Raw genomic sequence first — 113,672 nt, 5'->3', positions numbered from 1 at the left:
TGACCGAGCCGTCCTTGGCTGCGGGGGAGTAGTTGAGCTCGCAGAGGGCGGCGTGGCCCGTTCCTGCGTTGTTCCAGGGATCTGAGCTCTCGAGCCCCGGCTGGTCCAGCCGTTCGAACAGGGAGATGGTCCAGTCCGGCTCCAGCTGCTTGAGGAATGCCCCCAGCGTGGCGCTCATTATGCCGCCGCCTATCAGGACAACGTCGGCGTGTGGGGTCTTGGAAATGAAGGTCACGATCAGTCTCCGATTGCAGCGGCTCTGGCTGTCACAGAATATCCCCGCGCGGGCCACATACTGAAATTGGGCCGGTCCGTCAAGACTTCAGCTGGACCTTCGTAAAAACTTCATTTAAGACCGGGGATGCCGGGTAACTCTGCACCCGGTCCGAGAGGGCAAGCGCGGAAATGGGGAAGGCGACGGGAACGGCCGGCACCGTCGCGGCTATCTGGGCATTGATGGTGTGATAAAGGTCATCCCGCTCCTTGCCGTCGGGCAGTCCACGGGCCCGGTTGATCTTCGAAAAGACCTGCGGATCCTGGTACCCGAACTCGCCGTTTTTCTCCCCGAAGAGCGGGCCCACGAAGTTGTCAGCGTCAGAGTAGGAGCCGTTCCAGCCGAGGATGTGGAGCGCGTGGTCGCCGGCGGACTGGACTTTCTGCAGGTACCCGTCGGACCAGTCCACCGGGACAGGCTTGATGTTGAAGCCGACGGCGGTGAGCTGGCGGCTGAGTTCGGCGTACACCTTCTCCGGCGTGGGCAGGTAGGGCCGGGTGACGTTCAGGGGGTAATAGAACTTCAGTTCCTCGCCGGCGTAGCCACCCTCCTTCAGGTAGTCCTTGGCCTTCGCCGGGTCGTGCCCCAGCTCCGGCGCATCGTTGTTGAAGCCACTGATCTTGGGCGGCACGAACTGCGTGGCCTTGGCGGTGTTGTCGATGAAGAACTTCCGGATCAACGTTTCCTTGTCGATGGCCAGCTCCACCGCCTGCCGGATCTTCTGGTTTTGGAGAACCGGGACGTCCTGGTTCATGCCCACGTACATCACGGAGAACGGATCGCGCTGGACAATCTGCTTGCCGCGCTTCACCAGTTGGTCGAAGTTGCCCACTGTCACGGCGTCGTAGCCGTCGATCGTGCCGTCCAGCAGTGCCTGGAGGCGGGTCTGCGGGTGGTTGTAGGCCATGAAGTTGATGGTGGCGATCTGGCCCCGGTCGCCCCAGTAGTTCCGGTTGCTGGACAACGTCACATTGTCAGTGCCCCAGGCGGCGAGGGTGAAGGGGCCCGTTCCCACCGGGTTTGTCGCGAACGCAGACATGGCCTGGCCGCCCCGGTTCTGGTCCAGGATGTCGGCTTTCCCGGACGCGAGGGCCGCAGGGGACGCGATGGCAAAGGCGGGCAGGGTCAGCGCCTGGAGGAACGCGGTGAAGCGCTGGGTAAGGTCGATCTGCACGGTATCGGGTGCCGGCGCCGTACAGCTTTTGAAGATGGAGAGGCCGGGCTCGTCCGAGTATGCCTTGAACACGCCCTTGAAGGAGCTTCCCGGTGCCTGCTTCCGCAGTGCCACGGGGAAATTGAACCAGCGGTTGAAGTTGGTGCAGACGGCGTCGGCGTTGAAGGGCGTGCCGTCCTGGAAGGTGACTCCCGTGCGGAGCTTGAACGTATAGGTGCGGCCGTCGTTGGACTCATTCCACTCGGTGGCCAGCAGCGGGGTGGGCTTGCCGGTGGTCTGGTCCACGCCCACCAGGCCTTCGAGGATCTGCCGGGTGATGCGCTGCGACTCCACGTCGTTGGACAGCGCCGGGTCCAGGCCCAGGGGCTGGGCGGCCGTACCGAAGTTGAAGGTGGCCGCAGGCTCCGCCGGGGTGGTGCTGGGCGTACCGGAGGTGGGGGAAGGGGACGGCATGCCTGTGCACGATGTCACGCCCAGCGCCATGAGGACGGCGCCGGCCTTGATGACCGTACGCCGCGAAGTACTGCTGGGCACTCGTTTATCACCTCTGGATGCTGCCGGTTCCGCCGCTTGCGGGCCGGGATCCAGTCTAGGGGACAGGAATCGGAGTTGGACCCGGAACGCCGCCCGGCGCGCCAAGGCCGGGCCCGCTGGCGCCAGCGGACCCGGCCTTTTGTTGGGGGGCCTTACGGGAGGGCTTACTTGGGCATGAGGACCGAATCGATCAGGTACACCGTTGCGTTCTTGGTCTTGACACCGCCGCAAACCACGTTGGCGTTGTCCACCTTGAGGTTGTCGCCGCTGCCTGTCACGGTCACGGAACCACCCTCGACCGTGGCGTGGGTGCCGGCGATCTTGTCAGGGGTGATCTGGCCGGGGACTACGTGGTAGGTCAGGATCTTGCTCAGGAGGGCATCGTCCGTCTTCAGGGTCTCGATGGTGGCGGGGTCGATCTTCTTGAAGGCGTCGTCAACCGGGGCGAAGACGGTGAATTCGCCTCCGTTGAGGGTGTCCACCAGGTTGACCTTCGGGTTTAGCTTGCCGGAGACGGCAGCGGTCAGCGTGGTCAGGATGGGGTTGTTGGACGCTGCCACGGCCACCGGGTCAAGGGCCATGCCCTCCACCGAGCCTGCACCGGTGGGAACCTGCTTGGCATAGGCGGCGCAACCCGGCCCAACGAGGTTGGCGGCGGGGTCCATCATGCCGGCCGAGGAGCTGGCGGACGGAGACGCCATGGCGGAGCTGGACGGGGACGCCATGCTGGAGCTGGGCGACGATGCCATCGGCGCGGACGACGCCGAGGATCCCGATGTGCTGCCCGAGCCGCCGCATGCGGTGAGGCTGAGCAGAGCGGCCGCTGCAACGCCTGCGACGGTGAAAGTGGTGCGCTTGAAGGTCTGCATTTCAGTTCTCCTTGGATCGTTTGCCTGCCGCCGTCGGACGTTGTGCCGTCGGCGTGCGGTCTGCCTTGCGGTAAGCACCTGCCCTTGGCTGGTGTCTCAATGGCTATTCGGCCGGTGGGCAGCGGCGGATGGGTGGATCTTTGGAGTTTTTCGAATTGAAGCAGGAACCGGCACCGGGCCGGGGACTGCTTAACGCACGAATCCCCCGGCCGGAGCCGGGGGAATCGCCAGGTGCGCAAGGGGGGACTTGAACCCCCACGCCCGAAGGCACAGGAACCTAAATCCTGCGTGTCTGCCAATTTCACCACTCGCGCGCGTCATCCGGCGCGTTGAAAGTACGACGGCGGATGACAGGTTCCATTGTAGCGTCGCCCCGGCGGTGGGCCGGGCAGCCGCGGCCGGGTCAGGCGTCCAGGTTGAGGTCCCGCCTCAGCTTGGCAACGTGTCCCGTGGCACGCACGTTGTACTGGGCCAGTGCCACCTTGCCGTCCGGATCCACCACGATGGTGGACCGGATCAGGCCCTCGTAGGTTTTGCCGTAGTTCTTCTTCTCGCCCCAGGCGCCGTATGCCTCGGCCACCGCGTGGTCCGCGTCGGAGAGCAGCGGGAACGTCAGGGACTCTTTGTCAGCGAACTTGGCGAGTTTTTCGACGGGGTCCGGCGAGATGCCCAGGACATCGAAGCCTGCCGCCTGGAGGGAAGCCAGGCTGTCGCGAAAATCGCAGGCCTCCTTGGTGCAGCCGGGGGTGGAGGCGGCCGGGTAGAAGTAGACGATCGTGGAGCGCCCGGGCCGGGGAGCCAGGCTGACGTCCTTGCCGGTTGAATCCTGCAGGGTGAAAGCGGGTGCATTGTCGCCGGTAACGAGTCTTTCAGCCATTGTTTTTCTCCTTGTTGCGGGCGGGACACAACAGCCTAATAAGCACGTGGAGCGAGTGCTAATCGGCACTTGGTTATACTTGCTGCTATGCCTGATATGGATCACTGGCCCACAGGGCGCCTTCTGTCCACTGCTGCGCGCCTCGTTGAACACTCATGGAACGAAAAACTTGGCGCCATCGGACTCACCCACGCCGGTGTTATCGCCATCGAAGTCCTTGCCGCGCAAGGACCCATGACCCAGGCCCAACTCGCTCAGTACGTCCGCGTCCAGGCCCAGACCATGGGCAAGACGCTCAGCCGGCTTGAGGCCCACGGCCACATCGCCCGGGTACGCAGCACCTCTGACCGCAGGAGCCATGTGGTGTCGCTGACCGAGCAGGGCAAGGAAGCCGTTGCCCAGGCGGTGGAGATGGAGCGTTCGGTGCTGGCGTCAGCGTCGATCGACCCCGAACTGCTGCGCCAGGAACTCAAAGCCGTTGTGCGTGAGCTCGCCAGCCAGTTTGCCACCACACCCAGCAACGCCGGAGCCCTCATGGATAACGTGGCCAAGTAGCCGCCTATGGCACCGACTGCATAAGCGCGGACCTGGTCTTGTATGGCCGGGCCGCGCTTTTTTGTGCCCGGCCGCCGCCCGCCGTCGTACCTCTCCGCCCCCGGCCGCCGCCCGCCGTCGTACCCTCTCCGCCCCCGGCCGCCGCCCGCCGCCGGGGCTGCTCTTTTTGCGCCCGGCCGCTACCCGCCGTCGTACCCTCTCCGCCCCCAACCATCGATTGCTCCCCACCGGCCCCCTGGCCTCGCAAGCTCGGCCAGGGAACCCTGCCGGCGTGGGCCCACCTGTCGTTTTGAGTGACGAAAACGGCAATTACTCAGCAATCGATGATCGGGGTGCACCCGGGGGCCGAGGGGGAGCGCTTGATGAAGTAAGGGGAAAACAGAACAACCCCGGTTTGTGTTTCCACAAACCGGGGTTGTTTTCCCAGTGGTGCACCCCCCGGGACTTGAACCCGGAACCCATTGATTAAGAGTCAATTGCTCTGCCAATTGAGCTAGAGGTGCATCTTTTTGCTTCCATCCCCGGGCTTTTTCTTTCCCGTTGATCTCCGCAACGACATGAAACTCTACACGAACTTTTGGTGCAAGTGAAATCGGCGCCGCCAGCAGTCTCTGTGTCACGGGGAAGGCCGCAAAACCAGCGCAAAATCAGGGTTTTCACCGTTCGTCAGCATCCAAAAGCCGCCTGCGGGAGTCCTGATCACGTCCCGGATCCGCCCATACTGTCCTGTGAAATAGGCCACAGGTACTCCTGCTTCCGTTCCGGACAGTGGGACCAGCCATAGCCTTTCGCCGCGGAGTGCCCCCAAGTAGGCAATGCCGCCCACGATTTCCAACCCGCTGGGGGATGCTTCGCTGGTGGAGGGCCATACGACCTTTGCGTCCTGGAAGCCGGAGCGGTGCGGTGCCCCGGTGACTTCGGGCCAGCCGTAGTTGGCACCCGGCAGGATCAGGTTCAGTTCGTCGTCCACATCGGGTCCGAACTCGGTGGCCCACAGCCTGCCGGTGTTGTCCCAGGCCAGGCCCTGTACGTTGCGGTGGCCCAGGCTGTACACGGCATTGCCGAAGGGATTCCCCGGTGCCGGGCTGCCATCAGGGGTGAGCCGGAGTATCTTGCCGCCCAGCGCGTTGCGGTCCTGGGGCTGGTCGCGGCGCTGGGCGTCGCCGGTGCCTACATAGAGGAACCCGTCAGGACCAAACCGGATCCTGCCGCCGTTGTGCGTGTTGGCTTTGGGTATGCCCGAGAACACGGCTTGGGGCTGGCCGAGCGTCAGGGAGCCGTCGGGAGTGCTGTCGAGGGCAAGCCGGACAATCCGGTTGTCTTCCTGGCTGGTCAGGTAGGCGTACAGGTAGCGGTCCGAGTCAAAGTGCGGTGAGAGGGCCAGGCCCAGCAGGCCGCCTTCGCCGCCGGGTACCACGCCAGGGACCTTCCCGAGGGTAGTGGCCTTCCTGTCCCGGACGGCTTTCAGCAGTGCGGTGCCGCGCTCGGAGATGATGGCCGTGCCGTCGGGGAGGAAGACTGCGGCCCAGGGAGTGTCCAACTGCAACTCCAAGCGCTCCTGGACTGCGGGCGCAGGAATAGGGGTACCAGTTCGAGTGGGGACAGCAACGGCGCTTTCCGCCGGGGTGCTGGTACCGTCAGGGCTTGTGGCGGGTGCCGGCGGGGGAGGTCCCGTACAGGCGGCCACTGCAAGGCATACGGCCAGGCAAGAAAGGCCCGCCGCAAAGCGACGGGCCTTTGTCCTGCTAGAGCCGCCTGCGCCGCGGTGCGCGGAAACCCGCGGCCTCTGCGTGCGCAGCGGATTCAAACCACACTTCCGCTTTGGTCTGCTCATAGTCCGGGTGTCCTTCTTCGTAGTAGACCATCGCGGCAGCGTCACCCTTGACCGTGTAGTCTTCGGGCCCGCTCCCGTCGGGTCCCGGCGCTGCGGAGCCGGCACCGTAAGGCTCGTTTGCTGCGAGATGTCCGGAAGGTTCGGGGACGGCGGAGGCCTGCCCCGGAGCACCGCTCGGGCCCTGGGTGAATTCTGCGTCCGGGCCGGATGGCTGGCGGTGGTCCGCCCCGTTCTCAACCAGCGCGGAAGACTGTGCCCGTTCCAGCGTTTCAGCGGCACCGGCGTCTCCATGGAGCGCTGCGGCGTCACCATGGGCCGCATCGGCGCCGGCCGGGGCCGTGCCGGAGGAAACGGGCTGTGAAGCCCCGCCCTGGGCGCTCGCAGAACCGGGATTGTCTGCCCGGTGCTGGGGCGCCTGCCCGCCGGCCGTCCCGGCTGCTGGGGTGCCGGCCTCGTCTGAGCTTTCCACTGCGGCCGTTTCGGCACCCGGAAGCGTCGGGGCGTGGGGTGCCGTGTATTCGTCATGGTGCAGCGGACGGCCCGTGGTGGGGGAGGGCTGGCCTGCGGGAGCTTCCGCCGCTGCACCTTGCTGCGCGGCGGTCTCCGGGGAGGCGGCACCCGCCGAAGGCGCCGGCGGCGTTGCCGTCCCGCTTGTAGCGGAGGAACCGGACCGGGATCCGGCGCCGGCTTCGGACCACTGGGTTTCCCACTCTGCCTGGTCGGCGGCCTCGTCCTGGCGCCGTCGTTCTTCCCGCTCCCCGCTGCCGGAGGTGGCCGCGGAGTCCGCCGGCTCCTCGGCCGTGGAGGGCGCTGCCGGTTCAGCCGGCCGGCCGAATCCAGCTGCTGTGGGGATGCCGGTGGTTCCAGCGGCCTGGGCGGACGCTGCAGCGCTGCCGCCCTCGAGGGCCCCGTCGGTGCGCGCGCCGCCGGTCCCGGTTCCGGCCGACGGTCCGCCGGGAGGGTTGGCTGTTCTCTTGCGGTTGAGCAGCCACAGGATGATGGCGGCGATGATGACGACGAGGATGATCCAGAAAATAATGTCCATGGCAAGCCCTTCGGTCCAAGGTGTGGATGGGTGTCCTGCCCCGACGCTACGTCGGGTCACCACCGCTGTCCAGAGACGCCGCGCGCACGGGGTGCATGCCCCGGGGTTGCCCACCACCGGCAGGCTCCCGGGCGGACGTGGATCCGGTCTGTCTCGAATTCTGAGACGCGCGTCCAGCAATTGAACAAGGATCAGCCGCATTTTCGCCCAAATGTGCCGATGGCTGTCGTCTCCGCCACTGCCCGAGCCCTAGACTTTCCCCTATGAGTGACAGCCGGATCGCAGCCGATACCAAGCCTGACATCAAGCCCCGCAGCCGCGTCGTCACCGACGGGATCCATGCAGCCCCAGCGCGGGGCATGTTCCGGGCCGTCGGCATGGGTGATGACGACTTCGCAAAGCCCCAGGTGGGCGTGGCGAGCTCGTGGAATGAGATCACCCCCTGCAACCTTTCGCTTAACCGGCTGGCCCAGGGCGCCAAGGAAGGCGTCCACGCCGGCGGCGGCTTCCCCATGCAGTTCGGCACCATCTCGGTGTCCGACGGCATCTCCATGGGCCACGAAGGCATGCACTTCTCCCTGGTCTCCCGTGAAGTCATTGCAGACTCCGTCGAGACCGTGATGCAGGCCGAGCGGATTGACGGTTCCGTCCTGCTGGCAGGCTGCGACAAGTCCCTGCCCGGCATGCTCATGGCGGCCGCCCGGCTGGACCTTGCCAGCGTCTTCCTCTACGCGGGGTCCATCATGCCCGGCTGGGTCAAGCTTGAGGACGGCTCCGAAAAGGAAGTCACCCTTATCGACGCCTTCGAGGCCGTCGGCGCCTGCGCGGCAGGCAAGATGAGCATGGAAGACCTGACCCGCATCGAGAAGGCCATCTGCCCGGGCGAAGGCGCTTGCGGCGGAATGTACACGGCCAACACGATGGCCTGCATCGGCGAGGCCCTGGGCATGTCCCTCCCCGGCTCCGCCGCCCCTCCCTCGGCAGACCGCCGTCGTGATGAATTCGCGCGCAAGTCCGGCGAAGCGGTGGTCAACCTGCTGCGCCTGGGCATCACGGCACGCGACATCATGACCCGGGAGGCCTTTGAGAACGCCATCGCCGTCACCATGGCGTTCGGCGGCTCCACGAACGCCGTCCTGCACCTGCTGGCCATCGCCCGCGAAGCCGAGGTTGAACTGACCCTCGACGACTTCAACCGCATCGGCGACAGGATTCCGCACCTGGGCGACCTCAAGCCGTTCGGCCGCTACGTCATGACTGATGTCGACAGGATCGGCGGCGTGCCGGTAATTATGAAGGCACTGCTCGACGCCGGCCTGCTGCACGGCGACTGCCTCACCGTCACGGGCAAGACCGTCGCGGAAAACCTCGCCGCGATCAACCCGCCGGACGTCGACGGGAAGATCCTGCGCGCCCTGGACAACCCCATCCACAAAACCGGCGGCATCACCATCCTGCACGGATCGATGGCCCCCGAAGGCGCCGTGGTCAAGAGTGCCGGGTTCGACGCCGACGTCTTCGAGGGAACAGCCCGCGTCTTCGAGCGCGAACAGGGCGCCCTGGACGCGCTGGACAACGGCCAGATCCACGCCGGCGACGTTGTGGTGATCCGCTATGAGGGCCCCAAAGGCGGGCCGGGCATGCGCGAAATGCTTGCGATCACCGGCGCCATCAAGGGTGCCGGCCTGGGCAAGGACGTCCTGCTCCTCACCGACGGGCGGTTCTCCGGCGGCACCACCGGCCTGTGCATCGGGCATGTTGCGCCGGAAGCGGTCGACGGCGGCCCCATCGCCTTTGTGAAGGACGGAGACAGGATCCGGGTGGACATCGCCGCACGCACCTTCGACTTGCTGGTGGACGAAGCGGAACTCGAGGCCCGCAAGGTTGGCTGGGAGCCGCTGCCGGCCAGGTACACCAAGGGCGTGCTCGCCAAGTACGCCAAGCTGGTCCACAGCGCGTCAACCGGGGCTTACACCGGCTGACGCCTTCCCCTTTGGTGCGGCGCTGAGCGCCGCACCAAAGGGGCCCCTCGGCGTCAACCTTATTAAGCCCTTCCGGGCTAGGGTGGGCCGCTGAGGAAAAGATTCCATGCTGATGGGATCAGTTGGTGGACAACGGGGTCCACATGGTGAGATAGGGTTGTTGCTCGTTGACACCCATCTTGCCAAGAGGGAAAACTGAACGCATGACTTTCGTTACCGCCGGCACCGTCGTCGTCCTTACCAAGCGCGTGGCACATTAGCCCCCTGGTAACGAACCGTCACGCGCAAACCCCTCAAAAGCCGCCAGGCCGAGGGGTTTTTTTATTCCCACCGTTATAACCAGTTCCAAAACCAGAGAAGATCCACAAGGAAGAGTCCGATGAGCAAAGGATCGCCCATCAGCCCCTCGCTGATGGCCACCAAGTCCGCTGGAGCCGCCAAGGCTCCGGAACGCGCCGACCGGACGGCTGATCATGCCGCCGTCGTCGGCGACCTTGCTGCCGTCTCTCCTGTCCTTGGGCCGAACAACGTCGTACCCCCGACGGTGATGACCGGCTCGCAAGCAATCGTCCGCTCGCTCGAAGAACTCGGCGTCGACGACATTTTCGGTTTGCCTGGTGGCGCGATCCTGCCCACCTACGACCCCCTGATGGCCTCCACCATGAACCACGTGCTGGTCCGTCACGAACAGGGAGCCGGCCACGCCGCGCAAGGCTACGCCATGGTCACCGGGCGGGTGGGCGTGTGCATCGCCACCTCCGGCCCCGGGGCCACCAACCTCGTTACCGCCATCATGGATGCCCATATGGACTCCGTGCCCCTGGTGGCCATCACCGGCCAGGTATCCAGCGGCGTCATCGGCACCGACGCGTTCCAGGAAGCAGACATTGTGGGCATTACGATGCCCATCACCAAGCACTCCTTCCTGGTGACCGACCCCAATGACATCCCGCACGTGATGGCCGAGGCCTTCCACCTGGCCTCCACCGGCCGTCCCGGCCCCGTGCTCGTGGACGTGGCAAAGGATGCCCAGGTGGGCCAGATGACCTTCTCCTGGCCGCCGAAGATCGACCTGCCTGGCTACCGTCCGGTCACCCGCGGCCACAACAAGCAGGTGCGGGAGGCTGCGAAGCTCATTGCGGCCTCCACCAAGCCTGTCCTGTACGTGGGCGGCGGCGTGGTCAAGGCCCACGCCTCGGCCGAACTCTTCGCCCTTGCCGAAGCAACCGGCGCGCCCGTGGTGACCACCCTGATGGCCAAGGGCGCGTTCCCGGATTCGCACCCGCAGCACGTGGGCATGCCCGGCATGCACGGCAGCGTTTCCGCCGTCACCGCCCTGCAGCAGTCCGACCTGCTGATCACCCTCGGGGCCCGCTTCGACGACCGCGTTACCGGCGTGCTGAAGACCTTCGCACCCAACGCCAAGGTCATCCACGCGGACATCGACCCCGCGGAGATCTCCAAGAACCGCACCGCGGACGTGCCCATCGTCGGGTCCGTCAAGGAGATCATCCCGGAGCTGACCGAGGCCGTCCGGAGCCAGTTCGAGGCTTCCGGCACCCCGGACCTCACCACCTGGTGGGCATTCCTTAACAACCTCAAGGACACCTACCCGCTGGGCTGGACCGAACCGGACGACGGCCTCATCGCCCCGCAGAAGGTCATCAAGCGGATCGGCGAGCTGACCGGTCCCGAAGGCGTGTACGTGGCGGGCGTGGGCCAGCACCAGATGTGGGCCGCGCAGTTCATCAAGTACGAGCGCCCGCACGCCTGGTTGAACTCCGGCGGCGCCGGCACCATGGGCTATGCCGTCCCGGCGGCCATGGGCGCCAAGGTGGGTGAGCCGGACCGCGTGGTCTGGGCCATCGACGGCGACGGCTGCTTCCAGATGACCAACCAGGAGCTGGCCACCTGCGCCATCAACAACATCCCCATCAAGGTTGCTGTCATCAACAACTCCTCGCTGGGCATGGTGCGGCAGTGGCAGACCCTCTTCTACGAGGGCCGCTACTCCAACACCGACCTCAACACCGGCCACGACACCGTCCGCATCCCGGACTTCGTCAAGCTGGGGGAGGCCTACGGCTGCGCATCCTTCCGCGTTGAACGCGAAGAGGACATCGATGCCACCATCCAGAAGGCCCTCGAGATCAATGACCGTCCCGTGGTCATCGACTTCGTGGTGAGCCCCAACTCCATGGTGTGGCCGATGGTGCCCGCCGGCGTGAGCAACGACCAGATCCAGGTTGCCCGCAACATGACCCCGGAATGGGAAGAGGAAGACTGAGCATGACCCGCCACACACTTTCCGTCCTGGTTGAGGACAAGCCCGGCGTCCTGACCCGCGTGGCCAGCCTCTTCGCCCGCCGCGCCTTCAACATCAACTCCCTGGCCGTTGGCCCCACCGAAGTGCCGGGCGTTTCCCGCATGACGGTGGTGGTCGACGCCGACGGCGACCTCATCGAGCAGGTCACCAAGCAGCTGAACAAGCTGGTCAACGTCATCAAGATCGTTGAGCTCACCCCCGAATCTTCCGTACAGCGCGACCACATCCTGGTCAAAGTACGTGCGGATGCCGCAACACGCCTGCAGGTAACCCAGGCCGCAGACCTGTTCCGCGCCTCAGTGGTTGACGTGTCCACCGACTCCGTCGTCATTGAGGCCACCGGCCATCCCGAAAAGCTCACAGCCCTGCTTTCAGTGCTGGAGCCCTTCGGCATCCGCGAAATTGTGCAGTCCGGCACCCTGGCCGTTGGACGGGGATCCCGCTCCATGAGTGACCGGGCGCTCCGCTCCGCCTAGGCGTCAAGCCCACGGCGGCATCCGCGCCCGTAACCGCAGCACCGCAAGACCACTATCTAGAAAACCACTCAAGAGGAGTTACGCAAGTGACTGAAATGTTCTACGACGACGACGCCGATCTCTCGATCATCCAGGGCCGCAAGGTTGCGATCGTTGGCTACGGTTCCCAGGGCCACGCCCACGCGCTGAACCTGCGCGATTCCGGCGTCGAGGTCGTCATCGCCCTGAAGGAAGGCTCCAAGTCCACCGCCAAGGCCGAGGACGCCGGCTTCCAGGTCAAGAACGTTGCCGACGCCGCCGAATGGGCCGACGTCATCATGATCCTGGCGCCGGACCAGCACCAGCGCACGATCTACAACGACTCCATCAAGGACAAGCTGAAGCCCGGCAAGGCCCTGGCCTTCGCGCACGGCTTCAACATCCGCTTCGGCTACATCCAGGCGCCGGAAGGCGTTGACGTCATCCTGGTGGCCCCGAAGGCTCCGGGCCACACCGTTCGCCGCGAGTTCGAGGCCGGCCGCGGCATCCCGGACATCATCGCCGTCGAGCAGGACGCATCCGGCAACGCATGGGAGCTGGCCAAGTCCTACGCCAAGGCCATCGGCGGCACCCGCGCCGGCGTCATCAAGACCACCTTCACCGAAGAAACCGAAACCGACCTCTTCGGTGAGCAGTCCGTCCTGTGCGGCGGCGTGTCCCAGCTGATCCAGTACGGCTTCGAAACCCTCACCGAGGCCGGCTACCAGCCGCAGATCGCCTACTTCGAGGTGCTGCACGAGCTCAAGCTCATCGTCGACCTCATGTGGGAAGGCGGCATCGCCAAGCAGCGCTGGAGCGTCTCCGATACCGCTGAGTACGGCGACTACGTCTCCGGTCCCCGCGTGATCACCCCCGAGGTGAAGGAAAACATGAAGGCCGTCCTGGCCGACATCCAGTCCGGCGCGTTCGCCAAGCGCTTCATCGAGGACCAGGACAACGGCGCCGTGGAGTTCAAGGAACTGCGCGCCAAAGCCGAGCAGCACCCCATCGAGGCCGTGGGCCGCGAGCTGCGCGCCCTGTTCTCCTGGCAGCAGCAGGACGTGGACTACGTGGAAGGCTCCGCAGCCCGCTAAGGCTGCGGAGCAACCACACAGACCGCACCGGTGAGGCCGGGCTCACACTTAACAATGTGAGCCCGGCCTTTCCGTCGGCCTAGACTTGTTTCCATCCCCAGGACTGCAACGCAGAGGATCAGCCGTGTCAAAACCCGTAGTACTGCTCGCCGAAGAACTTTCCCCCGCCACCGTCGAGGCCCTCGGCCCGGACTTCGAAATCCGCCAGACCGACGGCGCCGACCGTTCCCAGCTGCTCTCGGCGATCAGTGACGTAGACGCCATCCTGGTCCGCTCCGCCACCCAGGTGGACGCCGAAGCCATCGCCGCGGCCAAGAACCTCAAGGTCATCGCCCGTGCCGGCGTGGGCCTGGACAACGTGGACATCAAGGCCGCCACCCAGGCCGGCGTAATGGTGGTCAACGCGCCGACCTCCAACATCGTTTCCGCCGCCGAGCTCACCGTAGGCCACATCCTCAGCCTGGCCCGGCACATCCCGCAGGCCAGCGCCGCCCTCAAGGACGGCGAATGGAAGCGCTCCAAGTACACCGGCATCGAGCTGTTTGAAAAGAAGATCGGCATCATCGGCCTGGGCCGCATCGGCGCCCTGGTGGCAGCCCGGCTCAAGGGTTTCGACACCAAGATCCTGGCCTACGATCCCTACATCACCTCGGCCCGCGCCGCGCAGCTGGGCGTTCAGCTGGTAACCCTGGACGAGCTGCTGTCCCAGTCCGACTTCATCACCATCCACATGCCCAAGACACCCGAGACGGTGGGCATGCTGGGCGCCGACGCCTTCAAGAAGATGAAAAAGACCGCCTACGTGGTGAACGTGGCCCGCGGCGGCCTGGTGGACGAGGAAGCCCTCTTCACCGCCCTGCAGGACGGCGAGATAGCCGGTGCCGGCGTTGACGTCTTCGCCAAGGAGCCCAGCACCGACCTGCCGTTCTTCAAGCTCGACAACGTGGTGGTCACCCCGCACCTGGGCGCCTCCACGGACGAGGCCCAGGAAAAGGCCGGCGTCTCCGTTGCCAAGTCGGTCCGCCTGGCCCTCGCCGGCGAGCTGGTGCCGGACGCCGTCAACGTTGCCGGCGGCGTCATTGCACCCGACGTCCGCCCGGGCATCCCGCTGATCGAGAAGCTGGGCCGCATCTTCACCGCGCTGACCCACGCCTCCCTGACGCAGTTCGACGTCGAAGTGGCCGGCGAGATCTCCTCCCTGGACGTCAAGGTCCTGGAACTCGCGGCACTGAAGGGCATCTTCGCCGACGTCGTGACCGAGCAGGTGTCCTACGTCAACGCCCCGGTCATCGCCGAGCAGCGCGGCATCAACGTCCGCCTGATCACCACCCCGGAGACCGAGTCCTACCGCAACGTCCTGACCCTGCGCGGCGCCCTCAGCGACGGCAGCCAGATCTCCGTGTCCGGCACCCTGACCGGACCCAAGCAGATCGAGAAGCTGGTGGGCATCAACGGCTTCGAGGTTGAGATCCCCATCAGCGAGCACCTCGTGGTGGTTGCCTACACCGACCGCCCCGGTGTCATCGGAACCATTGGCCACATCCTGGGCATGAACAACATCAACATCGCCGGCATGCAGGTGGCGCGCTCCAACGAGGGCGGCCAGGTCCTGGCGCTGCTGACCATCGACAGCTCCGTTCCCCAGCAGGTGCTGGACGCCATAAAGGCCGGCATCGGCGCCGAGATGGTCCGGGAAGTGGACCTGGAAGACTAGCGCGACACACCGGCCGAAACGCCGTAACCGCTCCTCCGCAAGGGCACGTCAAGGCGGAGCCACATATGATTGGCCGGTCTGCTTACAATGGCTAAGTCCTGATTCAGGACCGTAGCCGGCAGACCGGCCAATACCTTTTGCACATCCGTCCGTCATTGTCCACGTCTGCCCGGGCGGATGGACGTGTGCGCACGCAATCCAGGTTTCAGGGAGTTCCATGAACGCCGTCCAGAGGTTCATCAGAAGCAGGGTGCTGCTGTTGACCGCGGCCATCTTGATCGCAGCCATGTGCTTGTCGGTCCTCGTCCAAAGCCAGTCACAGGCTGCGCTCAACCGGACGGTCGATGAAAACTCAAGGGGGCTCTACGACATCCTGGTCCAGGCCAAGGCGCCCTCCGGGGCACTCCTGCAGCCGGAAATCGCCAACGGCGCCGGCGGCATCGGCTTCGACCAGCTGGACTCCATCCGGAAGCTGTCCGGCACCTCCGTGGCCGCCCCAATCAGCCTGGTCTCGCGCGTCACCCAGAACCTGGAAACGCCGCGCCTGGACGCCATGGACTACCTGGGCTACAACGCCGGCCTGGCCGGTACCGCCACGTCCGACCAGGCCGCGGGCGCCACCGCTCCGGACAAGTGGCCGGCGGCCGAATCCGTGCTGACGGACACGGCCAAGAAGTACCGGCTCACGGCCAGCGCCGTCAGCTCCGACGGCAGCACCGAGCAGACGCTGTTCAAGACCACCGCCGAAGGAACGCTCGGCAAGGCCAAGCTCGTGGAGGAGAAGGCGGCCGGCGGCAGCAGCATCCGCATCGCCGCGCCGGCGGGGGAGACGGGCATCAAATTCCCCGCCCCGGCGGGCGGCTCCGAGCACAACCTCTTCAACCTGTCCGTGGCACTGCCGCTCGCCCCCGAGGTCACCGAATCCGTGGTGGCCGTTGATCCCGCCGCCGAGCGGGCCCTCCTTGGCTCGGCCGGCGACTTCCTGGCTCCGCTGGAGAAGGCGCCGCCGGCCGACGCACGCGGTGCCGGTGCCGTGGGCCGCTACCTGGAAGGGCTTTTCACCAGCGGCATCAGCATGGACCAGCTTAAGGAAGGCCCCGACTTCCTCGGCGTCAAGCTCAAGTACTGGGCGCCCCTGATGACCCAGTACCAGCAGGCAAAGCGCACCGGCCAGCTCACCAGCGCCTCCCAGGCCGTTCCGCTGATCGTCCGTTCCGGCACCTCGCTGGACCTGAAGTACAACGTCAAGATCGAGGAGATTGACGACGCCGGCAAGGTGGTCAAGGACGTCGGTACCGTTTCGAAGTCCCTGGGCAAGGATTACCTGCCATTTGTCTCCAAGGACCCCTTCGTGCTGTCCTGGCCGGGTTCAACGGACCACTCCTCGCTGCTGGGCGCCAACGGTAACTTCAACCCGGGCCTGTACACACCTGCCAAGTGGAGCACCAACTTCGCCGGCGCCCCCAAGTACACCGATGGCGGCACCGCCTCCAACGGTGCCGTGGACAAGACGGCTGTGCCGGGCGAATGGGTCACCGTCAACCGCCTGCCCGACAAGGCATCCAGCGGCGCGCCCGTTGACCAGACCCAGCGCGACCCGGTGGACGAGCGGTCCTACCGGGACAACCTGTCCACCGGGCAGCAACAGGCTGCGCAGCCGCTGCCCATGGTTTACGGCACGTTCGACCCCGCCGCCGTGGAGGCAGCCTCGGGCGACGTCAACAAGCTCCCGTTGGGCGGGTACGACCCCACCCCGTTCACCCTGGTCAAGGATGCGTCCGGGAAGGACGTGCCCGAGGCACAGCTGAAGCCTTCGCTGAGTGCCACCGGACTCGCCAGCCAGTCCGCCGGGGCCATCACCGACTTCTATGGCCTCGCAGCAGCACGCGGCTACAAGCAGAACGCCGCCGTCATCGACGCCGTCCGTGTCCGCGCCAAGGCACCGGGCAGCTGGAAGGACGCCCAGCCCGAGGTGGAGAAGCTCGCCGCCGAGATCCGGGACATGGGACTGGACGCCACCGTGGTGGCCGGTTCCGCCCGTGAGGACACCAGCATCTTCGTCCCCGGCTACTCCAAGGACGGAGCCGGCAAGGAATCGGCGCTGGGCACGGTCCAGCAGTCCTGGGTCCGGCAGAACGCTGCAGAGGCCGTCACCGGAGCATTGTCCGGAACCAACATCACCCTTCTCTTCCTGACGTTGTGCGGAGCAGCCCTGCTGACGGGTGCATCGACCGTCAGCTACATCCGGAAGCGCCGCAGCGAAGCAGGCACCTTGCGGGCCATGGGCTGGACCCAGCGGCGGATCCGCAGCTGGGTGCTTGAGGAATTCGGCGTGGGGGCCGTACTGCTCGCCGCCGCCGGTCTTGTGCTCAGCCTGCTGAGCTGGAGCCTCGCCACCGCTTTGGTGTGTGCCGCCGTCGTGCTCCTGTACTGTGGGGCCGCCCTCTTTGCCGCCCAGCAGCTGCGCCACCGCGACGTGATCGACCAGGAGCCGCAGCATGACGAACGGCTCATCCAGGTCGATTCCCCGCTGACCTTCGCCAACCGGCAGCTGAGCACCAACAAGTTCAACACGTTGTCCCTGGCTGTCGCCGTCGGCGTCTTCGGTGCCGCGGTGGGCGGGCTGATCGCGCTGCTGATCGACATCCCGCGGGCAGCCGGCGCCAGCGCCCTCAGCGGCCTGGCCGCAGCCAGCGTGACGCTGCCCAGCATCCTGCTGGCGGTTGCCGGGGTGGCCGTGGGGCTGGTGCTGACCCTGGTCACCGGCCGGTTCGAGCTCAACGCCAAGCGGCAGTACCTTGGCATCCTCCAGGCCATGGGCTGGAACCCCGATATGCTCCGCCAGGTCCGGCTGTTCGAAAACGCGCTGGTGGGAACCGTGGCCCTGCCGCTGGGCGTGCTGGGCGCCCTGGGCATCGGCCTGCTGCTGGCCCCCTATGCAGCCATCTGGGCTGCCGTGGCCGGGCTTGTGGCTGTAATTTGCTGGATACCGATTGCAACGAAAGTGGTCCAATGACAAACCCGACGAACGTCCAGCGCAGCCGCAGGAGCGGCGCCAATGAGGTCCCCCTGCAGACCCGGGCCAACACCATCGTCAAGTCGGCAGACCACGCCACCCCGCTGGAGATGCGCGACATCACCATCCGCTACGGCGGCGGCAAGGGCGGCGCCGAAGCGGTGAGCGTGGTGGAGGGCTTCGACCTGACCCTGCACGCGGGGGAGATGCACTGCGTCGCCGGCCGAAGCGGCTCCGGCAAGACCAGCATCCTGACCGTCGGCGCGGGACTCACCCTGCCGACGTCGGGCCGCGTCTTCTGGGAAGGCGATTCGCTCGAAAGCATGGGTGACGACGAAATCGCCGACCGCCGTCGCGCCCTCATTGGCTACGTCGACCAGGGCGGCGCCCTGATCGACGGAATGAGCGCGTTGGAGAACGTGCTCCTGCCCGCCGTCCCCGACGGCGAGGTGGACCAGCGGCGCGACATGGCCAAGGACCTGCTGGACCTGGTGGGCCTGGGCCGGCGCATGCGGCACCGTCCCGCCCAGCTGTCCGGCGGTGAACGGCAGCGCGTGGCCATCGCCCGCGCACTGATCCTCGGCACCAGGGTGCTGGTGGTGGACGAGCCCACCGCCTCGCTGGACCGTGCCTCCGCCAACCGCATCATCAGCATCCTGAAGGACACCACCTCGGACGGGATTGCCGTCCTGGTGGCCTCGCACGACCACGAACTGGTCCGGCTGAGCGATACCCTGACAGAACTGATCTAGCCCACTCCACCGCACCGAAGGTAACCGTCCAACCGTGACTGCTCCAGAGAAAACGCCGTTCTACATCACCACGGCCATCACCTACCCCAACGGCGTGCCGCACATCGGACACGCCTACGAGTACATTGCCACCGACGCCATGGCGCGCTTCAAGCGCCTGGACGGCTATGACGTGATGTTCCTGACGGGCACCGACGAGCACGGCATGAAGATTGCCCAGACGGCGGAGAAGGAAGGCATCACCCCCAAGGAGCTGGTGGACCGCAACGCGGAAATCTACCAGGCCGCGCATTCCGCCCTTGGCATCAGTTACGACCGCTTCATCCGCACCACCGATGCCGACCACTACGCGGCGTCGCAGGCCATCTGGAAAAAGATGGAAGCCAATGGCGACATCTACCTCGACAAGTACGAGGGCTGGTACTCCGTCCGGGACGAGGCGTTCTACGCCGAGGATGAGACGGTGGTGAAGGACGACGGCGTGCGCTACTCGAAAGAGACGGACACCGAAGTGACGTGGACGGCTGAGGAGAGCTACTTCTTCCGGCTCTCCGCCTACCAGGACAAGCTGCTGGCCCTCTACGAGTCCCACCCGGAGTTCGGCGCCCCGCAGTACCGCTTCAACGAGGTCATCAGCTTCGTCAAGCGCGGCCTGGAGGACCTGTCCATCAGCCGCACCACCTTCGACTGGGGCGTTCCCGTCCCCGGCAACGACAAGCACGTGATGTATGTGTGGGTGGATGCGCTGACCAACTACCTCACCGGTGTGGGCTACCCGGACACCGAGTCGGAGAAGTTCCGGAAGTTCTGGCCCGCCGACGTGCACATCATCGGCAAGGACATCTCCCGGTTCCACGCCATCTACTGGCCTGCCTTCCTGATGAGCGCCGGGCTGGAGCTGCCCAAGCGGGTCATGATCCACGGGTTCCTGCACAACAACGGGGTCAAGATGTCCAAGTCCCTGGGCAACGTGGTGGCCCCGGCGGACTTCGTGGCCCGCTACGGCCTGGACCAGGTGCGGTTCTTCTTCCTGCGCGAGGTCCCGTTTGGGGCGGACGGCAGCTACAACCATGATGCCATCGTGGGCCGCATGAACTCCGACCTGGCCAACAACTTCGGCAACCTGGCCCAGCGGTCGCTGTCGATGGTGGCCAAGAACTGCGGCGCCGCCGTGCCTACGCCCGGCGCGTTCACCGCGGAGGACGACGCCATCCTGGCCCAGGCCAACGGACTGCTGGAGGCGGCCCGCGCCGCCTTCGACAAGCAGGAATTCAGCCGTGCCCTGGAGGCCATCTGGGGCGTGCTGCACCACACCAACGCCTACTTCGCTGAGCAGGCCCCCTGGGTACTGCGGAAGACCGACGTCGAACGCATGAACACCGTGCTGTACGTGACCCTGGAGGTGTTGCGGATCGTGGCCATTTTGGCCCAGCCGGTGATGCCGAACGCCACCGCCAAGCTCCTCGATGCGCTGGGCCAGCCGGAAGGCGATGCGCGGCTGTTCACCGCGATATCCACCCCCATCGTGCCCGGCACCGGGCTGCCCGCCCCTACCCCCGTTTTCCCCAAGTTCGAGGAACCCGCGGAGTAGCAAGACGTTGGGGCGATGCGCTCCTGTCCAAAAGCTGAGACAGGTTGACCACCATATGGATGTCTTGGCTACCCTGAAAACATGAGCGCATCCTCCATCGATCTTGCAGTAATTCCCGGCGACGGCATCGGCCCCGAGGTCATCGCCGAGGCCCTCAAAGTCCTGGAAAAGGCGGTGGCCGCGGAGGGTGTGCAGCTCAAGCCGACGCACTACGAACTCGGCGCCGGGCACTGGCTTGCCACGGGGGAGACCCTCCCGGACCACGTCCTGGAAGACCTGAAGAAGCGCGACGCCATCCTGTTCGGCGCCGTGGGGGCCGCCCCGGGTGACACCCGCATCCCGTCGGGACTCATCGAGCGTGAACTGCTGCTCAAGCTCCGTTTCAGCCTGGACCACTACGTCAACCTGCGGCCGTCGCGGCTTTACGGCACCGTGGGCAGCCCGCTGGCCAACCCAGGAACGATCGACTTCATCGTGGTCCGCGAAGGAACCGAGGGCCCCTACGTCGGAAACGGCGGCAGCCTGCGGGCGGGCACGCCGCACGAGGTAGCCACCGAGGTCTCCCTGAATACCGCCCACGGCGTGGAGCGGGTGGTCCGGGACGCGTTCCGCCGCGCCAGTGCAAGGGAGCGCAAGCACGTCACCCTGGTGCATAAGCACAACGTCCTGGTCTATGCCGGGCACCTGTGGAAGCGCACCGTTGAAGCCGTTGCGCAGGAATTCCCCGAGGTCACCCACGACTACCTGCACATTGACGCCGCCACCATCTTCATGGTCACGGACCCGTCCCGCTTCGACGTGATCGTCACCGACAACCTGTTTGGCGACATCATCACCGACCTTGCAGCGGCCGTCACCGGCGGGATCGGCCTGGCAGCATCGGGCAACATCAACATGGACCGCACCGCACCATCCATGTTCGAGCCGGTCCACGGTTCCGCGCCGGACATCGCCGGCCAGGGCAAGGCGGACCCCACGGCGGCCATCCTCTCCGCCGTGCTCCTGCTGGACCACCTGGGCTACGCCGAAGCCGCCCGGAAGATCGAAGCCGCGGTGGTTGCCGACGTCGAAAAGCGCGACGGCACCGCACGCAGCACCAGCGCAATCGGCGACGCCATCGCCGCCGGCCTGTAGCTGTAAACGCCCCGGCGGGCTGCCGCCGGCTTCGGGCGTAAGCTTGTCTCGAATCACCAAATGCCGCCCCGTTGTTCAGCGCAGAACCGCGGGCGGCCGATCGTGGAGGAACCATGACTCAGACCGCCCATGGCGTCGAATTCACCCGGCAGCCCTCGGAGAACCCGAAGTCCGCCGAAGAGCGTGCAGCCATCCTGGCGAACCCGGGATTTGGCAACTACTTCACCGACCACACCGCCATCGTCGACTACAGCGTTGACGCGGACGGCAACGGCGGCTGGCACGACGCCCGGATCGAACCCTACGGTCCGATCGTGCTGGATCCCTCGGCTGCCGTGTTCCACTACGGCCAGGAGATCTTTGAGGGCCTCAAGGCCTACCGGCACGCGGATGGCTCCGTGTGGACCTTCCGGCCCGAGGCCAACGCGGCGCGCCTGAACAAGTCGGCCCGCCGCCTGGCCCTGCCCGAGCTGCCGGCCGAATACTTCCTCAGCGCCATCCGCGAGCTGGTGGCCGTGGATAAGGAATGGGTGCCCTCCGGCGACGGCGAAGCCCTGTACCTGCGGCCCTTCATGATCGCCACCGAGGCCTTCCTGGGCGTCCGTGCCGCCCGCGAGGTTTCCTTCCGGGTCATCGCCTCACCGGCCGGCAACTACTTCGGCGGCGAGCTGAAGCCCGTTTCCATCTGGATCTCCCGCCAGTACGCCCGCGCAGGCCGCGGCGGCACCGGCGATGCCAAGTGCGGCGGCAACTACGCAGCCTCACTGATCGCCCAGCAGGAGGCGGAAGCCAACGGCTGCAAGCAGGTGCTGTTCCTGGACCAGGCCAACGACAACGCCGTGGAAGAGCTGGGCGGCATGAACGTCTTCTTCGTCCTGAAGGACGGATCGCTGGCCACGCCCGCGCTGACCGGCACCATCCTGGAGGGCGTCACCCGCATGTCCGTGATCCAGGTGGCCAGGGACATGGGCCGTGAGGTGGCCGAGCGCAAGATCACCCTGGATGAATGGCGCGACGGCGTGGCCTCCGGCGAGATCACCGAGGTGTTCGCCTGCGGCACCGCAGCGGTCATCACGCCCATCGGAGTCCTCAAGGACGCCACCGAGTTCATCGGTTCCGAGGACGCCAAGGCCGGCGAGGTCACCATGGCCATCCGCGAAAAGCTCCTGGGCATCCAGACCGGCGCGGAACCGGACACCCACGGCTGGCTCACCCGCCTGGCATAGTCAAGCGTCTTAAGTACGACGGCGCCTGCCGGACTTAGGTTCGGCAGGCGCCGTTCTGCGTTCCCGCCGACGGCGGGTGGTCAGCGCCGCGCGGCCTTCCGGGCGGCGTTCTTCATGGCCTTGCGCGAGACCGGCTTGAGTGCCTTGCGGGCCGCTTCCTCGGCGAGGGCCCGGTTGCGGCGGGCGTCGATCAGGTCGTTCCAGAGCGTGGTGGCAAAAACGCCGCCGTCCTGGGCATAGACATCGTAGGGGTAACCGGCGTAGACGGAGGGCGTGGCGCCGGCACCGAACAGGTCTTTGTTGTTGGCCTTGGCCACGGCGTCGCCCACGGCCCAGGCCCTGGTCAGGTGGCGGGTGAGGTTTTCCTGTACGAACACGCTGGCGTCGCTGGACCGGGCCGCCTGCTCCAGCAGGGCCTCCAGGTCTGCCGCCAGGATGGCCGCGCCGGCCTGGTCCGCAGGTGCGGAGGCCGCATCCAATTCCGCAGTGACCCCGGAGACGGCTTCCGTCCAGTCAGCCGTTTCGCGGAATTTCTTCCAGGTGGGAAACCAGACGATGCTGCCGGTGGCGTGGTTGTGGATGTGCAGGAGGCCGGTGGCCTTCTCGGTTGCCGAGTGGTCGTGGCCGTCCGCGTCCGCTTGGGCGAGAAGGTCTGCAAGTGTTGCTGTGCTCATGGGAGGTATCCGGCTTCCTGGTGGTGATCGTAGTGCTGTCACTGTGTGCCAACTCCGGGCTGCGGACGTTCTATTCCGCCGGTGGTGACGGGCGCCGACTGGGGAACGGCTGCCCAATTGGAAAGAGGCCCGCGTGCAAGGATGGGTTCGTGACCACTGATTCCGGCCCCACCATGCAACGCAGCTCCGGCCTCACCCAGTTCATCCTGGCCCCCAACCCCGGACCCATGAGCCTGGACGGCACCAATTCCTACATCCTGCGCGCCTCCGGCCACTCGAGCACGGTGGTGGTGGACCCGGGACCCCACGACGAAACGCACCTGGCGGCACTCGCCGGTGCCGGCGCCGTCGAGCTCGTCCTGGTAACCCACCGCCACGCGGACCACACGGCCGGTTCTGCCCGCCTGCATCAGCTGACGGGGGCACCGGTCCGCGCCGCGGACCCGCTCCATTGCCATGGTGGGGGAGCGCCGCTCTTGGACGGAGAAGTCATCCGGGCGGCAGGGCTGGAGATCACCGTGCTGGCCACGCCCGGGCACACCTCGGACTCCGTCTGCTTCCACCTCCCGGCAGACGGAGAGTCCGGTGCAGTGCTGACCGGCGATACCGTGCTCGGGCGGGGGACCACCGTCCTGGACTACCCGGACGGCACGCTGGGTGACTACCTCGCGTCCCTGGACCGGTTGGCGGCGCTGGGTCCTGCAACCGTCCTGCCGGCGCACGGGCCGGTGCTGCCGTCCCTCGAAGCCATCGTCCATGGCTACCGGACCCACCGGGAGGAACGGCTGGCGCAGATCCGCGCGGCGTTGCACCGGCTGGGCCGGGACGCGACCGTCGGGGAGGTGGCTGACGCCGTTTATGCCGACGTCGGCCCTTCCGTCCGCCGCGCTGCGGAACTGTCCGTGGCGGCGCAGCTTTCCTACCTGCGCGGCAGCAATGGCGGGCAGGACGACGGCGGCGGGACGGTAGGGTAGGACCCATGCGTATTGCCAGGTTTGTAGTCGATTCCGATCCCCTGTACGGCGTCGTGGAAGGTGAACCCGGCAGTGAGGAAATCACTGTCATCCACGGCGACCCCTTCTTCAACGGCGTGGAGCGCACTTCCGTGCGCCACAAGCTGGAGGACGTCCGGCTGCTGGCGCCGATCATTCCGCGCAGCAAGGTGATCGGGGTGGGCCGGAACTTCGTGGAGCACGCCAAGGAGCTGGGCAACGAAGTACCGGCGCAGCCGCTGTTGTTCCTCAAGCCGAACACGGCCGTCGTGGGCCCGAATGATCCCGTGGTGCTGCCCGAGTTCTCCGAAGAGGTCTCGTTCGAAGCCGAACTCTGCGTGGTCATCGGCCGCATCTGCAAGGACGTGCCGGAAGAGCGCGTGGATGACGTCATCTTTGGTTACACCTGCGGCAACGACCTCACTGCCCGTGACGTCCAGAAGACCGACCTGCAGTGGACCCGTGCCAAGGGCTTCGACACCTCAGCCCCGCTGGGACCATGGATCGAAACCGACCTGGACACGGAGGACCTGCAGATCCAGGGCCGGCTCAACGGGGAGGTGCGCCAGGACGGCAGCACCAGCCAGATGATCCGCGGCGTGCGCGAACTCGTGTCGCTGGTGTCGCAGGCCTTCACCCTGCTGCCCGGCGACGTCATTATGACCGGGACACCCGCGGGCGTGGGCCTGGTCAAGGAAGGCGACCGCTTCGAGGTGGAAATCGAGGGCATCGGCCGGCTGTCCAACCCCATCGTCCGCCGGTAACGCTGTCCCGGGCCCAGTCCTGCCGGGCGGAAGGCCGGCCCCGGCCAGGCGGGTAAAGTTGAAGCCACTATGAGTATCGCTTCTTCGTCACCTGCCGCCTCCATTCCGCCCGTTACCGCCGAAACGCCCGTCCGAGTCCGTTTCTGCCCCTCACCCACGGGCACCCCGCACGTTGGACTGATCCGCACGGCCCTGTTCAACTGGGCCTACGCGCGCCACACCAAGGGCACCCTGGTCTTCCGCATCGAGGACACGGACGCGGCACGGGACAGCGAGGAAAGCTACCACCAGCTGCTGGACGCCCTGAAGTGGCTGGGCATCGACTGGGACGAGGGCGTGGAGGTGGGCGGCCCGCACGAGCCGTACCGGCAGTCCCAGCGCGGCGACATCTACCAGGACGTCATCAAGCGGCTGCATGAGGGCGGGTTCATCTACGAGTCCTTCTCCACCCCTGAGGAGATCGAGGCACGTCACCGCGCTGCCGGCCGTGACCCGAAGCTTGGCTACGACGGCTTTGACCGGCACCTGACGGAGGAGCAGCTGGCCCAGTACCGGGCGGAGGGCCGGCAGGCTGTCCTTCGCCTGCGCATGCCGGACGAGGACATCACCTTCACTGACCTGGTGCGCGGCGAGATCACCTTCAAGGCCGGATCCGTGCCGGACTTTGCTGTGGTGCGCGCCAACGGCGCTCCCTTGTACACCCTGGTGAACCCGGTGGATGACGCCCTGATGGGAATCACCCACGTGTTGCGCGGCGAGGACCTGCTCAGCTCCACACCCCGCCAGGTGGCCCTCTACCGGGCGCTGTACGCCATTGGCGTCGCCGAATACATGCCGGAGTTCGGCCACCTGCCCTATGTCATGGGACAGGGCAACAAGAAGCTCTCCAAGCGCGATCCCGAGTCCAGCCTGTTCCTGCACCGGGAGCGGGGCTTCATCCCCGAAGGACTGCTGAACTACCTGTCCCTGTTGGGCTGGTCCCTCAGCGCGGACGAGGACATCTTCACCGTGGAGCAGCTCGTGGAGCACTTCGACATCCACGACGTCCTGGGCAACCCGGCACGCTTCGACCTGAAGAAGGCCGAGGCCATCAACGGCACCCACGTCCGGATGCTCGAGCCGAAGGTTTTCCGCGACCGCGTGGCGCACTACCTGCGCGAGGCCGGGCTGGTGGGGGAGATCCTGACCGACCGCGAGGAAGAGATCCTCACCGAGGCCGCACCGCTGGTCCAGGAACGCATCACCCTGCTGGGTGAAGCGCCGGAGATGCTGGCTTTCCTGTTCAAAGCGGACGACGCCATCGATATCGCCGATGACGCGCGCAAGGGCCTTCCGGCCAATCTTTCGGAGGTGCTGGACGCCGCCATCGCCGCCCTTGACCCGCTGGCTGACTGGACGGCGGAAGACATCCAGGCTGCCCTCAAGCAGGCCCTGGTGGAGGACATGGGCATCAAGCCGCGGCTGGCCTTCGGCCCCGTGCGCACGGCCGTTTCCGGCCGCCGCGTCTCGCCGCCGCTGTTTGAGTCCATGGTGATCCTGGGCAAGGAGTCCTCACTGCGCCGGCTCCGCGCCTTCCGCGGCTGATGTCCGCCCCCAGCCAGGCGCCTGCCGCCGCTCTAAACACACCGTTCGGGCTTGTCCGGGGCGTCCTGTTCGACATCGATGACACCCTGGTGGACCTCGAGTACTCCATGACCACCGCACTGCGCGAAGTCAGTGAACACCTCCTCCCCGGCCTGGACCAGGCCGGGTGGGAGAGGTTCGGGCGCATCTTCACGCACGAGAGCACGCACTACTACGACCGCTACCTTGCGGGGGAGCTGACGTTCAACGAACAGCGCCTGCTCCGGGGCCGGGCCGCCCTGGGGCACTTTGGCGTGGAACTTGCCGACGGCGAGGAATCGCACCGGTGGCTGAGCGCCTACATGGAAAAGCAGCCCGCGTACGTCAAACCGTTTCCCGACGTGCTGCCGCTGCTCGACATTCTTGACGCCGCGGGTATCCCTTACGGTGCCGTGAGCAACAACGTCCATGACTACCAGCGGGCCAAGCTGGACGGTGCCGGACTGGAGCGGGTCACCCACCTGGTGGGCACCGACACCCTGGGCGTCGCCAAGCCGAATCCGGCAATGTACCTGGAAGGCGTCCGGCTGCTGGGCACTGCCCCCGGCGAGACGCTCTATGTGGGCGACAACCGGCTGCTTGACGCGGAGGGCTCGACGGCGGCGGGGCTGTTGGGTGTGTGGCTCAACCGCTCCGGCGAGGTCGTGGAAGACTTCGACGGCGGCATGGTGGCTTCCCTGAACCAGCTGCTGCAATAGTTCGGGTGCTGCGATAGGCCCGGATGGCCGCGCCCTTCGCGAAGGACGTGGCCATCCGGTCAACGGGGTCGGTGCCCGTCAGGCGGCTTTGAGGCCGGCTGACCTTCGGCGAAGGACCAGGTAGGCGGCGACGGCGGCAGCCACCAGCAGTGCCACGAGCAGCAGCGCAATCGCGGGGCTGTTGAGCCACGACGACGGCGAGACAGCCGCAACCTTGGTGTGCAGTTCCTCCGTCCCGGCCGCGATCCTTGAGTTGCCGTCCGCCAGTTTGCCGGCGCCATCGGCGAGTTGGCCCGATCCATCGTCCAGTTTGCCGTTGCCGTCAGCCAGTTTCCCCGTGCCGTCGGCCAGCTGGGCGGAGCCCGACTGTAGTTGGCCTGTGCCCTGGCTTAGGGTGACAGTGCCGTCGGAAAGCGCCTGGGTCCCGGCCAGCAGGCCCGGGTGGTCCGGGTCGCCGTCGCCGTTGACTCCGGCGCTGAGTTTGGTGGTGCCGTCCTGCAGGCTGTTGGCGGCGTAGATCAGGCCGGGGTGGTCCGGGTCGCCGGGAACACCGTCCATGCCCACCCGGATTTTTGTGGTCCCCTCTGCCAGCATGGTGGTGCCGAGCACTACTCCCGGGTTCTGCGGGTCCGTCGCATTGAGTTTTTGCGCCAGGGTGGCGAAGCCTGCCTTCAGCCGTCCTGCGCCGTCGTTCAACTGGCCTGCACCCGTGTTCAGCTTGTCCGTTCCGGCCTTCAGCTGCGCGGCGCCGTCGTTCAGCTTTGCTGCACCCGCATCCAGCTGGCCCGCCCCTGCGTAGGCCCGCCGCCCGCCGTCGGCCAATTTGGCAATCTGGTCCTTGATCACTGCAAGCGGCACCAGGCCCTGGGGGCCGTTCGCCGCCGCTTCAAGCTGGTCCAGCCCTTGGCTGAGCGCGGCCAGCCCGTCGCCCTTGGTGGGATCGTTGCCCGCACCCGGGTAACCCTTCAGCTGTGCTGTTCCGCTCTTGAGCGCCCCTGTCCCGGCGCTGAGGCTGCCGGCGCCCGCGTCAAGTTGCCCGGCTCCCGCTGCGAGCTGCTCCGTTCCGGCAGCCAACTGCCCGGCGCCGTCGGCAAGGTTGTTGGGCGCGTTTCCGGCAGCGGTCGGGGTGAGGGCCGCCGAAAGGGCGACGGCGCCGGCCTGAAGCTTCTTTGCGCCGTCGTCCACCTGGTAGACGCCTGGAACGAGTTTGTTCAGGACGTCATTCTGGAGCTTGGTGGTACCGGCGTGCAGTTTGTCTACACCGGGCGCCAGTTGGTCGCGCACCCCGGTGTAAATCCTTCCCGCGCCGCTCTGCAGTTGTGCGGCGCCTGCGTTCAAGGCGGCGCTGCCGTCCTTCACCTTGGCGGCGCCGTCCTTCACCTGCACCGCTCCCTTATTGGCTGCGCCGGCGCCTGTGGCCAACTGGCCCGAACCGTCCTTGAGTTGGTCAGCGCCCGCGGATGCCTGCTCGGCGCCATCCATTAGCTGCGCGGCACCGTTGGAGATCTGGCCTGTGAGGTAGGTGTAGAAGGCAAGAAAGAGAACCAACAAGAGGGACAGCGCGACGACGGCGATGGACTGGGAGCGAATTCGAGGTTTGGCTGCTGCGATGGATGCTGTGCGGGTTGTCAACGCTGACACTTCCTAACTCTCCGCCGGACGACGCTGCCCGGCGGTGCGAACCGTAGTTGGTAAGGCGTTCCCGTTTTCCTCGTGGGTGCCCGGTGGATAGGGCGGGGAGGTTGTTACTGATGAGTAACTTACTCGAGAGTAACCACATGTCTGGAGGCTGGGCAAGGGTTTTGCGGGATTGCTTTTGGCGGGAGTCCGGGTGCGCCTGCGATGTCGATTTGTGCGAGCCGAAAGTCTCGGGTAAAGTAATTTCTCGTGCTGAGGCGCACGGAGCAGGGAAAACGCCCTGAAAACCGGCCCGAAAGTACCATTGGGATATGGTGTAATTGGCAACACTACGGTTTCTGGTACCGTCATTCTAGGTTCGAGTCCTGGTATCCCAGCTCTGGTTTGAGGGCTAATTTCAGCCGCAAAACAGAAGGTTTCCACTCGGTTCGCCGATTTGAAACCAAAGCAAAGTGTGTGAAATACTCACTGAGCTTGAGCAGCGGAAACGCTGCCGAAAGTACTTGGCCCCATCGTATAGCGGCCTAGTACGCCGCCCTCTCACGGCGGTAACGCGGGTTCGAATCCCGCTGGGGTCACCACCGGAATGGTCCCGGGCAACAGCCCGGGGCCATTTCTGTTTCCCCCAATGCCGGTCACTGGAATCCCCTGTAGACGGACAAGACCCCTCGTCATTTCGCGGGGAGTTGTCCTTCAGGCGGGGAGTGCACGACTGTGGGCGACGCGCCGCGTCAACGCCCAAGGAAGCCTCAACTGGCATGATGTTGCTGTGACCTCCCACAACGAGCACCACCGCCCCGCCCAGACGGCGCCGCAGGCCGCGGCGGCGGTGACGCTGCTGGAGGAAGTCCGTGACGGCCTGGACGATGTCGTGCTGCCGCTGGCCCTGCCGGGTGCGGAGCAGGCGCGGAGGGAAACGTCGGCCGCAAGAGCACAACTTGATGACTACATCCTTCCCCGGTACCGCAGCCTGGACGCCCCGCTGCTTGCCGTCGTCGGCGGCTCCACGGGTGCGGGAAAGTCGACCTTGGTGAACGGGCTCGTGGGTCATCCCGTGACCCGCGCCGGTGCCATCCGCCCCACCACCCGCCAGCCCATCCTGTTGCACAATCCGGCCGAAGCGAGCTGGTTTGAGGGGCAGCGCGTCCTGCCGGGACTGAGCCGGATCCGCGGAACCCTGGCGGCCAGTCCCGCGCTCGAGGCCCAGGCCGGCGCGGCGAGCACGGCCGTCGACTCGCTGGTGCTGCTGGCCGACCCTGCCGTGCCTGCGGGAATCGCCCTCCTCGACGCCCCCGACGTCGACTCCATTTCAGACCAGAACCGCCTGCTGGCGGGGCAGCTCCTTGCCGCTGCGGACCTGTGGGTGTTTGTCACCACGGCCAACCGGTACGCGGACGCTGTTCCCTGGAAGCTGCTCCTGGACGCCGCTTCCCGTGACATCACCGTGGCGGTGGTGCTGGACCGTGTACCGCAGGGCGCCGAGGCGGAGGTGAGCCAGGACCTCAGGGGACTTCTCGACCGTGAAGGGCTCTCGGCAAGCCGCCTTTTCGTGATCCAGGAGACCGTCCTGGACCAGGCCGGCATGTTGCCTGCAGGAACCGTGGATGAGCTGCGCGGGTGGCTGTCGTCGCTGGCCGCCGACGCCGCAGGCAGGGCCGACGTCGCCCGCCGGACCCTGAACGGCGCCGTCCGCGCCCTGGCCCAGCGCATCACGGACATCGCGGAGGCACTCCGCGAACAGGAAAGGGCAGCTGCACGGCTTGAAGCCGATGCCGTGGCTGCCTACGGTGACGCGGCCGCCCGGATCCTCGACGCCACCCGGGACGGCGCGCTGCTGCGCGGCGAGGTCCTGGCGCGCTGGCAGGACTTTGTGGGCACCGGTGAGTTTTTCCGGACGCTTGAGCAGAACGTGGGGCGTTTCAGGGACCGGCTGGGCGCCTTCTTCCGGGGTGAGCCGGCGCCTGCGGTCCGGGTGGAGGCGGCCATTGAGACCGGGCTGCAGGCGGTGATCCTCGACGAAGCAGCCAACGCTGCCGAGGACACGGACCAGCGTTGGCGTTCCGATCCGGCAGGCCGCCAACTGCTGGGCCGGGACGATCTGTCGGGCGCGACCGCAGGTTTCGCCGACCGGGCTGCAGCCGAAATCCGGGCCTGGCAGGAAGCCTTGATGGAGCTGATCCGCACGGAAGGGCAGGGCAAGCGCACGCAGGCCCGCTGGTTGTCCTTTGGCATCAACGGGCTCGGTGCCGCGCTGATGATCGTGGTGTTCTCCATGACGGCCGGACTGACGGGTCTTGAGGTTGGCGTCGCAGGCGGCACCGCCGTCGTGGGCCAGCGCCTGCTGGAGGCCGTGTTCGGTGAGGACGCGGTGCGACGCATGGCGGCCAAGGCCCGTGACGACCTCGCGGTGCGCTGCGAACAACTCCTGAAGGATGAACAGCAGAAGTTCCTGCAGCGCCTGCCGGAGGAAAATCCCGGCCTCGCACTGCGTCTTGCTGCCCAGGCCGGGTCACTTGCACAGCTGGCGGGAAAGGCGTGAGCCGCCACAGCGGGGCGCGCGGGTCCACGAAGCTGGACAGCCGGCTCCAGGCACTCCAGGACGCCCGCGAACTGGGGGAAGGGGTGGTTCCGGACGAGGCGCTGCAGGAAGCGTTCGATGTCCTGGAGCGCGCCAGTTCCCGCCGCTCCTTGTCCGCCGACCATACCGTGGTGGGTTTTTTCGGCGCGACGGGCAGCGGCAAGTCCTCCCTGTTCAACGCCGTCAGCGGTGCGGAAATCGCGACGGCGGCGGCGCGCCGTCCCACCACGTCGGAACCATTGGCGGAGGTCTGGGGAGCGACGGGGAGCGAGGCGCTCCTGGACTGGCTGGAGGTGGGAAACCGGCACCACGCCGCACCGGTGGACGGCTTCGCTGATGAACAGACGGGGCTGATCCTGCTGGACCTGCCTGACTTCGACTCCACCCGGGCGGCCAACCGTGAAATCGTGCAGCGGATGGTAGGCATGGTGGACGTCCTGGTCTGGGTGCTCGACCCGCAAAAATATGCGGACGCGGCAGTCCACAACGGATTCCTGGCGCCCCTTGCAACCCACGGCGCGGTCACCCTCGTGGTGCTGAACCAGGTGGACCGGCTGCCTGCGCATGACGTGCAGCCGGTGCTCGACTCATTGCACGCGATCCTGGCAGGTGAGGGCCTGGGACAGGTGCGGGTTCTGGCATCGTCAGCAGTGACCGGAGCGGGAATCCCCGAAGTGCGTGCTGCCATCCGAAAGGTCGCCGTCAAGCGCCAGGCCCAGTCCCGGCGGCTGGAAGCCGATGTGACCAAAGCGGCGGAGGACCTGCGGCGCGCGGCCGGTGAAGGGGACGCCGCCGGGGTGCGCGCCGGGGCAACGACGAGGCTGGCTGAGGAACTGGCCCAGGCAGCGAACGTCCCTGCCGTGGTGCGGGCCGTGGGGCAGTCCTACCGGTTGGAGTCCGTGCGCAGGACGGGCTGGCCGGTAACCCGCTGGCTCTCCCGATTCCGGCCCGACCCGCTGCGGCGGCTCAACCTGCGGCGCGATACGCCTTCCGAACTGAACAGGACATCGCTGCCGCCCGCCGGCGCCCCGGAACGGGCAAGGACGGATGCGGCGGTCAGGGAATTTACGGATTCCGCCAGCGCGGGAGCGCCGGGACCCTGGCGGGCGGCGATCCGCGGGACAGCCAGGGCCGGAAGGGACAAGCTGCCCGACGCGCTGGACCAGGCCATCGCCGGAACGGACCTCGGGGCCAACCGCAAGGCCTGGTGGTGGGGAGTCTTCAACATCGTGCAGTGGCTGGCGCTGCTGACGGTCCTGGGCGGCCTGGGCTGGCTGGGCGTCCTGGCCGGGCTGGCCTACCTGCAGTTGCCGGCGCCGGAGGTGCCCCGTGTGGAGGGATGGCCGGTGCCCACTTTGATGATCGCGTTCGGCGTGGTGTTGGGGATCTTCCTGGCCAACACCGGCCGCTTTATTGCGGCAGCTGCTGCGCGGGCGCGTGCTGCAAGGGCTCGACGGCGGCTCAACGGTGCCGTCGCAGGTGCCGCTGAGGAGCTGGTGGTGGTCCCGGTGGAGGCGGAGATTGGCCGGCTGGCTGCCTTTAACAAGGCGCTGAAGAAGGCAGGGGCCTAGGCGCCTTTCGCCGGGCCGGCTGGGAGGGCCTCTGCCGCGTCGCGGACCTTGATCAAAGTGCGCAGGTTCCGGGTGGTGGTCGCGGCCTTGAACTTCGCCTTGGCGCTGATCTTGCTGAAGGGACTGTCCAGCGTTCCGCCCACGGGCGCCAGCCAGGCGAGGGCTTCGGGCGCCAGCCGGTGCTGATCATGCTGCTCCAGTGCCGACCCTGCTGTTTCCAGCTCGTCCAGGACTGCGGTGTCCGATGACAGGGTGATGTAGCTGTGGGTGGACTTGTCGTCGTCGGGATACGGGCAGGCTTGCACCAGCTGGGCCACCCTCCCGGCGTCCAGGACAACCACCCACGCCTCGTAACCAAACGCTGCGCGCAGGCACTGCTCGCATTCCTGCTTGACCGCGGCTGCGTCCAGGGTGCTGGAGAGCACCACGTTTCCACTGGCCAAAAGGGTCTTCGCGTCCTGGAAGCCGCACTTCTTCAGTGCGTCCCGAAGATCGGCCATCCTGATATTGATTCCGCCCACATTGATGCCGCGGAGGAACACTGCGTAGCTGCCCATGGCCACAGCCTAGCGGCGGGAACGGCCGGGGGAGCGGAGGGTGTTAGTCGTTGTTTTTCCGCAATGCCTCGGTGAGGATCCGGCCGGCGTTGCATACCACTTCCGCGTGCAGTCGCCCAGGCTGGCGGGTCAGCCGCTCAATGGGTCCGGAAATGGAGACGGCGGCAATCACCCTGCCGGACGGACCGCGGACGGGAGCCGAGACGGAGGCGACCCCGGGTTCTCGTTCGCCAAGGCTCTGCCCCCAGCCCCGCCGTCGTACGCCTGCCAGGACGGTGGGCGTGAAGCGCGCCGACTGCAGGCCCTCGAGGAGCCGGTCATGGTCCTCCCAGGCGAGCAGGACCTGGGCGGCGGAGCCGGCTTTCATGGACAATTGGGTGCCGACGGGAATGGTGTCGCGGAGCCCGATGGGACGTTCGGCGGAGGCGACGCAGACGCGCCAATCACCCTGCCGCCGGAAGATCTGCGCGCTTTCACCCGTGGCATCGCGCAACTGCATCAGCACAGGCCCCGCGGAGGCGATCAGGCGGTCCTCGCCGGCGGCCGAGGCGAGCTCCACGAGCCGGCTGCCAAGGACGAACCGGCCCTGGATGTCGCGGCTGACCAGCCGGTGGTGCACCAGTGCCAGAGCGAGGCGATGGACGGTGGGCCGGGCCAGTCCGGTAGCGGCCACCAGCTGCGCCAGCGTGGTGGGTCCTGCCTCGAGTGCGTCGAGCACCTGGGCCGCTTTATCAATGACACCGACTCCACTAGAATTGTCCATGTAATGATATTGCCGTCTCAATATCTGAGATGCAAATCTTTCGGCTGGCGCAGCGCGGAGCCGTCCTGATTCAGTTGGACTAATCAGCCAAACAGCAGTGAAGGGAGATGGCCATGGCAAAGACATTGGCCGAGAAAGTCTGGGACGCACACGTGGTGCGCAAAGGTGACGGCGAAGGCGCCAACGCCCAGCCCGACCTTCTGTTCATCGACCTCCACCTGGTCCACGAAGTCACGTCCCCGCAGGCGTTTGAAGGCCTGCGGCTGGCTGGCCGCAAGCTGCGCCGCCCGGACCTGACCATCGCCACCGAGGACCACAACACTCCCACGCTGGACATCGATAAGCCGATTGCCGATCTGACGAGCCGCACCCAGATCGAGACCCTGCGCCACAACTGCGCGGAGTTCGGTGTCCGGCTGCACAGCCTGGGAGACGCCGAGCAGGGTATCGTCCACGTGGTGGGCCCGCAGCTGGGCCTCACCCAGCCCGGCATGACCGTTGTCTGCGGCGACTCGCACACTTCCACCCATGGCGCCTTCGGTGCCCTGGCCATGGGCATTGGCACCTCCGAGGTGGAGCATGTCATGGCCACCCAGACCCTGTCGCTCAAGCCGTTCAAGACCATGGCCATCAACGTCGAGGGAACGCTGCGTCCCGGCGTCACGGCCAAGGACATTATCCTGGCCGTCATTGCCAAGATCGGCACGGGCGGCGGGCAGGGCTACGTCCTGGAATACCGCGGCTCCGCCATCCGCGCCCTGTCCATGGACGCCCGGATGACCATCTGCAACATGTCCATCGAAGCCGGCGCCCGGGCCGGCATGGTCGCCCCGGACGAGACTACGTATGCGTACATGTTGGGCCGCCCCCACGCGCCCGAAGGCGCTGAGTGGGACGCCGCCGTCGAATACTGGAACACGCTGAAGACCGACGACGATGCCGTGTTCGATGCCCAGGTGGACCTGGACGCCGACACGCTGGAGCCGTTCGTCACCTGGGGCACCAACCCCGGCCAGGGCGTCTCCCTTTCCGAGTCCGTACCCAACCCGGCAGACTTCGGGGATGAAAACGCCAAGGCCGCTGCCGAGCGAGCCCTGCAGTACATGGGCCTGGAAGCCGGAACGCCAATGAAGGACATCCGGGTGGACACGGTCTTCCTGGGCTCCTGCACCAACTCGCGCATCGAGGACCTGCGCGCCGCGGCGGACATCATCCGCGGCCGCGAAAAGGACCCGAAGGTCCGGATGCTGGTCGTTCCGGGTTCGGCCCGTGTCCGGCTCGAAGCCGAGGCCGAGGGCCTGGACCGGGTGTTCAAGGACTTCGGCGCCGAATGGCGGTTTGCCGGCTGCTCCATGTGCCTGGGCATGAACCCGGACCAGCTGGAGCCGGGGGAGCGCTGCGCTTCCACGTCCAACCGAAACTTTGAAGGACGCCAGGGCAAGGGCGGCCGCACGCACCTGGTCTCCCCGGTGGTGGCGGCAGCCACGGCGGTGCGCGGCACGCTCAGCTCGCCGTCGGATCTTGAACCGGCACCCGAACCCGCCGCCATCCGCATCGACGCAGCCTAGGACAGACACCATGGAAAAGTTCACCAAGCACACCGGCATCGGCGTCCCGCTGCGCCAGAGCAATGTTGACACCGACCAGATCATCCCGGCGGTGTACCTCAAACGCATCACCCGCACCGGGTTCGAAGACGCCCTGTTCTCCGCCTGGCGCAAGGACTCCTCCTTCATCCTCAACCAGGAGCCGTACAACGCCGGCTCCGTGCTGGTGGCCGGCCCGGACTTCGGCACCGGCTCCTCCCGCGAGCACGCTGTGTGGGCCCTGAAGGACTACGGCTTCAGGGCCGTGCTGTCATCCCGTTTCGCGGACATCTTCCGTGGCAACTCGGGCAAGCAGGGGCTGCTGGCCGCGCAGGTGGCCCAGGACGACATCGAACTCATCTGGAAGGAACTCGAGAACGCGCCGGGCACCCAGGTGACGGTGGACCTCGAATCCAAGACCGTGGTGTGCGGCAACATCGTGGCGCCGTTCGAGATCGACGACTACACCCGCTGGCGGCTCCTGGAAGGCCTCGACGACATCGGGCTGACCCTCCAGCATGAAGCGGACATTACCGCCTACGAGGCGACCCGTCCGGCGTTCAAGCCCAAGACCCTGCCGGCGAAGCTGTCCTAGCTTTCCGCCACCATTCCCGCGGCGGGGTGCGTCCGCCACGCCCCGCCGCCGGTGCCCCCTTATTTCGGTTCGGTAACGCGACCTCCTATGCTTGGTTCGAGCCTTTGCAAGGTTTTGGGGGCTAGTGATCGTGAGGAAACCGGTATATGAGTAGTGTTCTGACAATCCGCGGCGGTGTCCCGCTTACAGGCCGCGTCAGCGTCCGTGGGGCAAAGAATCTTGTCCCCAAGGCCATGGTTGCGGCGTTGCTGGGCAACGAACCCTCGGTGTTGCGGAACGTGCCGGAAATCAAGGACGTGGAGGTGGTCACCTCCCTGCTCCAACTGCACGGCGTGACCGTGGAAAAGGATCCGGTCAACGGTGATCTCACCCTCGACCCCAAGGCGGCCAAGACGGCGCCCAGCACGGCCATCGACGCGCACGCCGGAGACTCGCGCATCCCCATCCTGCTGTGCGGGCCGCTGATCCACGCCATCGGCGAAGCCTTCATCCCGGACCTGGGCGGCTGCAAGATCGGCGACCGCCCCATCGACTACCACCTGGACGTCCTGCGCCAGTTCGGCGCCGTGGTGGAGAAACGCCCCGGCGGCATCCACATCTCAGCGCCCAAGGGACTGCACGGAGCCAAAATCTCACTGCCGTACCCGTCCGTGGGCGCCACCGAGCAGGTCCTGCTGAGCGCCACCCGCGCAGAGGGCATCACGGAACTGTCCGGCGCAGCCACCGAGCCGGAAATCGTTGACCTCATCGCGGTGCTGCAGAAGATGGGTGCCATCATCAGCGTCCAGACGGACCGCACCATCCGCATCGAGGGCGTCCGCGACCTGGGCGGCTACAACCACCGTGCCCTCTCGGACCGCAACGAGTCGGCCTCCTGGGCTTCGGCTGCGCTGGTAACCCGCGGAGACATCTTCGTCGAGGGTGCGTCCCAGCGCGACATGATGACGTTCCTGAACACCTACCGCAAGGTGGGCGGCGGCATGGACATCGGCGAGGACGGCATCCGGTTCTACCACAAGGGCGGAAAGCTCAACCCGCTGGTGCTTGAAACCGACGTCCACCCCGGCTTCATGACGGACTGGCAGCAGCCGCTCGTGGTGGCCCTCACCCAGGCCGAGGGCGTCTCGATCGTCCACGAAACGGTGTACGAGAACCGGTTCGGCTTCACTGACGCCCTGATCCGCATGGGCGCCAGCATCCAGGTCCACCGGGAGTGCCTGGGCAGTGTCCCATGCCGGTTCGGCCAGCGAAACTTCCTGCACTCAGCCGTGATTTCCGGCCCCACCCAGCTCAAGGGCACCGACATCGACGTTCCGGACCTGCGCGGCGGCTTCAGCCACCTGATCGCCGCCCTGGCCGCCACCGGAACTTCACGGGTCACCGGCATCGACATCATCAACCGCGGCTACGAGCGTTTCACCGAGAAGCTTGCAGGACTCGGTGCCGATTTCGACATCACCACCACGAAGTAGAGCGGACAGTGAAGGAATCTGCCAAGAGCAGGGCCACATTTGTGTTCATCGCCGGCATCGCCCGGCCATTGCTGAACCTGATGATGTCCAAGACGTGGGAGGGCACAGACAAACTTCCCGCCAGCGGCTTCATCGCCGCTCCCAACCACTGCACCGAAATCGACCCGCTGGTGGTGGGCCACATGCTCTACAACCAGAGGCGTGCGCCGCATTTCCTCGCCAAGGCATCGCTGTTCAAGGTGCCTGGCCTGGGCCCGCTCCTGAAAGCCACCAAGCAGGTGCCGGTGGAGCGTTCGACGGCGGGAGCGAACCGCTCGCTGCAGGTGGCACAGGAGATCGTGGCTGAGGGCGGTGCCATCATCATCTACCCCGAGGGCACGCTGACCCGCGATCCTGACCTGTGGCCGATGAAGGGGCACACGGGCGCTGCCCGGCTCGCCCTCGAAGGTGGAATTCCGGTGGTGCCCATCGCCCACTGGGGTGCGCACGAGGTGTTCCCCCGGTACGGCAAGCGTTTCCACCTGTTCCCGCGGAAGCATTCACGGATTGTGGTGGGGGATCCGGTGGACCTGAGCGCGTTCAGCGGCCGTCCCCTGGACAAGGCGACGCTGACGGAGGCCACGGACGTGATCATGGACGCGATCACGGCGCTTCTTGCCGGCCTGCGCGGTGAGCAGCCGCCGGCGGAACGCTGGGACCCGGCAAAGCAGCAGCAGGCCAAGCATGGGCGTTTCGTGGAACGCGGACAGCACCCCGGTGCAGGAACGGAAGCTCCGTGACCGCTGACGCAAAGCCGGGAGCGGCCCGCACTGTCGCCGTTCTGGGCGCCGGGTCCTGGGGGACCACCTTCGCGAAAATCCTTGCAGACGCAGCCATCGCCACGGGAACGCAGCGTGCCATCAAGCTGTGGGGCAGGCGCGCCGAGGTGGTGGAGGAGATCAACACCAGCCACCGCAACAGCGACTACCTCAAGGACATCGTCCTGCCGGAGAGCATCACGGCGTCCACCGACGTCCGCCAGGTGCTGGCGGGAGCCGAACTTGTGGTGGTCGCCGTTCCGGCCCAGTCACTGCGTCCCCAGCTGCGGGAGTGGAAGGACATGATCGCCCCAGGGGCCGTCGTCGTCTCCCTTATGAAGGGCCTGGAGCTGGGAACGGACGCCCGGATGAGCGAGGTCATCAGCCAGGAACTGGACCTGCCGCTGGAACGTATCGCCGTCGTCTCCGGACCCAACCTCGCCATGGAAATTGCCCGCGAGGAGCCCACGGCATCCGTCGTGGCCTGCACGGACTCCGCCACGGCCGGCTGGCTTGCCAGGACCTGCACCGCCCCCTACTTCCGGCCGTACACCACCACGGACGTCGTCGGCGTCGAAATCGGCGGCATCGTCAAGAACGTGATCGCGCTGGCCGTGGGAATCTGCGAGGGCAAGGAGATGGGGGACAACACCAAGGCCTCGGTGATCACCCGCGGACTCGCGGAAACGTCCCGCCTCGCGCTGGCGCTGGGCGGCGAGGCCAAAACCATGGCCGGGCTCGCCGGCCTGGGAGATCTCGTGGCAACCTGTTCGTCCGCGCTGTCCCGGAACCATACCGCCGGCAGGCTGCTGGGCCAGGGCCTGACGCTGGAGGAGGTGGGCCGCAAGATGACCCAGACCGCCGAAGGCATCAAGTCAGGCCAGGCCGTCCATGAACTCGCCGGCAAGCTCGGCGTCGAGATGCCCATTACTGCCGCCGTTGTGGCGGTGCTTGCAGGCAAGCTGTCCGTTGACCAACTGGGGCCGGTTCTGCTGTCCCGGGAATTGAAACCTGAAGGCGATTACTGACCATGTCCCAAGACACAACCATCCACGGGGAAACGGCCTCCAGCAGGAAACCGCGCGTTGCCGTACTCTTCGGCGGGCGCTCCAGCGAGCATGCCGTGAGCTGCGTGACCGCCGCCGGTGTCCTGGGCGCGATCAATAAGGACAAGTACGAGGTGATCCCCATCGGGATCGCCAAGACCGGCCAGTGGGTCCTTGCCCCGGCGGAAACGGCCCAGTGGTCCCTCGCGGCATCAGCCCTCCCCGAGGTGGTGCCGTCATCGGAGACCGTCACCCTGGCGGAGATCGGCGGGGAACACCAGCTGATCGTGGCGTCGCCCAACCAGGTTCCGCAGGAACTGGGCGCTGTGGACGTGGTCTTCCCGCTGCTGCACGGCCCGTTCGGCGAGGACGGCACCATCCAGGGACTCCTGGAATTGTCGGACACCCGGTACGTTGGCGCGGGAGTCCTGGCCTCCGCCGTCGGCATGGACAAGCACTACATGAAGGTTGTTTTCGAAGCTGCCGGACTCCGCGTGGGTCCCTATGTGGTCGTGACGGACCGGCAGTGGCGAAAGGACCCCGAATCCGTGCGGAAGCAGGTGGACCGGCTGGGGTTCCCTGTGTTCGTCAAGCCTGCCCGGGCGGGCTCGTCCATGGGCATCTCCAAGGTGGACTCCCTGGAGGAGCTGGACGCCGCCATCGAAGAAGCCCGCCGCCACGACCTCAAACTCGTGATCGAAGCCGGAATCGTGGGACGCGAGATTGAATGCGCCGTCCTGGAAGGCAGGGGCACAGACGCGCCCCGTACCTCCATGCCGGGTGAAATCGCGGTCTCCGGCGGGACCCATGAGTTCTACGACTTTAACGCCAAATACGTCGAGGATGATGCCGCGGCGCTGAGCTGCCCGGCGGACATCCCGGCCGAGGCCATCTCCCGGGTCCGCGAACTGGCGGCCACGGCCTTCGACGCCGTGGGAGCCGAGGGCCTGAGCCGCGTGGACTTCTTCTACACGCCCGACGGTGAGCTCATCATCAACGAGATCAACACCATGCCCGGCTTCACGCCCAAGAGCATGTACCCGCAGATGTGGGCAGCCTCCGGCCTGGAATACGCGGACCTGATCGATGAGCTGATCTACCTGGCGTTGAACCGCAAGACCGGCCTTCGCTGAGCCCCACCGGCACCCTAACCTCGGTTCGCTTCGGTCAGGGAACCCACCGGCGCGGGCCCTGGGCCGCTGGCCGGGTTCGTCGGAACCTACTGGCTCTTCGGCAGGTTCTGCAGGTCCTCCTGGCCCACGCAGTTCCGGACGGATGGGACCTTCGCAGCCGCTGCTGCAAGGTCCGCCAGCACTGTTGCTGAACTGATCTTGTCCGGGTCCATCAGGATTTCCGTGGCGGGTTCCCGGCCGTAGGTGGTCAGCGTCCAGACGGGGTCGCCTTCCTTGATGACCCAGTCGACCCCGTTAACGGTGACGCAACGGTCGGTAGTGGGCCCTGGCACGTTGACGCCGCAGCGGAGGATGACCAGCGAGGGATCGCCCCAGGCCGCGGTGCCCTGGCTGTTGGTCTTCCGCAGCTTTGAATCGCCAATGGAATCGGGCAGTGCCAGCATCATCGGCGCACAGGCCGGGTTGGCGGCGTCCTTGGCGGCAGTGACGTCCACTGCGGGTGAGCACGCGGTCAGGGAAAGAGCGGCGACCGCCCCCACCACCGCCATCCTGGCGGCGCGGGCGGACAGGGGCAGGTGGGGCTGGTGCATGCTTCCAGCCTATCGCCGCCGCCGTCCCCGCCCGGACACAATGTCAGTCCGGCGCGGTAGCGTAGTGGCGTGCCTGAAGACCTCCGTAACCGCGTTGACCGCCAGCCCACCGTCGCCGGCCTTTCCGAAGCCGACCTGCTGGCCCGGATCTTTCCGCGCCTCCGGATGGAGGCCGGGCATGCCGCCAGCACGCTGCTGGGACCCGGGGATGACGCCGCCGTCGTCGCCGCCCCGGACGGAAAAACGGTCATCAGCATCGACACCCAGGTCCAGGACCAGGATTTCCGGCTCCTCTGGCCCAACGGCTACCGCACCACCGGATTCGATGTCGGCTGGAAAGCTGCCGCGCAGAACCTCAGCGACATCAATGCCATGGGGGCACAGGCCACGTCCATGGTGGTCAGCCTCACCCTTCCCGTTGACACGCCCGTGAGCTGGGTGGAGGAGCTTGCGGACGGCCTCACGGCTGGAATCCGGGAACTCGGGGCAGTCCGCTGTTCCGTGGCCGGCGGTGACCTGGGCCGCGGGCGCGAAATTTCGGTGACGGTGGCGGTGCTGGGAACGCTCGACGGCGGGCGGCCGGTCCTCCGCTCCGGCGCCCGCGCGGGGGACATCCTGGCGCTGGCCGGCACAGTGGGCCATGCAGCGGCCGGCCTGACCCTGCTTGAAGCGGATGTCCCCGTGGACACGCTGGGCCCGGCTGAGCGTGTCTTCCTGGACCTGCAGTGCCGCCCGCGTCCGCCGCTGGCGGCGGGTCCGGCAGCCCGGGCCGCAGGGGCCACGGCAATGCTCGACATCTCGGACGGCCTCCTGCGGGACGGCAGGAGGCTGGCTGCCGCCAGCAATGTCGCCGTCGCCCTCGACCCTGCCCGCCTGGCCGAACTCGCGGAGGTCCTGGCCCCTGCTGCCGCCCTGCTGGGTGCCGATCCTGCGCAGTGGGTGCTGGGTGGCGGTGAGGACCATGGACTGCTGGCCACATTCCCTGACGATGTTCAGCTGCCACCCGGATTCACTGCGCTAGGCTCGATACATGCACTCGGTACCGACGATGGCCCGGGCGTCCTGACAGCGGGCCGGGCCGCGGACACCGGGGGATGGGATCACTTTGCACACTAAGGTTGCCGCCAACGCGCTGGCGATGAAGAGGTGGCTGGGCAAGGCTGAAACTGCCCTGGGCAACCACAGCGACCGCCTGAACGCCATCAACATCTTCCCGGTAGCCGACGGTGATACGGGTACCAACCTGTACCTCACCGTCCGCGCTGCGGCCCGTTCCCTGGTGCTTGGCGAAGACCAGCCCGCCCCGGTCGACGTCGGGGAAGTGCTGGCCACCGCCGGGCAGGCAGCCATGGAGGAGGCGCGCGGAAACTCCGGAACGCTTTTCTCGGTGTTCCTTTGCGCTGCGGCCGAGCCGTTGGCCGGACACACCCGGATGACGTCCACTCTCCTCGCTGCGGCCCTCAACCGTGCCCAGATCCGCGCATGGTCCGCCTTGAGCGACCCCGTTCCTGGAACCATGCTGTCCGTCATGGAAGCGGCGGCCCGTGCGGCAGCCGCCGTTGACGCCGGGCAGGACGGCGATGACAGCAACCATGCCCTGGGGCTCACCCTCGATGCCGCCGTGGAGGGGGCGCTGGCCGCGGTGGTCCACACCGAGGAGCAGCTCGATGCGCTGCAGACCGCCCGGGTGGTGGACGCCGGCGGCGTGGGTATGCTGCTGATCCTCGACTGCCTCCGCTCCGCCGTGATGGGCCAGGAACTGCAGGACGAGCTCCTCGACGGGCTGCATGGCTACGACGTTTCGGATCCCCACATCCACGCTTCCATGCCGGACGACGACGGCGTGGAAGTCATGTGCACCATTACCCTCTCACCCCTGAACGCGGCCACCCTGCGGCAGCGGCTCGACGAGATCGGCGAGTCCGTGATCATGAGCCAAGTGGGCAGCGGCCCGGACCCGGACGGCAACTACCGGTGGCGGGTCCACGTGCACGTCCCGGACCCGGACCCCGCCGTGGGCATCATCCGGTCCCTCGGTGAGCCGTCCCAAATCAGCATCAGTGAGCTGGCGCTTCCCCGGGATCCGGCCGCGGATGCGGTGAATACCGGCGGGCATGAACGCTGAGCTGGACCTGGCCCTTGAACGGCGGATCGGAAAAAGGTCCGCCGCGGTCATCGAGAAACACCTCGGCATCACCACCGTCGAAGGCCTGCTTAATTACTTTCCCCGCCGCTACCTGACCCGCGGTGAACTGACGCCCATCAGCGAGCTACCGCTCGACGAGGAAGTCACCCTGATCGCCCGGGTGTTGTCCAGCACCACCCGGCACATGCAGGCACGCCGCGGAACCATCACGGACGTCATCGTTTCCGACGACGACGGGCAGCAGGGGCTGCGGCTGGTGGGAGGCCAGGACTACCGCGGCAAAGTGCCGGGGACGCTGAAGATCAGCTTCTTCAACGGCTACAAGGCAAAAGCTGAACTGCTGCAAGGCCGGCGCGCCCTGTTCTCCGGGAAGGTCACGCGGTTTAAAGGTCAGCTGGGCCTCACCAACCCGGACTTCCTCATCCTGGACGAAGACCCCTTCACTCCGGGCAGTGGTGATCCGGAGAAACTGGCGGCCATGCCCATTCCGGTGTATCCGGCCACGGCCAAGCTCCCCAGCTGGAAGATCCAGAAGGTGATCGCCACACTGCTGGAAACCGCGGAGCTCGGCTCGTTGGCGGACCCGCTTCCGCAGGCCGTGGCAGCCCGGGAGGGCTTCCTTTCCGTTGCGGACGCCTACCGGCTAATCCATGCGCCGGAGACGGCGGCCGACTGGAAACGCGCCAGGGAGCGGCTCCGCTACCAGGAAGCCCTGGTGCTGCAGTCCGCGCTGGCCCGCCGTCGTGCGCAGCTCGCCGCCGAGGAAGCCACCGCGCGGCGTCCTGTCAACGAAGGGATCCTGTCCGCGTTCGATCAAAACCTGCCGTTCAGCCTCACAGCCGGCCAGGCCGCCGTCGGGAAGACCCTGGCAACGGAACTGGCGCAGGACACGCCCATGAACCGGCTGCTGCAGGGCGAGGTGGGCTCCGGCAAGACTGTCGTGGCGCTGCGGGCCATGCTGCAGGTGGTGGACGCCGGGGGACAGGCCGCTCTTCTTGCCCCCACCGAAGTCCTCGCAGCCCAACACTATGACTCCATCCGGCGCACCATGGGCCCGTTGTCCAGCGATGGACTCCTGGGCGGGCTGGCCGGCGGCAACGGGCCTTCCGTCCAGGTCACGCTGCTGACCGGGTCCATGCCTACGGCTGCCCGCAAACAGGCAATGCTCGACGCCGCGTCCGGGACGGCGGGGATCATCATCGGCACCCACGCGTTGCTCAGCGACAACGTATCCTTTTACGACCTCGGCCTGATCGTGGTGGATGAACAGCACCGCTTCGGCGTTGAACAGCGCGACGCCCTCCGGGCCAAGGCCCGGAAGCCGCCGCACCTGCTGGTCATGACCGCCACGCCCATTCCCCGGACCGTGGCCATGACCGTTTTTGGCGACCTGGAAACCTCCACCCTCGATGAACTGCCCAAGGGCAGGGCCCCAATCACCACCCACCTCGTGGGCCTTGCGGAGAACCCGGCCTGGGCGGCACGGATCTGGGCCCGCGCCCGGGAGGAGATCGACGCCGGCCACCAGGTGTACGTGGTCTGTCCCAAGATTGGAACAGACGACGACGGCGATTTCAGTCCAGGGGAGGCCGCGCCGCCGGGCGTGGAGGCGGAGGAAGGCCGGGAGCTAGCGTCGGTCACCGGCGTCGTGGATTACCTGCTGGCTGAACCCTCGCTGGCAGGGGTTGACCTCGCCCCGCTCCACGGACGCCAGGATCCGGAGCTGAAAACGGACACCATGGCCGGGTTCACTGCCAACCGCATCAAGCTGCTGGTCTCCACCACGGTGATCGAAGTGGGTGTGGACGTGCACAACGCCACCCTGATGGTCATCCTGGACGCCGACAGGTTCGGGATTTCGCAGCTGCACCAGCTCCGCGGCCGGGTTGGCCGCGGCGGCCTGCCCGGGACCTGCCTGCTGGTCACTTCCCTGGAACCCGGCCACCCCAGCAGGCGGCGGCTGGAAGCCGTTGCCGCAACCACGGACGGCTTTGTCCTGTCGCAGGAAGACCTCAAGCTCCGGCGGGAAGGCGACATCCTGGGTGCCTCCCAATCCGGCGGGCGGTCAACGTTGAAGCTGCTGCGGGTCCTCGACCATGAAGACGTCATTGCCCGCGCCAGGGAAGACGCCCAGGCCATCGTCGGCCGGGATCCGCTGCTGTCAGGCCACCCGGAACTTGCCGATGCCATCGAAAAGTACCTGAACCCCGAGAAGGAGGCGTTCCTTGAACGCGGTTAGCAATGGAAGCCCAGCGGGTGCGGAATTGCGGTGGGCGCGGTGACCCGGATCATTGCCGGTGCTGCGGGCGGTACCCCGCTGACAGCCGTCCCGGGCTCCTTGACCAGACCCACCACGGACCGCGTCAAGGAAGCGCTGTTCTCCCGCCTCGATGCCTTTGACGTGATTGCGGGAGCCCGCGTGCTGGACCTGTACGCCGGCTCGGGCGCCCTGGGTGTGGAAAGTGGCAGCAGGGGAGCGCGGACCGTGGAGCTGGTGGAGTCCGACGCCAGGGCCAGCGCCGTGTGCCAGCGCAACGCGGACCTGATTAATGGCGTGCTGGGCCGCAAAGCCGTCACCGTGCACCGCACCAAAGCCGACCCCTTCCTGGACCGCGCCCCAGAAGACGCGGCCTGGGACCTGGTGTTCCTTGATCCGCCGTACCCGCTGGAGGAGGCCGGCCTGTCCGCAGTCCTGGAGAAACTTGCCGCGCACCTGGCCCCCGGTGCGGTAGTGGTGGTGGAACGGTCCTCACGCTCGCCGGAACCGGGATGGCCCGGCGCCCTGACGAGGTTCGCCGAGAAGAAATACGGGGAAACCCGGCTGTGGTTCGCCGAGCCGTTCGTTCCCGACGCAATCGCCGCCGATGACGTGCCTGACGACGCAGGGGCTGGGGATGCCGTGCCGGAGGCGGAAGGGCCGGGCTCCCTGCGGGGCTAGCCCGAGAAGGGGTCCAGGTCCACCCCGGCCAGGACCCGCGCCGGGTGCGGGCCCCGCGCGGTCAGTTCGGCCGTCCAGGCTTCCGGCCAGTTGCCCTGGGTGCCGGCCAGGATGATGTTGCCCGGGTACCGGCCCTCGAACATCCCCGCTTCCGCGAAGGCGCCAACATCGCCCATGGCTTCGCGCATCGCGGCCACCTGGCTCCTGACCAGTGTGAGGGCCGCCTCGTCGCCGACATTGACGATCAGCAGCCCTTCCGGGCGCAAGCGTTCCCGGGCCTCTTGGTAGAAGCCACTGGTGGCGATGTGCCCGGGTGCTTCAGGACCGGAAAAGATGTCCAGGATGACGACGTCGAACGCGGGGTCCGGAGCAAGCGCGCCGAGTGCCTCGCGGGCGTCGCCGATGATCGTGGTGAGATCCGTTCCCTCAGGCATGGGAAGATGCCGGAGGACAAAGTCGAGCAGTTCGCGTTCCAGCTCCACGGCGTACTGGATGGAGCCGGGGCGGGTGGCCTGGATGTACCGCGCCAGGGTCAGCGCCCCTGCTCCGAGGTGCAGGGCCCTGATGGGTTCTCCGGGCGGTGCGGCGAGATCCACCAGGTGCCCGATCCTGCGGAGGTACTCGTAGAAGATCTCCTCCGGGTGGTCCAGGTTCACATGGGACTGTTCGGCTCCGCCGATAGTGAGTACAAAACTGTCATCGGTGAACGCATCGGGGTCGATTGTGGCGTGCTGGCCCGTTGTCCGGAGGAAGCGGCTGGCGGACCCGCTCTTGCCGCCGGACATCAGAGCCTGCCGCGCAGGGTTGCCAGCCGCGTGGCCGCCTCCTCCAGGACTTCCGTCTTCTTGCAGAAGGCAAACCGGAGCAGGCTGCGGGTGCGTTCGGCTCCCTCCGGGTGGCAGAACACCGGAACGGGGATGGCGGCCACCCCCACCAGCGCCGGCAGCCGCCGGGCGAGGTCCAGCGCGTCGGTGATGCCCAGCGGTGCGGTATCCACATTGACGAAGTAGGTTCCTCTTGGGGTGAAGACGTCAAAGCCCGCGGCCCGGAGTCCGGCGCTGAGGATGTCTCGCTTCTGTTCCAGGGCGGCGGCGATGCCGGTGTAGAAGTCGTCCGGCAGGGCCAGTCCTGTGGCGATCGCAGCCTGGAAGGGAGTTCCCGAACTGTAGGTGAGGAACTGCTTCACGGTGCGGACGGCCGCGACCAGGTCCTCCGGTCCGCTCAACCAGCCGATCTTCCAACCGGTCAGGGAGAAGGTCTTGCCGGCGGAGGAGATGGTGATGGTCCGGCCGGCGGCCCCCGGCAGTGTCGCCACCGGGGTATGGCGGACTCCGAAGGTGAGGTGCTCGTACACCTCGTCGGTGATGATGATGCTGTCGTGCTTTTCCGCAAGGTCCACCACGCGCTGCAGGATCTCCGGAGGAAACACGGCGCCCGTGGGATTGTGCGGATTGTTCAGCAGCACCACCCGCGTCCGCTCGTTGAAGGCAGCCTCCAGTGCAGCGGCGTCGGGCAGGAAGTCCGGGGCGGCCAGGGGCACGGTGGCGTGTGTGGCGCCCGAGAGGCCGATGACGGCGCCGTAGGAGTCGTAGAACGGTTCGAAGGTCAGGACCTCATCGCCCGGTCCGGCGAATGCCAGGAGTGAGGCGGCGATCCCTTCGGTGGCCCCGGTGGTGATGATGACTTCGGTTGCGGGGTCCGGTGACAGCCCATAGAAGCGTTCCTGGTGCGCGGCCACCGCCTCCCGGAGCTGGGGCAGTCCCTTGCCGGGGGCGTACTGGTTGGCCCCTGCGGCGATGGCGGCGCGGGCGGCTTCCCTGATTTCCGCCGGCCCGTCCTCATCGGGGAAACCCTGTCCCAGGTTGATGGCGCCGGTCTGGACGGCCAGGGTTGTCATCTCTTCGAAGATGGTGACACCCAGGCCGCCGTCCGGAGCGAGGAGGTTGGCCCCGAGCGCGGTCCGCTGCCAGGGAGCAGGTGCCAGGCGGGTGGAAAGTTCCCGTGGTGGATGCATCCAGCCATGGTATCCCGGCCTTTCGATGGGGTAGGTTCAAACCATGAGACGCGCTGTGTGCCCCGGATCCTTCGACCCCATCCACAACGGCCATCTCGAAGTCATTGCGCGGGCCGCCGGTCTTTTCGACGAGGTCATTGTGGCCATCTCCACCAACTACGCCAAGAAGTACATGTTCAGCCTCGAGGAACGGCTGGAAATGGCACGGGAAACCCTCGCATCGCTTAAGGGCATTGTGGTGGAACCGGTGGGCGAGGGCCTCCTGGCGGAATATTGCCGCCAGCGGGGTGTGTCCGCCATCGTCAAGGGACTGCGGTCATCGTCGGACTTCGACTACGAGCTTCCGATGGCCACCATGAACCGCCAGCTAAGCGGCGTGGAGACTGTTTTCCTTCCGGCCGAGGCAAGCTACGTCCACCTGTCGTCCACCCTGATCAAAGAGGTGGCGGTCCTGGGCGGCAGCGTCTCGGACTACGTGCCCCGGTCCGTGCACCGCCGCATGGTTGCCGGCGAGCCTTCGCCCGATCAGCAGCCAAGGCGGTAGGCTGGATCGGTACTTCGGCGCTGCCTCCTGCCGGTTTGAGTCACCATGGCTCTTCAGGCTAAGATGGTACGTCGGTCATATGTTCAACAGGAGTTCTCATTAACAGAGATGCTGGTTCGCCCCTGGCGTTCGACGTCAAGGACCTCGGGCGCAGCCCGGGAAGCATGCGGACGCTGAAGGAACATGTACCCGCACCGGGTGATCTTGGTGTGGCGCTCATTGGTGTTCAGGAAGGCTCGGATGTCGAGCTCGACCTGAGGCTTGAGGCCGTACACGAAGGAATTCTGGTATCAGGAACCGTTGTCGCCGAAGTAACCGGCGAGTGCGGCCGATGCCTGGATCCCCTTGCGTATGACCTGGAGGTCAATGTGCAAGAACTTTTCTTCTACGAGGGCGCTGAGTTCTCGGACGGAGAAGAAGATGAAGAGCAACGTCGAGTCGAGCACGATGTAATCGATCTTGAACCGGTGTTGCGGGACGCGGTTGTCACCAATCTGCCGTTCCAGCCGGTGTGCCGGGAAGACTGCCAGGGCCTTTGCTCCGAATGCGGAGTTCGCCTGGAAGACGAGCCGGGGCACCACCACGAGGTCCTGGATCCTCGCTGGGCTGCCCTAGCTGATATGGCTAAGCCTGACCGGCAAAATTGATTTGTACGTGTTTGTCTAGAGAGAAATGAGTTAGCCGTGGCTGTTCCCAAGCGGAAAATGTCTCGCTCGAATACCCGCGCCCGCCGCTCGCAGTGGAAGGCGACCGCCCCCCACCTGGTGAAGACCGTTGAGAACGGCCAGGTCACCTACAGCCTGCCGCACCAGGCAAAGGTCGTTACCGACTCTGCTGGCACCGCGCTGTTCCTTGAGTACAAGGGCCGCAAGGTCGCTGACGTCTAATCGGCCCAACAGGCTGACTGATGTCTTCAACTGAAGAGCTTCTGAAGCGTCTCGGTGTCTCTATTGACGCCGGGACGCTTCGTCTTGCGCTCACCCACCGTTCGTACGCCTACGAAAACGGCGGCATTCCCACCAATGAGCGGCTCGAGTTCCTGGGCGATTCCATCCTGGGATTCTCCGTCACCGATGCCCTCTACCGGGACAACCCGGACCTGCCCGAAGGCGAACTCGCCAAGCGGCGGTCCGCCGTCGTCAGTACCCGCGCGCTGGCCGGCATCGGCCGCAGCCTGGGCATCGGGGAATATATCTACCTTGGCCAGGGCGAGAAGCTCACCCATGGCAAGAACAAAGCCTCCATCCTGGCGGACACCATGGAAGCCCTGATCGGGGCAACCTATGTCTCCAACGACATCGAGACAGCGCGCCAACTGGTCATGCGGCTGATCGGTCCGCTGCTGAAGGATGCCGCCGTCCTGGGCGCCGGCACCGACTGGAAGACCAGCATCCAGGAACTCGCAGCCAGCCGGCAGCTGGGCAGCATCCACTACGCCGTGGAGGGGTCCGGACCGGACCACGCCCGCACCTTTACCGCTGTCCTGAATATCGGTGGAACCGCCTACGGCAAGGGGTCGGGGCACTCCAAAAAGGAAGCGGAACAGGAAGCCGCGGCAGACGCGTGGCGGGTGCTTTCCGGCGCCCCGGCCCAGTCGGCGTCCAGTACCGGTGCAACCTCCGTGGCCGCACAGTAGCGTCCATGCCCGAACTGCCCGAGGTGGAGGTTGTCCGCCGCGGCCTGGTGAACTGGGTCCGCGGCAGGTCCATCCATGCCGTCGAAGTCCTTGATCCGCGTTCCATCCGCCGCCACGCCCTTGGCGTTGAGGACTTCATCGGCAACCTCGAAGGCGCCACTGTGTCCGACGTCGTGCGCCGGGGAAAGTTCCTCTGGATGCCCCTGGCGGACAGCACTGCTGCCGGACGGGAGAACCGGGAAAGCGGTGGCCTGCCCGAAATTGCCCTGATGGCGCACTTGGGCATGAGCGGGCAGTTGCTGATGCAGGGCTCGGCCGTCCCCGATGAAAAGCACCTCAAAGTCCGGTTCCGGCTCAGCCCGCGGGACGGGATGCCGGAGCAACTCCGGTTCGTGGACCAGCGGATCTTCGGCGGACTCTTCGTCACCACGCTCGTGCCCACGGACGACGGCGCGCCCGGCGGACTGGCGGAATCGCCCCTTCCCCTGATTGCGGAGGAAGCAGCACACATTGCCCGCGACCCCCTGGACCCTGCCTTCTCCTTCGACCTCTTCTACCAGCGCCTCCGGAAACGCAAAACGGGGCTGAAGCGGGCGCTGCTGGACCAGGGACTGGTGTCCGGCATCGGCAACATCTATGCCGACGAAGCACTGTGGCGCGCCCGGCTGCACTTCGCCCGGGCCACCGACACCCTGCGCCGCAGTGAAGCCCAGCGCGTCCTCGACAGCGCCCGCGAGGTGATGCTCGATGCCCTGGCAGCAGGCGGGACCAGCTTCGATTCGCTGTACGTCAACGTCAACGGCGCCTCAGGCTACTTTGACCGGTCCCTCAATGCCTACGGCCGGCAGGGGGAGCCGTGCAAGCGGTGCGCCGCCGCGGGTATCAATGCGACCATCCGCCGGGACCAGTTCATGAACCGTTCATCCCATACCTGCCCCGTGTGCCAGCCGCGGCCCCGCAACGGCCGCTGGTAGCGGACCATCCGCCTGGCAGCGGGCCCGCTCAACGGGAGCCGTAGTAGCCCGCCAGCCGCGCGAGGCCTTCGTCGATGGATACTTCGGGGGTCCAGGCCAGGAGCGACTGGGTTTCCCGCTGGTCGAACCAGTGCGCCGTGGACAACTGCTCGGCGAGGAACCTGGTCATGGGTGGCTCGTCCTGCTTGCCAAGCCGAAGCCACGCCCGCTCCACCACTGATCCTGCCAGCCGGGCCACAGGGCCCGGAACCGACCACGCCGGCGCCGGCACGCCGCCGGCAGCACAGATGCCTGCGATGAGTTCGCCCACGGGCCGGGGCTCGCCGTTGGTGACTACCAGCGCCCGGCCATGGATGTGCCCCATGCGTTCCAGCGCGGCAACGATGGCGGCCGCCGCGTTGTCCACATACGTGGTGTCGATCAGGGCAGCGCCGGCATCCAGCAGCGGCAACCTCTTCCGGGCCGCCCGTGCCAGCACGCGTTCCACGAGTTGGATGTCCCCGGGGCCCCACACCACGTGCGGGCGCACCGCGGCGACACGGAAGTCCGGTGCGTCCGCAGCAAGGGCCAGCAGTTCCGCCTCCGCCTTGGTGCGTGAGTAGTCGCCGTGGGCATGCACCGGGTCAGCCGGTTCTGCACCCAGCCCTGCAATGGCGGCGCCCGAGTTGGCCACGGAGGGCGAGGACACGAAGACGAAGTCAATGACCCCCGCTGCGCGTGCTGCCCGGAGCAGCCGCCGGGTGCCCTGGACGTTCACTTCGTTGAACTCCTGCGCACGGCCGGTGAAGGAAACCTTGGCGGCCAGGTGGATCACACCATCAACGTCCTGGACGGCGGCGGTGACCCCTGCCTCATCGGTGAGGGAGCCACTGTGGTCCGTCACGCCGTCGACACCTGATGGGCGCCGCTGGAAAGTGGTGACCGTATGTCCCTTCCGCACCAAAAGGCTTGCCACCTCGCGGCCCAGCAGCCCGCTGGCACCGGTGACCAGCACCCTCATGGCGTCCCCGCACGGCCGCCGGCCAGCACGGACGAGGCCCAGCGGGACAGCCGCGTCCTGTCGATTTTTGCATTGTGGCGGATGTCCGTGGGCTGCGCGGGGACAACCAGGACGGCAGCGATTGACACGCCTGCGCTGCGGGCGGCGGCCCGCACCTTCCCCGCCAACTCCGCCCCGGCGAGGCCGGCTTTGGTTGTCGGCGGGTCGGTTTCGACAACGGCGGCAACGGCTTGCGTCCCTGCCGGCCCCACACCCACCACGGCTGCCATGCGGATACCGTCCACGCCTTCGATGGCCTGTTCCGGGCCTACCGGGGTCACCACTCCGCCAGGCGCCGTGACCGCGTGTGCAAGGCGGCCTTCCACCCACAGCCGTCCCTGGCCGTCGAAGTGGCCCACGTCCCCGGTGCGGTGCCATCCGGCGGGGCCGCTGCTCAGCTCCTGGGTCAGCCAGAGGCGGTCATAAGCGTCTTTGACGTGTGGCGCACTGACCAGGATTTCTCCCGTGATGCCCGCATCGGTGACGGGCACGGAGCCGGGTGCTGTGCCATCGGGCGCCAGGGGGATGACGGCTACGCGGGTGCCGTGGACGGGCCAGCCTACGCAGACGCCGTTGCCCGCGCCCGTCATCGTTCCGGCGTCGGCATCAGCGGCGGCGGCCTGGATTTGTTCGAGGCTGATGTCGGTGACGGGCAGCGCCTCCGTCATCCCATAGGGGGTGTGCAGCGAGGCGCGGGGCACCAGTTGCTGTACTTCCGCGAGGAGCGCTTCCGGAACGGGTGCGCCGGCGGAGAGGAGCAGGTCAACGCGTCCGAGTGCTGCGGTGCCCTCCGTAGTCAGTCCGCCACGGGTGGCGACGAAGTTGCGCAGGGCTGCGGGCGACGCAAAGACCACGGTGGCATCGATGGCCGCGGCGGCATCGGCGAGGGCGCGTGCAGTCAGGGTGCGGGGTGCGGTGACATCCATGGCCGGCGTCACCGAGACGGCCCCCAGCGCGGGCCCCAGCAGGGCAAAGGGTGCGAAGCCGGCCACCAGGCGCTGTCCGGGACGGATCCCAAAGGTCTGGGCCACGGTGTCCCGCATGGCGGCAAGCTGCCGGTGGGTATAGAGCACACCCTTGGCGGGACCAGTGGAACCGGAGGTGAAGAGGACGGCGGCGGGGGAGTCCGGGCGCGGCAGGGACGTCGCGGCACTGCCGCCCGCTCCGGTCCCTTCTGAACCTGCCTTGGCCAGGGCGGCAAGGGAGGTTTCCACCCCGAGGAGACGGCGGCGCCCTGCCGGGAGCTCGTCCACGCTGATGCGCCGGGCCGCCCATCCGAGGACCCGGGCGGCGGCCAGGGCCTTGTCGATCCCGATGAGGACGTCAGGGGTGGCGCCCTTGACTGCCCGGCTCAGGCCCCTGGTGCCCAGCCCGGCATCGGCGACGACCAACACCGCGCCGAGCCGCAGGCAGGCGTACAGGGCGACGGTGAGGTCCACCCCGGGCGGAACCATCAGGCTCACCCGGCTGCCGGGCCCAACGCCTGCCTTCTGCAGGCCCGCGGCGAGGTGGTCCACATCCGCCTCCAGCTGCTTCCACGTCAGGAAGCGGGCCACGGTGCCGTCCGGTGCCATTTCGACGACGGCCCTCCCGTCGCCCGCTGGTCCCGCCGCCAGTCCGGCAAGGGGTGCCCACAGGGGCTCAAAGTCGTCAGTGGCTTCTACGGCGGGGGTGTCGGCAGGACCGGTTCCACCACCGGTGACGCGCCCCGCAAGCCAGTCGAAGACCGGCGCGGCAATGTCCCGGTCCTCCGCCACCAGGTGCCCCGCGCCCTCATAGCGGTGCACCTCCGCATGCGGAAGCCGGCCAATGAGGTCCTTCAGGTAGCGGTCGGAGAAGATGGGGTCGCGCGGGCCCCACAACATCAGGGCTGGAACATCCAGCCTGCGCACGCCTTCCGCCACCGCGGTGAGCGCGGCAAAGCTGGGATGCGTCGCGTCGGCGGGAATGTCCGCGACAAAGTTGCCCACCCCGGCGCGCCTGGATGCTCCGCGGTAGGGGGCCATGTAAGCGTTGCGGACCTCCGCGGGCAGTGGCGGGTGCGCCAGCGAATGCGTCACCCGAAGGAAGGCGCCAGAGGTGGTGGTTCCCCACTTGTGGACGGCAGGATGCAGGGCAAGCCGCAGCGCCGCCGGGATGGGGCTGCCTTCAGGCTGGTGCACGGCGGTGTTGGTCAGGACCACACCGGCCAGCTGGTCTTCGTGCGCCAGTGCCCAGCCAAGGCTGATGAGGCCGCCCCAGTCATGGCCCACCGAAACGACAGGCCCCTCCAGGCCCAGCACGTCCGTAAGATCGCCCAGGTCGTTGATCCTGTCAGCCAGCCGCCGGAACGTTCCGGTCCGCTCCGAGAACCCCATGTCCAGCTGGTCCACGGCTACCACACGCCACGGATGTGCGGCATCGGAGCCCGCGGCCAGCAGGCTCCGCCACAGGTAGGACCAGGTGGGGTTGCCGTGCACGCACAGCAGCGTCCCGTGCGGGGTGAGGCCGCGGCGGGCGAGCTCCGCGCCGTTATCCAGCAGGTGCCAGCGGTGCACGGTGCCCGGCGCATCAACGCCGGAGGTGGAAGGGACATCGAGTTCGCGTGACCATTCGGCGTGAACGCCGGGCCAGTCGGCCATCACCAAACGATTTCCAGCATGGCGGTGTTGAGGCCGGACCCCACGCCCATGCACAGGACCCGGTCACCGCTTGCCAGCGACTGCGACTCCGCTGCAAGCGTCATGGGAAGGGAAGCGGGCCCCACATTGCCCCAGTGCGGGAACGTGATGGGCACCTTGTCGGCGTCCAGGTCGATCGCTTCGATGATGGCCTGCGTGTAGGCATTGCTGACCTGGTGGGTGACGTAGCGGTCCATGGCCGCCCAGTCCCACTCCGGCTGGGCCTCATGCCAGGCGTCGACGACGAGCTGCAGGCCGCCGTCGAGCAGTCCCTTTGTATCGGTGTGCATGCCGTCGATGCCGCCCACGCACAGTTCGTGGTGTTCAGTGCCGGCGCGCATTACGCCGCCCACCACGCGGTGGGCGCCCGGGTGCTCATCCGCCGGTCCCAGCACGGCGGCGGCCGCTCCGGAGCCGAGCGTCAGCGTGGCGAACTCGCGGTTGAAGTCCGCCCGGGTGGTTTCGGGCCGCTGGAGGCGCTCCAGGGTGGCCTCCTGGGTCAGCTGGGCGTCCTCGCCATTGACAATGACGGCGTACTTGATCTGGCCCGAGTCGATCATGTTGGCAGCCAGGGTCAGGGCGTTGACGAAGCCCAGGCAGGCGTTGGCAAGGTCGAAGTTCATGGCCGACGACGGAAGGCTGAGTCCGTGATGGATCTTCACCGCTACGGACGGTTCGAGGTTGCGCCTGGTCACCGAGGTGTTGATCAGCAGGCCGATCTCGGATGCTTCGATGCCTGCCTCGGCCAGGGCCTTGGCACCGGCTTCCACCGCAGCGTCATCGAACGACGTGCCTGCGGCCCACCAGCGGCGGTGCGTGATGCCTGCGACGCGTTCCAGCAGCCGCGGCGGGAACTTCAGCCGCTGCAGGGTTGACGCCAGGCGCCGGTCAAAGTCGGTGGAGCTCACAATCCTCGGAGCTTCAACGCTGCTGACCGAGAGCAGCGCGGTGTTGCTGTGGCGGAAGGTTGCATTACCTGCCAATTTCAAGCCCCTCTTCGTTTCCGTCCCGCATTCCTGCGGTGACTGTACCCACAAAAACGCAGGCTCAAGAGCTTAACTATGCCTTTGCCTGCCCGGATCATGCATATCCACCCGTGGCGCAGGCGTTGGCTTCCGGGCGCTGCTGCGGGGAAATGTCGGTCCTGCGCAGTAGATTGTAGTGAGCCGGTTCCCGCAATCATGCCCTACCCGCTCCAGGAGACCAGAAAAGCCTTGCACCTCAAAAGCCTGACCGTCCGGGGGTTCAAGTCCTTTGCGTCTGCCACCACCTTCGACTTCGAACCCGGCGTCACCGCCGTGGTGGGTCCCAACGGATCCGGGAAGTCCAACGTGGTGGACGCCCTGGCCTGGGTCATGGGCGAGCAAGGCGCCAAAACCCTCCGCGGCGGCAAGATGGAGGACGTTATTTTCGCCGGGACGTCCGGACGGCCGCCCCTGGGCCGGGCCCACGTTTCGCTCACCATCGACAACACCGACGGCGCCCTGCCCATCGAATACAGCGAAGTCACCATTTCGCGGACGCTGTTCCGTACGGGCGGCTCCGAGTACGCCATCAACGGTGCCGGCTGCCGGCTGCTGGATATCCAGGAACTGCTCTCCGACTCCGGGCTGGGCCGGGAGATGCATGTCATCGTGGGCCAGGGCCAGCTGGACCGCGTGCTGCACGCCACCCCCGAGGACCGCCGCGGCTTCATCGAGGAGGCCGCCGGGATCCTCAAGCACCGCCGGCGCAAGGAACGCACCGTGCGGAAACTGGAAGCCATGCAGGCCAACCTCCAGCGCCTCACCGACCTCACCGGGGAAATCCGGCGCCAGCTGACGCCCCTGGGCAAGCAGGCGGAGGTGGCCCGCCGCGCGCAGCGCGTCCAGTTCGACGTCAGGGACGCCCGCGCCCGACTGCTCGCCGACGACCTCGTTCAACTGCAGCTGGCACTGGAGCAGGACGTGGCGGACGAAGCCGCGCTCAAAGCCCGGCGGACCGCCGTCGAACAGGAACTCGAAGCGGGCCGCAGGCAGCAGGCAGGGCTGGAGCAACTTGCGGCAGAGGCCACACCGCGACTGAACGCCGCCCGTGACACCTGGTACCGGCTCTCCACGGCCCGGGAGCGGCTGAGGTCGCTCGGCTCGCTGGCCACTGAACGCAGCCGCCTGCTGGGTTCCGAAGATGCCGCCCCCGCCCCAGGCCGGGACCCCGAACAGCTCGAACGCCAGGCCGCCCGGGTGCGGCAGGAGCTGGCCGAGCTTGAACAGGACATCGACACAAGGCGCAGTGCCCTGGAGACGGCCAGCGCCGCAAAGGCCGAAGCGGAGCAGGCGGCCCTGGCCGAGGACCAGCGGCTCACCGCCCAGCTCCGCGCTGCCGCCGACCGCCGCGAAGGACTGGCACGGCTGGCCGGCCAGGTGGCGGCCGCCAGGTCCCGGGTGGAGTCCGCGCAGGCGGAACTGGGACGGCTGCGCGAATCCCTTACCGCCGGAACGGAACGCCGCGCCCGTGCCCAGGCCGAGTTCACGGCGCTGGAGAACCAGGTGGCGGGCGTGGAGGAGGGGGAAGAATCCCTTGACGCCGACTATGAGGCTGCCAGCGAGGCCCTGGACGCTGTGCTCCAGGAGATCGCGGACCTCAAGGCCGCCGTCAACGAAGGGGTCCGCAAACGGGATGCCCTGGCCGCCCGGCTCGACGCCCTCAAGCTGGGCCTTGACCGCAAGGACGGCGCCCGGCACGTGCTGGAGTCCGGCCTTTCGGGGGTGCAGGGAAGCGTTGCCGCCTCGATCACCGTTCAGGCCGGCTATGAAGCGGCCATTGCCGCCGCGCTCGGGCAGGCATCCGAGGCAGTGCTGGTCCAGGACAAGGACACGGCCGTTGGGGTGCTGCAGCGGCTCAAGGACGACGACGCCGGGCGCGCGTCGCTGCTCCTCGCCTCGGCTGCGGCGGGCCACCAGGGGGACGGACACCAAGGTGGGGGCCCCACCGTCCGGCTGCCCGAAGGTGCGCAGTGGGCTGCCGGCCTCGTGGACGGACCCGCGGAGCACCTGGCTCTGGTCCGGCACCTGCTGGCCGGAACCGCCGTCGTCCCCGGCATCGACGCCGCGGCCGCGCTGGTGGACTCAGTGCCCGGACTCACGGTGGTCACCCCTGAGGGGGACGTCTTCACGGCGTTGACGGCGGCCGGCGGTTCGGCAAAGGCACCGTCACTGCTCGAGGTGCAGGCGGCAGTGGACGACGCCGGCCGCAGCCTTTCTGCGGTCACCGCGGACCTGGAGCGGAACAGGTTCGCACTGGCCGGCGCCGAGGCACGGCGCGCAGGTGCCCAGGAGGAAGCGGACGCTGCCCTGGACAAGCTGCACGAGTCCGATGCCCGCCTCGCCGCGGTCGCTGAGCGCCTGGGCCACCTGAACTCCGTCCTGCGCAGCGCCGTGGGGGAGAGCGAACGGATGGCCGCGTCCCTGGCGCGGGCGGAAGAGAATGTCGCTGCCGAGCAGGAAGCGCTCGCGGCCGTCACCGCCCGCCTGGCGGCAGCCCAGGAGGCACCCGTTGAAGAGGAACCCTCAACGGAACAGCGCGATGCCCTGGCGCGTGCCGCATCCGCCGCCCGTGCAGCGGAAGTTGAGGCACGGCTGTCCCTGCGCAGTGCCGAGGAGCAGCTCGCTGCCACCCGCAACCGGGTGGCATCGCTGGAACGCGCGGCCGCCACCGAGCGCCGTGCCCGGGAGGAAGCCGCGGAGCGCGCCCGGCGCCGCCGGATCCAGGCCAAACGGGCAGCCGCTGTCTCCGCGGGCGTGGAACTGGCACTCGGCTTCGTGGATGTCTCCGTGGACCTGGCCCGGCACGAACGGGACCTGGCGGAGGAGAACCGCGAGCTGCGTGACCGCGGACTGCGTGACATCCGGGAGGCGAACGACGCCCTGGCCCGGGACCTGGCCCAGCTCACCGACAATGTGCACCGTGATGAGCTGGCCCGGACCCAGCAGCGGGCCAGGATCGAGGCGGTGGAGACCCGCTCCGTGGACGAGCTGGGCATCACCCCCGAGGCGCTGGTGGAGGAGTTCGGCCCGCACGTCCCCGTTCCCGTTCCCGCGGAGGAAACCGGTGACAAGTGGGCAGCCCTCCGCGCCCCCGTTGACGCCGGCGGGCAGGAGATCGTGGAAGGAAAGCCCTACGTCCGGCAAGAACAGGAGAAGCGGCTGCGGAAGGCGGAACGGGACCTGGCCAGCCTGGGCAAGGTCAACCCCCTGGCACTTGAGGAATTCGCTGCGCTGGAGGAGAGGCACCAATTCCTCAGCACCCAGCTGGAGGACCTCAAGGCCAGCCGCCGGGACCTGCTGGACATCATCAAGGAAGTGGACGACCGCGTCCAGCGCGTCTTCGCCGAAGCCTTCGAGGACACCCAGGCGCAGTTCACCAGGGTGTTCGACCGCCTTTTTCCCGGCGGCGAAGGCCGGCTGGTCCTCACCGACCCCTCAGACATGCTGACCACCGGCATCGAGGTGGAGGCCCGTCCCGCGGGCAAGAAGATCAAGCGGCTGTCGCTGCTCTCCGGCGGCGAGCGGTCCCTGACCGCGGTGGCGCTGCTGGTGGCCATCTTCAAGGCCCGGCCCTCGCCGTTCTACGTCATGGATGAGGTTGAAGCGGCACTGGACGACACCAACCTGGGCCGGCTGATCACCATTTTCGAGGAACTTCGGGAATCCAGCCAGCTCATCGTCATCACCCACCAAAAGCGCACCATGGAAGTGGCGGACGCGCTGTACGGCGTAACCATGAGGGGCGACGGCGTCTCCACCGTGATCAGCCAGCGCCTCGGCGCCGAGGTGTAGCAGCAGCCCGGGGAACGGTGCGAAGGGGCAGGTCAACTGCGTGGCAGGCGCCGGAATGGGGCATGCCGTTTGTGAGAAGCTAGGGGAGTGAATGACATCCTTCCCATTGTCCTGTCCATTCTTGCTGCGCTGGTGGTCATCGGCGCGCTGATTCCGGTCCTGCTCAAGACGCGAAGGAACATCACCCGGTACCCCGGAACCCGGGACGCGAACGACCCCGAGATCCGCTCCGGCGGCAGCACGGCGGTGGCGGACCGTGACGGAACGATTGAACGCACGGGCCCCGCGGGCGTCGACCTCGAGGGCCTGGACACCACAACAGTTCCGGACAATGCGGCCGGACTGGAAACCATTCCCGTCGAAACACCGCTCCCTGTCGCAGGGCGCCTCACCCGCCTGCGCGAACGGCTGGTCCGCTCCAACAACATCATGGGCAAGGGCCTGCTGGCGCTGCTGTCCAGCGACCGGATCGACGAGAGTGTCTGGGACGAGGTGGAGGAAACCCTCCTGCTGGCTGACCTGGGAACCGAACCCACCATGCAGCTCGTGGACGCCCTGCGGGAGCGGGTCAAGGTCCTGGGCACCCGTACCCCGGAACACGTCAAGACCATGCTCCGCGAAGAACTCATCAAGCTCGTGGATCCCACCATGGACCGCAGCCTCAACGTCCAGCGCCATGCCGAGAAGCCCGCCGTCATGATGGTGGTGGGCGTGAACGGCGTAGGCAAGACCACCACCGTGGGCAAGCTGGCCCGCGTGCTGGTTGCCGAGGACAAGGACGTCCTGCTCGGTGCCGCGGACACCTTCCGTGCCGCCGCCGCCGAGCAGCTGGCCACGTGGGGCCAGCGCGTTGGCGTCCCCACCGTGAAGTCGGACATCGACGGCGCCGACCCCGCCTCGGTTGCCTACGAGGCCGTGAAGGCAGGCATCGAGCAGGAAGTCGACGTAGTCATGATCGACACTGCCGGACGCCTGCAGAACAAGGTGGGCCTGATGGACGAACTGGGCAAGGTCAAGCGTGTGGTGGAGAAGCTGGCAGAAGTGGACGAGGTCCTACTGGTCCTCGACGCCACCACCGGCCAGAACGGCCTGAACCAGGCCCGGGTCTTTTCCGAGGTGGTCAACATCACCGGCATCGTCCTGACCAAGCTGGACGGGACTGCCAAGGGCGGCATCGTCGTCGCCATCCAGAAAACACTGGGCGTGCCCGTCAAGCTCATCGGACTGGGCGAAGGCGCCGACGACCTGGCCCCGTTCGACACCGAGAGCTTCGTCGACGCCCTGCTCAACTAGCTGACTGCTGAACCGGCTAACTGCGTATTTGGCCTGGTCCCCGGCCTGCACCGCAGGCTACGACCCGGCCGTACGAAGCGTCTCGCGGGTGGGGAGCCAGGCGACGGCGGCCAGGAGCATGATGCCGCCGGTCACCCCGAAGGCCCAGCCGAAGCCCAGCCGGTCCGCCAGCAGCCCTGCCACGACCGGCCCGACGATCGCGCCGACGTCGGACATCATCTGGTAGATGGCCAGCACCTTGCCGCCGGAGCGGCCGTTGCCGATGACATCTGCCACGGCAGCCTGCTGGGCGGGGCCGAAGAGGCCGGATCCCATGCCGGCGAGCGTCGACGCTGCAAGGAACCAGAACAGGTCGGTGGCGATCCCGATCGCCGCGGTTGCCAGGGCTGCCACCAGCAAACCCGCAATCATCATGGGCTTGCGTCCCACTGAGTCCGCAAGGCGCCCCGAGAAAGTGAGCGCGGCGGCGTTGCCGGCAGCGAACACGGCCAAGGCCAGGCCGGCGGCCTGCGGGCCTGCTCCGAAAGCGGCCGCGGCGAACAGCGGCACCGTTGCCATCCGCACGCCAAAGGTGGCCCAGCCGTTGGCGAAACTGGAGGCGAGCGCCGAACGGTAGGTGCCTGCGCCCAATGCTTCGCCGAAGCGCATGTCCGGTGCCCGCTTCTGGGCGTCTCCGCCGTCCCTGCGCTGATGGCTGAGCTGGGTCTGCACCACGAACGCGGCAACCAGCAGGGCCGCGGCGTAGGCGAGGAACGGCACCCGCAGGCCCAGCCCGGCCAGGAGTCCGCCCACGATGGGCCCGCACACATTCCCGATCAGGAACGCTGAGGCATACGCGCCCGAGACCCTTCCCCTGCTTTGGGGCGGCGCCAGCCGGACCACCAGGGCCATTGATGCCACGGTAAACATCACCGAGCCTGCCCCGCCAAGGCCGCGGAACAGCAGCAACTGCCAGTAGTCCTGGGCGAACGCGCATGCGGCGGTGGACAGTGCCACAATCAACAGTCCCGCGACGTAGATTGGGCGTTCTCCCCGCTTGCCAATCAGGGCACCGCCGGCCGGAGCAAAGGCCAGGCGCATGAACGCGAAGATCGCCACAATGACGGCGGCCTCCGTGTTGCCCACCCCAAAGGTTGTGGCGAACTGCGGCAATACGGGCGCAACAAGCCCGAATCCAAGCGCTATGAGGAAGGCCGCGGCCAGCATCACCTTGATGTCGCGGGGGAGCTTCTCCCGCTGCGGCCGCAGCCGGGCCCAAAACCTTGAGGTGGCGCTGCTGGCGCGGGGTGGTGCCGTCATGCTGTGCAAGTCCTTGCTGGAAAGGGAGCCGGGTGGCTGCGCGGGTGCGGAAACATAACCGTAACAAGGCGGATATGCACCATTTACTTCCTTGAGGTTGTTGTAACAGGCCGGCAATCTAAATCCTCTGCGGGCGAAACACGCCACCCACACACTCTTTACAGGACGCTAAAGGCGTTGGCAGGCGGAGCTTTTCCGCAAGATTCGATGAGAGAGGACGTGCACCATGGAACTTACCGCAGGTCACGTTTGGGTCATGGTGGCGGCAGCCCTTGTGCTGTTCATGACACCCGGTCTGGCATTCTTCTACGGCGGCATGACCCGCGCCAAAGCAGCCCTGAACATGATGATGATGAGTTTCATCTCCATCGGCATGGTGGGCGTTGTCTGGGTCCTGTGGGGCGCCTCCATGAGCTCCGGGGAAGGGTTCATGGAGATCGTCGGCAACCCCTTCGCCACGTTCGGCCTTGAGGGCATCAACACCCCCGACGGCCTGATCAAGGTGGGCTACGCCGCAACGTTCGCCATCATCACGGTGGCACTGATCAGCGGCGCCATCGCAGACCGTGCCAAGTTCGGCGCCTGGTCCGTGTTCGTCCCGGTTTGGGTCACCCTGGTGTACTGCCCGCTTGCCTACATGGTGTGGGGCGGCGGCCTCTTCGGCCCCGAAGGCGCCATCGGCAAGGCCCTCGGCCCCGCCATCGACTTCGCCGGCGGCACTGTGGTCCACATCAACGCCGGCGTGGCCGCGCTCATCCTGGTCCTGATCATCGGCAACCGCAAGGGCTTCGGCAAGGACCCCAACCACCGTCCGCACAACATCCCGTTCGTCATGCTTGGCGCGGCCATCCTCTGGTTCGGCTGGTTCGGCTTCAACGGCGGCGCAGCCACCACTGCCGAACAGGGCGGCCTGATCTGGGTCAACACCCTCGCCGCCCCGGCAGCCGCCATGCTCGGCTGGCTTGTCACCGAGCGCATCCGCGACGGACACCCCACCTCGCTCGGCGCCGCATCCGGTGTGGTTGCGGGCCTGGTTGCCATCACTCCGGCCTGCGCCAACGTCAGCCCCGTGGGTGCCCTGGGCCTGGGCGTCGTGGCCGGCGTGGCCTCCGCCCTGGCAGTCGGGCTGAAATTCCGCTGGGGCTTCGATGACTCGCTCGACGTCGTGGGCGTACACCTTGTCTCCGGCATCATCGGCACCGTTGCCCTGGGCTTCATCGCACTGCCCACCGACGGTGTTGGCGGCGGCCTCTTCTACGGCGGCGGACTGGCGCAGCTCTGGGCACAGCTCGCGGCAGCCGGCATCGCCATCGCCTACTCCGCGATCCTGACCACCATCATCGCCCTGGCGATCCACAAGACCATGGGCTTCCGCGTCTCGCAGGAACAGGAAACGGTGGGTGTGGACCTCAGCCTGCACGCCGAGACTGCCTACGAGTTCGGCCTCAGCGGCCACGGCGGAAGCTTCCAGCCGCTGCACGACCTGATCACCGGCAAGGGCGTATCCCCTGAAGCCGCGCAGGCATTGGAAGCGCAGAAGGCACAGTCAGCAACAGGTAAGGAAAGCGTGGGGGCATGAAACTGATCACCGCAATCGTCAGGCCGGAAAAGCTCGAAGCCATCAGGGAAGGGCTGGAAGCCTACGGCGTCCAGGGCCTCACGGTCAGCGCGGCCAGCGGCTACGGCCGGCAGCGGGGCTACACCGAGGTGTACCGCGGGGCGGAATACAACGTGGACCTGTTGCCCAAGATCCGGGTGGAAGTCCTGGCCACGGACGAACAGGCCGATGACATCCTTGACGTGATCATTGCCAGCTCCAACACCGGCAGGGCCGGGGACGGCAAGGTCTGGACCATGGACGTCCATGAGGCAGTGCGGGTCCGCACAGGGGAACGCGGGGTGGCCGCCATCTAGGGCGGAGCACTGCGGCCCCAGCGGACAGCAGTAACTGGAAAATCAGCAGGACGGGCGGGAACCGGAAGGTCCCGCCCGTCCTGCTGACGTTTAAATTGTCACGCCCACGTTGCCGTGGACCGCTCAGTCCTGTTGCCGGTTGGTGGGCCAGGAGGCCGGGCCCGCCGAGCCGGCGTCGTACTCCTCCAGGGGTACTTCCCCCTGCGCCCATGCCTTGAGCACGGGCTCAACAATCCGCCAGCAGTCCTCCGCCGTGTCACCCCGCACTGACAACAGCGGGTCACCGGACAGTACGCCTTCCAGCACCTCACCGTAGGGCAGCAGGTCGGAGGCACTCAGTTCCGCTTCCAGGGTGACCCGGCCCAGGCTGAAGATGTTTCCTGGACCGTTGACGTCGACGTCGAACTCCAGCGTGTCCGGGCCAAAACCGATCCGCAGCTGGTTGGGGGAGTCCACCCCGGTGAAGCCCTGGGGGAGGTGGGGTACCGGAAGGAAGGTGACCACGGCCTCCTTGCGCTTGTCGCCCAGGGCCTTGCCCGAGCGCAGGATGAACGGAACGCCGCGCCAGCGCCAGTTGTCGATGCCCACCTGGATTTCGGCGAGCGTCTCCGTTTCCCGGCTGGCGTCCACACCTTCCTCCCTGGCGTAGTCGGGAACCTCTTTGCCTGCCACGGTGCCGGCCGTATAACGGGCCCTGCGTGTTGAATCGGTGAAGGGTGCGCTGACGCTGCTGGCGCGAAGGACGGTGGACACTGCGTCGCGCAGGTCGCGCTCGCCGATGGTGGCCGGAGGCTCGATGGCCATCACGGCCATGACCTGCAGGAGGTGGCTCTGGATCATGTCCCGGAGGGCGCCGGCGCCGTCGTAGTAGCGGGCGCGCCCCTCCAGGGCCAGGTCCTCGTCGAAGAAGATTTCCACCTTTTCCACGTGCTGCCGGTTCCACACCGGCTCCAGGAAGTTGTTTGCGAACCGCAGGCCCAGGATGTTGAGGACTGTGGCCTTGCCCAGGAAGTGGTCCACCCGGTGGATGTGGTCCTCCGGGACGAGGCGCGCCAACGTCTGGTTGAGGGAGCGGGCGGACTCCTCACTGGAGCCAAAAGGCTTCTCCATCACCAGGCGCGTGCCGGCTGCAACTTCGCCAGGCTGCAGGGTCTCGCATGCCAGCTGGCTGATGCGGGGTGGCAGTGCGAAGTAGACGGCCACCGGGCCTTCAAGGGTTTTCAGCAGGGCAGCCAGCGCGCCCTTGGCCGTCACATCCACCTGGTGGTACACCGTCTCCTTCTGCAGCAGGTCCAGGGCTTCCTTGCCCGGCTCATCCGCTGCCCCGGCTGCCGCCGCAAACGATGACTGGACCCGCTCTCGCCACTGTTCGGGCGTCCATGGGTCAGAACCGGCCCCCACCAGGCTGAGGCCAGCGGCCCGGCCTGCGGCAACAAGCCGCGCCAGGCCCGGCAGGAGGAGGCGGCCGGTGAGGTCGCCCGAGGCGCCGAGGATTAGCAGGGTCTTGACAGTTGTTTGGCTCGTCATTTGGCCAGCATGCCACCTTAGGTGTCTGACTTGATACCCTAGATAGTCGAGTCCCGATCATCTCCTGAAAGAAGTTCACGGCGCGTGTTCAATTCACTCTCTGACCGGTTGACAGCAACCTTCAAGAATCTCCGCGGCAAGGGCCGCCTTACGGAGGCCGATGTTGATGCCACCGTCCGCGAGATCCGCCGTGCCCTCCTGGACGCCGACGTCGCCGTACCGGTGGTCCGCGAATTCACCGGCCGGGTCCGCGAACGCGCCCTGGGCGCCGAGGTCTCTGCCGCGCTGAACCCCAGCCAGCAGATTGTCAAGATCGTCAACGAGGAACTCCAGGAGATCCTTGGCGGCGAGACCCGGCGCATCCGGCTGGCCAAGAACGGCCCCACCATCATCATGCTTGCCGGCCTTCAGGGTGCGGGCAAGACCACCCTCGCGGGCAAGCTGTCCAAGTGGCTGAAGGCCCAGGGCCACAGCCCCATGCTGGTGGCCTGCGACCTCCAGCGCCCCAACGCCGTCACGCAGCTGCAGGTGGTGGGCCAGCGCGCCAACGTGCCGGTTTTCGCACCGCACCCCGGCGCCACCTCCCAGGAACTGGACCAGCCCGCCGGCGACCCGGTCGCCGTCGCCCGGGCCGGCGTCGAGGAAGCACGCCAGAAGCTGCACGACGTCGTCATCGTCGACACCGCCGGCCGCCTTGGTGTGGACGCGGACATGATGGAACAGGCCCGCCAGATCCGCCGCGCCATCGTCCCCAACGAAGTCCTCTTCGTGGTCGACTCCATGATCGGCCAGGACGCCGTGAACACGGCCCTCGCCTTCGATGAAGGCGTCAACTTCACCGGCATCGTGCTGTCCAAGCTCGACGGCGATGCCCGCGGCGGTGCCGCGCTTTCCGTTTCGTCAGTGACGGGCAAGCCCGTCATGTTCGCCTCCACGGGTGAAGGGCTGGACGATTTCGAGCTCTTCCACCCGGACCGGATGGCCTCGCGCATCCTGGACATGGGCGACATCCTCACGCTCATCGAACAGGCTGAGAAGGCCTGGGACAAGGATGAAGCCGCCCGGATGGCGAAGAAGTTCGCCGACCAGGAAGACTTCACCCTTGAGGACTTCCTGGCCCAGATGCAGCAGATCCGCAACATGGGCTCCATGAAGAAGATGCTCATGATGATGCCGGGCGCGCAGAACATCCGGCAGCAGCTGGAGCAGTTCGACGAGCGGGAGATCGACCGTGTCGAGGCGATTGTCCGGTCCATGACCCCGCACGAGCGGCTTGCCCCGAAGATCATCAACGGTTCGCGCCGCGCCCGCATCGCCCGTGGTTCCGGCGTCCACGTGTCCGAGGTCAACGGCCTGCTGGAACGGTTTGCGCAGGCCCAGAAGATGATGAAGAAGATGGCCCAGGGTGGAATGCCGGGAATGCCAGGGATGCCCGGCCTGCCCGGAGCCGGCGGCGGTGCGCGGAAGAACGCCAAGAACGCGCCCAAGAAGAAGGCCAAGTCCGGCAACCCGGCCAAGGCTGCGCAGGAGCGCAAGGAAGCCGAAGCCCGGCGCGCCAATGCTGCCAAGGCACTGCCCACCGGAGCCGCCTTCGGCCAGCAGGGTGGCGACTTCGACCCGTCCCAGCTGAACCTCCCCAAGGGCTTCGACAAGTTCCTGGGCAAGTAGCAGTTCACCACCATCGTGCAGCGCCAGGTGTCGTTTTGATCGCTCAAGACGACACCTGGCGCTTTTCGGTGGGGATGCCGGCAGCGTGGAATAGGGTTGGGACATGTTCAAGCAGAGGGTAGTGTTCGTGCACGGCGCCGGAAACTTCGGCGCCGCCGCGTGGCCGCGCCAGCACGGCATGGCACTGTCCTATGACGCGCTGTTCCTGCGCCGGCACGGCTACGATGCCGTCGCGGATCCGGTGGAGTCCTCGTTCGCCGAAGACACCGCCATTATCCTGCGGTCCTTGGCGGACGACGGGCGCGGCGCCGCGGGCGGCCACGTGGTGGCGCATTCCCAGGGGGCCATCGCCGCCATGATGGCCGCGGTGGAACGTCCCGACCTGGTCTTTTCATTGACCCTGGTGGAACCGGCGTGCCTCTCGCTGACCGCGGAACTGCCGGCCACGGCCGCCCACATCAGCCTGATGCAGCCCCTCTTCGACGTGCGCCACCAACTCAGCGACGAAGACTTCCAGCGCGAATTCGTCCGCCGGGTCTACGCCACGGACCTCCAGCAGCCTGCCACCATGGAGGAGAAGCGGTCCGCCCGCAGGCTCCGGCTCCAGTCGCCTTCGTGGGAGGCACCGCTGCACATCGTTCCCGGCGTGCCCACGCTGGTCCTGACCGGCGGCTGGGAACCACTCTATGAGGAAATTGCCGGATACCTCCGGGAGACCGGCGCCCTGCACCACGTCGCAGCGGGAGGGCACCGGCCCCAGGACTCCCCGGAAGGGGACCAGGCCATCCGCCAGTTCATCCGGCAGGTCGGCCGGAGCCAGCCGGCCCGGGCTTCCTGAGCCGGGCGCGGCTGGCATCCAGCGCTGCAGCCGGTCAGCTTTCCGCGGGCACCCGCAGTTCGGGCAGGTAGACCTTGCCGCCCGCAGCCAGGAACTCCTCACTTTTCGCCCGCATCCCCGACGCCACGCCGGCGACCGCAGCCTGGGCCTCCGCTGAGCCGAATTCGTCCCGGATGTCCTGGCTGATCCGCATCGAACAGAACTTCGGCCCGCACATGGAACAGAAGTGCGCCGTCTTGGCGGGTTCCGCCGGCAGGGTCTCGTCGTGGAAGGCCTCGGCGGTGACAGGGTCCAGCGACAGGGCAAACTGGTCGCGCCAGCGGAACTCGAAGCGGGCCTTGGACAGCGCGTCGTCCCGTTCGTGGGCGCCGGGGTGGCCCTTGGCGAGGTCCGCCGCGTGCGCCGCAATCTTGTAGGTGATCACGCCGGTCTTTACATCGTCCTTGTTCGGCAGGCCCAGGTGCTCCTTCGGGGTGACATAGCAGAGCATGGCGGTCCCGTACCGGGCAATCTCGGTGGCACCGATGGCCGAGGTGATGTGGTCATAGCCAGGGGCAACGTCAGTCACCAGCGGCCCCAGGGTGTAGAACGGCGCGCCCTTGCACAGCTCCTGCTGGCGCTCGACGTTTTCCCGAACCAGATGGAACGGCACGTGGCCCGGGCCTTCCACCATCACCTGCACGTCGTACTTCCAGGCGCGCTGCGTTAGTTCGGCGAGCGTGTCCAGCTCCGCGAACTGGGCCGCGTCGTTGGCGTCCGCCGTCGAGCCCGGGCGCAAACCGTCCCCCAGGGAAAAGGCGACGTCGTACTTCGCGAAGATCCCGCACAGCTCATCGAAGTGGGTGTACAGGAAGTTCTCCTGGTGGTGGGCCAGGCACCATCCCGCCATGATCGAGCCGCCGCGGGAGACGATGCCCGTTACCCGGTTGGCTGTCAGCGGGACGTAGCGCAGCAGCACCCCGGCGTGGATGGTCATGTAGTCCACACCCTGTTCACACTGCTCGATCACGGTGTCCCGGAAGATTTCCCACGTCAGGGCGTTGGCCTCGCCGTTGACCTTTTCCAGCGCCTGGTAGATGGGCACGGTGCCGATCGGTACGGGGGAGTTGCGGATGATCCACTCCCGCGTGGTGTGGATGTCGTCGCCGGTGGACAAATCCATCACTGTGTCGGCACCCCACTGGGTGGCCCACTGCAGCTTGTCCACCTCCTCCGCGATGGAGCTGGTTACTGCGGAGTTGCCGATGTTGGCGTTGATCTTCACCACGAAGGCCTTGCCGATGATCATCGGCTCGGATTCCGGATGGTTGATGTTGCTGGGGATGATCGCCCGGCCCGCCGCGAGCTCACTGCGCACCAGCTCCACGTCGCAGTTTTCGCGCAGCGCCACGAAGCGCATTTCCTGGGTGATGATGCCCTGCCGCGCATAGTGCATCTGCGTCACTGTGCGGCCGTCGACGGCGCGGCGGGGCACCGGCTGGGCACCCTTCCACTCCGCGGAGGCGGCACCCCGGCGCACAGCCGAGCGGCCGTCGTCGAGCAGGTTGCGCTCCCGGCCGCTGTAGGGCTCGGTGTCCCCGCGCCCCGCAATCCATTCTGAGCGGAAGGGTGCCAGGCCGCGCACGGGGTCGCTGCCCGGCCCTGCGGTCCGGTAGGTCCGGAACGGCGGGTTCGCCTGGCCGTTGGGTGACGGCTCCAAGGCAATTTCCGTCACCGGCACCCGGATTCCCGCTTTTTCGTCCTCGACATAGGCGAGCGAGTGGGACTTCAGGGATTGGGTCACCGGATATTCCGCTGCGTCGCCGGGCTCGCCGGCGGACGGCAGGAGGGCAGGGTTCAACTGGGTGTTTTGTGTACTCAAGGGAATACTCACTTCCTTCGCCGGCATTACCCGGACAGGTTCAACGGTCGCAGGCTGCATCAGCCCGATCTCAGCCCCTGCAGGGGCACCCGTGTGGTCAGGAACGAAGCTACCACAGGCCCCTGGAACTGCCTTGTCACATTTCCCGGTGCTAGCCTGTCCGGGCAGCGAAAGGAAGTCCTGATGCCGGAAGTCATTGAATTCAGCGGACCCGTCCTGACCGGACCGGACAGCGTCAGGTACGGGCTTTGGTCCGTGGACGGGACCCTCACCTTCACCCCGCCTGGGACGGAGCCCGGCAGGGTCCTTGACGGCTGGGTACTGCCCGGGTTCGTTGACGCCCACTGCCACATCGGGCTCGGCCCAGGCGGCCCCGTTGACGCCGCAACAGCTGAAAACCAGGCCCTGGCCGACCTCAACGCAGGAACCCTGCTGGTCCGCGACGCCGGATCGCCGGCCGACACCCGCTGGATGCAGGGCGGCCGGGACTATCCCGTGCTGATCCGTGCCGGGCGCCATGTGGCGCGGACGCGCCGCTATTTGCGCGGCTTCGCTGAGGAGGTGGAGCCGGAAGGCCTTGTGGAGGCGGTCCGCAAGCAGGCCCGCCACGGCGACGGCTGGGTCAAGCTGATGGGTGACTGGATTGACCGCAGCGCCGGCGACCTGGCGCCTTCCTTTCCTGCCGCCGTCGTGCGTGACGCCGTCCAGGCAGCCCATGAGGAAGGTGCCCGGGTGACGGCGCACTGCTTCGCCGAGGACACCCTCGATCAGATGCTGGACGCCGGCATCGACTGCATTGAACATGCCACGGGCCTGCTGCCCCGCCACCTGCCCCGGTTCGCCGAGCAGGGGGTGCCAATCGTGCCCACCCTTATCAACATCGCAACCTTTCCGGACATCGCTGCACAGGCGGACCCCAAGTTCCCCCGGTACGCCGCACATATGCGCGCCCTGTGGGAACGCAGGCTGGAACGGGTGGCGGAGGCGCATGCCGCGGGGGTGCGGATCTTCGCCGGAACTGACGCGGGCAGCACGATCCGCCACGGCAGGATCGCTGACGAGATCCTGGCACTGCACCAGGCCGGGCTGCCGATGGCAGCAGCACTGGATGCCGCCTGCTGGGCAGCCCGCGCCTGGCTGGGGGCGGACGGCTTGGCAGAAGGGGCACGGGCCGACGTCGTGGTGTGCCGGGAGGACCCGCGGGCCGCACCGGAAACCATCAGGGACCTGGAACACGTGGTGCTGGGCGGCCGCATCGTCCGCTGACTGGAAGAGCCCGGGAAACTTGGAATAAATTGAAGCTTCAAGTAATTTTACTATGTGACAGGCCGCCAACGGGACGGCCTCCAACACAAGGAGCCTTCAATGACCGCAGCAGCCAGCAGCCAGGATCTTCTTCCTGCCGACCTCGCCATGGGCACCGTGATGCTCAAGGTGGGGGACATGAAGCTCATGACCGACTATTACCAGCGCGCGCTGGGGCTTGAGGTGGTGGCTGAGCAGGACGGCGGGCTCTACCTTGGCCGCCTCGGGACCCCTTTGGTCCACCTGGCACCGGCGCCCGGGCTGCATCTTCCCGGCAGGGGAGAGGCGGGCCTGTTCCACACTGCCCTGCTGTTCGAGGACCAGGCCTCCCTGGCCGCCACGGTCGCCACCGCCGCCCAGTATGAGCCGCGATCCTTCACCGGCAGCGCCGACCACCTGGTGAGCGAGGCCTTCTACTTCACCGATCCCGAAGGCAACGGCATTGAGCTGTACTGGGACCGACCGCGCAGCAACTGGTCCTGGAACGGAACGGACGTGGTGATGGACAGCCTTGCCCTGCCGCCGCAGCGGTACCTGGAGCAATACCTTACGGAGCAGTCCCTGGAAGGCCAGCGGCAAACGTCCGCCGGTGTTGGGCACGTGCACCTCCAGGTGGGCGACGTCCAGACTGCCCGGGACTTCTACGTGGGAACCCTCGGCTTCGAAAAGACGGCAGGCTGGCACGGGCAGGCCTTGTTCGTATCCGCCGGCCGCTACCACCACCACATGGCAATGAACGTCTGGAACAGTCGCGGTGCCGGGCCCCGCAAGGACACGCTGGGGCTTGGGGAAGTGCTGATCGAGGTTCCTTCAGGGGACGACGTCGGGGCGCTGGCCGACCGCCTCAAGGTTGCCGGAGTGGCCTCGCACCACACCGGTGCCGAGCTCCGCTTCGAGGACCCGTGGCGCAACCGGATCCGGGTGGCTGTCCGCTGACGGCCGACCTTGGCCGGGCGTTTGCACGGCACCGCGGCAGATTAGGGTGCTGGTGTGCGCCGACACACGGGCAACTACTAGGCTGATGCCGTACGGCCGGGCTGCACCAGCGCCCGGCGCGCTGTTCCGCCAACGGAAGAAGGGCAACCGCCATGGGCTTCACCGAGATCTTTGTCGCCACCCATGACGCCGCGCTGAAACGCGCCGGCATCCTCGATCAAGGAAGCGGCTCCGCGGCGGCCGGCCGCCCCGCCGGCCAGGCGGTGCGGATCGAGGGGATCAGCGACTTTGAGGTCGAGCAACTCGGTGACCTGGCGGGCACGGCCGTCCACGCAGGCGGGGCCGACTACGAGCTGACCATGGTGGATGTCTCCAGCGATTCGCTCCTCGCCGTTCCGCCCGCCATGGTCCGCGCCCTGGCGGACCTGCTCACCTACGAAACCGAAGGTGAAGGCAACGTCCTCGACGATGTGGCCGAACAGTGGGCCGCCCAGGAGGACATGCCGTTCGACGCCGGACTTGCCCGGACCTATGTGCAGCAACTGGCCCAACTTGCCTCCGGCATCGACGATTCCGAGCGGACTGGACTCTATGTCTGGTCCGCCTGAACCCGGTCCTGGTAGCCTCCGGCGCTCCTCGTGCAGCCGGCGCGTCCGCCGCACCTGCGCCAAGTCGAAATAACCGCGCTCATCTGGCACAATGGACAGGTACTCGATCCGCGCGGCCCCTCTCTCCGCGTCCGGATCCTGTCCTTCGAGCCCGCAAGTACGGCCCGCCCCACGGGTGCAGAAAGCCGGGTTCACCCCTTTTCTGAAACAGGAGTGACCACAAAAGTGGCCGTAAAGATTCGCCTTAAGCGCTTCGGCAAGATGCGCGCCCCGTACTACCGCATCGTCGTTGCGGACGCACGCACCAAGCGTGACGGCCGTGCCATCGAGGAGATCGGCAAGTACCACCCCACCGAAGAGCCCTCATACATCGAGGTCAACTCAGAGCGTGCCCAGTACTGGCTGTCCGTCGGCGCCCAGCCGTCCGAGCAGGTTGCCGCCATCCTGAAGATCACCGGTGACTGGCAGAAGTTCAAGGGCCTGCCGGGCCAGGAAGGCACCCTCAAGACCAAGGTCGAGAAGGAATCCTTCGTTGCCCCGGAGAAGGGCTCGGTCATCATCCCGGAAGCCATCACCAAGAAGGCCTCCAAGTCTGACGCTGCCGAGGCCCCGACCGACGCCGAAGCTGAGACCACCGAGGCTGAGTAGATTGCTGGCAGAAGCGCTGGAGCACCTGGTCCGCGGAATCGTCGATTCCCCGGATGATGTCAAGGTCAGTTCGAAGAGCAACCGCCGGGGGGACACCCTCGAGGTGCGCGTTCACCAGGACGACCTTGGACGGGTGATTGGCCGCCAGGGCCGCACGGCCCGCGCATTGCGCACCGTGGTGGCAGCACTGGCCGGCGGCGAACCGGTCCGCGTCGACGTCGTCGACACCGACCGCCGCCGCTGAGCGCTCGGCAACATTCAGTTCCTGCTCCGGCCCCTCCACCACCAGGTGGAGGGGCCGGTTTGCTTTCAACAACACAGTTCTTTCACCAGAAACACCACAACCCGGAACAGAGGAACAGATGCAGCTTCAGGTGGCGCGGATCGGCAAGCCGCACGGCATACGCGGAGAAGTCACCGTCCAGGTGCTGACGGACGCCCCGGAAGACCGCTTTGTCCCCGGCACTGCGTTCGTGGTTGAGCCTGCAGCGTCCGGTCCCCTCACCGTGAGCAGTGCCCGCTGGAACAAGGACATCCTCCTGCTGGGTTTCGAGGAAGTTGCCGACCGCAACCGGGCGGAGACCCTGCGCGGCGCCAAGCTGTTCATCGAAACCGAGGAGCTCGACGAGGACGACGACGAGGGCTGGTACGAGCACGAACTCGTCGGCCTTGAGGCCCGGGTCGGCTCACAGGTGGTGGGCAAAGTGACGGCGCTGAACACCATGCCCGTCCAGGACCTGCTCATGGTCACCACTCCCGGCGGTGAAGAAATCCTCATCCCGTTCGTGGAACAAATCGTGCCCGAGGTCCACGTTGAGGAAGGCTACATCCTCCTCACCCCGCCGGACGGACTCTTCGAACTCAACTCCGACGAAGCCGCCGCCCCCGGAACGGAAGGCACGGACTAGATGCGGATCGACGTCGTCAGCATCTTCCCTGAATACCTTGCCCCGCTGGAACTGTCGCTGATCGGCAAGGCCCGCCAGGACGGAATCCTGGACCTGCACGTCCACGACCTGCGCAGCTTCACCACCGACAAGCACCGTTCCGTGGACGACACCCCCTATGGTGGCGGTGCCGGAATGGTCATGAAGCCCGAACCCTGGGCGCAGGCCCTCGCCGCCGTGGCGGAAGGGCGCCCCGATCCGCAGCACAGGCCCGTGCTCATCGTTCCGTCTCCCGCAGGGGAACGGTTCACGCAGGCCCTCGCCTATGAACTGGCGGAGGAGCAGCACCTGGCATTTGCATGCGGGCGCTACGAAGGCATCGATGAACGCGTCATCGAATGGGCTCAGGAACACTTCACCGTCCGGCCCGTCAGCCTGGGTGACTACGTGCTCAACGGCGGGGAAGTGGCCGTCCTGGCCATGGTGGAGGCCATCGGCCGACTGCTCCCCGGCGTTGTGGGCAATCCCGAGTCCCTGGTGGAGGAATCCCACTCCGACGGGCTCCTGGAATACCCGGTCTACACCAAGCCTTCAGTCTGGCGGGACCGCGAAGTGCCGCCGGTGCTCCTCAGCGGCAACCACGGCAAAATTGCGCAGTGGCGCCGACACGAACAGTACCGCAGGACGGCGGACCGCCGCCCGGACCTCCTGCAGGGGTTCGACGCCGGCAGCCTCCCGCGTGCCGACCGCACGGAACTGCACAACCTGGGCTACGACGTCGTGGACGGCCGCCTGGTCCGCCGCCCGGAACCGGGCGCCGCACAGGAGGACTAACCCCGGCGGAATTGGCGTAACCCTGCTGCTGTGGCAAAATTAAGACTTGTGTCTGCTGGGTCCGCACCTGCCACAGGGGGTAGCGCGGCCAACAGCCTGACAACCGGCCCCATCAACCCTTGAAGCGGCCGGACCACTTTACTTCGGCGGTGTTGCCCGGCGCGCCTTCCAGCGGGCCGACTTGCCTGCCGTGACCCAAAGTGAATGACCTGTGGCGTTCACCAGGAGTGCAATCATGCATATTCTCGACTCCGTCGATGCAGCCTCGCTGCGCAACGATGTTCCCGAGTTCCGCGCCGGCGACACCCTCAAGGTGCACGTGAACATCATCGAAGGCAAGAACACCCGTGTCCAGGTCTTCCAGGGCTTCGTCCTGGGCCGCCAGGGCGATGGCGTGCGCGAGACCTTCACTGTCCGCAAGGTTTCCTTCGGTGTGGGTGTGGAGCGTACCTTCCCGGTGCACTCCCCGATCATCGAAAAGATCGAGGTTGTCACCAAGGGTGACGTCCGCCGCGCCAAGCTGTACTACATGCGTGCGCTGCGCGGTAAGGCCGCCAAGATCAAGGAAAAGCGCGACTTCAGCTCCGCCAAGTAAGTCCTCCCCGGACTTATTGCCAGGCTGGAGCGCGGCCGTAGCCGGCAAGCGCCGGAGCAATGCACCAGCGCCAGGATACGGACCATGCACCAGACAAAACGCCAGCCCCGCAAAAAGGGCTGGCGTTTTGTCGTTGTGGCGGCGCTGCTCCTTGCCGTTGCCATCAGCGGGTTGGTGCGCTCACTGTGGCTGGACGTCTACTTCATCCCGTCGGAGTCCATGGAGCCGCTCCTGGAAGGCGGGGACCGCATCCTGGTCTCGCGCACGGACTTCCAATCCGAACCCATCCGGCGCGGCGACGTGGTGGTCTTTGACGGCCGGGGCAGTTTCGCCCCGCTGAACAGCGGCAAGGGCCCCTTGGCGGATGCAGCCGCCTCCGCCCTGCAATGGCTCGGCATCGCCGGCAGCGACACCACCTACGTTAAAAGGGCCATCGGCGTTCCCGGCGACACAGTGGTCTGCTGCGACGCCGCCGGGAAGGTTACCGTCAACGGCGTGCCCCTCGACGAGCCCTACATCTTCCCAGGGGACGTTCCCAGTACCCAGAAATTCAGCACCGTGGTTCCCGAAGGCAGGCTGTGGCTGATGGGGGACCACCGCTCCGTCTCCGCTGACTCCCGCAGCCTGCTCGGCGCCCCTGGCGGCGGGCTGGTGCCGCTGGACCGGGTGATCGGCCGGCCGGTCCAGATCCTTTGGCCGCTTGATAGATTTGCACCTGTAGCACGGCCGCCCGCAACGGGGCCAAAAACACAGAACGGACGGTAAATGCCCGAGAACCACGCGCGAAAACCTGAACCGCGCCACGACGGCGCTTCAGAAACGCCGGCCGTCCACGCCTCCTCCACGCCGGCTTCGGGGGAGGGCACCGATGCGTCCGCCTCCGTCCACAGGCGCAACCGGGGAGCGTCCAAGGCTGCCGGCAAGTCCACCGGCAACCCCTTCCTCGGATGGCTGAAGGAAATCGCCACGGTGGTGGTCATCGCCGTGGTGCTGTCCTTCCTCATCAAGACGTTCCTCTTCCGGGCATTCTTCATCCCTTCCGAATCCATGGTGAACACCCTGGATGTGGACGACCGGATTTTCGTCAACCTCCTGGTCCCGGAGCCGTTTGCCCTGAGCCGCGGGGACGTTGTGGTGTTCCGCGACACCAAGGGCTGGCTGCCCCCGGCTCCGCCCAAGGCACAAGGCCCGTTCACCTGGGTCCAGGACGGCCTGACGTTCGTTGGCCTCCTGCCCGACAACACCGACCAGCACCTGGTCAAGCGCGTCATCGGACTGCCGGGAGACCACGTGGTCTGCTGCGACGCCGGCGGTAAACTGACCATTAACGGAACCTCCATCGACGAGACCTACATCAACCCCGCAGAAGTGCCGCAGGTCCGCAACTTTGACGTCACCGTCCCGGAAGGCAAGGTGTGGGTCATGGGTGACAACCGCAACCACTCCGCCGACTCGCGGGCCCACATGGAAACCGACGGCGGATTCATTGACCTCAAAGACCTGGAAGGAAAGGCTGCCGTGATCGCGTGGCCTCTGAACAGGATCAAGACCCTGGACAACTACCCGGACGTCTTCAAGAGCGTCCCGGCGGCGCGCTGACCATGTCCCCGGCAGTACAGGCTTCTGCAGCAGTGCAGGCTGCTCCGGCAGCGAAGGCTCGTGCAGGCTCCAAGCCGGCGGCACGTGGCGGCAAGGCCCCCACGCTGCGGCATGAGCGGACCTTCAAGGCGCAGGGGGTACGGTTCCTGGCCGGGGTGGATGAGGTGGGCCGCGGGGCCCTCGCAGGCCCAGTCAGCGTGGGAATCGCCGTCGTAGACCTCGAACGCCAAAAGCCGTTGGCGGGCGTGCGGGACAGCAAGCTCCTTAGCCCCGCGGAACGGGAACGGCTGGATCCCCTGGTGCGGCGATGGAGCGTCGCCTCGGCAGTGGGGCATGCCAGCGCGGCCGAGATCGATTCGCTGGGGATCATTGCCGCACTGCGGCTGGCCGGAACCCGGGCATGGGGGGCGATCCTGGAGACCGGAATCCTTCCGGAGGCGGTGCTGCTGGATGGAAGCCACAACTGGCTTTCCCCGGCGGAGCAGCTGTCCCTGTTCGACCAGCCCGTGCTGGAGGTGGGGTGTGAGGCCCCCGTCCACACCAAGGTCAAGGCGGACATGCAGTGCCTCAGCGTGGCCGCTGCCAGTGTCATCGCCAAGGTGGAGCGGGACCGGATGATGCGGGAACTGCACAGCGAGTACCCCGATTACGGCTGGGAGATCAACAAGGGGTACGCCACCGCAGCCCACCGGAACGTGCTCCGCGCTGCCGGCCCCACGCCCTACCACCGGGTCAGCTGGCGTCTGCTGGGCGGGGAGCTGCAGGCTGCGGACGTCCCTGACGGGGAAGAGCCGTACGAAGACTGAGTCCTGCGCCAGGCTCCAGGGGTGCCGGACATGGTGCAAGATGGAAGCATGAGTGCTGAAGATCTTGAGAACTATGAAACCGACATGGAGCTTCAGCTCTACCGTGAATACCGCGACGTCGTCGGCCTGTTCAGCTATGTTGTCGAGACCGAGCGCCGCTTCTACCTTGCCAACCACGTGGACCTCCAGGCCCGCAGCGCCGACGGCGAGGTCTACTTCGACTTGACCCTCCAGGATGCCTGGGTCTGGGACGTCTACCGCTCGGCCCGGTTCGTCAAAAGCGTCAGGGTCCTGACCTTCAAGGACGTCAACGTCGAGGAACTGCCCCGCAACGAGGAGCTGGCCCTGCCCAAGGACGTGGACCTGGGCAACTAGGACTCATCGGGGGAGCCCCACTTCCCCTCAACACCAGGCCCTGTCCACATACGGCGGGGTCCTTCTGTCCTCCGCATGCCTCCGCCGCCAGGCTGGTTGCGGAGGTAGACATGAAATCAAAAGACCTGTTGGGCAGGCACGGCGAGGACCTCGCCGCCGGCTTCCTTGAAGCTCTGGGCATGCTGGTGGTGGAGCGCAACTGGCGGTGCGCTGAGGGTGAGATCGACATCGTTGCCCTTGACGGCGATGCCCTGGTCATCGCCGAGGTGAAGACCCGCCGCTCCCTGGACTACGGCCACCCCTTCGAAGCGGTGGGACCGGAAAAGCTGGCACGGCTGCACCGCCTGGGCGGAGCATGGTGCCGGGACCGGGAACTGCGGATGCCGCTGCGCCGCGTGGACGTTATCGCCGTAGTGGACGACGGCGCTGGCGAACCTGTGGTGGAGCACCTCAAGGGGGTGGGGTGATGGCGCTCGGCCGCACCTACTCCATCGCCCTGGTGGGACTGAATGGTTACCTGGTCGAGGTTGAGGTGGACATCGGCCAGACCCTCCCGGCATTTGTCATCCTGGGCCTGCCGGATGCTTCGCTGAACGAGGCCAAGGAGCGCATCCGTTCAGCGGCCAAGAACTCGGGCATACCGCTCAGCCGCAGGAAGATCACCGCCAACCTCATTCCTGCCTCACTCCCCAAGCGCGGCTCCGGGTTCGACCTTGCGGTGACCATGGCCGTGCTCCGTGCGGCGAACGACATCAAGCCCACCGGACGCACTGTCTTCATCGCTGAGCTTGGACTCGATGGAAGGCTGCGTCCCGTCCGGGGCATCCTGCCTGCAGTCATGGCGTCGGTCCAGGCCGGCTACCCGGAGATCGTGGTGGCACAAGCAAATTTTGCCGAGGCTTCCCTTGTCCCGGGTGCCCAGGTGCGCGGCTACCGCACACTTGCCCGGCTGGCCCTCGACTTTGGGGCTGATCCCCAGGAGCTTGCCCTGGATTTCGAACCGGACGACGCCGACGATGACACGGAGGGGGCTCCACAGACCGGGCTGTGTCCGGACATGGCAGATGTCTCCGGCCAGGGCGATGCCCGCAGGGCGCTGGAAGTTGCAGCCGCAGGGGCCCATCATCTGCTCCTCACCGGGCCGCCGGGCGCGGGCAAGACCATGCTGGCGGAGCGGCTGCCCGGTCTTCTGCCGGACCTTGGCGACCATGAGTCAATGGAGGTCACGGCCATCCACTCGCTGTGCGGACTGCCGGCCTCCTCGGTGCAGCTCCTGCGCCGGCCGCCCTTCGAGAACCCCCATCATTCAGCCACCGCCGCAGCCATCATCGGCGGCGGCTCGGGCCTGCCCAGGCCAGGCGCTGCTTCCAGGGCCCACCGCGGCGTGCTCTTCCTTGACGAGGCGCCCGAATACGAACGGCGCGTCCTGGATGCCTTGCGGCAGCCGTTGGAAAGCGGAGAGCTGGTGATCCACCGGTCTGCCGGGACGGCAGCCTATCCGGCCCGCTTCCAGCTTGTGCTCGCCGCCAATCCCTGCCCCTGCGGCAAGGCATCGGGCAAGGGCCTGGACTGCACCTGTACGCCCATGATGCGCCGCCGGTACCTGGCCAGGATGTCCGGGCCCCTGCTGGACCGGGTGGACATCCAGCTGCAGGTGGAGCGGGTGTCCCTGGCCGAGTTCGGACAGACCGGCACCGAAGAGGACACCGCATCGATAGCACGCCGGGTGCTGGACGCCCGGGCCAGGCAGGCTGAACGCCTGCACTGCTTCGGCCTCGAAACGAACTCGCAGGTGCCGGGGCGGGTCCTTCGCGGTGAGCTGCGGCTTCCAGCGGGTGCCACCCGGATCCTGGACCAGTCCCTGGAACGGGGAGTGCTGACCGCGCGGGGGTATGACCGGGTCCTCCGGCTGGCATGGACCCTGGCGGACCTGGGGCACCGGGACTCGCCGGACACGAACGACATCGGGCAGGCGCTGGGCCTGCGGCAGGCTGCGGCCGTTGCGGCGTGACAGGCGTGGCAGGACAGAACGGGCTGAAGGAACTGGGCGTGGAAGAGGGACCGGGCGTGAAGAAGGAATCGGGTTTGGACGCGGAACGGGTGGCCCGGGCCGCACTCTCTCGGCTGATGGAGCCGCAGGACACCGCCGGCCTGGCCCTCGTGCAGATCGCAGGGGCAACCGACGCCCTGCGCATCGCCACCGGCCAGGTAGCGGCAGGGCCTGACCTGGAGCGTGAGATCACCCTGCTGCTGGCGGACAGCGGCGCCGGTGAAAGCTGGGCGGGGCTGGCCGCCGCAATGAAGCGCTGGCAGCCGCGGCTTCCCGACCTTGCACCGGAACGCGACCTTGCCACCATGGCCCGTCTCGGTGGCCGCCTCATTATTCCTGGGGATGAGCTCTGGCCCGCCCAACTCGCGGACCTGGGAATCCAGGAGCCCATCTGTCTCTGGTGGCGTGGCCAGCAGCAGCCATTGCCGGTCATGGACAAGTGCATCGCCCTGGTGGGATCCAGGGACAGCACCAGTTATGGGGCTGCCGTGACAGGGGACCTTGCGTACTCGCTGGCACAGCGCGGTTTTACGGTGGTATCGGGCGGGGCTTACGGCATCGATGCCCATGCACACCGGGCAGCGCTTGCCGGCGGCTCGTCCGCTGTCCCCACCATCGCCGTCATGGCTGGGGGAGTGGACCGCTTCTATCCATCAGGCAACGATGACCTGCTCCGAGCCGTGGCCAACCAGGGTGCGGTACTGGCAGAGGTGCCGCCGGGGTCGGCACCAACGCGCTACCGGTTCCTGCAACGGAACCGGCTGATAGCGGCCCTCTCCGCGGTCACCGTGGTGGTGGAGGCACGCTGGCGCTCAGGGGCACTCAATACGGCCCACCACGCTGAGACCCTGGGCCGTGCCGTCGGCGCCGTTCCCGGATCGGTGCACAGCGCCAATTCCGCCGGCTGCCACCGGCTCCTTCGGGACGGGGGTGCGGTCTGCGTCACCGACGCCGGGGAGGTGGCCGAGCTGGCGTCACCGAGCGGAACCGCCCTGCCGGAACAGCGAACGGCGCCAGCTGCGGTACAGGACGGCCTGACCCTGGAGGACCTGATCCTGCTGGACGCGCTGCCGCTGCGTTCCACCACTTCCGTGGAAAAGCTCTCGGCCGTGGCCGGGCTTGGCCAGGACTCAGTGCGGGCAGGGCTGGGCCGGCTGGGGCTGCTGGGACTCGCGGTGTCCGAACGGGGCGGGTGGAAACGTGGCAAGGGATGACCGTGTCCACCTGGGGCGGAGGCCATGCAACTGGGAAAGTAGAGGAGTGGAAAATGATGAACTGCCGGTGGAGCTCGGCAAGGCCCTGGACGGCTTTGCCGGTTACTTGTCCGGGGAACGTGCGGTATCGGCCCATACCCGCCGTGCCTACCTGGGCGATCTGCGCAGCTTCCTGTCCCACGCGGCATCGGAAGGCGTGGCAGCGCTGAAGGACCTTGAACTCGGAACGTTCCGCCGCTGGCTCGGCAATCAAAGTTCATCGGGCGCCTCCCGGGCAACGCTCGCCCGCCGTTCTGCCACGGCCCGGACCTTCACGGCCTGGGCACTCCGCGAGGAACTTATCGACGTGGACCCTGCGCTGCGGCTGAAGGCACCCAAGCGCGAAGGGTCGCTGCCGGGTGTCCTGCAGGCCTCCCAGCTCACGCGCATCCTGGAGCGGCTCGAAATCTCCGCCATGCAGGGCGAACCCATGGCTGTTCGGAACCGGGCCATGGTCGAACTCCTCTACGCCACAGGTATCCGGGTGGGGGAACTCGTGGGCCTGGACGTCGATGACTTGGACCCGGACCGCCGGACGCTACGGGTCATCGGCAAGGGCAACAAGGAACGCACAGTCCCGTTCGGAGTCCCTGCAGCCGTAGCCCTCGACGACTGGCTCCGGCGGGGGCGCACGGCACTGGCCAAGGAGACCAGCGGGCCGGCGCTTTTTCTCGGAGCCCGCGGCGGACGGGTTGACCAGCGCCAGGTCCGCGCCCTGGTGAACATTCTCTTCGAGGCGCTGGGAGATACCTCCGCGACAGGACCCCACGCGCTCCGGCACTCTGCCGCCACCCATCTGCTCGACGGCGGCGCGGACCTTCGCGCCGTGCAGGAGATCCTGGGCCACAGCAGCCTGGCCACCACCCAGATCTACACGCACGTCTCGGTGGACCGCCTGCGGAAGAGCTATCAGCAGGCCCATCCCAGGGCTTGACCACCGCAGCTAATCGCACTGGCGTAATTCCATGAGGTGCGGCACAATTAGAGTCACGTCCGGCAACTTTCAAGTGCCGCTTGAAGCCCTTAGGGGTTTCGTGCGGCGCGGCAAGCCCGGACACAGCTTAATCTGATACATCTGAATACAGGGAACCACCGCCGCAGTTAAAGGCATGGCAGTTCCATCCAGGCAGAGGTCGTTGGGGAAGACGTACCTAGAGCTATGGAGGATGGAATGTCTGTTGCAACGACCCGCGGTGTGCTGTTCGTTCACTCGGCCCCTACGGCGCTGTGCCCCCACGTTGAGTGGGCGGTGGGTGCTGTGGTGGATAAGCGGACGGATCTTGAGTGGACCGCTCAGCCCGCTGCGCCCGGAATGTTCCGGGCCGAGCTGTCCTGGACCGGCGCACCCGGTACGGGATCGAAATTGGCGTCCTGCCTCCGTGGCTGGGCGCACCTTCGGTATGAGGTGACTGAGGAGCCCAGCCAGGGCGTGGACGGCGGCCGCTGGTCGCACACCCCCGACCTGGGAATTTTCCATGCCGTCACCGACGTACACGGCAACATCATGGTGTCCGAGGACCGCATCCGCTACGCGTATGAGTCCGGCGCCGGTGACCCCTCCGCTGTCTACCATGAACTGTCCCTCGCCCTGGGCGAGGCCTGGGATGAGGAACTCGAGCCGTTCCGGCACGCTGCCGAAGGGGCTCCCGTCCGCTGGCTCCACCAGGTGGGCTGACCGCCGTCGTCCCTTCCAGGGCGTCTCCAGGACGGCCAAAACCGCACCAACACATCCATAGCACAAAGGAGGCCCCGCCAGCCGGCGGGGCCTCCTCTGGTATCCGGGACAGTTGCCCGCAGCGACTACACGCTGCGGATGGCCACCACGGCGTTGTGGCCGCCGAAGCCGAACGAGTTGCTCAGGGCCACAATGTTTCCTGCGGGCAGGTCGCGGGCGGAGGTGACCACGTCGAGCGGGATCTCAGGATCCTGGTTTTCGAGGTTGATGGTGACCGGCGCCTTGCGCTCGTGGACGGCCAGGACGGTGAGGACAGCCTCCACCGCACCGGAGGCTCCCAGGAGGTGGCCCATCTGCGACTTGGTGGCGGAGACGGCCACGTTGTCCACGTGGGTGCCCAGGGCGGCGCGCAGCGCCGTGTACTCGGGCTTGTCGCCAACGGGGGTGGAGGTGGCGTGTGCATTCACGTGCACCACGTCTTCGGCGTGGATCCGGCCATCGAACATGGCAGCCTTCAGCGCGCGGGTTGCGCCGAGCCCTTCGGGGTCCGGGGCCGTGATGTGGTAGGCGTCGGCGGTGACGGACGTTCCGGCGAGCTCGGCGTAGATGCGGGCTCCACGGGCAAGGGCGTGTTCCTCTGCTTCGAGGACGAGGGCTCCGGCGCCTTCACCCATGACAAAGCCGTCGCGGTCAGTGTCGTACGGACGGGAGGCCCGCTCGGGTTCGTCGTTCCGGCGGGACAGTGCCTGCATGGAGGCGAACGCCGCCAGCGGCATGGGGTGGATGGCAGCTTCCGCGCCACCGCACATCACCACGTCCGCCTTGCCGGACCGGATGAGCTCCAGGCCAAGATGCATGGCCTCGGTGCCGGAGGCGCAGGCGGAGACGGGGGTGTGGGCGCCGGCGCGGGCACCAAGGTCAAGGCTGACGGCGGCGGCGACACCGTTGGGCATCAGCATGGGAACGGTCATGGGCAGAACCCGGCGGGGTCCCTTTTCCTTCAGCGTGTCCCAGGCATCGAGCAGGGTCCAGACGCCACCAATGCCGGTGGCGAAGGCAACGGCCAGGCGGTCCTGGTCGATTTCCGTGATGCCGGAGTCAGCCCAGGCTTCGCGGGCGGCGATGACGCCGAACTGGGTGGAGGGGTCCATCCGCTTGGCCTCAACACGGCTCAGCACGTCGAGGGCCGGCGTGCTGCACCGGGCGGCGAAGTGCACGGGAAGCTCGTACTTGGCTACCCAGTCGTCCTCCAGGGTGCGGGCACCGGAGACCCCCTTGAGGGCGTTGTTCCACATCGTGGGGACATCGCCGCCGATGGGCGTGGTGGCACCCAGACCGGTAATGACTACTTTGCGCGTCATGGGATCACTCTTTCGTCGGTGGGGAATCCGCCTGCGTCCACCGCAGGGTCCCGCACATGTTGATGATGGGCCAGCCCCGGTCCGGGTACTGTGCCGGATAAATGCGGCGGGCTGCCGGTCCGGTCAATCCGGACCGGCAGCCCTGCCAAGCCGTCAGACGGCGAAAAGCCTGTGACTAGGCCTGTGCTCCGGCGATGAAGCTGACAGCGTCGCCAACAGTCTTGAGGTTCTTGACCTCTTCGTCCGGGATGCGGACGCCGAACTTTTCCTCGGCGTTGACCACGATGGTCATCATGGAGATGGAGTCGATGTCCAGGTCCTCGGTGAAGGACTTGTCCAGCTCGACAGCCTCCGGGGCCAGGCCGGTTTCCTCGTTGACGATTTCAGCCAGGCCGGCCAGGATCTCTTCGTTGCTAGCCATTGGTGGCTCCTTTTCTTGTATTGCCGGCAGGGGCTGCCGGAAACGGTCCAGGCCGCGGTTGCGGCCCTTGGGCGTATCTAGGGAACGACAACTACCTGTGCGCCGAAAACCAGCCCGGCACCGAAACCGATCTGCAGGGCCAGCCCGCCGCTCAGCCCGGGGTTCTCCTGCAGGAGCCGGTGCGTTGCCAGCGGGATGGAGGCAGCGGAGGTGTTGCCGGCTTCGGCAATGTCCCGTGCCACTGTAACCGTCTCGGGCAGCTTCAGCTTCTTCACCATCTCGTCGATGATGCGCATGTTGGCCTGGTGGGGGATGAAGGCCACCAGGTCCTCGGCTTCGATGCCTGCGGCATCGAGCGCCTGCTGGGCCACCTTGGCCATTTCCCACACTGCCCAGCGGAATACGGTCTGTCCGTCCTGCCGGAGGGTGGGGTACAGCTCCTGGGCTTCCTCCAGAAGTGCAAGGTCGCCCGTGGAGTCGGACTGGCGGGCGGCGAGTCCCAGGTCGCGGACATCCAGCAGCGAACGGGTCATGCCAATGGCATTCCACTTGCTGCCGTCCGAACCCCATACCGACGGGGCGATGCCCGGGGTGTCGGAGGGGCCGATGACGACGGCGCCGGCACCGTCGCCAAGGAGGAAGGAAATGGTGCGTTCGCGGTTGTCAATGACATCCGACAGTTTTTCTGCGCCGACCACCAGGACATACTTGGCGGCGCCGGAGCGGACCAGGGCGTCGGCCTGGGCAATGCCGTAGCAGTACCCGGCACACGCTGCGGAGATGTCAAAGGCGGGAGCCGGAGTGGCGCCGATCCGGTCGGCCAGGCTTGCTGCGGCCGACGGTGTGGCGTAGGGGTGGGTCACGGTGGAGACAATCACTGCGCCGAGGTCCGAACCGTCAATGCCGGCCTTCTCCATGGCTTCGCGGGCTGCGCCCTCAGCCATGTCGATCACGCTGACGTCCGCGGCAGCGCGGTGGCGGGTGATGATGCCCGTACGCTGGCGGATCCACTCGTCCGAGGAATCGATCCACTGGCATACGTCGTCGTTGGTGACGATGACGTCCGGCCGGTAAGCACCGAGGCCCACGATCCGGGTGTGCTCCTGGATGGGAGCCTGCTTCAGCGTGGGAACGCTCATGCGTTGCCCTCCAGTTCTGCGAAGAGCGCCAGCGCGGCGGAAAGGTCGTCGGGGGTCTTGACTGCAACGGTTTTGACGCCGGGCATTCCGCGCTTGGCGAGTCCGGCCAGGGTGCCCGCAGGAGCCAGTTCGATCAGCCCGGTAACGCCGCGCTTAACCATGCTTTCCATGCAGAGGTCCCAGCGCACCGGGCGGGACACCTGGGCGATCAGGCTTTCGACGGCGGCACCCCCGTCGGTGACTTCCCCGCCGTCGTAATTCGACAGCAGGGGCACCTTCGGTGCCACCGGGTTCAGCTGCGGAGCGAGCGCCTCCAGGGCGCTGACTGCAGGTGCCATGTGGCTGGTGTGGAATGCGCCGGCCACCTTGAGTGGAATGACGCGCGCCTTGGCGGGCGGGTTGTCGGCCAGCGCCTTGAGCTGTTCGAAAGTACCTGCGGCGACTGTTTGGCCGGCACCGTTGACATTCGCCGGCGCTGCGCCGGACGCCTCGATCGCGGCAAGCACCTCGGCCGGGTCACCGCCCACGACGGCGCTCATGCCGGTGGGGGTGACGGCTGCCGCGGCGGCCATGCTGTTGGCGCGCTCCCGGACGAACGTCATGGCTTCCTGCTCCGTCAGCACGCCGGCGAGGGCGGCGGCGGTAATTTCGCCAACAGAGTGTCCGGCCAGGATGACCGGAAGGGAGTTGAGTTCAACATCGAAGAGGGAAGCGGCGGTGACCAGACCCGCGGCGACGATCAGGGGCTGCGCCACGGCAGTATCCTTGATGGTTTCCTCGTCAGAGGTGGTCCCGTGGGCTATCAGGTCAATGCCTGCGATGTCACTCAGGGAGGCCAGCTGGCCTGCCACCGAGGGTAGTTCCAGCCAAGGGGCCAGAAAACCCGGGGTCTGCGAGCCCTGTCCAGGGCAGACTATTGCAAGCACGTAACCAGCTTTCCAAATTACTGTGTGATCCAGCGGTGTTTCTCCGCACCAAGCTCACGGGGTCAGGTTGTAGGAAGTCTACAATGCCTCAGGCCTGGTTCCGGGAAGCCTGGCGCTCCGTGGCGGCCTTGGGCGGGGCTGAAAGACGGCCCACCACCAGTGCCGCCTGGAGCACGAACGCCTCCCGCGGCAGCAGCGGGTCCCAGCCGGTGACGTCGCAGACCCGCTTCAGGCGGTACCGGACGGTGTTGGCGTGCACGAAGAGTTCCCGCGCCGTGGCCTCCAGGGAATGCCCGAGCTCCAGGTACGTTCCCAGCGTTTCCACCAGGCCGTTGGAGGCTGCCAGCAGCGGCCGGTAGATGTTCTTCACCAGGGAGCGGCGGGCAGCGTCGTCTCCGGAAATAACCCGCTCCGGCAGCAGGTCATCGGCGGCCACCGGGCGGGGTGCGGAGGGCCAGGCCCGGGCTGCGGTCAGCCCGGCAAACGCAGATTGGGCGGACCCGCTGGCCTCCAGGAGCGAGCTGGCCTCCGGGCCATAGACCACGGGGCCGGGGGCGAACATGTCGCTCAGTTTCACGTAGGCGGTTTCGCGGTCCTGAACCCCGCCGAGGATGAGGATCAGCCGGTCGCCCTGGATCCCCACCAGTGCATCCTCGGCGTATCGTCCGGCCATTCGGCGCAGTTCGCTGACGTAGCTGGCGCTGGGTTCGGACGGTGAATTGCCCACCATGACCGTGAAACGTTCCTGCGCCTTCCAGCCAAGGGCAGCGATGCGGGAGCGCAGGGCGTCGGTGTTTTCGCCGCGCAGGATTGCGTCCACGATCAGGGCTTCCAGGCGCGTATCCCAGGATCCGCGGGATTCGGCAGCCCGTGCGTAAACATCCGCGGCGGCAAAGGCGACTTCGCGGGAGTAGCGCAGGACGGCCTCGCGAAGAGAGGGTTGGTCTGCCTCCGGTGCGATGACCGGAACCTGGTCCTCCACCACTTCCACCACGATCCTGATCAGCTGCAGTGCCTTCTGGAGGCTGATGGAACGGGTCAGCTCAGTGGGGGCGGTCCCGAAGACGTCGGTGAGGATCCATGACGGCGAGCTGGGCCGCTCATACCAGGTGACGAAGGCAGCGATTCCGTTCTGCGCCACCATGCCCAGTGCCGACCGCTCGTCAGCGCTGAGCCTGCTGTACCACGGCAGCGACTGTTCAAGCTTGCGCATGGTGGTGGTGGAGAGTTGTCCCACGTTGGCCCGGAGCTGCTTGAGGGTCTCGGACTTCTCCGGGGTGACCTTCGGCGCGGGCGGTTTCCGCTTCGAAGACGGGCTTGCTGGTGCTGGCATTCTTTGAGCATACGGCCACCGCCGCGCAAGCTCCATTTGTGCGAAGGCTACAATCCGCTTTGCGCTGGGTCACAGCGTTCCAGCTGCTTTTGAAACGAACGACGGCGGCCCTCACCTTCTGGGGTGAGGACCGCCGTCGTTTACTGCCGGTTCCGCTGTCCGGCCGGAAGGCTAGGCTTCGCCTCCGGCGTTGCCGGTGGTGCCGGCGTTGACGTTGAGCAGCTTGTACTTCTCGATCGCCTTCACCGGTGCGTCGACATCCACCTCGCCGCGGCGCGCCAGCATTTCAAGGGCACGCACTACGACGGAGTGGGTGTCGTTTTTGAAGTAGCGGCGGGCTGCTGCGCGGGTGTCGGAGAAGCCGAAGCCGTCGGCGCCGAGGGTGGCGTATTCGTTGGGGACGAATTGCCGGATTTGGTCCGGGACGGCCTTCATGTAGTCGGATACGGCGACGATGGGGCCGGTGGCTCCTTCGAGTTGCTGGGTGACGAAGGGGACGCGTGCGGGTTGGCCGGGGTTGAGGAAGGCTTCCTCTTCGGCGGCGAGGCCGTCGCGGCGCAGTTCGTTCCAGGAGGTCACGGACCAGACGTCGGCGGAGACGTTCCAGTCATCGGCCAGCACGCGCTGGGCTTCGAGGGCCCAGGGGACGGAGACGCCGGAGGCGAGGATCTGGGTTCGGGGCCCGTCGATCTTTGCCGGGGCGAGCAGGTAGATGCCCTTGATGACGCCTTCGACGTCGAGGTTCTCCGGTTCTGCGGGCTGGATGATGGGTTCGTTGTACACGGTGAGGTAGTACATGACGTTTTTGTCCGTCGAGTTCTCCCCGTACATCCGTTCCAGGCCGGCGCGGACGATGTGTCCGATTTCGTAGCCGTAGGCGGGGTCGTAGGTGAGCACGGCGGGGTTGGTGGAGGCCAGCAGGGGGGAGTGGCCGTCGGCGTGCTGGAGGCCTTCGCCGGTGAGGGTGGTCCGTCCTGCGGTGGCGCCGATGATGAAGCCGCGGGTCATTTGGTCCGCGGCTGCCCAGAAGGCGTCTCCGGTGCGCTGGAAGCCGAACATGGAGTAGAACACGTAGACCGGGACCAGGGGGATGCCGTGGGTGGCGTAGGAGGTTCCGGCGGCGGTGAATGCTGCCACGGCGCCGGCTTCGTTGATGCCGGGGTGGATCAGCTGGCCCGCGGGGGACTCCTTGTACGCCAGGACCAGGTCACGGTCCACCGACAGGTAGTTCTGGCCCTTGGGGTTGTAGATCTTCGCGGTGGGGAAGAACGCGTCCATGCCGAAGGTGCGGGCTTCGTCGGGGATGATCGGGGCGATGTGCTTGCCGAAGTTCTTGTCCCGCATCAGGTCCTTGAGCAGGCGGACGAACGCCATGGTGGTGGCGGCCATCTGCTTGCCGGAACCGCGCTTGGCAACCTCGTAGGACTTCGCCTCGGGCAGCACGATCTCGGCGTGGGTGTTGCGGCGCTCCGGGACTGATCCGCCCAGCGCGGCGCGGCGCTCCATCATGTACTTGATTTCGGGGGCGTCGTTACCGGGGTGGTAGTACGGCGGCCGGTACGAGTCCTTTTCCAGCTGCTCGTCGGTGACGGGGATCCGGAGGTGGTCGCGGAACTTCTTCAGGTCATCCAGAGTGAGTTTTTTCATCTGGTGGGTGGCGTTGCGGCCTTCGAAGTGGGGGCCGAGGCCGTAGCCCTTGACGGTGTGGGCGAGGATGACGGTGGGTTTGCCCTTGAATTCGGTGGCTGCTTTGTAGGCGGCGTAGACCTTGCGGTAGTCGTGGCCGCCGCGCTTGAGGTTCCAGATCTGGTCATCGGTCAGGTCCGCGACGAGGTCTTTGGTCTGCGGGGTCTTGCCGAAGAAGTGTTCGCGGACGAACCCGCCGGATTCTGCCTTGTAGGTCTGGTAGTCCCCATCGACGGTTTCGTTCATGATTTTCACGAGGGACCCGTCGGTGTCGCGGGTGAGCAGGTCATCCCACTCCCGGCCCCAGACGACCTTGATCACGTTCCAGCCCGCGCCGCGGAAGAACGCTTCGAGTTCCTGCATGATCTTGCCGTTGCCCCGCACCGGACCGTCCAGGCGCTGGAGGTTGCAGTTGATCACGAAGTTCAGGTTGTCCAGGTTCTCGTTCGCGGCGAGCTGGAGCAGGCCGCGGGATTCGGGTTCGTCCATTTCCCCGTCGCCCAGGAACGCCCAGACCTGCTGGTCGGAGGTGTCTTTCAGGCCGCGGTTGTGCAGGTAGCGGTTGTTCTGGGCCTGGTAGATCGCGTTCATCGGCCCGATGCCCATGGACACGGTGGGGAATTCCCAGAAGTGCGGCATCAACCTGGGGTGCGGGTAGGAGGACAGGGCGTGGCCTTCACGGGACTTTTCCTGCCGGAACCCGTCCAGGTCCTCCTCGGACAGGCGGCCTTCCATGAAGGCCCGGGCGTACATGCCGGGGGAGGCGTGGCCCTGGAAGAAGACCTGGTCCCCGCCGCCGGGGTGGTCCTTGCCGCGGAAGAAGTGGTTGAACCCGACCTCGTACAGGGTCGCGGCACCGGCGTAGGTGGAGATGTGCCCGCCGACGCCGATATCGGGCCGCTGCGCCCGGTGCACCATGACCGCGGCGTTCCACCGCATGTACGCCCGGTAGCGGCGCTCGTATTCCTCGTTGCCCGGGAACTCGGCTTCCTGGTCCACCGGGATGGTGTTCACGTAATCGGTGGTGGTCACCATCGGCACACCCACGCTCTGCGCGCCAGCGCGCTGCAGCAGGCTCCGCATGATGTATTGGGCACGCTCGGTGCCCTGTTCCCTGATCAACGCATCCAGGGACTCAACCCACTCGGCAGTCTCTTCCGGATCACGATCAGGCAGCTGGTTAGTCAACCCGCTGAGGATATGGGAGGTATCTTCTCCTGCAGCCACGTCCAACCTCTCTTTGCGCGCATGAATCGGCGCACTCAGGCCAGGCAGGGTGACTGCCCGGCGTATATACGCCGTGTGCGACGTATCGGTTACAACAGCCCGGTCATGTGTGCCGGGCAGCTTCCTAGCGCTCCTATGTCTGCACGGAGTCACACGGTTGTCGTCCCGCAGGCATAGTTGTCATCAGCCACTCTAGCCCTGACGGCAAGCCGATGCGTAGCTGCGGCCCGGTGCTCCAGTTGTATTTCGTTCGTCATACTGTTTGTGTGGCAAAAAGCCCCTGCGACGGGGTTGTCGCCCCGGGGTGTGACGCAAAATATGCGCAATCCCGGGGGCGGCAGCTTGAAGCACAGACGCAAAGGGTGTTGGCTGGGAGTAATGGAAATCACTATGCAGACCGCATATATGAGGTATTGGAGGAACACGTGAGCGAGGCCGACGCCGCCACTTCGGTAAATGTGGCGGAAAAATTGGGTTTCAAAAACGGGGATCTGATTCAGGAGTTCGGTTACGACGACGATGTCGATTTCGACTTGCGTGACGACATTGAGGACCTCACCGGTTCCGAGATGCTGGACGAGGACGACCACGAAGTGGCTGATGCCGTTATCCTCTGGTGGCGCGACGGCGATGGCGACCTGGTGGACAGCCTGGTGGATTCCCTCACCACACTGAGCGAAAACGGCGTTGTCTGGGTCCTTACCCCCAAATCCGGCAGGGACGGATACGTCTCACCTGCAGACATCCAGGAAGCCGCACCAACCGCCGGCCTGCATGTCACCACCTCCGCCGGAGTTTCCAAGGACTGGAGCGCTACCCGCCTGGTCAGCAGGAAGAACAAATGACGGCAGCGGTTGAGGCCGCTTCTGCAGCTGTCCCTGCCCTGGGAGCAGCAGCGCCTGACTTTGAGCTCGCCAACCAGTATGGCGAGCCTGTTCGGTTGTCATCTTTCCGCGGGCAAAACGTAGCGCTCGTTTTCTATCCCTTTGCCTTCTCCGGCATCTGCACTGGAGAGCTGTGCGAAATACGGGACAACCTGCGCATGTTCGAGGACTCGAACGCAGTGGTCCTGGCAGTGTCCGTAGACAGTAAGTACAGCCTCCGCGCATACGCCGCGCAGGAAGGCTACAACTTCGACCTCCTCGCCGACTTTTGGCCGCATGGCGCGGTTGCCGCAGCATACGGAGTGTTCGACGCCGGCAGTGGTATGGCCAAACGGGCCACCTTCATCATCGACTCCGAAGGCAAGGTCCGCTACAGCGTGGTGAATCCGCGCGGCCAGGCGCGCGACTTTAATGAGTACCGCAGCGCCTTGGCGGACCTGAAGCAGGCCTGAGCCGCCATGCCTGGGCAGCGGCGGGGGACAGGTCTTACCGGCTTTGCCAGCATGCCGCCGGTGCCCCCTGCACCGCCATCAGGGGAGGAACTGGAGGTGCTGGTCCGGGTCCGTGACCTGCTCGCCGGCGCCCCGTTCGCGCTGCTGACGGGTGCCGGGCTCAGTACCGATTCAGGCATCCCGGATTACCGCGGCCCGGATTCGCCGCCCCGGTCGCCCATGACTTACCAGGAATTCGTCCGCCACGCAGACAACCGGCGGCGTTACTGGGCCAGGAACCACATCGGCTGGTCGCATATGCGGCACGCTGACCCCAACCAGGGCCACTACTCCGCCGCGGAACTGGAACGGCGCGGCTACCTCACCGGACTGATCACACAGAACGTTGACCGGCTGCACCAGGACGCAGGCAGCTCCAACGTCGTTGATCTCCATGGCAGGTATGACCAGGTAATCTGCCTTGACTGCGGGCGTACCTACTCGCGGCGGCTCCTTGCCGGTGTTTTCGAAGAACTCAACCCAGATTTCCTGGAGCGGGCTGCAGCAACCGGCCTGGTGGAAATGGCGCCGGACGCCGACGCCACCGTGGAAGACCAAGCCCTCATTGACAGCTTTGTGGTGGCGGTCTGTCCAGCCTGCGGCGGAACGTTGAAGCCCGACTTCGTCTACTTCGGTGAAAACGTCCCAAAGGACCGGGTTGAACGCTCATACGCCATGGTGGACCAGGCTGCTGCCCTGCTGGTTGCCGGTTCGTCCCTGACGGTCATGAGCGGCCTGCGGTTTGTCAGGCACGCCGCCAAGGAGGACAAGCCAGTGGTCATCATTAACCGGGGTGCCACCCGGGGTGACGACAGGGCAACCATCAAGCTCGAGGCGGGGGTCAGCCAGGCACTGCAGTACCTTGCGGCTGAACTTCCCTCCCTCTAGGCGCGGTTCCGTCCCGATTCGCGTTTCCTGCCTCCAGTCCGGTAGAGTCTATGTTCGTTGGTTGCGGCGGAACGGCCGGAATCAACGCGTTTTGGGTCTTTAGCTCAGCTGGTAGAGCGCCACGTTTACACCGTGGATGTCATCGGTTCGATCCCGGTAGGACCCACCAGCCAAACCCCGTTGCCCCGCCCTTGGCGGAGGCAGCGGGGTTTTTTCATTCGTCCTGGGGCCATTGTCTGACCCTTGCCATAGGTTGCAGCAATGGAACACGTCATAGTGCACACAGACAGCGACGGAATGCCGACGGCGGTGCTGAGCAGGGGCAGGGAATGGGCCGTGGGTGCCGAGCCGGTCAGATGGTTCGAGCGAGTCAACTGGTGGGAAACCAGCCGCCGCATGCCAAAGGGCAGCGGCAGCGTGGACGTCGAGGTCCTGCAGCTGCAGGTCAGGCTGGGAAACAACAGCAGGTCAGCCCTGGCCACCATGTACCTGCAGCGCGACGGCGTGGGCGGCGGGTGGCGGCTGAGGGAATCCGCAGCAGGGGCAGCCTGAGGGCCCGCCGGCATTCGGGCTGGTTCCGGGCATTGGAAAACCCTCCACCGCGACTATTGGGGGATGCCGCGGGGGAGGGCCTGGAATGAATATACCGTGAACTGCCGGAAACAAAAAGCTGCCCGCCTTTCATGACGCCAGCCGGGGCCTTTGGGGCAGGGAAGCGGAACTTTGCCCACGGCAGAGGGCGCCGCTTTATTGTCGGACGGGGATGAACACCCGTGGCTGTTGCGTCCAGGTATCGGCCATCTGGGACATGGTGCGGCGCATGATCCGATCGGACGCTTCCCGGGCAGATGCGGCGTCGCCCCTGGCAATCGCGTCCGCCACGTCCTCATGCCACTGCAGCGCGGCCTGGTGCGGGTGGTCCGGCATCAGGCCGTGGACAGTACGGCCTGTCAACGTTTCGGCCACCTGGCCCATAAGGTTGGCGAACATCTCGTTGCCCGAACCCGAAAGCAGCAGCGAGTGGAACCGGATGTCCAGTTCCAGGAAGCGGGCAACCTCCCCGTTGTTCCCGGCTTCCCGCATCGCGTGGGCAACATCCACGAGCTCCATCCGCAACGGCGCCGGGGCGTTTTGTGCTGCCAGTTCTGCGGCCGCCGGTTCCACCGCGGCCCGCAGTTCGGCAAGGGAACGCAGCTGTGCGCCGCGGGCGTCGCTGGCCAACCGCCACCGGATTACCTGCGGGTCGAAGGGATTCCAGCGGCTTGACGGCAACACCCGGATGCCCACCCGCTTGGTTGTTTCCACCAGCCCCAGCGACTGCAGGACCCTGACTGCTTCCCGGATTACGGAACGGGAAACTTTCAGTTCATCCTCAAGTTGCTCGGCGAGCATGACGTGGCCGGCGGGCAGCTCCCCAGAGATAATCCGGGTGCCAAGGTTTTCGATGGCACGGTGGTGGAGGCTGCTGGTCATGCTGATAAGCCTAGTTGTTGGAAACTCCGTGTCTGCCAGCGGGAAGTGCGCCGCCGGACCTCAGCGGCAGAGACCAGGGCGGTAGTCCTAGACTGGCACCGACACAAATAGGGTTCCACGGCGCGGACGTTACTTTCGCGTCACCGCCAGAATATATATGCTTTATTCCGACCCCCTGATTAGCCCCGGTGACTTTCCGCCATGGAAGCCTGCAGCCGGAGGCGAACAATGAATTGGAGTTATTGATGTCTGCACACATCGGTGTCACCGGCCTCGCCGTCATGGGCGCCAACCTGGCCCGCAACCTGGCCCGCAACGGGTTCACGGTTGCCCTGCACAACAGGTCGGTGGAGAAGACGGACGCGCTGCTGGAAAAGCACGGTTCGGAGGGTGACTTCATCCGGACCGAGACCCTGCAGGAACTGGTTGACTCCCTGGAGAAGCCGCGCCGCGTGCTCATCATGGTAAAGGCCGGCAAGCCCGTGGACTCTGTCATCGAGCAGCTGGAGCCGCTGCTGGAGCCGGGCGACATCATCATCGATGCCGGCAACTCCCACTACGAGGACACCCGCCGCCGGGAAGCGGCGCTGGCCAAGAAGGACCTGCACTTCGTGGGCGTCGGTGTCTCCGGCGGCGAGGAGGGCGCACTGAACGGCCCGTCCATCATGCCCGGCGGCTCCAAGGAGTCCTACAAGGCACTCGGCCCGCTGCTGGAAAAGATCTCCGCCAAGGTCGACGGCGAGCCCTGCTGCGCGTGGATCGGTACCGACGGTGCGGGACACTTCGTCAAAATGGTCCACAACGGCATCGAATACGCCGACATGCAGGTCATCGGCGAAGCCTTCGACCTGCTCCGCTCCGGCGCAGGCATCGAGCCTGCCCAGCAGGCAAAGATCTTCTCCGACTGGAACAAGGGGGAGCTGTCCTCCTTCCTGATCGAAATCTCCGCCGAGGTCCTGGGCCACGTAGATGCCAAGACCGGAAAGCCGTTCGTCGACGTCGTCGTTGATGCCGCCGGCCAGAAGGGCACCGGCCGCTGGACCGTTATCTCCGCGCTGGAACTTGGCTCGCCGGTTTCCGGCATCGCCGAATCCGTTTTTGCCCGCGCCCTCTCCTCCCAGGCCGCACAGCGCAAGCTGGGCCAGGAACTCCTGGCCGGCAATGAGGCCACCGTCGAGATCCCGGAGACGTTCGTCGAGGACGTCCGCCAGGCCCTCTACGCCTCCAAGCTGGTCTCCTACGCCCAGGGCCTGGACATGCTGACTTCCGCCGCCAAGGAATACGGCTGGGACCTGAAGCTGGACGAAATCGCCTCCCTGTGGCGCGCCGGCTGCATCATCCGCGCCGAGCTCCTCAAGGACATCACCAAGGCCTACGCGGCTGACGAGAAGCCTGCAAACCTGCTGTTCGCCCCGGCGTTCACCAAGGCCATCGCCGACGCCCTGCCGGCCTGGCGCCGCGTCGTCGCCACGGCCGTCCAACTCGGCATCCCGGTCCCGGTGTTCTCCTCATCGCTGGCCTACTACGACGGCCTGCGCCGCAAGCGCGTAGCCGCCGCCCTGATCCAGGGCCAGCGCGACCTCTTCGGTGCACACACGTACGGACGCATCGACACCGAAGGTACCTTCCACACCCTGTGGGGCGAGGACAAGTCCGAGGTTGAAGCGGTGGACACGCACTAGGAGCTGCTGCCGTAAAGCAAAAGGCGGGCAGTTCCCCGGTTTCCCGGTGGAACTGCCCGCCTTTGTCAGTGCTCGGAAACGGGTTAAATCCGGTATTCGATGTCGTACTCGGCAGGATCCACTGCGGGTTTGGTTTCCCGCTGCGCATCGCGGTGCCGCCATTTAGCGGGGACACCAGTCACAATCGACTCCGGCGGCGCGTCCTTGACCACCACTGCGTTGGCGCCCACGGCACTGTCGCGGCCGATGGTGATTGGACCCAGGACCTTTGCTCCCGCGCCGATGGTGACCCGGTCGCCGATCGTGGGGTGCCGCTTGATCCTGGCCAGGGAGCGGCCGCCGAGCGTCACTCCGTGGTAGATCATCACGTCCTCGCCGATCTCGGCAGTCTCGCCGATCACCACGCCCATGCCGTGGTCAATAAAGAACCGCCGGCCGATCGTGGCGCCAGGATGGATTTCGATACCGGTCCAGGAGCGCCCCAGCTGGGACAGGAGCCGTGCCGGGAAACGCAGGGCCGGGTTCTGCCACATGCGGTGGGTCAGCCGGTGGATCCAGATGGCGTGCAGGCCGGAATAGGCGAAAAAGTTCTCAAAAGAACCTCGAGCCGCCGGGTCATGGGACCGGGCGGCGTCGAGGTCTTCCTTCAGTCTTGCGAAAAAGCCCACAAAGTTCTTTCTACAGGAAACGGGCGGACAGCGGACTGATCAGCCGCGGATGTCGTCATAGAGCACGGTGGAGATGTAACGCTCACCGAAGTCGCACACCACAGCCACGATCAGCTTGCCTGCGTTTTCGGGGCGCTTGGCCAGTTCCAGGGCGCCCCAGACGATGGCGCCGGAGGAGATACCTCCCAGGATGCCCTCCTTGACGCCCAGGTCACGGGCCACGCGGACAGAATCCTCCAGAGTGGCGTCCAGGACCTCGTCGTAGACGCTGGTGTCCAGCAGTTCCGGGATGAAGTTGGCGCCCAGGCCCTGGATCTTGTGCGGGCCGGGGGCGCCCCCATTAAGGATGGCGGAGTCCTTCGGTTCCACGGCCACAATCTGCACGCCGGGCTTGCGCTCCTTCAGGACCTGGCCCACGCCCGTGATGGTTCCGCCGGTGCCGATGCCGGCAACGAAGATGTCCACGGCGCCGTCGGTATCGGCCCAGACCTCCTCAGCGGTGGTCTTGCGGTGGATCTCCGGGTTGGCTTCGTTGGCGAACTGCTGCGCCCAGATGGAGTTTTCGGTGTTGGCCACGATCTCCTGGGCCTTTTCGACGGCACCGCGCATACCCTCGGATCCCGGGGTAAGGACGATTTCGGCACCGAAGGCGCGCAGCATGACCCGGCGTTCCGTGGACATGGTCTCGGGCATGGTCAGGATGACCTTGTAGCCGCGGGCAGCACCCACCATGGCAAGGGCGATTCCGGTGTTTCCGGACGTGCCTTCGACGATGGTGCCGCCGGGCTTCAGGGCGCCCGACTTTTCAGCGGCGTCGATGATGGCAACGCCGATGCGGTCCTTGACGCTGTTGGCCGGGTTGTAGAACTCCAGCTTCACGGCAACGGTGGCGTCCAGCCCCTCGCTGAGCCGGTTCAACCGGACCAGCGGGGTCCCGCCGACCAGTTGCGTCACATCGTCATAGATCCGTGCCATGTACATACGCCTATCTCTAAGGGGTGAATACTGAGGTCAGCCTAACGAGGCCGTGAAACGGTGGCTAAGCGTTAAGCCATGCAGAGTAATATTTCCGCGCCTTGGCCAGCTTAGGGTTGATGATCACCTGGCAGTACCCCTGCTCGGGGTGTTTGGCGTAGTAGTTCTGGTGGAATTCCTCCGCAACATGGAACCGGGGCAGGCGGCTGACCTCGGTGACGATCGGGTGCGGCCACAGGGCCTGGTTGCGTTCGATCGCTTCCTCGAACAGGACCTTCTCCTCGTCGGTTTCGTAAAACATGGAGGAACGGTACTGGGTACCCACGTCGTAACCCTGGCGGTTCAGGGTGGTGGGGTCGTGCAGGGCGAAGAACATATCGAGCACGACTTCGGCCGGGATGACCTCCTCATCGAAGGTCACCGCCACAACCTCGGCGTGCCCGGTCGTTCCGCTGCAGACCGAGTAATAGTCGGGCTCGGGATCATGGCCGCCGGTGTAGCCCGATACCACCGAGGTCACGCCCCTGGTCTTCTGGTAGACGGCGTCAAGGCACCAGAAGCACCCTCCGCCCAGAACAAAAGTTTTCATGACCTCTTCAATGGTTGGCGGCGCCGGATCATTCCCCGCGGCCCTTGGCGCGCACGGCACAAACTGCGGCGGTCTGAAGCCGATGGGGTAAAACTAAGACTATGGAACCTGTGGACACCGACGCTACCGGCAAGGCAGATCACGACGGCGAACCCTCCGCCGACACGCCGGCTCCGGCCGGTTCCGCCGACGCTCCCACCCTGGCTGAGCTGCTCCTGGCAGTGGAGGAACTGTGGCCGGAGTCGCTGGCGGAAGGCTGGGACGAGGTGGGACTGGTGGCAGGCCACCCGTCTGCGGCCGTGTCCAAGGTGATGTTCGCAGTGGATCCCACGCTGGAAGTCATCGAGGAAGCCGTTGAGTGGGGAGCCGAGCTGCTCATCACGCACCACCCGCTGTTGCTCAAGGGCGTCACGTCGGTGGCCGCCACGTCCGCCAAGGGCCGGGCCGTCCACCGGCTCATCGAGTCGGGGACGGCACTGCTGACCGTGCACACCAACGGGGACTCCGCCGTCGGAGGTGTTTCCGACGTCCTGGCCGACGCCCTGGGGCTCCAGGACGCAGCCCCGCTCACCACTGCCGCCAACGGACTGCCGGAGGAAGGCATTGGCCGGGTGGGCGACCTCGCCGAAGCCATGAGCCTGGGTGACTTCGCGGCACGCGTTTACGGGATTCTTCCGTCCGTGGCAGGGGGAGTGCGTGTCTCAGGAGACAAGGACGGGCTGGTGCGGCGCATCGCGGTGTGCGGCGGCGCCGGGGACTCGCTGTTTTCCGAAGTGCGGGCCAGCAACGCCGACGTCTACGTCACCGCGGACCTTCGCCACCACCCCGCGTCCGAGGCGCGCGAGGCTGCCCTCAACGGGCGGCCCTACCTGGTGGATGTCTCGCATTTCGCCAGCGAGTGGCTCTGGCTGCCTGCCGCGGCGGCAGCTTTGGGCAACGTCCTGGCTGACCAGGGCCATGATGTGGAGATCCGCGTCAGCACCACCAACACCGATCCCTGGGACTTCATCCTGACCCCTGGCTAAGCAAGCCGTAGGAGCCCGCCAGGCGCTAGAGTCTAGGAAGCGCCGGTTCGGCGCCCGGTCCAGGCCGGAAGGAATCCAGCGGAGGTAACAGTGGCCAAGGCAGCACCGGCGGAACAGTTGAAGTTGCTCGAACTGCAGGGGCTCGACGCCCGGCTGAAGGGCCTCGCCAACCGCCGCCGGACACTGGAAAACGATCCCCGCATCAAAGACCTTGAAGCCGCGCTGTCCGTAGCGAACGGTGAACTGGGCGCGGCCAAAGTAGCCGTGCACGACGCGGAGGCCGAGCTGAAACGGGCGGAGGCCGACGTGGAACAGGTTGCCTCGCGGATCGAACGCGACGAGGCCAGGCTCAACAGCGGCACCGGCCTTTCGAAGGACCTGGTGGCCCTGCAAAAGGACATCGCATCCTTGAACAAGCGGCGCTCGGACCTTGAGGACGCGGAGCTGGAAGTCATGGAGCGGCTCGAATCGCTGCGGGAGCGCCAGACGGCCCAGCAACAGATCGTCGATGACATTCAAGGCTCCTTTGGCACCATCCGCGCTGAACTGGATGCTGCCCTCACCGAGGTGGAAACCGAAGCCGCAGGGCTGCGCTCCCAGCGCGCCGACTTCGCTGGCGGCCTGGACGCGGCCATGCTGGCGGTCTACGAAAAGACCCTGGCGAAGCGCGGAGTGGGCGCGGCGCGGCTCTTCCACGGCACCTCGGAAGCCTCCGGCATGAAGCTCAGTCCCGGCGACCTCGCCGAGATCAAGGCTGCAGCTTCCGACGAGATCGTCTTTTGCCCGGACTCCGGCGCCATCCTGGTCCGCTCCGACGAGTGGTCCTGAGCGCGCGGTAGCCTTTCCCGGCTACAACAGCGTGGCAGGTCAGCCCGGCAGGATGATGTTGAGGGCGTGCGGCTTGCGGGCGGTGCCCGGTACGAGTTCGGCATCCCACTTTTCGCGGGCAGCTTTGAGCAGGTCCGACGGCGCGGCAGGGGTCTTTCCCCGGCGCACCAGCAGGTGCCGCGCTAGTTCGCCGCGGGTGTGCTTGGCGAAGTGGCTCACCACCTTGCGGACTCCGCTGGTCTCGGTGAAGACGTTCACGGAGACCGTCTGTTCCGGCGGGGGAGCCCACGCGGCGGCATAAGTGCTGGAGCGGCAGTCCACCAGCAGGTGTCCCTGGGCGGCGGCGCCCAAAGTATCGCCGAGCTGCCCCTTCCAGAAGGGAGCCAGCCGGCCGAGGTCGGGCAAGGCCGTTCCCATGGACAATCGGTACGCGGGAACGCTGTCGCCAAAGCGCAGGGCTCCCCACAGCGCAGAGATCACCAGAACCGACTCATCGGCCTTGCGTCGCTGGGCCTTCGTCAGGGTCCGGTAGCCTAGGGCGTCGTATAGGACGCCGGAATAGATGCTGTGTGCCGGCGCCGCCGGTTCGGCGTGCAGCCGCGTGTTGCGTTCGACGTCGTCACGCAACGATGCGCCCACGCCCAGCAAGGCGAGGGCGTCCTGGTGCGCGCTGACCGTCCCCAATGCCTCAAGGACCTTGGCCCGGTATGGGTTGAGCTCCGGAAAGCCCAGGGTGGACCAGTCGACGGCGGAACCCCTCAGCGCGGGCGTCTTGCCTTCGGAAGGGGGAAGCAGAATCAGCACCGTCCGATCCTACCGGCGACGAAGACGGCCGGCGGCGCCGGTAGACTGGATGCGGATGGGACAGCCAGACGGCCGCGCGCCACGCAAGTGGCTCGAGGAACGTCCGGGCTCCACAGGGCAGGGTGGTGGGTAACGCCCACTCGGGGTAACCCGCAGGCCAGTGCCACAGAAAACAGACCGCCTGCATTCCGGCTTTGGCCGGAAGGGCAGGTAAGGGTGAAACGGTGGTGTAAGAGACCACCAGCTTTCCGGGTGACCGGGAAGGCTAGGTAAACCCCACCCGGAGCAAGGCCAGACAGGACACGTTCGAGGGCTGCCCGCCCGAGTGTCCGGGTAGGCCGCTGGAGGGTGCCGGCAACGGTACTCGTAGATGGATGGCCGTCGCTCCCATTTCCGGTAACGGAAGGGGAGAACAGAACCCGGCGTACCGGCTGTCCCATCCGCAAACCGTGTTTGACCACGGACAACTCGTCGGGGATGCTGAACCGTGCCCGTAATTCACCCACCCCGCCCCGCATCCGCTGCGGATGTTCCCGGCGCCCGTTTCCAAGGCATTGCGCTGGCCGGTTTCCTTGGCCTTTCCGCCCTGGCCTGGGTGCTCGCCTCGGTTCCGATCGCCCTCAACTCCAACGGCTGGTACGCAACGTCGCTGAAAGCGCCGTGGATGCCGCCGTCGTGGATGTTCCGGGCCACGTGGATGGTCCTTTATGCCGGCGTGGCTGCTGCTGCCTGGCTGGTCTGGCGCAAGGGCGGGCTCACCGGAGGCACCCTGGTTGGATATGCAGCGCAGCTGCTGTTCAACACCGCGTGGCCGGTGACCTTCTTCGCGCTGTACCCAATGCTCGGAGCGGTGGCCCTGTGGTCTGCCTTTGTGGTCATTTGTGCCCTCACCGCAACCCTGGGGTTCCTCATCCTCAAGTTCGGACCGGTGGACGCCGCCGCCGGTTACCTGGTGCTGCCGTACTTTTCCTGGCTGGTGTTTTCCGCCAGCCTGAACCTGTACTCGGCTATCCACAATTGAGCCGCTGCCGGCACTGCAGGCGCGATGGAGCCGTGTGAGTGATTTCACGCAGTGCAAGCGTGTTCCCCGGAGCGGGCCAAATTAGAATTGATCCCGGACGCAGGAGTTCTACCGCCGAAAGTTGCGTTCGCAGCCGGCGGTTTTTCTTTGCACGCGATCCAGGTGCCTGGGGGAAATCCCTGCAGGTGCCGGTGCCCCTGGACATCATCAGGTGGCCTACATCCGTGTACGAGGACGTACACGGCTGAACCGAGGAAGGTATTTCTGTGAGCCAGACGTCTGATTCTTGTCTTGATACGTGGATGGGCCGGGAGGCCCTTGCCGAGGCCATGATTCCGGTCATCGGCAGGCTGTACCGTGAAAACAACGTGGTGACCAGCATCCACGGTCGGAGCCTGATCAACAAGTCCACCATGAACATCCTCAAGGCACACCGCTTTGCGCGCCGGATGGCCAAGGACGAGCTGCTCCTGGAGGAGACCGCACCGCTGCTGAACACCCTGGCCGGGCTTGAGCTGGGCGCCGCCGCGATCGACATCGCCCGGTTGAACCAGAAGTTCAAGGAAGAAGGCAATGGCGCCTCCCTTGAAGAATTCCTGCGGGCCGAACTGGCCGAGATCGTAGGCAAGCGGGGCGGCGACGACCGCACCAGCACCGACGTTGTGCTCTACGGCTTTGGCCGCATCGGACGGCTCCTGGCACGCCTCCTCATCGAAAAGGCTGGTGGCGGCCACGGCCTGCGCCTGCGCGCCATCGTGGTGCGCCGTGGCTCCGACAACGACCTCTCCAAGCGCGCCAGCCTGCTGCGCCGCGACTCTGTCCACGGCTCCTTCGAGGGCACCATCCGGATCGACGAGGAAGCCAACACGATCACGGCCAACGGCGTTCGGATCCAGGTCATCTACTCGAACGACCCCGCCACCATCGACTACACGGCCTACGGAATCAACAACGCCCTGGTGGTGGACAACACCGGCCGCTGGCGCGACGCCGAGGGGCTGGGCCAGCACCTGCAGAGCAAGGGCGTTGCCCGGGTCCTGCTGACCGCTCCAGGCAAGGGTGAACTGAAGAACATCGTCCATGGCATCAACCACCGGGACATCACGGATTCGGACAAGATCGTCTCCGCGGCTTCGTGCACCACCAACGCCATTACCCCGGTCCTGAAGGCCATCAACGACAAGTTCGGCGTGGTCCACGGCCACGTGGAGACCGTCCACTCCTTCACCAACGACCAGAACCTGATCGACAACTTCCACAAGGGCGACCGCCGCGGCCGTTCCGCAGCGCTGAACATGGTTATCACCGAAACCGGCGCCGCCAAGGCTGTGGCCAAGGCCCTGCCCGAGCTCCTGGGCAAGCTCACCGGAAGCTCCATCCGTGTCCCCACCCCGGACGTGTCACTGGCCATCCTGAACCTCACCCTCGAGAACGGAACCACCAAGGACGAGGTGAACAACTACCTGCGCGAGATGTCGCTGCACTCGGACCTGCGCAAGCAGATCGACTACATCGACTCGCCCGAGGTCGTCTCCACCGACTTCGTCGGTTCACGCCGCGCCGGCATCGTGGACGGCCTGGCCACCGTGTCCACGGACAAGAACCTGGTCCTCTACGTCTGGTACGACAACGAGTTCGGCTACAGCTGCCAGGTGGTCCGGGTCATGGAGGAGATGGCAGGCGTCAACCCGCCGTCGTTCCCCGCCAAGGAAAGCGCCGCCGCGCTGGCCGCGATCGCTGTCTAACGAGTCCGTCACGTCCTGCGAATTCCCGGCTGGTTCTCTGGAATCAGTCGGGAATCGGGACCACACTGGTGGCATGGACAACGAATCGACTCTTCAGCACGAAACCACCCTCGAACACGCCTTGGACGTAGCCAAGGCCAACCATAAGGAAGCCGTCCGGCTGCTGGAACGGGCCCGCGCCGGGCAGAAGACCGGCGATGTTTCCGACGAGCGGGTACGCCAGTTGGAGGGACTGCTGGCCATCGCCGAGGAGGACCTTCGAAGGGTCACCCGGGAGCAGTAACCACGGACTGGCCGCCCGGCCGTGTGACCCATCACTCGTCCCCAACAGTGTGGATATCAACGGCCGGACGTGCCCTTCGTCCTAGGCTCGTGGGGTGCCCGACTATTCCCTTCCGCCGTCCACCCCGTGACCATCAGCTGGTCTGCCTACCGCCGCGTTCGCCGCCGTTCCCGGCAGGCGTGGGCAATGCTCATCACAGCGGCTGCTGCCATCCTGGCAGCGCTTTTCTGGTTCTTCACCGCCGGCCAGTTCGCCGCGGCCGGGCCTGCGCAGCAGGGACCAACGGAGGCACCTGTCTTCGACGCTGCGTGGATGAAACCGGTGCAGGAGCCCCATGCCGTACCGCCGGGGACCGCTGCCTCGGCGCTGGAGGGCCTCGCCGTAAAGGGCCGGGCACCGAACACCGATTACAGCCGGGAGGCTTTCGGCCAGGCCTGGCTCGATGTTGACCGGAACGGCTGCGACACCCGCAATGACATCCTGCGCAGGGACCTCGCTGATGTGGTCTTCACCGAAGGATCCACGTGCAAGGTAACGGCCGGGCACTTCCGCGAACCCTACACGGGCCAGGACCTGGACTTCCGCCGCGGTTCCGACAGCAGCCGCGCCGTCCAAATCGACCATGTGGTAGCACTGGGCGATGCCTGGCAAAAGGGAGCCCAGGGGCTGGGACCGAAGGAACGCCAAAGCCTGGCCAACGACCCCCTGAACCTTATTGCCGCCGACGGCGCTGCCAACCAGCAAAAAAGCGCGGGGGATGCGGCCACCTGGCTGCCGAAAAACACGGCCATCCGCTGCCATTATGTTGCACGCCAAATCTCGGTAAAGGCGGCCTACGGGCTCTGGGTGACGGCGGCTGAAAAGGACGCCATGAAACGGGTCCTCGCATCCTGCCCGCAGCAGCAGACCATCAGGGTCCAGCAGCCCGCCACGGCCCGCTGAGCAACGCCCTTTCGAGGGGGCGCGGGCCTTTCCGTATCAGTGGAAAATGCCTTTGAGCCTCAGTGGCCGAACGGGTCGGGATCCACGCCGGGCATCCACGTCAGTCCTGGTACGCCCCATCCGTTCTTCTTGGCCTGCTTCATGGCCTTCCGGGAGTAGCGGTCCATCAGGCGGTTGACGTACAGCTTGCCGTCCAGGTGGTCGTATTCGTGCTGGATGACCCTGGCGAACCAACCTGTCGCCTCGAATTTCACCGGGTTTCCGTCCCCATCGAAGCCTTCCACCCGTGCCCACTCCGCCCGCTTGAGCGGATACTGCTCGCCGGGGAAGGACAGGCAGCCCTCTTCCTCCTCGTCGGGGTCGGGAGCGGCGCCGGAGACCTTGGACAGGGTCAGGACGGGATTCACGACGACGCCGGTTGGGGGAGCGCCGTCGTCGTTGGCGTACTTATACACGAAGATCCGCTTGCCGACGCCAATTTGCGGGGCGGCAAGGCCCACGCCGTTGGCGGCGTCGTTGGTCTCGAACATGTCGGCAATCAGGCTGCGCAGTTCGTCGTCGAAAACCTCCACCTCGCTGGCGCGCCGGTGCAGGACGGGTTCGCCCCAGATGGTGATCGGCAGAACGGTCATATCAGTAGTCCTTCGGCTTCGCGGTGTTCCCGGCTGCAGTGCACGTACCCCGGTGGGACACAATAAAGGAGGCCGCACCGGATATCCGGTGCGGCCTCCTTTAGTGACGGCTGTATGTGCCGCCCGTGAGGGTGAGCGACGGGGGTTGAACCCGCGACCTCCTGGACCACAACCAGGCGCTCTGCCAACTGAGCTACGCCCACCATGTGCCTCAAGGGATGTCCGCTGTAGCGGCTCCCCGGAAACGCAACTCAAATAGCTTACCTGCTCGGAAGGGGTGCTTTGTCCACTTTCTGCCATTTGGGGCAAAATTCATCGAAACGTGGCGCAGATTACTCCGCAGACTGTGTGGCGCCGTCTCCGTTGACGATCCCCTGGGCGATCTTCTGGGCCGTGGCACTGTCCGGTCCGGGCGCGGGCACGAAGACCGCTTCGCGGTAGTATCGCAGCTCGTCGATGGAGTCCTTGATGTCCCCGAGCGCGCGATGGCCACCCTTTTTTGCGGGCGACTGGAAGTAGGCCCTGGCGTACCAGCGGCGCGACAACTCCTTGATGGTGCTGACGTCGATCACGCGGTAGTGCAGGTGCTCCACCACCGCCGGCATGTCCCGTGACAGGAACACGCGGTCGGTTCCCACGGAGTTGCCGCCCAGTGGTGCTTTCCGCGGATCCGGAACCCAGGCGGAGATGTACTCCATCACGGCGGCCTCCGCTTCTGCCATGGTCCTGCCGTGCGGCAGTTCCGCCAGGAGCCCGGATTTGGTGTGCATGTCCCGAACAAAATCGGACATTTGCGCCACCGCGGCATCATCGGGTTTGATCACCACGTCCACGCCGTCACCCAGGATGTTCAATTCCGAGTCGGTGACCAGGGCTGCCACCTCAATGAGGGCGTCATTCTTGATGTCCAGACCGGTCATTTCACAGTCGATCCAGACGATGCGTTCGTTAGATATAGGCACCGGACCAGCCTACCGTTACACTTCCGGACGCCCTGCCGATGCTAGGATTTCGGGTACGCGGCGGGTCGCCCTTCGGCCCTGAACCATATCCCGGCCCGGCCCGCATCGCCTGCCGGGCGAACAGCGGAAACGCAAGAAGATTGGACGATCCTGAGATGACGGCGCCTGTGCCCATAACGGGGGAGATGGCGGCGGCCGGCAATGCCCGGGAGGGCAAAGCCGAGGTGGACAATCCGCGCTCACCCCTGCTTGCCGGTTTTGTGGGCTCCATGTTCATGCTGGTCGGATCCATAGGCGTCGGCTGGCTGGCCCCTGTCTCGGAACTCCGCCGCATGCCCCTCTTCATCTGGATGCGCACCGAAGCCCCGGGCGTGGCGCTGTCCATCATCCTGGTGGCCATAGGCGGGATGCTCCTGGTGCGCGCGTGGCTGCGGCTTGGCCAGAAAGTCCGCGTGTGGGGCAACCAGGCGCGGAAGGCAACCCTGGCCGCTGTGGTGGCCTGGGGGCTGCCGATGATGTTCAGCGTGCCGCTGTTCAGCCGCGACGTTTACGCCTATATCGGGCAGGGCCGCCTCATGGTGGAGGGGTTCAACCCGTACGAAAACGGCATCTCCGCCCTGTCCAACTACTTCCAGCTCGGCGCAGACAAGATGTGGACTGAGGCGCCTGTTCCCTACGGCCAGCTGTTCCTGTGGATCGAGCAGTTCGTCGTCTGGGTCACCAATGTCCAGCCGGAGGCCTGCGTCATGCTCTTCCGGCTGGTGGCTCTGGCCGGCGTGGTGCTGTGCGTCATTTACGTTCCCCGGCTGGCCGAACTGCACGGCGTCAACCCGCACCGGGCCCTCTGGCTCACTGTGGCCAACCCGCTCTTCCTGACCAACTTCATCGCCAGCGTCCATAACGACTCCCTGATGATCGGGCTGGCACTGGCCGGGCTGTACTACTCAGCCACCCGGCGGCAGCTCCGCGGCATCCTGCTGGTGACCCTTTCCATTGCGGTGAAGCCCATCACCATTGTCTTCCTGCCGTTCATTGGACTGTTGTGGGCAGGCAAGAATGCCGGGTGGCTGCGGAAGGTGGCGTTCTGGGCGCTGACGGCAGGACTCAGCCTGGGGCTACTGACTGCGATGAGCATGGTCAACGGTTTCGGATTCGGGTGGATCAATGGGCTGTCCGCCCCGGGCAGCATCTCCATCTGGTACGCCCCGGTCGGGTTGATCGGCCAGGTGGTGGGGTCCCTGGCGACCGCGTTGGGCTTTGACGGGTCGGTACCCGCGGGATGGGTGTTCGACGCCGGGAAGCTGCTTGCCGTGGGCATCATCGCCTGGCAAATCTTCAAGGGTGATTACGACCGCCTGATGCGCCGCCTGACGCTTTCCCTGGCCGCAGTGGTCCTGCTGGCTCCCATCATCCAGTCCTGGTACGTCGTCTGGCTGATACCGCTTTTCGCCGTCACGGGCATCCGCAACGACTGGCAGGTCAAGGCGCTGTACTTTGTGGTGTCGTTCTTCATGATCTATGCCATCTCGGATCAGCTGGACGTCTTCCCGTACCTCCAGACCCAGGACCTGGGCTTCGCGCTGGCCCTGGCCCGCGTGGCCGCGGCGTTGACGGCCCTCCTGTTTGCCCTGTACCTGATCTTCTGGGATCCCGGCACCCGCCGGCTGTTCCGCAAGACGCACGAGCCCGTCGTCGAACGCCCGGTCATCTAGCAGCCAAGCTACTGCGGCGCTCCGACCGTCAACCGGCGCAGGGCTTCCCTTCGCGACAGCGGGCTCATGTCCGCCTTGTGCCGGGCGACAAACCCCTCCACCCACTCCGGCGCCGTCTTGGCGTACTCGCGCAGCGCCCAGCCGATCGCCTTCCTGATGAAGAACTCCCTGTCTGCGAGGTTCGGCTCAATGACGGCGGCGAGCAGCTCCGGATCGGTGCTCTTCCTGGCCCGCAGCTGCGAGGTGATGGCCGCCCTGCGGATCCAAAAGTCCGGATCCCGGCTCCACTGCCGGAGCACCCTGGACATCTCGCCGGGATGCGTGGACAGCAGGCCGCAGATCCGGCCGGACACGCCGTCGGCGAAGTCCCACCATGCGCCGGTCCGGATGATTTCCTCGTAGACCGGCAGCATGTCCAGGTCCACGGCCAGCACCCGGTGCGCCGTCAGGTCGATCGCGGCGTAGCGCTCCTCCCGGAAGGTGGAACTACGCCACAGCTCCAGGACCGTGGCGCGCAGCTGTGCGGCGGATGCCGGTGGGAACTCCCGGGCAGCCCAAGCGGCGATGTTCCGCACTTCGGGAACCCGCACACCCAGGGAGGGCAGTGCGGACTTCATGTACGCCTGGGCGCCTGCCGCCCGCGCCGGGTCGGCGAGCTCCCGCAGCGCCCCCCGGACGGCGGCAACAAGGTCCTGGTCAGCAGCCTCTTCCATGAGCGCAACCTTAGCCAGTATGGCACCGGGGTGTGCGGTACGCTGGTGAGCGCTAACACATACTGAAGCAGAGGGAACCCATGCCCGGAACAGAAGTCCACCTGGCCCACGGAGCCTACTCCGCCGTCGTGACCGTACGGGGAGGAGCGCTTCGCGAACTGCGCCATGGCGGCCGGGACCTGGTGGTGGGCTTCGGCCCCGACGGCCCCGTTCCCGACTACAGGGGAGTCATCTGCGCGCCCTGGCCCAACCGGCTCGCGGACGGCACCTACACCTACGCCGGAAAGTCCTATGCTGCGGCCGTCAACGAACCGGAACGCGGCTCCGCCCTCCACGGCCTGGCGATCCACCGGGCGTGGGAAATCAAGGAAGCGGCCCAAGACCGGGCGGTCCTGACATGCCACATCCCGTCCGGCCCCGACTACCCGGGCGATCTCGACGTGACCGTTACATATTCCCTTGCGGAAGATGGCTTCCATGCGACGGTGCATGCGGTCAACACCGGTTCTGTCACCGCCCCGTACGGGGTATGCCCGCACCCCTACCTCGTCGCAGGCGCCTCCCCGCTGGATGACTGGTCGCTGGAACTTCCTGCCCGCACCTACCTTGAGGTCACGCCCGACCGGCTGCTGCCCGTAGCCTTGCGCCAGGTTGACGGCGACGCCTTCGACTTCCGTTCGGTCCGGCGCCTGGGGCAGGTCAAGATCGACCACGCCTTTACGGATATTTCCCGCGACGGTTCCGGCCTGGCACGGGTGCGCGTGCACGACCCGTCCGGCACCGGCGTGGAGCTGGAGTGGGGAACAGAGTGGCCCTGGGTGCAGGTGCACACCGGTGACAAGCCGATTGGCCCGGACCGGCTGGGGCTGGCCGTTGAACCCATGACCTGCCCGCCCGACGCCCTGCATTCGGGAACGGACCTGGTACACCTGCAGGCCGGCCAGTCCCATTCGGCGGCCTGGAGCATCCGGGCCCTGGACTAGCGTTGGCTGGCTGCAGCGGTCACCGCGCGGGCGTCCGCCCAACCGGCACGTTCCAGCCACGCCGCGCACAACGAAGTCCACTGTTCCGGCCCTGCCTCGCCTGGGGCAAGTCCCAGTCCGTGGCGTCCCTGGGGGAAGACGTGGAGTTCCGCCTGAACCCCGGCAGCGAATAGGGCCTTGGCGTAGTTCAGGCTGTTGCTCACCGGCACGGCTTCGTCGTCGGCGGTGTGCCAGAGGAATGCCTGGGGAGTCCCGGGAGTGACGTTCAGTTCCGCCGACAGGGCAGCCAGGAGGTTCGACGGCGGTGCGTCGCCAAGGAGGTTCGCCACCGATCCCTGATGCGTTTCGTGGGTCAGCGACGCCACGGGATAGCACAGCACCGTGAGGTCCGGCACCGCGGCGGCAAGGTCAAGCCGCGGGTTCCGCGTAGGCGCGGCCGTGCTCAGGGTGGCGGCCAGGTGCCCCCCGGCCGAGAAGCCCAAGACGCCCACCCGGTCCGGGTCCACAGCGAGACCGTGCTGCCCGCTCCGGATGTGCAGCATGGCTTCCTTGGCGTCTTCCAGAGGCGCCGGATGCCGGTGCGGGGCCACGCGGTAGCGCAGGACGAAGGCGTGGATGCCAAGGGAAGCGAGCCACTCCGCCACGGGTTCGGCCTCATGGTCCGCCTGGCGGGCATAGCCTCCACCGGGGAGGACCAGGATTGCCGGCCGGGGCCCAGTGGCTTCCGGCTGTGCCGGAACGGCGGTTAGTCCTCGGGGCGCCATCAGGCAGCTTCCGTGCTGCGCCGCAACGTGACCTCGCCGGTAACGTCGCTAAGAAGAGCGTCGTCCGCCTCCTCGCTGTTGGGCTGAGGACCCGTGGCCCGGGTGGCAAAGCGTCCAATGTCTTCCAGCGGCAGGCGGACGGTGGAAAGAGCCGGCCGGAAGTCCCGAAGGGTTTCGATGTCGTCGAAGCCGGCGATCGCGGCGTCCCGCGGGATGCGCAGTCCCGCCGTGCGGAGGGCTGCCGCCACTCCGATGGCCATCACATCATTGACGGCGAAAATGCAGAGCTTCTGTGCCCCCGTCCCGCCGGGCTGGGCCGCCTTGATCCGTTCGGCCAGTTCAAGCCCGGCCTCATAGCCGCCGGACCGGTTGAAGGCGGTCCTGAACATTTCGGCCTTTGCCCGCCCTGCGTGCTCCAGTCCCTCCTGGAAGCCGCGCACGCGGTCATCGGAGGTCAGGAGACCCTCGGGTCCGGCGACAATGACGAAGCTGCCGTCCCAGCCTGCCGCAAGTTCGGCGGCCAACTGGCCGGCGAGCTCCCGGTTGGGGACTTTGACCACGTGGTACCCGTCCTGGACGGTGGCACCCACCACGGGATGTCCCACGACAGCCACCTGGCCGCCGTTCCGGCAGTACCGGTCAAGCTCCGCAGCCAGTTCGGCGTTGCCGTCCTGGTCCTCCTCCCGGCAGGAGCGGGATCCGGCAATGACGATCGAGTCCGCGCGGCGGGCAGCGAAGGCGGCCACCGCTTCCTTCTCCTCCGCCGGTCCGCCCCCGGTGGTGGCCAGCAGCACCATTTTGCGCTGTTCCCTCGCGGCTTCCTGGACTCCCCGTGCGATGGCGGCGAAGTAGGGGTCGGCGATGTCGTGGACGATCAACCCGATCAGGCCCGAGCTGGATTTCGCCAGCCCCTGGGCCTGCGCGTTCGGAATGTAGCCCAGCGAGTCTGCCGCCTGCCGCACCCGCTCGGCGATGTCCTTCCCCGGCTTGCGGGCCGAGCCGTTCAGCACGCGTGAAGCCGTGGCGGGGGAGACGCCGGCAAGGCGTGCCACCTCGGTAAGGGTACTTGCAGCCACGGCATCTCCTGGTCGTAGGTTGGGGCTCAAGGGCTAAGCACATTATGGCAGTTCAAAGTACTTCCGGAAAGCGCTTGCCAAGGGGAACCGCGCCGTGCATCATTGAAGAAGCGGGAACGCGCTTTCCCAACC

At 66.5% G+C, this 113,672-nt stretch carries 103 protein-coding genes, 6 tRNA genes, 1 other RNA gene and 1 riboswitch (1 of these 111 only partly in view); of the genes, 72 read left to right on the top strand and 38 right to left on the bottom strand.

Annotated features, from left to right (window positions below):
• The 5 genes from ACIGJD_RS12140 to bcp form a co-directional block, all read right to left on the bottom strand.
• Positions 1-235 carry the start of a malate:quinone oxidoreductase gene (locus tag ACIGJD_RS12140; protein ID WP_483686402.1) on the bottom strand. 1,268 nt of this gene lie to the left of the window's left edge, so the window shows 235 of its 1,503 coding nt (coding positions 1-235); the start codon lies at positions 233-235; its stop codon lies beyond the left edge, outside the window.
• Between the two features lie 79 nt (positions 236-314).
• Positions 315-1,982 carry an ABC transporter substrate-binding protein gene (locus ACIGJD_RS12135; RefSeq protein WP_483686401.1) on the bottom strand — a complete coding sequence of 556 codons (1,668 nt, stop codon included), beginning with the start codon at positions 1,980-1,982 and terminating at the stop codon, positions 315-317.
• Positions 1,983-2,146: 164 nt separating this feature from the next.
• Positions 2,147-2,851, bottom strand: a complete 705-nt coding sequence (locus ACIGJD_RS12130) for a fasciclin domain-containing protein (protein WP_483686400.1) — start codon at positions 2,849-2,851, stop codon at positions 2,147-2,149.
• Positions 2,852-3,083: 232 nt separating this feature from the next.
• Positions 3,084-3,165 (bottom strand) — tRNA-Leu (locus ACIGJD_RS12125).
• A gap of 89 nt (positions 3,166-3,254) precedes the next feature.
• On the bottom strand, positions 3,255-3,728 hold the full coding sequence (gene bcp, locus ACIGJD_RS12120; protein WP_142133484.1) for a thioredoxin-dependent thiol peroxidase: 474 nt from the start codon (positions 3,726-3,728) through the stop codon (positions 3,255-3,257).
• A 96-nt stretch (positions 3,729-3,824) separates the two neighbouring features.
• On the opposite strand from bcp, the gene ACIGJD_RS12115 reads away from it, so the two are divergent.
• Positions 3,825-4,283 carry a MarR family winged helix-turn-helix transcriptional regulator gene (locus ACIGJD_RS12115; protein WP_483689488.1) on the top strand — a complete coding sequence of 153 codons (459 nt, stop codon included), beginning with the start codon at positions 3,825-3,827 and terminating at the stop codon, positions 4,281-4,283.
• A 427-nt stretch (positions 4,284-4,710) separates the two neighbouring features.
• Here ACIGJD_RS12115 and ACIGJD_RS12110 read toward each other — a convergent pair.
• From ACIGJD_RS12110 to ACIGJD_RS12100, 3 genes are all read right to left on the bottom strand, one after another.
• Positions 4,711-4,786 (bottom strand) — tRNA-Lys (locus ACIGJD_RS12110).
• A gap of 113 nt (positions 4,787-4,899) precedes the next feature.
• Positions 4,900-6,117, bottom strand: a complete 1,218-nt coding sequence (locus ACIGJD_RS12105; RefSeq protein ID WP_483686399.1) for a PQQ-dependent sugar dehydrogenase — start codon at positions 6,115-6,117, stop codon at positions 4,900-4,902.
• Positions 6,029-7,162, bottom strand: coding sequence for a sunset domain-containing protein (locus tag ACIGJD_RS12100; protein WP_483686398.1), 1,134 nt, complete (start codon positions 7,160-7,162; stop codon positions 6,029-6,031). Before ACIGJD_RS12100 ends, ACIGJD_RS12105 begins: the two co-directional genes overlap by 89 nt.
• Before the next feature lie 263 nt (positions 7,163-7,425).
• Here ACIGJD_RS12100 and ilvD point away from each other — a divergent pair, with 263 nt between their 5' ends.
• The 10 genes from ilvD to ACIGJD_RS12050 all read left to right on the top strand — a co-directional run bounded on the left by ilvD (position 7,426) and on the right by ACIGJD_RS12050 (position 22,491).
• The gene (ilvD, locus tag ACIGJD_RS12095) at positions 7,426-9,144 is read left to right on the top strand and encodes a dihydroxy-acid dehydratase (RefSeq protein WP_483686397.1); all 1,719 of its coding nucleotides are present in this window, start codon (positions 7,426-7,428) and stop codon (positions 9,142-9,144) included.
• 379 nt (positions 9,145-9,523) lie between these two features.
• On the top strand, positions 9,524-11,431 hold the full coding sequence (locus ACIGJD_RS12090; RefSeq protein ID WP_483686396.1) for an acetolactate synthase large subunit: 1,908 nt from the start codon (positions 9,524-9,526) through the stop codon (positions 11,429-11,431).
• 2 nt (positions 11,432-11,433) lie between these two features.
• The gene (gene ilvN / locus ACIGJD_RS12085) at positions 11,434-11,946 is read left to right on the top strand and encodes an acetolactate synthase small subunit (protein WP_141160110.1); all 513 of its coding nucleotides are present in this window, start codon (positions 11,434-11,436) and stop codon (positions 11,944-11,946) included.
• 86 nt (positions 11,947-12,032) lie between these two features.
• Positions 12,033-13,058 (top strand): ketol-acid reductoisomerase, encoded by a 1,026-nt coding sequence (gene ilvC / locus ACIGJD_RS12080; protein WP_483686395.1) that lies wholly within the window; start codon positions 12,033-12,035, stop codon positions 13,056-13,058.
• 124 nt (positions 13,059-13,182) lie between these two features.
• Complete coding sequence (serA, locus tag ACIGJD_RS12075) at positions 13,183-14,772, top strand: phosphoglycerate dehydrogenase (RefSeq protein WP_483686394.1); 1,590 nt, start codon at positions 13,183-13,185, stop codon at positions 14,770-14,772.
• A gap of 217 nt (positions 14,773-14,989) precedes the next feature.
• Positions 14,990-17,788 carry an ABC transporter permease gene (locus tag ACIGJD_RS12070; protein WP_483686393.1) on the top strand — a complete coding sequence of 933 codons (2,799 nt, stop codon included), beginning with the start codon at positions 14,990-14,992 and terminating at the stop codon, positions 17,786-17,788.
• Positions 17,785-18,540: an ABC transporter ATP-binding protein gene (locus tag ACIGJD_RS12065; protein ID WP_373992409.1), complete on the top strand. Its 756-nt coding sequence runs from the start codon at positions 17,785-17,787 to the stop codon at positions 18,538-18,540. Before ACIGJD_RS12070 ends, ACIGJD_RS12065 begins: the two co-directional genes overlap by 4 nt.
• 34 nt (positions 18,541-18,574) lie before the next feature.
• Entirely contained in the window at positions 18,575-20,131 is a 1,557-nt protein-coding gene (gene metG / locus ACIGJD_RS12060) for a methionine--tRNA ligase (protein WP_483686392.1), read from the top strand.
• Positions 20,132-20,212: 81 nt separating this feature from the next.
• Complete coding sequence (locus ACIGJD_RS12055; RefSeq protein WP_483686391.1) at positions 20,213-21,265, top strand: 3-isopropylmalate dehydrogenase; 1,053 nt, start codon at positions 20,213-20,215, stop codon at positions 21,263-21,265.
• A gap of 113 nt (positions 21,266-21,378) precedes the next feature.
• Positions 21,379-22,491 (top strand): branched-chain amino acid aminotransferase, encoded by a 1,113-nt coding sequence (locus ACIGJD_RS12050; protein ID WP_483686390.1) that lies wholly within the window; start codon positions 21,379-21,381, stop codon positions 22,489-22,491.
• 80 nt (positions 22,492-22,571) lie between these two features.
• On the opposite strand, the gene ACIGJD_RS12045 is transcribed toward ACIGJD_RS12050, so the two are convergent.
• The gene (locus ACIGJD_RS12045) at positions 22,572-23,165 is read right to left on the bottom strand and encodes a hypothetical protein (protein WP_483686389.1); all 594 of its coding nucleotides are present in this window, start codon (positions 23,163-23,165) and stop codon (positions 22,572-22,574) included.
• A 149-nt stretch (positions 23,166-23,314) separates the two neighbouring features.
• On the opposite strand from ACIGJD_RS12045, the gene ACIGJD_RS12040 reads away from it, so the two are divergent.
• The 4 genes from ACIGJD_RS12040 to ACIGJD_RS12025 all read left to right on the top strand — a co-directional run bounded on the left by ACIGJD_RS12040 (position 23,315) and on the right by ACIGJD_RS12025 (position 27,242).
• Positions 23,315-24,139, top strand: coding sequence for an MBL fold metallo-hydrolase (locus ACIGJD_RS12040; protein WP_483686388.1), 825 nt, complete (start codon positions 23,315-23,317; stop codon positions 24,137-24,139).
• Positions 24,140-24,144: 5 nt separating this feature from the next.
• Entirely contained in the window at positions 24,145-24,921 is a 777-nt protein-coding gene (locus tag ACIGJD_RS12035; protein ID WP_142133497.1) for a fumarylacetoacetate hydrolase family protein, read from the top strand.
• A gap of 69 nt (positions 24,922-24,990) precedes the next feature.
• Positions 24,991-26,505 carry a glutamate--tRNA ligase gene (gltX, locus tag ACIGJD_RS12030; protein WP_483686387.1) on the top strand — a complete coding sequence of 505 codons (1,515 nt, stop codon included), beginning with the start codon at positions 24,991-24,993 and terminating at the stop codon, positions 26,503-26,505.
• Positions 26,505-27,242: an HAD family hydrolase gene (locus ACIGJD_RS12025; protein WP_483686386.1), complete on the top strand. Its 738-nt coding sequence runs from the start codon at positions 26,505-26,507 to the stop codon at positions 27,240-27,242. The genes gltX and ACIGJD_RS12025 overlap by 1 nt, the downstream gene beginning before the upstream one ends.
• A 78-nt stretch (positions 27,243-27,320) precedes the next feature.
• On the opposite strand, the gene ACIGJD_RS12020 is transcribed toward ACIGJD_RS12025, so the two are convergent.
• The gene (locus ACIGJD_RS12020) at positions 27,321-28,883 is read right to left on the bottom strand and encodes a hypothetical protein (protein WP_483686385.1); all 1,563 of its coding nucleotides are present in this window, start codon (positions 28,881-28,883) and stop codon (positions 27,321-27,323) included.
• A 302-nt stretch (positions 28,884-29,185) separates the two neighbouring features.
• Here ACIGJD_RS12020 and ACIGJD_RS12015 point away from each other — a divergent pair.
• The 4 genes from ACIGJD_RS12015 to ACIGJD_RS12000 all read left to right on the top strand — a co-directional run bounded on the left by ACIGJD_RS12015 (position 29,186) and on the right by ACIGJD_RS12000 (position 33,029).
• Positions 29,186-29,257, top strand: a tRNA-Gln gene (locus ACIGJD_RS12015).
• A gap of 128 nt (positions 29,258-29,385) precedes the next feature.
• Positions 29,386-29,461: transfer RNA gene (locus ACIGJD_RS12010), tRNA-Glu, on the top strand.
• Positions 29,462-29,649: 188 nt separating this feature from the next.
• Complete coding sequence (locus ACIGJD_RS12005) at positions 29,650-31,419, top strand: dynamin family protein (protein WP_483686384.1); 1,770 nt, start codon at positions 29,650-29,652, stop codon at positions 31,417-31,419.
• Complete coding sequence (locus ACIGJD_RS12000) at positions 31,416-33,029, top strand: GTPase (protein WP_483686383.1); 1,614 nt, start codon at positions 31,416-31,418, stop codon at positions 33,027-33,029. Before ACIGJD_RS12005 ends, ACIGJD_RS12000 begins: the two co-directional genes overlap by 4 nt.
• Here the strand turns inward: ACIGJD_RS12000 and ACIGJD_RS11995 are convergent.
• On the bottom strand, positions 33,026-33,586 hold the full coding sequence (locus ACIGJD_RS11995; protein WP_483686382.1) for a DUF1697 domain-containing protein: 561 nt from the start codon (positions 33,584-33,586) through the stop codon (positions 33,026-33,028). The genes ACIGJD_RS12000 and ACIGJD_RS11995 overlap by 4 nt on opposite strands.
• Before the next feature lie 43 nt (positions 33,587-33,629).
• Positions 33,630-34,349, bottom strand: coding sequence for an IclR family transcriptional regulator (locus ACIGJD_RS11990; RefSeq protein WP_009356552.1), 720 nt, complete (start codon positions 34,347-34,349; stop codon positions 33,630-33,632).
• Positions 34,350-34,462: 113 nt separating this feature from the next.
• Here ACIGJD_RS11990 and leuC point away from each other — a divergent pair, with 113 nt between their 5' ends.
• The 6 genes from leuC to ACIGJD_RS11960 all read left to right on the top strand — a co-directional run bounded on the left by leuC (position 34,463) and on the right by ACIGJD_RS11960 (position 40,978).
• A complete protein-coding gene (gene leuC / locus ACIGJD_RS11985) occupies positions 34,463-35,917 on the top strand; it encodes a 3-isopropylmalate dehydratase large subunit (protein WP_483686381.1) in 1,455 nt (484 codons plus the stop codon).
• Between the two features lie 10 nt (positions 35,918-35,927).
• A complete protein-coding gene (leuD, locus tag ACIGJD_RS11980; protein ID WP_483686380.1) occupies positions 35,928-36,530 on the top strand; it encodes a 3-isopropylmalate dehydratase small subunit in 603 nt (200 codons plus the stop codon).
• Positions 36,531-36,676: 146 nt separating this feature from the next.
• Entirely contained in the window at positions 36,677-38,002 is a 1,326-nt protein-coding gene (gene murA / locus ACIGJD_RS11975) for a UDP-N-acetylglucosamine 1-carboxyvinyltransferase (protein WP_056335305.1), read from the top strand.
• 8 nt (positions 38,003-38,010) lie between these two features.
• Positions 38,011-38,781, top strand: coding sequence for a lysophospholipid acyltransferase family protein (locus tag ACIGJD_RS11970; protein WP_483686379.1), 771 nt, complete (start codon positions 38,011-38,013; stop codon positions 38,779-38,781).
• On the top strand, positions 38,778-39,827 hold the full coding sequence (locus ACIGJD_RS11965; protein ID WP_483686378.1) for an NAD(P)H-dependent glycerol-3-phosphate dehydrogenase: 1,050 nt from the start codon (positions 38,778-38,780) through the stop codon (positions 39,825-39,827). The genes ACIGJD_RS11970 and ACIGJD_RS11965 overlap by 4 nt, the downstream gene beginning before the upstream one ends.
• Positions 39,828-39,829: 2 nt before the next feature.
• The gene (locus ACIGJD_RS11960; RefSeq protein WP_483686377.1) at positions 39,830-40,978 is read left to right on the top strand and encodes a D-alanine--D-alanine ligase family protein; all 1,149 of its coding nucleotides are present in this window, start codon (positions 39,830-39,832) and stop codon (positions 40,976-40,978) included.
• Positions 40,979-41,064: 86 nt separating this feature from the next.
• Here ACIGJD_RS11960 and ACIGJD_RS11955 read toward each other — a convergent pair whose 3' ends face one another.
• Positions 41,065-41,568, bottom strand: coding sequence for a DUF3515 domain-containing protein (locus tag ACIGJD_RS11955; RefSeq protein ID WP_142133509.1), 504 nt, complete (start codon positions 41,566-41,568; stop codon positions 41,065-41,067).
• 69 nt (positions 41,569-41,637) lie between these two features.
• On the opposite strand from ACIGJD_RS11955, the gene thiL reads away from it, so the two are divergent.
• Genes thiL through rsmD form a run of 4 tightly spaced genes read left to right on the top strand, consistent with a single transcriptional unit; the run spans position 41,638 to position 46,652 of the window.
• Positions 41,638-42,684 (top strand): thiamine-phosphate kinase, encoded by a 1,047-nt coding sequence (gene thiL, locus ACIGJD_RS11950; RefSeq protein WP_483686376.1) that lies wholly within the window; start codon positions 41,638-41,640, stop codon positions 42,682-42,684.
• A gap of 22 nt (positions 42,685-42,706) precedes the next feature.
• On the top strand, positions 42,707-43,693 hold the full coding sequence (locus tag ACIGJD_RS11945) for a DAK2 domain-containing protein (protein WP_483689487.1): 987 nt from the start codon (positions 42,707-42,709) through the stop codon (positions 43,691-43,693).
• On the top strand, positions 43,683-45,953 hold the full coding sequence (locus tag ACIGJD_RS11940; RefSeq protein WP_483686375.1) for an ATP-dependent DNA helicase RecG: 2,271 nt from the start codon (positions 43,683-43,685) through the stop codon (positions 45,951-45,953). Before ACIGJD_RS11945 ends, ACIGJD_RS11940 begins: the two co-directional genes overlap by 11 nt.
• Positions 45,954-45,992: 39 nt before the next feature.
• Positions 45,993-46,652 carry a 16S rRNA (guanine(966)-N(2))-methyltransferase RsmD gene (rsmD, locus tag ACIGJD_RS11935; protein WP_483689486.1) on the top strand — a complete coding sequence of 220 codons (660 nt, stop codon included), beginning with the start codon at positions 45,993-45,995 and terminating at the stop codon, positions 46,650-46,652.
• On the opposite strand, the gene ACIGJD_RS11930 is transcribed toward rsmD, so the two are convergent.
• Both ACIGJD_RS11930 and ACIGJD_RS11925 read right to left on the bottom strand, forming a co-directional pair.
• Positions 46,649-47,437 (bottom strand): spermidine synthase, encoded by a 789-nt coding sequence (locus ACIGJD_RS11930; RefSeq protein WP_483686374.1) that lies wholly within the window; start codon positions 47,435-47,437, stop codon positions 46,649-46,651. The two genes, rsmD and ACIGJD_RS11930, sit on opposite strands and share 4 nt — an antisense overlap.
• A complete protein-coding gene (locus tag ACIGJD_RS11925) occupies positions 47,437-48,666 on the bottom strand; it encodes an aminotransferase class I/II-fold pyridoxal phosphate-dependent enzyme (protein WP_483686373.1) in 1,230 nt (409 codons plus the stop codon). The genes ACIGJD_RS11930 and ACIGJD_RS11925 overlap by 1 nt, the downstream gene beginning before the upstream one ends.
• Before the next feature lie 43 nt (positions 48,667-48,709).
• Here ACIGJD_RS11925 and coaD point away from each other — a divergent pair, with 43 nt between their 5' ends.
• The 5 genes from coaD (at position 48,710) to mutM (ending at position 51,820) form a co-directional block, all read left to right on the top strand.
• Complete coding sequence (gene coaD / locus ACIGJD_RS11920) at positions 48,710-49,210, top strand: pantetheine-phosphate adenylyltransferase (RefSeq protein WP_142133515.1); 501 nt, start codon at positions 48,710-48,712, stop codon at positions 49,208-49,210.
• 122 nt (positions 49,211-49,332) lie between these two features.
• The gene (locus tag ACIGJD_RS11915) at positions 49,333-49,857 is read left to right on the top strand and encodes a YceD family protein (RefSeq protein WP_483689485.1); all 525 of its coding nucleotides are present in this window, start codon (positions 49,333-49,335) and stop codon (positions 49,855-49,857) included.
• 36 nt (positions 49,858-49,893) lie between these two features.
• Entirely contained in the window at positions 49,894-50,097 is a 204-nt protein-coding gene (gene rpmF, locus ACIGJD_RS11910) for a 50S ribosomal protein L32 (protein WP_009356569.1), read from the top strand.
• A gap of 20 nt (positions 50,098-50,117) precedes the next feature.
• Positions 50,118-50,846: a ribonuclease III gene (gene rnc, locus ACIGJD_RS11905; RefSeq protein ID WP_483686372.1), complete on the top strand. Its 729-nt coding sequence runs from the start codon at positions 50,118-50,120 to the stop codon at positions 50,844-50,846.
• Positions 50,847-50,851: 5 nt separating this feature from the next.
• Positions 50,852-51,820: a bifunctional DNA-formamidopyrimidine glycosylase/DNA-(apurinic or apyrimidinic site) lyase gene (mutM, locus tag ACIGJD_RS11900; protein ID WP_483686371.1), complete on the top strand. Its 969-nt coding sequence runs from the start codon at positions 50,852-50,854 to the stop codon at positions 51,818-51,820.
• 28 nt (positions 51,821-51,848) lie between these two features.
• Here mutM and ACIGJD_RS11895 read toward each other — a convergent pair whose 3' ends face one another.
• Genes ACIGJD_RS11895 through ACIGJD_RS11885 form a run of 3 tightly spaced genes read right to left on the bottom strand, consistent with a single transcriptional unit; the run spans position 51,849 to position 56,502 of the window.
• Complete coding sequence (locus tag ACIGJD_RS11895; protein WP_483686370.1) at positions 51,849-52,820, bottom strand: NAD-dependent epimerase/dehydratase family protein; 972 nt, start codon at positions 52,818-52,820, stop codon at positions 51,849-51,851.
• Positions 52,817-55,480 (bottom strand): alpha/beta fold hydrolase, encoded by a 2,664-nt coding sequence (locus tag ACIGJD_RS11890; protein ID WP_483686369.1) that lies wholly within the window; start codon positions 55,478-55,480, stop codon positions 52,817-52,819. Before ACIGJD_RS11890 ends, ACIGJD_RS11895 begins: the two co-directional genes overlap by 4 nt.
• Positions 55,480-56,502: a 3-oxoacyl-ACP synthase III gene (locus ACIGJD_RS11885; protein WP_483686368.1), complete on the bottom strand. Its 1,023-nt coding sequence runs from the start codon at positions 56,500-56,502 to the stop codon at positions 55,480-55,482. The genes ACIGJD_RS11890 and ACIGJD_RS11885 overlap by 1 nt, the downstream gene beginning before the upstream one ends.
• Positions 56,503-56,733: 231 nt before the next feature.
• On the opposite strand from ACIGJD_RS11885, the gene smc reads away from it, so the two are divergent.
• Positions 56,734-60,336: a chromosome segregation protein SMC gene (gene smc, locus ACIGJD_RS11880; protein WP_483686367.1), complete on the top strand. Its 3,603-nt coding sequence runs from the start codon at positions 56,734-56,736 to the stop codon at positions 60,334-60,336.
• An 87-nt stretch (positions 60,337-60,423) separates the two neighbouring features.
• Positions 60,424-61,629: a signal recognition particle-docking protein FtsY gene (ftsY, locus tag ACIGJD_RS11875; RefSeq protein WP_483686366.1), complete on the top strand. Its 1,206-nt coding sequence runs from the start codon at positions 60,424-60,426 to the stop codon at positions 61,627-61,629.
• 57 nt (positions 61,630-61,686) lie between these two features.
• Here the strand turns inward: ftsY and ACIGJD_RS11870 are convergent, their stop codons facing one another.
• Entirely contained in the window at positions 61,687-62,928 is a 1,242-nt protein-coding gene (locus tag ACIGJD_RS11870) for an MFS transporter (protein ID WP_483686365.1), read from the bottom strand.
• 226 nt (positions 62,929-63,154) lie between these two features.
• On the opposite strand from ACIGJD_RS11870, the gene ACIGJD_RS11865 reads away from it, so the two are divergent.
• Both ACIGJD_RS11865 and ACIGJD_RS11860 read left to right on the top strand, forming a co-directional pair.
• Complete coding sequence (locus ACIGJD_RS11865; protein WP_483686364.1) at positions 63,155-64,507, top strand: ammonium transporter; 1,353 nt, start codon at positions 63,155-63,157, stop codon at positions 64,505-64,507.
• On the top strand, positions 64,504-64,842 hold the full coding sequence (locus ACIGJD_RS11860; protein WP_159631736.1) for a P-II family nitrogen regulator: 339 nt from the start codon (positions 64,504-64,506) through the stop codon (positions 64,840-64,842). The genes ACIGJD_RS11865 and ACIGJD_RS11860 overlap by 4 nt, the downstream gene beginning before the upstream one ends.
• Before the next feature lie 123 nt (positions 64,843-64,965).
• Here the strand turns inward: ACIGJD_RS11860 and ACIGJD_RS11855 are convergent, their stop codons facing one another.
• Positions 64,966-66,369, bottom strand: a complete 1,404-nt coding sequence (locus ACIGJD_RS11855; protein WP_483686363.1) for a glucose-6-phosphate dehydrogenase — start codon at positions 66,367-66,369, stop codon at positions 64,966-64,968.
• An 84-nt stretch (positions 66,370-66,453) separates the two neighbouring features.
• Between ACIGJD_RS11855 and ffh the strand changes: the two genes are divergently transcribed.
• The gene (gene ffh, locus ACIGJD_RS11850) at positions 66,454-68,037 is read left to right on the top strand and encodes a signal recognition particle protein (protein WP_483686362.1); all 1,584 of its coding nucleotides are present in this window, start codon (positions 66,454-66,456) and stop codon (positions 68,035-68,037) included.
• Positions 68,038-68,140: 103 nt separating this feature from the next.
• Positions 68,141-68,875, top strand: coding sequence for an alpha/beta hydrolase (locus ACIGJD_RS11845; protein WP_483686361.1), 735 nt, complete (start codon positions 68,141-68,143; stop codon positions 68,873-68,875).
• Between the two features lie 34 nt (positions 68,876-68,909).
• Here ACIGJD_RS11845 and thiC read toward each other — a convergent pair whose 3' ends face one another.
• On the bottom strand, positions 68,910-70,736 hold the full coding sequence (gene thiC, locus ACIGJD_RS11840; protein WP_483686360.1) for a phosphomethylpyrimidine synthase ThiC: 1,827 nt from the start codon (positions 70,734-70,736) through the stop codon (positions 68,910-68,912).
• Positions 70,732-70,839, bottom strand: a riboswitch (TPP riboswitch). (Overlaps the previous gene by 5 nt.)
• A gap of 80 nt (positions 70,840-70,919) precedes the next feature.
• Here thiC and ACIGJD_RS11835 point away from each other — a divergent pair.
• The 17 genes from ACIGJD_RS11835 to ACIGJD_RS11755 all read left to right on the top strand — a co-directional run bounded on the left by ACIGJD_RS11835 (position 70,920) and on the right by ACIGJD_RS11755 (position 84,307).
• Entirely contained in the window at positions 70,920-72,002 is a 1,083-nt protein-coding gene (locus ACIGJD_RS11835; protein WP_483686359.1) for an amidohydrolase family protein, read from the top strand.
• A 99-nt stretch (positions 72,003-72,101) separates the two neighbouring features.
• A complete protein-coding gene (locus tag ACIGJD_RS11830) occupies positions 72,102-72,977 on the top strand; it encodes a VOC family protein (protein WP_483686358.1) in 876 nt (291 codons plus the stop codon).
• Between the two features lie 152 nt (positions 72,978-73,129).
• Positions 73,130-73,585: a hypothetical protein gene (locus ACIGJD_RS11825; protein WP_483686357.1), complete on the top strand. Its 456-nt coding sequence runs from the start codon at positions 73,130-73,132 to the stop codon at positions 73,583-73,585.
• 225 nt (positions 73,586-73,810) lie between these two features.
• The gene (rpsP, locus tag ACIGJD_RS11820) at positions 73,811-74,233 is read left to right on the top strand and encodes a 30S ribosomal protein S16 (protein WP_483686356.1); all 423 of its coding nucleotides are present in this window, start codon (positions 73,811-73,813) and stop codon (positions 74,231-74,233) included.
• Position 74,234: 1 nt separating this feature from the next.
• Positions 74,235-74,477: an RNA-binding protein gene (locus ACIGJD_RS11815; RefSeq protein WP_013601399.1), complete on the top strand. Its 243-nt coding sequence runs from the start codon at positions 74,235-74,237 to the stop codon at positions 74,475-74,477.
• 118 nt (positions 74,478-74,595) lie between these two features.
• Positions 74,596-75,141 carry a ribosome maturation factor RimM gene (rimM, locus tag ACIGJD_RS11810; protein ID WP_483686355.1) on the top strand — a complete coding sequence of 182 codons (546 nt, stop codon included), beginning with the start codon at positions 74,596-74,598 and terminating at the stop codon, positions 75,139-75,141.
• Positions 75,142-75,954: a tRNA (guanosine(37)-N1)-methyltransferase TrmD gene (gene trmD / locus ACIGJD_RS11805; RefSeq protein ID WP_483686354.1), complete on the top strand. Its 813-nt coding sequence runs from the start codon at positions 75,142-75,144 to the stop codon at positions 75,952-75,954.
• Between the two features lie 235 nt (positions 75,955-76,189).
• Complete coding sequence (gene rplS / locus ACIGJD_RS11800; protein ID WP_018768283.1) at positions 76,190-76,549, top strand: 50S ribosomal protein L19; 360 nt, start codon at positions 76,190-76,192, stop codon at positions 76,547-76,549.
• Between the two features lie 84 nt (positions 76,550-76,633).
• Positions 76,634-77,314, top strand: a complete 681-nt coding sequence (lepB, locus tag ACIGJD_RS11795) for a signal peptidase I (protein WP_483686353.1) — start codon at positions 76,634-76,636, stop codon at positions 77,312-77,314.
• Positions 77,315-78,148: a signal peptidase I gene (lepB, locus tag ACIGJD_RS11790; protein ID WP_483686352.1), complete on the top strand. Its 834-nt coding sequence runs from the start codon at positions 77,315-77,317 to the stop codon at positions 78,146-78,148. It begins immediately after the preceding gene.
• Positions 78,149-78,150: 2 nt separating this feature from the next.
• Positions 78,151-78,954, top strand: coding sequence for a ribonuclease HII (locus ACIGJD_RS11785; RefSeq protein WP_483686351.1), 804 nt, complete (start codon positions 78,151-78,153; stop codon positions 78,952-78,954).
• A 48-nt stretch (positions 78,955-79,002) separates the two neighbouring features.
• Positions 79,003-79,329, top strand: coding sequence for a DUF2469 domain-containing protein (locus ACIGJD_RS11780; RefSeq protein WP_056335405.1), 327 nt, complete (start codon positions 79,003-79,005; stop codon positions 79,327-79,329).
• Positions 79,330-79,439: 110 nt separating this feature from the next.
• A complete protein-coding gene (locus ACIGJD_RS11775; protein WP_483686350.1) occupies positions 79,440-79,796 on the top strand; it encodes a YraN family protein in 357 nt (118 codons plus the stop codon).
• A complete protein-coding gene (locus tag ACIGJD_RS11770) occupies positions 79,796-81,340 on the top strand; it encodes a YifB family Mg chelatase-like AAA ATPase (protein WP_483686349.1) in 1,545 nt (514 codons plus the stop codon). The genes ACIGJD_RS11775 and ACIGJD_RS11770 overlap by 1 nt, the downstream gene beginning before the upstream one ends.
• 116 nt (positions 81,341-81,456) lie before the next feature.
• Complete coding sequence (gene dprA, locus ACIGJD_RS11765) at positions 81,457-82,593, top strand: DNA-processing protein DprA (protein ID WP_483689484.1); 1,137 nt, start codon at positions 81,457-81,459, stop codon at positions 82,591-82,593.
• 46 nt (positions 82,594-82,639) lie between these two features.
• Positions 82,640-83,566, top strand: a complete 927-nt coding sequence (locus ACIGJD_RS11760; RefSeq protein WP_483686348.1) for a tyrosine recombinase XerC — start codon at positions 82,640-82,642, stop codon at positions 83,564-83,566.
• Between the two features lie 237 nt (positions 83,567-83,803).
• Complete coding sequence (locus ACIGJD_RS11755) at positions 83,804-84,307, top strand: DUF3145 domain-containing protein (protein ID WP_483686347.1); 504 nt, start codon at positions 83,804-83,806, stop codon at positions 84,305-84,307.
• Between the two features lie 125 nt (positions 84,308-84,432).
• On the opposite strand, the gene fabF is transcribed toward ACIGJD_RS11755, so the two are convergent.
• The 6 genes from fabF to aceE all read right to left on the bottom strand — a co-directional run bounded on the left by fabF (position 84,433) and on the right by aceE (position 92,400).
• Positions 84,433-85,668, bottom strand: coding sequence for a beta-ketoacyl-ACP synthase II (gene fabF / locus ACIGJD_RS11750; RefSeq protein ID WP_483686346.1), 1,236 nt, complete (start codon positions 85,666-85,668; stop codon positions 84,433-84,435).
• A 175-nt stretch (positions 85,669-85,843) separates the two neighbouring features.
• Positions 85,844-86,089: an acyl carrier protein gene (locus tag ACIGJD_RS11745; RefSeq protein WP_009359314.1), complete on the bottom strand. Its 246-nt coding sequence runs from the start codon at positions 86,087-86,089 to the stop codon at positions 85,844-85,846.
• Between the two features lie 77 nt (positions 86,090-86,166).
• Positions 86,167-87,228 carry a beta-ketoacyl-ACP synthase III gene (locus ACIGJD_RS11740; RefSeq protein WP_483686345.1) on the bottom strand — a complete coding sequence of 354 codons (1,062 nt, stop codon included), beginning with the start codon at positions 87,226-87,228 and terminating at the stop codon, positions 86,167-86,169.
• Complete coding sequence (locus tag ACIGJD_RS11735; RefSeq protein ID WP_483686344.1) at positions 87,225-88,154, bottom strand: ACP S-malonyltransferase; 930 nt, start codon at positions 88,152-88,154, stop codon at positions 87,225-87,227. The genes ACIGJD_RS11740 and ACIGJD_RS11735 overlap by 4 nt, the downstream gene beginning before the upstream one ends.
• Before the next feature lie 88 nt (positions 88,155-88,242).
• Complete coding sequence (locus ACIGJD_RS11730; protein WP_142133576.1) at positions 88,243-89,487, bottom strand: PucR family transcriptional regulator; 1,245 nt, start codon at positions 89,485-89,487, stop codon at positions 88,243-88,245.
• Between the two features lie 171 nt (positions 89,488-89,658).
• Positions 89,659-92,400, bottom strand: a complete 2,742-nt coding sequence (gene aceE / locus ACIGJD_RS11725) for a pyruvate dehydrogenase (acetyl-transferring), homodimeric type (protein ID WP_483686343.1) — start codon at positions 92,398-92,400, stop codon at positions 89,659-89,661.
• A 425-nt stretch (positions 92,401-92,825) separates the two neighbouring features.
• On the opposite strand from aceE, the gene ACIGJD_RS11720 reads away from it, so the two are divergent.
• The 5 genes from ACIGJD_RS11720 (at position 92,826) to ACIGJD_RS11700 (ending at position 95,215) form a co-directional block, all read left to right on the top strand.
• Entirely contained in the window at positions 92,826-93,245 is a 420-nt protein-coding gene (locus ACIGJD_RS11720; RefSeq protein WP_142133578.1) for a DUF3052 domain-containing protein, read from the top strand.
• Positions 93,242-93,736 (top strand): peroxiredoxin, encoded by a 495-nt coding sequence (locus ACIGJD_RS11715; protein ID WP_483686342.1) that lies wholly within the window; start codon positions 93,242-93,244, stop codon positions 93,734-93,736. Before ACIGJD_RS11720 ends, ACIGJD_RS11715 begins: the two co-directional genes overlap by 4 nt.
• A gap of 6 nt (positions 93,737-93,742) precedes the next feature.
• Entirely contained in the window at positions 93,743-94,663 is a 921-nt protein-coding gene (locus ACIGJD_RS11710; RefSeq protein ID WP_483686341.1) for an NAD-dependent protein deacetylase, read from the top strand.
• Positions 94,664-94,756: 93 nt separating this feature from the next.
• Positions 94,757-94,832: transfer RNA gene (locus ACIGJD_RS11705), tRNA-Val, on the top strand.
• Between the two features lie 92 nt (positions 94,833-94,924).
• Positions 94,925-95,215 carry a hypothetical protein gene (locus tag ACIGJD_RS11700; protein WP_483686340.1) on the top strand — a complete coding sequence of 97 codons (291 nt, stop codon included), beginning with the start codon at positions 94,925-94,927 and terminating at the stop codon, positions 95,213-95,215.
• 195 nt (positions 95,216-95,410) lie between these two features.
• Here ACIGJD_RS11700 and ACIGJD_RS11695 read toward each other — a convergent pair whose 3' ends face one another.
• Complete coding sequence (locus ACIGJD_RS11695) at positions 95,411-96,136, bottom strand: FadR/GntR family transcriptional regulator (RefSeq protein WP_483686339.1); 726 nt, start codon at positions 96,134-96,136, stop codon at positions 95,411-95,413.
• A 245-nt stretch (positions 96,137-96,381) separates the two neighbouring features.
• On the opposite strand from ACIGJD_RS11695, the gene gndA reads away from it, so the two are divergent.
• A complete protein-coding gene (gene gndA / locus ACIGJD_RS11690; RefSeq protein WP_483686338.1) occupies positions 96,382-97,818 on the top strand; it encodes an NADP-dependent phosphogluconate dehydrogenase in 1,437 nt (478 codons plus the stop codon).
• Between the two features lie 83 nt (positions 97,819-97,901).
• Here gndA and epsC read toward each other — a convergent pair whose 3' ends face one another.
• The 3 genes from epsC to msrA all read right to left on the bottom strand — a co-directional run bounded on the left by epsC (position 97,902) and on the right by msrA (position 100,050).
• On the bottom strand, positions 97,902-98,486 hold the full coding sequence (epsC, locus tag ACIGJD_RS11685; protein WP_188572525.1) for a serine O-acetyltransferase EpsC: 585 nt from the start codon (positions 98,484-98,486) through the stop codon (positions 97,902-97,904).
• A 39-nt stretch (positions 98,487-98,525) separates the two neighbouring features.
• Positions 98,526-99,461 carry a cysteine synthase A gene (gene cysK / locus ACIGJD_RS11680; RefSeq protein WP_142133584.1) on the bottom strand — a complete coding sequence of 312 codons (936 nt, stop codon included), beginning with the start codon at positions 99,459-99,461 and terminating at the stop codon, positions 98,526-98,528.
• A 64-nt stretch (positions 99,462-99,525) separates the two neighbouring features.
• Positions 99,526-100,050, bottom strand: coding sequence for a peptide-methionine (S)-S-oxide reductase MsrA (msrA, locus tag ACIGJD_RS11675; RefSeq protein ID WP_483686337.1), 525 nt, complete (start codon positions 100,048-100,050; stop codon positions 99,526-99,528).
• A gap of 101 nt (positions 100,051-100,151) precedes the next feature.
• Between msrA and ACIGJD_RS11670 the strand changes: the two genes are divergently transcribed.
• Together ACIGJD_RS11670 and ACIGJD_RS11665 are read left to right on the top strand one after the other, a co-directional pair.
• Positions 100,152-101,075 (top strand): Nif3-like dinuclear metal center hexameric protein, encoded by a 924-nt coding sequence (locus ACIGJD_RS11670; protein WP_483686336.1) that lies wholly within the window; start codon positions 100,152-100,154, stop codon positions 101,073-101,075.
• Between the two features lie 90 nt (positions 101,076-101,165).
• The gene (locus ACIGJD_RS11665; protein WP_483686335.1) at positions 101,166-101,903 is read left to right on the top strand and encodes a zinc ribbon domain-containing protein; all 738 of its coding nucleotides are present in this window, start codon (positions 101,166-101,168) and stop codon (positions 101,901-101,903) included.
• 39 nt (positions 101,904-101,942) lie between these two features.
• Here the strand turns inward: ACIGJD_RS11665 and ACIGJD_RS11660 are convergent, their stop codons facing one another.
• Positions 101,943-102,707 carry a YaaA family protein gene (locus ACIGJD_RS11660; RefSeq protein WP_483686334.1) on the bottom strand — a complete coding sequence of 255 codons (765 nt, stop codon included), beginning with the start codon at positions 102,705-102,707 and terminating at the stop codon, positions 101,943-101,945.
• A gap of 56 nt (positions 102,708-102,763) precedes the next feature.
• Between ACIGJD_RS11660 and rnpB the strand changes: the two genes are divergently transcribed.
• The 5 genes from rnpB (at position 102,764) to ACIGJD_RS11635 (ending at position 106,698) form a co-directional block, all read left to right on the top strand.
• Positions 102,764-103,150, top strand: an RNA gene (rnpB, locus tag ACIGJD_RS11655) — RNase P RNA component class A.
• 44 nt (positions 103,151-103,194) lie between these two features.
• The gene (locus tag ACIGJD_RS11650) at positions 103,195-103,728 is read left to right on the top strand and encodes a TspO/MBR family protein (RefSeq protein ID WP_483686333.1); all 534 of its coding nucleotides are present in this window, start codon (positions 103,195-103,197) and stop codon (positions 103,726-103,728) included.
• 302 nt (positions 103,729-104,030) lie between these two features.
• The gene (locus tag ACIGJD_RS11645) at positions 104,031-105,473 is read left to right on the top strand and encodes a glyceraldehyde-3-phosphate dehydrogenase (protein WP_483686332.1); all 1,443 of its coding nucleotides are present in this window, start codon (positions 104,031-104,033) and stop codon (positions 105,471-105,473) included.
• Between the two features lie 73 nt (positions 105,474-105,546).
• Complete coding sequence (locus ACIGJD_RS11640; RefSeq protein WP_142133590.1) at positions 105,547-105,756, top strand: hypothetical protein; 210 nt, start codon at positions 105,547-105,549, stop codon at positions 105,754-105,756.
• Positions 105,757-105,882: 126 nt separating this feature from the next.
• Positions 105,883-106,698 carry an HNH endonuclease family protein gene (locus ACIGJD_RS11635; protein WP_483686331.1) on the top strand — a complete coding sequence of 272 codons (816 nt, stop codon included), beginning with the start codon at positions 105,883-105,885 and terminating at the stop codon, positions 106,696-106,698.
• Between the two features lie 59 nt (positions 106,699-106,757).
• Here the strand turns inward: ACIGJD_RS11635 and def are convergent, their stop codons facing one another.
• From def to orn, 3 genes are all read right to left on the bottom strand, one after another.
• A complete protein-coding gene (gene def, locus ACIGJD_RS11630; RefSeq protein ID WP_483686330.1) occupies positions 106,758-107,330 on the bottom strand; it encodes a peptide deformylase in 573 nt (190 codons plus the stop codon).
• Positions 107,331-107,460: 130 nt separating this feature from the next.
• Positions 107,461-107,533 (bottom strand) — tRNA-His (locus tag ACIGJD_RS11625).
• A 129-nt stretch (positions 107,534-107,662) separates the two neighbouring features.
• On the bottom strand, positions 107,663-108,250 hold the full coding sequence (gene orn, locus ACIGJD_RS11620) for an oligoribonuclease (protein WP_483689483.1): 588 nt from the start codon (positions 108,248-108,250) through the stop codon (positions 107,663-107,665).
• 197 nt (positions 108,251-108,447) lie between these two features.
• Here orn and mptB point away from each other — a divergent pair, with 197 nt between their 5' ends.
• Positions 108,448-110,004 (top strand): polyprenol phosphomannose-dependent alpha 1,6 mannosyltransferase MptB, encoded by a 1,557-nt coding sequence (gene mptB, locus ACIGJD_RS11615; RefSeq protein ID WP_483686329.1) that lies wholly within the window; start codon positions 108,448-108,450, stop codon positions 110,002-110,004.
• An 8-nt stretch (positions 110,005-110,012) separates the two neighbouring features.
• On the opposite strand, the gene ACIGJD_RS11610 is transcribed toward mptB, so the two are convergent.
• Positions 110,013-110,717: a DNA alkylation repair protein gene (locus ACIGJD_RS11610; protein WP_483686328.1), complete on the bottom strand. Its 705-nt coding sequence runs from the start codon at positions 110,715-110,717 to the stop codon at positions 110,013-110,015.
• An 80-nt stretch (positions 110,718-110,797) separates the two neighbouring features.
• Here ACIGJD_RS11610 and ACIGJD_RS11605 point away from each other — a divergent pair, with 80 nt between their 5' ends.
• Positions 110,798-111,700, top strand: a complete 903-nt coding sequence (locus ACIGJD_RS11605) for an aldose 1-epimerase family protein (protein ID WP_483686327.1) — start codon at positions 110,798-110,800, stop codon at positions 111,698-111,700.
• Here ACIGJD_RS11605 and ACIGJD_RS11600 read toward each other — a convergent pair.
• Positions 111,697-112,464, bottom strand: a complete 768-nt coding sequence (locus ACIGJD_RS11600) for an alpha/beta hydrolase (protein ID WP_483686326.1) — start codon at positions 112,462-112,464, stop codon at positions 111,697-111,699. The two genes, ACIGJD_RS11605 and ACIGJD_RS11600, sit on opposite strands and share 4 nt — an antisense overlap.
• Positions 112,464-113,540, bottom strand: coding sequence for a LacI family DNA-binding transcriptional regulator (locus ACIGJD_RS11595; protein WP_483686325.1), 1,077 nt, complete (start codon positions 113,538-113,540; stop codon positions 112,464-112,466). Before ACIGJD_RS11595 ends, ACIGJD_RS11600 begins: the two co-directional genes overlap by 1 nt.
• Between the last annotated feature and the right edge of the window lie 132 nt (positions 113,541-113,672).

Source organism: Arthrobacter sp. E1SS-5 (genome assembly GCF_057073715.1).
This window is presented reverse-complemented; position numbering and strand designations above follow the sequence as displayed.

Coding starts and splice junctions, on each gene's coding strand:
- ACIGJD_RS12130 (WP_483686400.1), bottom strand. CDS start 2,851: ATGCAGACCTTCAAGCGCACCACTTTCACCGTCGCAGGCGTTGCAGCG.
- bcp (WP_142133484.1), bottom strand. CDS start 3,728: ATGGCTGAAAGACTCGTTACCGGCGACAATGCACCCGCTTTCACCCTG.
- ACIGJD_RS12115 (WP_483689488.1), top strand. CDS start 3,825: ATGGATCACTGGCCCACAGGGCGCCTTCTGTCCACTGCTGCGCGCCTC.
- ACIGJD_RS12105 (WP_483686399.1), bottom strand. CDS start 6,117: ATGAGCAGACCAAAGCGGAAGTGTGGTTTGAATCCGCTGCGCACGCAG.
- ACIGJD_RS12100 (WP_483686398.1), bottom strand. CDS start 7,162: ATGGACATTATTTTCTGGATCATCCTCGTCGTCATCATCGCCGCCATC.
- ilvD (WP_483686397.1), top strand. CDS start 7,426: ATGAGTGACAGCCGGATCGCAGCCGATACCAAGCCTGACATCAAGCCC.
- ACIGJD_RS12090 (WP_483686396.1), top strand. CDS start 9,524: ATGAGCAAAGGATCGCCCATCAGCCCCTCGCTGATGGCCACCAAGTCC.
- ilvN (WP_141160110.1), top strand. CDS start 11,434: ATGACCCGCCACACACTTTCCGTCCTGGTTGAGGACAAGCCCGGCGTC.
- ACIGJD_RS12070 (WP_483686393.1), top strand. CDS start 14,990: ATGAACGCCGTCCAGAGGTTCATCAGAAGCAGGGTGCTGCTGTTGACC.
- ACIGJD_RS12065 (WP_373992409.1), top strand. CDS start 17,785: ATGACAAACCCGACGAACGTCCAGCGCAGCCGCAGGAGCGGCGCCAAT.
- ACIGJD_RS12055 (WP_483686391.1), top strand. CDS start 20,213: ATGAGCGCATCCTCCATCGATCTTGCAGTAATTCCCGGCGACGGCATC.
- ACIGJD_RS12050 (WP_483686390.1), top strand. CDS start 21,379: ATGACTCAGACCGCCCATGGCGTCGAATTCACCCGGCAGCCCTCGGAG.
- ACIGJD_RS12045 (WP_483686389.1), bottom strand. CDS start 23,165: ATGAGCACAGCAACACTTGCAGACCTTCTCGCCCAAGCGGACGCGGAC.
- ACIGJD_RS12035 (WP_142133497.1), top strand. CDS start 24,145: ATGCGTATTGCCAGGTTTGTAGTCGATTCCGATCCCCTGTACGGCGTC.
- gltX (WP_483686387.1), top strand. CDS start 24,991: ATGAGTATCGCTTCTTCGTCACCTGCCGCCTCCATTCCGCCCGTTACC.
- ACIGJD_RS12025 (WP_483686386.1), top strand. CDS start 26,505: ATGTCCGCCCCCAGCCAGGCGCCTGCCGCCGCTCTAAACACACCGTTC.
- ACIGJD_RS11995 (WP_483686382.1), bottom strand. CDS start 33,586: ATGGGCAGCTACGCAGTGTTCCTCCGCGGCATCAATGTGGGCGGAATC.
- ACIGJD_RS11990 (WP_009356552.1), bottom strand. CDS start 34,349: ATGGACAATTCTAGTGGAGTCGGTGTCATTGATAAAGCGGCCCAGGTG.
- leuC (WP_483686381.1), top strand. CDS start 34,463: ATGGCAAAGACATTGGCCGAGAAAGTCTGGGACGCACACGTGGTGCGC.
- leuD (WP_483686380.1), top strand. CDS start 35,928: ATGGAAAAGTTCACCAAGCACACCGGCATCGGCGTCCCGCTGCGCCAG.
- murA (WP_056335305.1), top strand. CDS start 36,677: ATGAGTAGTGTTCTGACAATCCGCGGCGGTGTCCCGCTTACAGGCCGC.
- ACIGJD_RS11960 (WP_483686377.1), top strand. CDS start 39,830: ATGTCCCAAGACACAACCATCCACGGGGAAACGGCCTCCAGCAGGAAA.
- ACIGJD_RS11955 (WP_142133509.1), bottom strand. CDS start 41,568: ATGCACCAGCCCCACCTGCCCCTGTCCGCCCGCGCCGCCAGGATGGCG.
- ACIGJD_RS11945 (WP_483689487.1), top strand. CDS start 42,707: ATGAAGAGGTGGCTGGGCAAGGCTGAAACTGCCCTGGGCAACCACAGC.
- ACIGJD_RS11940 (WP_483686375.1), top strand. CDS start 43,683: ATGAACGCTGAGCTGGACCTGGCCCTTGAACGGCGGATCGGAAAAAGG.
- ACIGJD_RS11930 (WP_483686374.1), bottom strand. CDS start 47,437: ATGTCCGGCGGCAAGAGCGGGTCCGCCAGCCGCTTCCTCCGGACAACG.
- ACIGJD_RS11925 (WP_483686373.1), bottom strand. CDS start 48,666: ATGCATCCACCACGGGAACTTTCCACCCGCCTGGCACCTGCTCCCTGG.
- coaD (WP_142133515.1), top strand. CDS start 48,710: ATGAGACGCGCTGTGTGCCCCGGATCCTTCGACCCCATCCACAACGGC.
- rnc (WP_483686372.1), top strand. CDS start 50,118: ATGTCTTCAACTGAAGAGCTTCTGAAGCGTCTCGGTGTCTCTATTGAC.
- mutM (WP_483686371.1), top strand. CDS start 50,852: ATGCCCGAACTGCCCGAGGTGGAGGTTGTCCGCCGCGGCCTGGTGAAC.
- ACIGJD_RS11895 (WP_483686370.1), bottom strand. CDS start 52,820: ATGAGGGTGCTGGTCACCGGTGCCAGCGGGCTGCTGGGCCGCGAGGTG.
- ACIGJD_RS11890 (WP_483686369.1), bottom strand. CDS start 55,480: ATGGCCGACTGGCCCGGCGTTCACGCCGAATGGTCACGCGAACTCGAT.
- ACIGJD_RS11870 (WP_483686365.1), bottom strand. CDS start 62,928: ATGACGGCACCACCCCGCGCCAGCAGCGCCACCTCAAGGTTTTGGGCC.
- ACIGJD_RS11865 (WP_483686364.1), top strand. CDS start 63,155: ATGGAACTTACCGCAGGTCACGTTTGGGTCATGGTGGCGGCAGCCCTT.
- ACIGJD_RS11860 (WP_159631736.1), top strand. CDS start 64,504: ATGAAACTGATCACCGCAATCGTCAGGCCGGAAAAGCTCGAAGCCATC.
- ACIGJD_RS11855 (WP_483686363.1), bottom strand. CDS start 66,369: ATGACGAGCCAAACAACTGTCAAGACCCTGCTAATCCTCGGCGCCTCG.
- ACIGJD_RS11845 (WP_483686361.1), top strand. CDS start 68,141: ATGTTCAAGCAGAGGGTAGTGTTCGTGCACGGCGCCGGAAACTTCGGC.
- ACIGJD_RS11835 (WP_483686359.1), top strand. CDS start 70,920: ATGCCGGAAGTCATTGAATTCAGCGGACCCGTCCTGACCGGACCGGAC.
- ACIGJD_RS11830 (WP_483686358.1), top strand. CDS start 72,102: ATGACCGCAGCAGCCAGCAGCCAGGATCTTCTTCCTGCCGACCTCGCC.
- ACIGJD_RS11825 (WP_483686357.1), top strand. CDS start 73,130: ATGGGCTTCACCGAGATCTTTGTCGCCACCCATGACGCCGCGCTGAAA.
- rimM (WP_483686355.1), top strand. CDS start 74,596: ATGCAGCTTCAGGTGGCGCGGATCGGCAAGCCGCACGGCATACGCGGA.
- trmD (WP_483686354.1), top strand. CDS start 75,142: ATGCGGATCGACGTCGTCAGCATCTTCCCTGAATACCTTGCCCCGCTG.
- rplS (WP_018768283.1), top strand. CDS start 76,190: ATGCATATTCTCGACTCCGTCGATGCAGCCTCGCTGCGCAACGATGTT.
- lepB (WP_483686353.1), top strand. CDS start 76,634: ATGCACCAGACAAAACGCCAGCCCCGCAAAAAGGGCTGGCGTTTTGTC.
- lepB (WP_483686352.1), top strand. CDS start 77,315: ATGCCCGAGAACCACGCGCGAAAACCTGAACCGCGCCACGACGGCGCT.
- ACIGJD_RS11785 (WP_483686351.1), top strand. CDS start 78,151: ATGTCCCCGGCAGTACAGGCTTCTGCAGCAGTGCAGGCTGCTCCGGCA.
- ACIGJD_RS11780 (WP_056335405.1), top strand. CDS start 79,003: ATGAGTGCTGAAGATCTTGAGAACTATGAAACCGACATGGAGCTTCAG.
- ACIGJD_RS11775 (WP_483686350.1), top strand. CDS start 79,440: ATGAAATCAAAAGACCTGTTGGGCAGGCACGGCGAGGACCTCGCCGCC.
- ACIGJD_RS11770 (WP_483686349.1), top strand. CDS start 79,796: ATGGCGCTCGGCCGCACCTACTCCATCGCCCTGGTGGGACTGAATGGT.
- dprA (WP_483689484.1), top strand. CDS start 81,457: ATGGAGCCGCAGGACACCGCCGGCCTGGCCCTCGTGCAGATCGCAGGG.
- ACIGJD_RS11755 (WP_483686347.1), top strand. CDS start 83,804: ATGTCTGTTGCAACGACCCGCGGTGTGCTGTTCGTTCACTCGGCCCCT.
- fabF (WP_483686346.1), bottom strand. CDS start 85,668: ATGACGCGCAAAGTAGTCATTACCGGTCTGGGTGCCACCACGCCCATC.
- ACIGJD_RS11745 (WP_009359314.1), bottom strand. CDS start 86,089: ATGGCTAGCAACGAAGAGATCCTGGCCGGCCTGGCTGAAATCGTCAAC.
- ACIGJD_RS11740 (WP_483686345.1), bottom strand. CDS start 87,228: ATGAGCGTTCCCACGCTGAAGCAGGCTCCCATCCAGGAGCACACCCGG.
- ACIGJD_RS11730 (WP_142133576.1), bottom strand. CDS start 89,487: ATGCCAGCACCAGCAAGCCCGTCTTCGAAGCGGAAACCGCCCGCGCCG.
- ACIGJD_RS11715 (WP_483686342.1), top strand. CDS start 93,242: ATGACGGCAGCGGTTGAGGCCGCTTCTGCAGCTGTCCCTGCCCTGGGA.
- ACIGJD_RS11710 (WP_483686341.1), top strand. CDS start 93,743: ATGCCTGGGCAGCGGCGGGGGACAGGTCTTACCGGCTTTGCCAGCATG.
- ACIGJD_RS11700 (WP_483686340.1), top strand. CDS start 94,925: ATGGAACACGTCATAGTGCACACAGACAGCGACGGAATGCCGACGGCG.
- ACIGJD_RS11695 (WP_483686339.1), bottom strand. CDS start 96,136: ATGACCAGCAGCCTCCACCACCGTGCCATCGAAAACCTTGGCACCCGG.
- gndA (WP_483686338.1), top strand. CDS start 96,382: ATGTCTGCACACATCGGTGTCACCGGCCTCGCCGTCATGGGCGCCAAC.
- cysK (WP_142133584.1), bottom strand. CDS start 99,461: ATGGCACGGATCTATGACGATGTGACGCAACTGGTCGGCGGGACCCCG.
- msrA (WP_483686337.1), bottom strand. CDS start 100,050: ATGAAAACTTTTGTTCTGGGCGGAGGGTGCTTCTGGTGCCTTGACGCC.
- ACIGJD_RS11670 (WP_483686336.1), top strand. CDS start 100,152: ATGGAACCTGTGGACACCGACGCTACCGGCAAGGCAGATCACGACGGC.
- ACIGJD_RS11645 (WP_483686332.1), top strand. CDS start 104,031: ATGGGCCGGGAGGCCCTTGCCGAGGCCATGATTCCGGTCATCGGCAGG.
- ACIGJD_RS11640 (WP_142133590.1), top strand. CDS start 105,547: ATGGACAACGAATCGACTCTTCAGCACGAAACCACCCTCGAACACGCC.
- def (WP_483686330.1), bottom strand. CDS start 107,330: ATGACCGTTCTGCCGATCACCATCTGGGGCGAACCCGTCCTGCACCGG.
- orn (WP_483689483.1), bottom strand. CDS start 108,250: ATGACCGGTCTGGACATCAAGAATGACGCCCTCATTGAGGTGGCAGCC.
- mptB (WP_483686329.1), top strand. CDS start 108,448: ATGACGGCGCCTGTGCCCATAACGGGGGAGATGGCGGCGGCCGGCAAT.
- ACIGJD_RS11610 (WP_483686328.1), bottom strand. CDS start 110,717: ATGGAAGAGGCTGCTGACCAGGACCTTGTTGCCGCCGTCCGGGGGGCG.
- ACIGJD_RS11605 (WP_483686327.1), top strand. CDS start 110,798: ATGCCCGGAACAGAAGTCCACCTGGCCCACGGAGCCTACTCCGCCGTC.
- ACIGJD_RS11600 (WP_483686326.1), bottom strand. CDS start 112,464: ATGGCGCCCCGAGGACTAACCGCCGTTCCGGCACAGCCGGAAGCCACT.